Raw genomic sequence first — 85,698 nt, forward strand, 5'->3', positions numbered from 1 at the left:
GCCCAGCAGATTTCCACGGACATGTCCTTCCTGGAAATGCTGGATATCGTCAACGAAGACCTGACTCTTTCGGGCAAGGAGCCCATTGCATTCGATCACGACTGCCGGGAAGGCATCTGCGGCATGTGCGGCGCCATGGTCAACGGCCGCGCCCACGGCCCGGAAAAAGGCACCACCCTGTGCCAACTCCACATGCGCCACTTCAACGACGGCGACACCATTATGATCGAGCCCTGGCGCGCCATGGCTTTCAAGGTGGTCAAGGACCTGGTTGTGGACCGGAGCGCCTTTGACAAAATCATTGCTTCCGGCGGGTATGTGTCCGTTAACACCGGCGGCGCCCCCGACGCCAACAACATCCCCGTACCCGCAGATGACGCGGAACTGGCCATGGACGCAGCCCAATGCATCGGCTGCGGCGCCTGCGTGGCGTCCTGCCCCAATGCCTCTGCCATGCTGTTTACTTCCGCCAAAATCTCCCACCTGGCTTTGCTTCCCCAGGGCAAGGTGGAGGCGGATAAACGGGTGCTTGCCATGCTCAGATGCATGGACGAGCAAGGATTCGGCAATTGCTCCAATGAAAGGGAGTGCGAGGCTGAATGCCCCAAGGAAATCAACATCACCAACATCGCCCGCATGAACCGCGGCTTCTTAAAGGCCGCCCTGGGCTCCCGCTACAAATAGGATATACGAACCAGGGGGCTTCTAAAATGAAAGCCCCCTGGTTCGCCTTTCGGTTTTCAATGTAACCAGCCTTTTGACAGATCCGAGCCGGGTGGCCCAATTGTTGGGTGAACCTGCAGGCGCAATTGGGCCTTGGAAGCACGAGAACCCATTGCAATAATTTGAATTTCTTAAAATAGTTGCAGCAGAACCATCCAACAAATTGAAGCAATATGGCGGGGCTCAATAAAAATGGGGCTGCTGATAGCGGCCCCATTGTGGAAAATCGTTTTAATGCATCTTGCTCGAATGACCTGCGCGATGCGCCCTATCCCGTCACCCCCGGAGCTTTGCCGGCCACGGTGCGGGCGATGTCGAAATAAAACACCATGATCATCAAAAAGATCAAGGCGGCCAGGCCCACTTGCATGGCGAGCTCGCGCACGCGCAGGCTCAGGGGTTTGCGCATGATCCCTTCAATGGCGAAAAACAGGATGTGCCCGCCGTCCAGGATAGGCACGGGAAACAGGTTGATGATTCCCAGGTTGACGGACAAGAGCGCCATGATGAACAAAAAGGAAGTCAGCCCCGCTTCGGCGGCGACCCCGCTCACCTGGGTGATAAGGATGACCCCGCCCAGGTTGTCCAGGGGAATGCTTCTATCCACAAACTTGAACAAAGCCTGAAAAGTGAATTTAACGAAAAACCAGGTTTGCTCCACGGCATATACGGCGGAGTTGATGGGCTCGTACGGGACGAAGTCCACCCGGTTGGAGATGCCCACCTTGTAGGCCTTTACATCCTCTCCAAAGGCGTTTTTGCCTTCGGTTTCCTTTGGGATAACCGTAAACGACAATTCCTCGCCGTTCCTGCCCACCACAATATTCACAGGTTCTCCGGAGTTTTTGTTGATCTCGGCGGAAACCTGCCTGAAATTTTCTATGGCGATTCCATTGACTGACAGAACCTCGTCCCCTTCGAGCATCCCCGCTTGCGCCGCCGGAGAGTCTTCCACCACCCTGTCCAGAATGTTGGTGGTGTGGTCCACGCCGGAAAAGAATCCAATTGTGAAAAAAATCACAACCGCCAGAAGAAAGTTGAAAACCGGCCCCGCCGCGACAATGGTGATGCGTTTCCATACGGGCTTATGGGAAAAGGATATGGACGTGTCTTCGGGCTCTTCGTCGGAGTCAGGATCTTCGCCCACCATCTTGACGTAACCGCCCAGAGGGACGGCCGACACCCGATAATCGGTCATGCCGGATTTTTTCCCGAACAGCCTGGGGCCGAATCCCAGGGAAAAAGTTTCCACCCCTACTCCCAGGAGTCTTGCGGCCAGAAAATGGCCCAATTCATGAAAAAAGATCAAAGCCCCCAACAGGGGAATCACCGTCGCGTAATACCACATACTTTAAGACCTCGCAGCCTGCTTTATATAATCCCTGGCCCAGGCGTCGGCTTCCAGGATCTGCTCCAGATCGGGCCGGGCGCTCGGGGTGTGGACGTTCAGGCATTTTTCGATCAATTGCGGGATTTGGGGGAACCGGATTTGATGATCCAGAAAAGCCTGCACCGCAATTTCGTTGGCGGCGTTCAATACCGCCGGATAGGTTTGTTCGTCCCTGCACGCCTGCTGAGCCAGGGCCAGGCAGGGAAATTTTTCCAGGTCGGGCTCAAAAAACTCCAAAGAGCCTAATGCAAAGAAATCCGGGATGGGCTGCCCCAAGGGAAGCCGGTCCGGATAGGACATGGCGTAGGCTATGGCGCCGGCCATATCCGGTACGCCTAATTGGGCGATAACCGAGCCATCTTTGTAGGCCACCATGGAGTGGACAATGCTCTGGGGATGAACCACCACCTGGATGTCCTGTTGGCGCACGTCAAACAGCCATTTGGCCTCGATGACCTCCAGGCCTTTGTTCATGAGCGTGGACGAATCGATGGTGATTTTTGCGCCCATGTCCCAGGTTGGATGGGACAAGGCGTCTTCGGGCGTTAGGCTTTCGAATTTCTCCCGGGAAACCGTGCGAAAAGGGCCGCCGGAGGCCGTCAGCAAAATTTTATCCAGATCCTTACGATCGTTGCCTTGCAGGCACTGGAATATGGCGCTGTGCTCGGAGTCTATGGGCATGAGCTTGACGCCGTTTTCCCTGGCTTCCCGCATGACCAGGGCGCCGGCCATGACCAGGGTTTCCTTGTTGGCCAGGGCCACTTGCTTCCTGGCCCGGATGGCGGCCAACGTGGGCAAAAGCCCGGCTGCGCCCACCATGGAGGATACGACCATATCCACGGAATCCAGGGTTGCGGCCTTTTGATACCCTTCCTCCCCATACATAATGTAGGGATGCGGGGTTGAGGCGCCCTGCAAGGCGGTGTTCAGCTTGCCGGCCAGGTCCTTATCCCGGACCACAACCAACTCAGGCAGAAACTCCACAACCTGCTCGGCCAGGGCGTCTATGCTGGTATGGGCGGCCAGGGCGCGGATTTTAAATTGATCGGGAAACTTGCGAACCACGCCCAGGGTGCTTTTTCCGATGGAGCCGGTCGAGCCCAGGATGGTCAGGTTTTTTACGCGAATTTTATCTGATAAGGACAATGGGTTCCTCAAAAAGTAACCAGGAATAGGTAGACTACCGGTCCTGTAAACAAGAGGCCGTCGATCCGATCAAGCATCCCCCCATGTCCAGGAAATATAGTCCCGGAATCCTTTACGTCAAGGGAGCGTTTGAGCATGGACTCGAAAAGATCGCCTAATTGGGTGGCAATAGCGGCGGAAGCGGCCAGGACCGGAACCACGAGCCAGGGGATGGTTGGGAGCAGGGTCAGCTTGAAAACCGTCACCACGATGAGGTCTGCAAAAATACTGCCGATGGAGCCTTCCACGGTTTTGTTGGGGCTCAGGTTGGGGATGAGCTTGTGCTTTCCGAAGGTTTTGCCTGCGTAGTAGGCGCCGGTGTCTGATATGAAAGCAAGAAACAGGATGAAAAAGAGCCAGGTCACGCCGTTTTCGCTGCAACGGGCCAGGACCACGGAGGACAGCAGGCAGGGAATGTACAGGATGGAAAGGGCTTCCTTGGCAAGAAGGTCGTAGCCCGCCTTGCCCTGGTTGAATCGGATCATAGCCCGGCTGGCGTAGACGAAAAACATGAGCCACATGACCAGAAACAGGAGCTTAAAGGAGCCGATAGCCGCAGCCCAGAATATGAGGCTGGACCCGATGACGGCGAAACAATAGCCCAGGTCCATGGGCGCATTGGTTTTGCAGAAATTCTTGAAATACTCGTACAGGGCGAAGGCGCTGATAAAGCCGCCGAAAATGGCAAAGGCCCACGCAGGGGCCAGTAAGAAAAAAGCGACCAGGATCGGGACGATTACTGCAACCGTCATCCAACGTTTGGCGTGGGAAGAGTATGCCATGGTTAAAAATCCATTTCTTTTGATTCGCCGGGTTATTCCAGTTGGTCCCCGGTCTTGCCGAATCGCCTTTCCCTGTCTCCAAAATCCTTGAGAATCTGAATATAATCCTCTTTTGAAAAATCCGGCCACAGTTTGGGTGTGAAAGCCATTTCAGCGTAAGCAAGCTGCCATAATAGGAAATTGCTGATGCGCACTTCCCCCGAGGTGCGAATCATGAGGTCCGGGTCGGGCATGGTTGCGGTGTACAGGTGCTGGCTGATCACGGATTCGTCGATCAGTTCCGGGTCCAGGGTATGGTCCGCAACCCTTTTGGCCATTTTCCGGAAAGCCCGGACCAGTTCCTCTCGGCCGCCGTAGGACAGGGCCAGGGTCAGGGTCATTTTCCGGCCCTGGGCCGTAGCCTCCATGGTGTGGTTCATGGCGGCCTTGACGTCGTCGGGAAGCCGTTCGGTCTGGCCGATGACATTCAGGCGAATGCCGTTTTCCAGCATTTCCTTTTTTTCGTTGACCAGAAAGCGCTTCAGCAGGGTCATGAGGGCCATGACTTCGGCCTTGGGCCGCTGCCAGTTTTCCGTGGAAAACGCGTACAGGGTCAGGAAGGGGACGCCCAACTCGCGGGTGGTGCGCACCACCATGCGGACGGTTTCGGCCCCCTGCTCATGGCCTTTTACGCGATTCATCAGCTTTTTTTTGGCCCACCGTCCGTTGCCGTCCATGATAATGGCCACATGACGGGGAAGACGCTCAAAGTCGGGAAGCGCCGAATCCGAATTTTCCACTTTAGAACTCAAGGATTTCCTTTTCCTTTTGGGCGCAGATGTCGTCCACTTTTTTGACGAAGTCGTCGGTGATCTTCTGGACTTCGTCCTGGCCTTTAAAAGCCAGGTCTTCTGCAATGTCGCCGTCTTTTTTCATGGACTTGATGGTTTCGTTGGCATCCCTCCGGGCGTTGCGCACGGAAACCTTGCCTTCTTCCGCCATCTTGTTGACCAGCTTGACCATTTCCTTGCGCCTGTCTTCCGTCAAGGGCGGAATGGCGATGCGGATGATCTTGCCGTCGTTGGACGGATTGAGGCCCAGGTCGGATTTTAAAATGGCTTTTTCAATATCCTTGATGACGGAAGCGTCCCAGGGCTGGATGGTGATCAGCCTGCTTTCCGGGATAGCCACGGTAGCCGCCTGGTTGATGGGCGTAGGAGTCCCGTAATAGTCCAGTTTAACCCCGTCGAGCATTGACAGGGATGCCCGGCCTGTGCGCACGCGCAGCAACCCTTTTTCCAGAGCTGCAATGGCCTTATCCATTTTTTCACGAGCTTCTTCATAGACCAGTTCAAGCATTTGTCAGTCTCCTATGTATGTGCCGATGGTTTCGCCGCAAACCGCTTTGCAGATATTGCCAGGGGTCAGCATATTGATGATGCCGATGGGCAGTTTGTTGTCCATAGCCAGGGAGGTGGCGGTGGTGTCCATGGCCCGAAGCTCCCTTTCCAGAACCTGCTTGTGCGTGATGCTGGTAATGGGCTGGGCGTCGGAGTTGCACTCCGGATCCTTGTCAAAAAGGCAGTCCACCTTGGTGGCCTTGAACAGAATTTCCGCGTGAATTTCCTGGGCGCGCAAGACGGCGGCCGTATCGGTGGTAAAATAAGGATTGCCTGTGCCTGCGGCGAAAATGACGACCCGTTTCTTTTCCAGGTGCCGCAAGGCTCGGCGCAGGATATAGGGCTCTGCGATTTCGTGCATGGCGATGGCGCTTTGGACCCGCGTGGGCATGCCCTGCTTTTCCAAAGCGTCGCACAAGGCGATGCTGTTGATGACGGTGGCCAACATGCCCATATGGTCCGCGGAGGTGCGGTCCATGCCGTAACTGCTGCCCTTAATGCCCCGGAAGATATTTCCGCCTCCAATGACCAACGCCACCTCTACGTTCAGGTCAAAAATGGAGCGAATTTCCGAAGCTACGTAGCCGATTACTTCCGGGGAAATCCCAAATTCCTGATCCCCCATCAGGGCTTCGCCCGAGAGTTTGACCATAACCCTTTTGAATTTTGCAGTTGGCATATGATTTTCCGGGGTTTGTTTGTACGCCGTATTAGGCGCAGCGTGCGAATAAAGGCCTTCCCGCACAAAGTGCGGGAAGGCTATATGATCGAACAGGCCCGAACGGCTGACCGCCGAGCCCGGTCTTGACTCTCAGGCGCCGGTTTTATTCTTCGCCCAGCACAAAGCGGGAGAAGCGGCGGATGGAGATGTTTTCACCCGTCTTGCCGATGGTTTCGGTCAGGAGATCGCCCACGGTGATGTCGGGATTCTTCACGAAAGGCTGATTGACCAGGCAGTTGTCCTTGAGGAACTTGGCGATTTTGCCGTCCACGATCTTGCCTGCGATGTTTTCGGGCTTGCCCATTTCCAGAACCTGGCCCATATAGATTTCGCGCTCTTTTTCCACAACCGCGGCCGGAACGTCGTCTTCGGTCACAGCCAGGGGGTTGGTGGCGCAGATGTGCATGGCCACGTTCCTGGCGAATTCCACAAAGTCATCGTTCTTGGCCACAAAATCGGTCTCGCAGTTCACTTCCAGGAGTACGCCGATTTTGTCCATATGGATGTAGGACATAACCACGCCGTTCTTGGTCTCGCGGCCGGCGCGCTTCTGAGCGGTTGCAATGCCTTTTTTACGCAGATAGTCGAGGGCCTTGTCCATGTCGCCTTCCGACTCGGCCAGGGCCTTTTTGCAGTCCATCATGCCCGCTCCCGTAGCAGCGCGCAGGTTTTTTACCATTTCTGCTGTAATGGTTGCCATGATACTCTCCTCTATAAAACTCTATCTAGTTCGCGGCCTCGCCGTCTTCTTCGGAGCCGGATTTTTTGATGACTTCAATAATGGGGCCTTCTTCGGCCGGAGCTTCTTCCGCGGCTTCCGCTGCAGGAGCGGGGGCCGCGGGTTCAGGCTTGGCGGCTTCTGCGGCGGCCTGTTCCTGGGCCTTGTCGTCAGCAGCCTTATCTTGCTCCGCGGCGCGCCTTTCGGCGGCAATCTGCTTGCCCTGAACCACGGCTTCGGCGATCCGGGAGGTCAGCAGGCGAATGGCCCGAATAGCGTCGTCATTGCCGGGGATGACGTAATCGATGTCATCCGGGTCGCAGTTGGTGTCAACTACGGCTACGGTGGGGATGTTCAGCCTTTTGGCTTCCCGCACGGCGATAGCTTCGTTTTTCGGGTCGATGATGAAGATCACGCTAGGCAGCTTGGTCATGGTGCGAATGCCGCCCAAGTTGGCGTCCAGCTTCACGCGCTCTTTTTCCAGCTTCAAACGTTCCTTTTTGGGGAACAGGTTGATGGTCTCGTTGAGCTTGATTTCGTTCAGATAATTAAGCCTGTCGATCCCTTTTTTGATGGTCTGGAAGTTGGTGAGCATGCCGCCCAGCCAACGATTGTGAACGTAGTAAGCCTCGGCGCGGTTGGCCTCTTCGTAGACGGCTTCCCGGGCCTGCTTTTTGGTTCCCACGAACAGCACGGAGCCGCCGTTGGCCACAACGTCGCTCACGAATTCGCAAGCAGTGCGGAACATGCGGACGGTCTTCTGCAAATCCACAATGTAGATGCCGTTCCTGGCGCCGAAGATGTACGGTTTCATTTTGGGGTTCCAGCGTTTGGTCTGGTGACCAAAGTGGACTCCGGCTTCCAGGAGTTCCTTCATCGAAATCTTTACCATGGTTTTCTCCTTTTGGTTGTCTTTCCTTCGCCTTCATCGCCCCCGATTCCCACCGCGGCCCACCCGCAGCACCAAGAATCAAGTCCGAAGACGTGCGAAATAAAATGATAAAAAACGCACGAAAAAAATTTTCCGTGCTATTCCAGGCTATTAAAGCCAGACTTCCGACGCAGGGAATTTTGTGCAAGACGCTCCCCAACGCCAAAAGCGATATTGTTTAACACACCAGGTCTGGGCCTGCAAGGTTTTTTTCCCGTTTTTGGGAGGGCTTTGGTTGTGCCAAAAGACGCCTTTTCGCCCAACCGCAGGCCTTGCAGCCTCAAAAAATGGCGGACTCCTCGCCGGCGATCAAGCGTTTGATATTGGCCTCGTGCTTGAACCAGACCAGAATCGTGACGGCCAGGGCCGCTCCGGTGTAGGGCAGGGAATGGGTTTGCCAATAGACCAACGGCGCCAGGGAGGCGGCGGAAATCAGGGATCCCAGGGAAACGCGCCTGAAAATCCCCACAACCGCGGCGAAAACCACAAGTACGCAGGCCAAAGCGACGGGGGACAACACCAGCACGCAGCCTGCTGCAGTGGCCACGCCTTTACCGCCCTTTTTAAACAAGGAGTACAAGGGGAACAAGTGCCCCAGAAACGCAGCCAGGGCAACCAGGGCGACGGCTGTCTGATTTAAGAAGCCATCCGTCCCCAAAACCAAGGCCGCGCCCAGCACGGGCAAGGCGCCCTTGGCCATGTCGCAGGCCAGAGTGGCGACGCCCAAAGCCGGCCCCGCCTGCCTCAAGACGTTGGTGGCGCCGATGTTTCCGCTGCCCGCCTTGGTGATGTCCATGCCGGCGCGCCAGTGTGCGAGCACCGCCCCAAACGGGATGGAGCCCAGCGCATAAGCCAATGCCAGAAAAAAGGGAAAGTACATGGGGTTACCTTGTTATGGTTGAGGCGTGAAAAAACAGCCCGGATCGGGCGCACGGGTTTCTTTGTAAACCTGACCCCTAAAATCTAAGCGGCGGCGGGCTTTTGTCAAGGTTGGCGGACAAAGGGCTTTCAGGGACATCTTCAGGAATCAGAGAGTTAGTTTCGAAGAAGCGGACGTCCCCGAGAATGTGAGATTTCCAGCAATCCTGATTATATTATAGCATTGTTAGGTCTCTTCCCTTCGTTCTTTGAAAGATTTCCAGCCGTGGTCACTCAACATTGATAAATGAATATCCAAAGAGTTGCTTTCGTCTAAAACATCAGATGCCAATATAACAAAAATAAAATCCTCAGAAGGATTGTAAGTTATATGCAAAATCTCCTTAGGATAGTGCCAAGCCCCATCTTCAAAAACCATATCCTTGGTCGGTAATAATGAAACGTCAAATTCCTTTCGGACAATCTCCAAAGCGGTATTCCAACGCTCATCATGGAGTTCAATCGGGACGTCTACTATTAGCTTCATGAGATATCTCCAAATGACGGATCGTCCTTCGGGGGGACGTCCTTAAGCTTTTAAGTAACTCTCTGGGTTATTTTTATGGACATCCCCGGGCTTTGGTTGGGATTGTCGGGTCGCTGCGCACGAGCTTGCCACATTTCAAGTCCGGGTATGGTAAGGAGGCGCCTTTGGGCATCCAATTCAATGTCGCCGCTTCGCGTGACCCGACCTACATAACAATTTGAAATCATGAATATTAAAGGCAAATTCGTAGGTCGGGTCACGCGGAGCAGCCCTGGATACATTAAAAGTCCGTAGGCGCTTTCCCTGCCCGGATCGCTATGGATTCCTGAAATCTTATGCGAAGCGACCCGACATGGAAATTCCAAACCACGGAACGCTGCCTTGCCAACGTTCTATGTTATTCTCGCAACCTCTACGGCGCGGGGACCGCGCAACTACGCGAGGAAACCTTGCAACTACTACGGCGAGGAGACCTTGCAACTACCACGTCGTAGGAAACGCGCCCCTCCATCCTGTCCATCCTTCGGCAGGGGGATGCACCCGGAGGGACGCCCCCTACTCTTTTGAAAGTTGAGTCATTTTTCCTTCTTGAGATTCTTGAAGTCGGGTTTCCGCTTTTCGATGAACGCCATGATGGCTTCCACGTTTTCCGGGCTGCCCGCCTGCTTGGTCATGGCTTCGTGCTCCTGCGCCAGGGTGGCCGCAATGTGGGCCTGCCGCCAGACCATGAGGCATTTTTTGGTTTCCCGCAGCCCGTTCACCGGCCATTGGGCCATTTCAGCAGCTTTTTCCTGGGCTTTGACCAGCAATTCCTCATCGGAAAACTTAGCCCGGGCGATGCCGAATTCCAGGGCTTTGTCCGCATTGATCCATTCGGCGGTGAGCATGAGCTCAGCGGCCCGCTGGGCGCCAATATTCTGCTGCAGCAGAAAGCTGCTGGCGAATTCCGGGGCCATGCCCAGGCTGACAAAAGGCAGGCGCATACGCAGGCTTTCGCCCACGTACAGGACGTCGCTAAAAAACAAGGTGGTGGCGCCTCCGCCCACGGCGATGCCTTTGGCCGCGCCGATGAGGGGTTTGTCAAAGGCGGCCATGGAGCGTTCCAGAACCCGGTACGGAGACTCGCCCTCGGGCCGGCCGGCGGCCAGCTCCCCCAGGTCCTGGCCGGAGGAGAAATCGTTTCCCGCCCCGGTCATCACCACCACGCCCACGTCGTCGTTTTCCCGGGCCTGGTCGAATGCGTCGGCCAGGGCCAGCCATTGCTCGGTGTTGAAGGCGTTCTTTTTGGCGGGGCGGTTGAGGGTCAGGGTTAAAACTCCGTCATTGAATTCCTGGAGGACTGTGTCGCTCATGATCTAACTCCTTAAATTAAACAGCCCCTTGCAGAGAGCTGTTTTGAAAAAACCTGCTTTGCAATAAACAAAGCGCATTGAGGGTGAATGTCCGGTCAAGTTCACCGGCCATTATATACCCCCAACGCGCTTTTGCCAAACCGGACTATAATCCAAGGCTACTCCGTTTGAATGTCGTAACGCACGGTAAACCGGGCCAGGGCGTCGTTGACCGCCTTCCAGGCCTGATCCTCGGTCACTCCGGCCAGAGGTTTCACCTTGATGAGGGCCTTGGTTCCATGGACCTTGTCCTCACTCACGGTCACGTCCACGGATTCGAACATGTTTTCGATTTTTTGGACTTCATCCAAATAAGCCAGGCGAACGGCTTCGTGGCGCAGGCTGGGCTTGAAAATCTTGCCCACCGGGGTGAGAGGAATTTCCTCCAGAATATAGACTTCCTTGGGGATGGCGGCCCGCTCTCCGATTTCCTTTTGCAGGTGGGCCTCGATTTCCTCTTTGGTCAACTCGGAGCCCTGCTGCAACTGGACGAAAGCCACGGGCACCTCGCCGGCATGGGCGTCGGGCCTGCCCACGGCCGCAGCCACCTGGACGCCCATAAGGCGATACAGGGGCTCTTCGATGGCGGCCGGGTCGATGTTGTGCCCGCCGCGGATGATCAGGTCCTTTTGCCGGCCGGTGAGCCAAAAATAGCCTTCCTCGTCCTGGCGTCCCAGGTCGCCGGTGTTGAACCAGCCTTCCTTCATCCAGATGTCCGTGTTTTTGGTTTGGTCCAGGTATCCGGTGAACACGTTGGGGCCCTTGATGCACACGGCGCCGATTTCATTGGGCGCGGCTTCCTTGGCGCCGGAGGACGTGGGGATCATGATTTTCATTTCCTGGTAAGGCAGACGGATGCCGATGGAACCCACCCGCTGTTCCCCCTGAGGCGGGTTGACGCAGGAGGCGGTCGTGCCTTCAGTCAAACCGTATCCTTCCAGGACTTTCATCTTGGTATGGGCCTCAAAGCGCTGGATCAGCTCCACGGATAAAGGCGCCGCGCCGCACAGGGCGAATTGGAGGGACGATATATCCGCATCTCCGGTGGGGATGTCCAAAAGAACGGACAGGACCGTGGGCACGCAGGAGAAGAACGCGGCTTTGTAGAATTCCACGATCTTGAAAAAATTCATGAGCACGCCGGGATCCCGGTATCCCTGGGGGGACAGCAGAACCACGTGGGCGCCTATGGAAAAAGGAGCTCCGCCCGTGACCATGACGCCGTTCACATGGAACAAGGGCAGGCCGCACAGCAGGGTGTCGGAGCTTTTCATGATGCCGCTCATAGTCATCATGGTTGCCATGGCCGCTTCGTTGGCATGGGTGTGGGGCGCCAGCTTGGGCGTGCCCGTGGTGCCTCCGGTATGGAAGAGCGAGGCGATGTCCTGGGGCTGAATTTCCCGGCCCGAGTCCAGGGAGTCTCCGTTGTAGTTTTCGATCACTTCATCAAAGCCCACGATGTTGTTGGCTTCATCGCCGGCGCCGAACACCCGCACGATCTTTTGGATGCAGGGCACTTTCTCCCGGACCATTTCCGCCTTTTCCCAAATGTCCGAGCCGGGAACTTCGCCCAGGGCCACCAGGACCTTGGTTCCGGCGGCCTCGCAGATATCGGCTATGGTGTGAGCCTCCAGCATGGGATTGATGGGGTTGACCACGCCCGCGGCCTCGCCGCCCCATAGGATGTAATGGGTGTGGGGCAGGTTGGGCAGCAGGTAGGTAATGACGTCCGTAGGGCCAATGCCCAGGTCGTGGAACATGTTGGCCGTCTGGTTGATTTTGCGCCAGAACTCCGCGTAGTTCACGGTCATGGGGCTGTTGTACGTCTCGCCTGAAAGCATGAAGCTCATGGCCGGAGCGTTGGGATCGACCTCCGCTCCCTGCTTGAGCATTTCGTAGGTGTTTTTCGCCGTAAGCCTTTGTTCAAAAGGAACTTTTTCCAGTTCCTCAACGTCTGCAACCGAAGCAATCCTGATTTCCTGCATACTTCCCCCTGAATACGTCTGTAGGTTTTTGTCAGTGAACTTGGTCTAACGAGCTGTAATGACGAAAGGAAAACTTTCCCGCGTCCACGCCCTCGCGGGAAAACAATTGAAATGAAATGTTAAATTAAAACAAGAGATTGAATATTAACAGGATATAGTGTTTCCGGCAAGCAAAAATACGTTTCCATTCAAGAGGTAGAACATGGCGGGGATTAAGTAGGGGAGCATGATTCGGACGGGGCCGGGGCGCCTATCCCCCCGGAAAAAAGCCCGGGCCTTCCGTTCTCGAATCATGCCCCCTAACTGGTTATTTCCCTTCTTTTGCTTCTTCCTCCAACTTGGACTTCTGAATTTTTCCGGCGGGCGTCAATGGCAGCTCCGCCCTGAAAACGATCTCCCTGGGAACCTTGTAATCCGCCAGGTGCTCCTTACAGAAGGCCTTGATCTCCTCTTCCGTGGGATTGGCGTCCGGGTACGGTACAATGTAGTAGCGCCCCACCTCGCCCAGGTATTCGTCAGGCACGCCGATCCCGGCCACCATAGCCACTTTGGGATGGCGTGCAATGAGGTTTTCCACTTCCACAGGATAGACGTTGAAGCCGCCCTGGATGTACATTTCCTTTTTGCGGCCCCTCAGATAGATGAAGCCCTCTTCGTCCAGGTATCCCATGTCGCCGGTGTGCAGCCAGCCGTCCCTGAAGGTTTCGGCGGTTTTCTCCGGCATGTTGTAATAACCTTTGGTCACGGCGTCGCCTTTGAAGCACAGTTCGCCGGTTTCTCCCAGGGCGACTTCCTTTCCGGACTCGTCCACCACCTTGACTTCAAAATCCGCAATGGGCTTGCCGATGGATTTGAGGGTGGTTTCAAAGTCTCCGTCCCAGGGGCTTAAAACCACGGCGCCGGAGGTTTCGCTCAGGCCGTACAGGTTCATAACCCGTGCGTTGGGATAGGAGTCGTATATCTTTTTAAGGAGCGTGTCGTCGGCGTTGGAGCCGCCCACGATGGCCATGCGGCACTGAGAAAGATCCAGGGCCTGATAGGCTTCGTTCATCAACACCAGGGCGTGCATGGTCGGAACGCCGCTGGCGGTGGTGAATCCGTATTTTTTAATCTGGGCCGCAATGTGGTCCGGGCTGAACATGGGAATGAGTATGTACTTGCCCATGCCCAAGAGGCTGGTTAGCACGCCGCAGGTGACGCCCCCCACATGGTTGAAGGGCAGAGCCAGGGCCACGTTGTCGTCCGGGCAGGTGGAGGTGTGCACAGCCTGCCCCCTGGCCGAGGCCAACTGGCTTTTGTGGCTTAACACCGCGCCTTTGGGGACGCCCGTGGTGCCGGAGGTATAGATGATCATGATGGAGTCGTCCGGCTCCACGGCCGCTTTGGCCTGGTCCAGCCTGGTTTTGTCGATTTCGGTTTGCAGCATGTCTTCAAAGGAAAAGCTCCCTTTAAAGCCCGGCCCGCCCATGAATATGAACTCCTTGACGTTGGGAATGCGGGGCTTGAATCCTTCGAAAAAGCTGACGTAATTCATTTCGCCGAGGGAGGCGAGCGTAAGCACGGCCCGGGTTTCGCTCTGGTTCAGGATGTATTCCAGCTCCGTATCCCGATACCGCACGCTGAGCCCGGTGATTACCACGCCGATTTTCACCGCGCCGAAGTACATGTACAGCCACTCCGGCTGGTTAAGGCCTATGATGCCTATTTTGTCCCCGCGGACAAAACCCATGTTTAAGAGAGCCATGGCAACCCGATCCGCGGTCTCATTCACTGAGGCGAAGGAATACTCCTTGTCCTCGTAATAAAACATGGGGCTGCCGGGCCGTTTGGATGCGGCCGTTTCCAGGGCTTCGCCTACGGTGCTGGCTTGGATAATCTCGCTCATACTCCCTCCTTTTATCATGGTAACAATGATCGGGGGATGTCCGCGGTTTTCGCCCGCAGATACTCCCCGAGGGTTTTAGCTTGCGGATCCATTCGCAGGGACGCGGAAACGCCGTCCCCAAGCACGCCAATGATATAAAAATTGAGCGCCAACAGGTTTGGCAGCTCGTAACGTTCGATTTCATACCCGGCCATGTCGGTCAGGATTTCCTTCAGCTTGTCCACGGTGAGAAAATCCTGCAGGAAGGCATAGGCCTCGGGGGTTTTGCCCCACACGCCCAGGTTGGCGTTTCCGCCCTTGTCGCCGGACCGTGTGGCGAACACCCTGCCCAGAGGGGCCGCGACCTTCTCGTCCGAAGGAACGGGCGGGATGGAGACTTCCAGGCTTTTCACCGGAGGGAATTCCCGGCCCATGGGCGCGGGTTCGATCTCCATTTCCTTGCCGTCGAAAAAGAGCTTCTGGACCACCTTGTCCCTGGAGACCAGGGTGGGCCAATGCTGGATTACCGGGCGGCCCTTGGCCGGGGGCGCGGTTCCGGTGAATCCCGGAATATTGCACAAGGCCAGCTCCACCAGTTTGGCCGAAAACAAGGCCACTTTTTTCGGGTCCGGGTCCAGGACGGACAGACGCAGATAGGCGAAGGCCTCTTCGTTAGAGGCCGGGTTTTCCCGATCCGTACGGATAAGCTGGACCTCGGCCTTGCGGAACTGCTCCTTGCCGCCGATGCTGTTGAACAGGGCGTTTTCCAGGATTTTCGCCTTTTTCTCGATATCCAGGCCCGTCAACAACACGGTGAAGGAGTTGGTGTGGCCGTCCAGGTTGTTGATGCAGACCTTGGTGGTGTCCGGGGGCGGCTCGCCGCATACGCCGGAGACTTCCACCCGATCCTGGCCCTGCTGCTTGATCCGGATGGTGTCGAACCGGGCGCCCACGTCCGGGGTCAGGTATCTGGGCTCGCGGACTTCATAAAGAAGCTGGGCCGTGACTGTGCCCACGGACACCAGGCCGCCGGTGTTGGGATGTTTGGTGATGACGAAGGAGCCGTCCTCGTGCATTTCGGCGATGGGAAAGCCCACGTTGTCGTAGGAGGGGACTTCGTCGATAAAGGAGTAGTTGCCTCCGGTAGCCTGGCCGCTGCACTCAATGATGTGCCCAGCCACGGCGGCGCCGGCCAGTTTGTCCCAGTCGTCCCGCTTCCACCCGAATTTCCAGGCGGCGGGCCCCATGACCACGGCGGCGTCGGCCAGGCGGCCGCCCACCACGATGTCCGCGCCCTGGGTCAGGGCTTCCACCACTCCCCAGCCGCCGAAATAGGCGTTGGCGGTAATGGGCATGGCGCCGGCGTCTTTCAAATGGACGCCCTTGTCCAGGTGGGCGAAGTTTTCGCCCTGCTCCTGCAATTCGGCGATGCGGGGCAGGATGTTGTCCCCTTCAATATAGGCGATTTTGGGATGCAGCCCCAATTCGCCCGCCACCCTTTGCAGTTCGTCGGCCAGGCCTTTGGGGTTCAGGCCTCCGGCGTTGGAGACCACCCGGATATTTTTATCCAGGCATTGGCCCATGATCTGCTCCATTTGCTTCAGAAAGGTATGGGCGTAGCCTTTGGTGGGGTCTTTCATGGTCTGGCGCACCAGGATGGCCATGGTGAGCTCCGCCAGATAGTCGCCGCTCAGGATGTCAATGGGGCCCCCTTCCACCATTTCCCTGGCTGCGGAAAAACGGTCTCCGAAGAAGCCGCTGCAATTGGCGATGATGAGTTTATCGTCAAATAACGTCTTTGGCTCGGCCATAATGTGCACCTCAATAATCAGATTGTTTGAATTTATGGATAAGGCCTGACAGCGCCGGGTTTCACCGGCCCGGCGGTACTGCAATCGCCCGGGGGGACGATCCGGTGCTTTTTATGTGAGCAAGGAGCGTGCCAGGGGTTAATAATTTTTTAATAGCTTGATTTAATGGCCAATTTCAAAACTCCCTGTATTGGCATCGCCCCCGATATGCCGATATATCGGCGTAATTGTCGAAATATCGGCGAATTTCCTTGACCGAAACCCCCTTTCTTCGCCATAATCCCCCCAACCCTAACCTTGGAGAAGCCCCATGCCCCCCGCCCCGCCCCCGTTTCAGGAAAACCAATGGCAATTCCTCACCGCCCTGGAAGCATTGGGCGCCCCGGTCAGCCAGTCCGTGGCCCAGGCTCTGGCGCCCGTGGACTCCCGGTCCCTGGACCAACTTCTGGTCCATTGCCGGGAAAAAGGATGGATACAGGACGCCGGGGAAGGATTGCTGCGCTTGAGCTCCCGCCTGCCGGACAAGCTCCGGCTGGACCTGGAAGTGCGCAACACGGACAGGCTGAACGGATTGTTGGCGGATAAAATCGAAGACCTGGGCCTGACCGACTCCCTGGGGCCGGAAATCATGGCCCGGATCCAGGCCAGGGCGGGCAGGATGGACAAGGCCGGGGAGATCGAGGTGGAGCGGGCTCACCAATCCCTCGCCAGAAAAGATCACGACGAGGCGTACCGGCGATTGAGCCGGGGCGTGGCCATGCTCCACAGCCACATCACCATGGGGCGAATCGGCGTGGATCGGCTGTACACCGAATCCACCCTGGAACTGTCCAACCTTTCCTACGCTGTGGGCAGGGGCATGCGGGTGTTGTCCGCTTATCTGAAAACCGCCATAGGCGTGGCGAGAAATTCAGGCGACGACCGGTCCCACGCCCTGGCCTGCCTGCACATGGGGCGGCTCATGGCCTATTACGGCCGGCCGGGCGAAGCCATGGCTATGCTCATCCAGGGCAAGGAGGAGGTGGAGCGCCTGGGAGATTCGGACATCCACAAGGCCGCGGCCGAGTTTTTGGGGCTTTGCAGCATCCACCAGGGAAAATTTTTGGAGGCCGTCGGATACTTTCAGACGGCGGAGCAATCCTTCGCCCAAAACCAGGACCGGCTGCTTTTTTACCCCACCATCCTATGGAACCTGGGCATTACCCTGTTTTTCAACGGCCAGGTTCCCCGGGCCCTGGGCTTTTTCCACTCCTACTGGATTCTCGCCCGCGACATGGGGTGGTCCGCCGTGGCTTGCATCGCCCGGGCCTTGCTGGGCCTGGCCCTGGCTACGGCGCGAAAAAATCCCCAGGCCCTGCATCACTTGCAGGAGGCGCTTAAAGACGCAACCCAAGCCAACAACGAATACGCCCTGTTCATCGCCCGGGCCGGCATGGCGATCCATGCCTATTACGAGGACCGGAACCAGGAATCCTTCGCTATTTTGCATCAGGCCCTGGTGGAGGGCCGGCAGGCCGCCACCGCTCCCATGCTCTCCAGTTTGTTCATCGTGGACATGCTGCCCGAGTTCAACCGGCAGGAGCGGGACGCCTCGCTGGGCAAGTGGAATTATCAAAGACAAATGGAGCGGGCCATGAACCAGGAAGGGGTGCTTTCCAACGGCGTGGGCATGCGTCTGCGGGGAGAGCAGCGGCTGCGCAACGGGGAAAGCCCGCTATTGGCCATGGAGGATTTTGAATCCAGCATTCGCCAATTCCAAAAGGTAGGCGCAGTGTTCGCCCAGAACAAAACCTTCATCGCCGCAGCCATGCTGCACCTTGCGGAAGGAAACCAAGGGCAGGCTGCTGACGTGGCCTTCAAGGTCTGGCAGAGAATCCGGGGCATGGGCCTGGACAAAGACCTGCTGCCTGTGGAGTTGCAGCGGCTGCTGGACGAACAAGGGCGTTGGCAAGAGGCGGAAGACAGCCTGGAAAACTTTATCGCCAGATACATGAACGCCCTCAAAGTATTGGATCAAATCGAAGACGAGGAGGAGTTGCTGTACGAGGTCATCCGCAGGCAGTTGCTGCTTTTGATCGCCGAACGGGGCGTGCTGTTCGTCCCCGATCCCAACGACCAAGCCTCCCTGATTTTCCGCACGGGCTGCAACCTGTCCCGGCAGGAAACCGGATCTCCGTCCTTCCGCGCCAGCCTGGATCTGGTCGCCAGGGCGTTTCATGAGGACGCGGTGATCGTGGAAGGGCTTCCCCAGGACCCGGACGCCCCGGCCGAACTCGGGCGCCGGCGGGCCCTGGCCCTGCCCATCTTAGCCCCCGGACATCTGCGGGGAGTCATATACCTGGAAAGCATGTACGTGAACGACGCCTTTGACCTGGTTCCCCACTCCCTGCTCAAGCTGGGCGCGGAGCACCTGGCCCGGTACGTCCATAATCTGGTGGAATGCATCCGGCTGCGCCAGGAGGCCAGCCGCCTGGCCTCGTTCAAGGAAATCCGTTTCGGGCAGCGCAAGGACGATTCCATCATCACCCGGTCAAGAGCCATGTTTCAGATTTTGGAGCAGGCGGAAATGGCGGCCCGGTCAGAGGCCACTTTGCTGGTTACCGGCGAGACGGGCACAGGCAAGGAGCTGCTGGTCAAACGCATTCACCACTTCAGCAACCGGTCCAAAGGCCCCATGGTGACCGTGGACTCCACCACCATCCCGGAAAACCTGGTGGAAAGCGAGCTCTTCGGCCACGAAAAAGGCGCCTTCACCGGCGCGGACTCCCGCAAGCTGGGCTTGATCGAAATGGCCCACGAAGGCACCCTGTTTATCGACGAAATCGGCGAACTGCCCCCCCAGACCCAGGTGAAGCTGCTCCGCGCTTTGGAATCCCGGACCTTCCACCGGGTCGGGGGCGCCCAGGCCGTAAAATCCGACTTCCGGCTGGTGGCCGCCACAAACCGAAGCCTGGCAAAAGAGGTGGAGCAGGGCCGGTTCCGCCAGGATCTGTATTACCGGCTGAACGTCATCCATCTGGTTCTTCCTCCTTTACGGGAGCGGGGGGACGACGTGATTGTGCTGGCGCGCCATTTCCTGGACCATTACTGCTCCAAATACGGCTTCAAGCCCCTGAACTTCAACAGGCGCGACGAAGATATGCTGACCGGCTACTCGTGGCCGGGCAATGTGCGGGAGTTGAAAAACGTCATCGAACGGGCCGTGATTCTCTCGGGAGGGCGCAGGCCCGCCCTGGACATCCGGGGCGGAGTCCAGGCCGAAGGCCGGGATTTTTTCAGCGGAGCGCCCACCATGGAAGAGGTGCAACGCCGGTACATCACCAAGGTGCTGGAAAAAACCAAAGGCCGCATCGACGGCCCGGGCGGCGCCGCGGAAATACTCGGCATGAAGCGCTCCACCCTGTACTCCCGCATGTACAAGCTGGGTCTAAAAGACGTGGGGAAAAAAGAATAATCGGGAGCGCCTTCCTGGCCATTGTTTTCAACCGCAGAAGACACGGAAAGCACAGTCGGAAACATTTTGACGAATTTCGGGCGTTCCATGGTTTGAAACGAATTTTTGTCGGGTCGCTTCGCATGGGACTCCAGGAATTCATATCATTCCGGGCAGGTCAGGCGCCTTTGAATTTTAAATAAATGCACGGCGGCTCCGCGTGACCCGACCTACGCGACCCGACTGTAACATGCATGATTTCAAGGTATTATGTAGGTCGGATTACGCGAAGCTGCACAATGAAATTTGAGGCGTATAGACTCCGCCTTACCGCATCCGAACCCGAAGTATGGCAAGCTCGCGCGCAGCAACCCGACATTCAAAGTGTATAACCCTGGGTTAAAACAAGCTGCGGAACAGGCGTTAATCAAATGGATTGAAAAGTGTTTGGGAGGTTCATAATGGATACGAATCCGGGAGATCTGTTAATAAAGGAACTTTTGGAAGCCCCCTATAGGTTTGACGATGAAGGAAAGACTTATTCATTGTTGCAGGAATGTTTTCACGGGTATCCGTTAAACAAATTGAGCCCACTGCTTGCTTCCAGTAATATTGTTGTTCAACAAGCGGCCATTTGGGTTGCGTCTGAGTTAGGGAGGGACGCCGTTCCTCTTATGGATGACGTGATGCCCTTAGTGGATCATAAAGATCGCTACATAAAGTACCATGCATTGGAAGTTGTAATGATTTGTTCCTTTGGAGAGCATCTTAACAAGTTTCTGTCTATTGTATTTTCCTTGACAAGTGATGATGTTGTTATTCGGCGTCTTGCGATGAGGTTGCTCGCAAATGCCAATAAAGCCCAAATTATGAATGCAATAAATATGTTAGAAGGCAAAGATGCAGGTCAGCACTCACATCACTTAATGGGGTTGGATGCGCTCATAAACGCCATTTCTTATGATGAAATGCAAATCGTCTCCATGATGAATTCCGATGTTTCGTTAATAAGAAAGTATGGAGCATTAGTCGCTGAGGAAAATTGCAATAGGTTCCCTCATTTGATAAAAATGGCCGGCTCAAGCTCTGATTCGGACATTTCTGAGTTTGCCTATCACTTACATGGGGCAATCGGATTTCCAAGAATAAATGACGATGAATTTTTTGAGAATTCCTTAACCAAGTAAGCAACTCCATAGAAAGGCGTCGAGGGCGGCTGGCAAGCGGCAATTGGATAAAAAGGGAAGGAAGCTAAGGGGGGCTCCCAGTTCCCCAAGACAAAAAGCTTCTTGTCGGGTCGCTTCGCGGGGGATTTCAGGAATTCATATCATTCCGGGCAGGTCAGGCGCCTTTGAATTTTAAATAAATACATAACGGCTCCGCGTGACCCGACCTACGCGACCCAACTGTAACATGCATGATTTCAAGGTATTATGTAGGTCGGGTTACGCGAAGCTGCACAATGAAATTTGAGGCGTATAGACTCTGTTTTGCCGCGCCCGAACTCGAAATATGGCAAGCTCGTGCGCAGCAACCCGACATTCCCATTTTAAGGTAATCCCACGCTCTTGCCGGAAGTCGCCCCTACAACCTTTGAATCAAATACACGAACACCGGCAGGCGGCTGATGCTTTTCAGGTCAAAATAGCGATCCAGCAGTTGCTCGTCCTCCCCCCTGTTTTTCAAGGGGGAAAGATACACCGCCCCTTTGCCTCGTGAAGGCCCGGGAGCGTTTTTAAGCAAATCCTCCAGGGCCGGAAAATGGCCTTGGGGCAGCCTTTCGCCCATGAGAAAATTGCCCGTGACCTCAACATTTTCATACCGGGAATTTACGGCATGCATTTTTTCAAAGGCTTCCAGTACGTGTTCCCGGGTGATGGGCTTTTTGATGAACTTGAGGGTTTCCGGGTCCACGGATTCGAAGCCCAGGTTGATATAGACCCGAAAGCCGGACCGATTCAGGGCGTCCATGAGCGTGGGCTTTGATTTTAAAAAGGCCCCCACGCTTCCAAAGAAAAACAGCAAAGGCTGTTGCGCTCCGCTCCCTCCTATGTCCAGGATTTCCTTGGCTTCCTTGACGGCGAAGGTGATCGCTTCCTCGCCGGCGGCCAGGGCGTCATGATCGCCCAGAAACAACCCGCGGTAATTTTCCAGGTTGCGGCCGAAAAACTCCTTGAGGCTTTTGATTTGCTCCAGGATGTCCTGTTTTTCCCGCACCTGAAACTTGTTGGAAGACTTCACGCAGCAGAAGTCGCAATGGTACAGGCATCCCTGGGAAATGGAAAGGGGAACGACTTCGTAATCCACGTGCCGGGTGTCCGGGGGAAGCACGCTCACCCTGCCGCCGATAATCTCCTGGAGGCGCTTGGAGCGCTGATACAGAGTATTGTCGTCATGGGCCAGAATGCGCTCCACCAGATCCTTGTCTCCGGGCTGGAGCCCGTTGGCCTGGAGTTCGTAAAGGGTTCCGAACAGCATGGACCAGGCGCCCAGAGCCTTCATCACAACGGGATTGGAAAAATACTCGGCCCGGTCCAGGGAATTGTTGGGATAGGGCAGGCAGGGCAGGTAATACTCGCCCAGCCAGAATATGACGCCCCGCTCTCCGCCCTCTTTTCCGCATGAGTAGTACACCCAGTCGTTGCCGTCGGTCCGCTTCAACTGCTCGAAGGGATGGGGCCACTCCATGGTTCTGCCCTTGATGAATTTGATCTCGCCGTTCAGGTTGAATGCAAACTCATACTCCGGGGTGATGATCTCCGAATACTTCCCGTATCTAAGGTCAAACCCGGGCTTCCCTTTGGCCTGGAGGCCCTTTTTTTCTCCGTTGATGGTTATTTGGTGCTGCGGATATACTGCCATGGATTTATTCGCCTCTCGCCTGATCACATAAAGATTTCCGCTTTTGGGGAGCAACTCCTCCTTGTTTGCGACGCATCCCCCTGGAACCTTCATCTTCCCAAAAAATAAGGGGCTCGTCAAACAAGCCGGAATCAATGCAGGAAGCCATGCTTTTAAATTGTCATTTTCCGCCGGAGATCAGCTTTTGCACGTACTCCAGATTTTTTCGGGCCATGGCGTAGTTGGGGTCCAGGTCCAGGGCCTTGGAGAACTGCTCCATGGCTTCCTGCTTCCGGCCCATCATGAGCAGGACCGCACCCAGGCTGTTATGAGCCTTTGCCAGGCCGGGATCTTCGGCTATGGCCATGCGAAACTGAGAAGCGGCCTGGGGATAGTCCCGCATTTGCAGGTAGACGTCCCCCAAGGAGAAATGGGTTTCGGCCTTGTTAAAGCCCATGGCGAGATTATTTTCCAACAAGGGCGCGGCTTCCTCCGGACGTCCTGTGCGAACCAGCACCTCGGCCAATCCCTGGGCGGCCGCCCCGGAGTCCGGATGCAGATCCATAGCCGTCCTATAATATTTTTCCGCCTGATGGAGCATGTCCAGGGACGCCAGCGCTCCGGCCAGGGTGGTCAGCGGCTCTTCTCCCGCCGGGTCGGCGCGAAGCGCCTTCTCCAATAAGGGAACCGCCTCATCAGGCCTGCCCATACGGATCAGCAGAGCGCCCAGGCGGCTTAAAACGCGCACGGCGCCGGGCTTCAGGCGGAGGGCTTCCCGATAATGGGCCTCGGCTCCGGAATAGTCGCCCTGGGCGGCCAGGGCGTTGGCCAGATAATAATGGGCCGGCGCGTAGCCGGGATCAACCTCCACGGCCTTGTAAAATCGTGAAAAGGCAAGCTCTTCATATCCATTGGCTGTCAGCCAGTTCCCCAGGCCAACCAGAGAGGGCGGATAATCCAGATAAAAATGGAGATTCCGCATAAAGGCCTCCCTGTCGTTCTTCCAGGAGTTCAGGTAATCGCGGGCCGCCAGATAATTGGGGATCAGGGCGGCGATTAAAATCAAGGCGAGAACTTTGGTTCTAAAATGGGCCGTCTTTTCATAAGAGGGAAACAGCCAGACCACCGCCCAAATCAGCCCTATGGACGGCAGATAGACGTGCCAATCCGCAAAAATGAACTCGGCCGGGCCTTGCAGCCAGAAGGGCGTTCCAAACGGAACGAGCAGAAACCAAAGCCAGCCCGCCCAAAGGGCCGGGCGCTTTTCCGACGCCTTGTATATGAGCCAGGTCATCAGCAGGATCACGGATTGAAAAATCTTGAGGGCGTAAGGAATTGGCTCGACGAAGTAAGGGTAAAAAATCGTCAGCCCTTCCGGGGAGAAAATCGTTTTCAGGCAATAAGAAAGATGGCCGAGCTGACTGTAAAAAAGATCCGTTATACCGGCATTCCACTCAAAGGAGCGATAAGGGATTAAGGCCAAGGCCATGCCCATGGCGGAAGCAATCAGCAGGGGAGTTTTTTCCCGGAAAAGCCTTTTTAATCCGGCGTCATCATCCATCCGCCCCAAAGGCCAGTAATCCAGGATGACAAGCATGACCGGAAAGGCAATAGCCTCGGGGCCGCATAACAGGGCGCTGACATGGCACAACAACACGGCGGCCAGCCAACGCCGGCCGCCCTCCCCTTTTTTGAGGACGTAAAGAAAAACGCCGGCCAAGCAGAACATGGCGCAGAGCAAGGCCCGCAATTGGGCGATCCAGGCGGCCGCGCCTACGCTGACCGGCAGGATGGCGAAAAACAAGGCGGTCAGGATGCTTTTCTTTTTATCCCCGGTGGACAGGCTTAAAATAAGCAGCACAAGCCAGGAGTTGATCAAATGCACGCCCATATTGACCAGATGGTGGGCGGCTGCGGAGTCTTTGAAGATCCTGAACACGGCGGCGTGAGCGAATGCGGCCAGAGGCCCCCAGGGCTTGCCGCTTTCCAGGGCGAAAATTTGAGGCAAATCCTCCATGGAGAGGCCGGAGCGCACGATGGGGTTGCCGAAGATAACCTGGTAATCCCCCGCGGATATCAGGCTGAAGTCGAATGCGGGATAATAGACCATCAGGACGGCCAGGGCGACCAACCCCATGCCTATCCCCCACTCCCGGCTCAGCTTTTTTGCGCCCCCCTCCAGCATAGTCGCTCCAGCGCCTAATTCGGCGCTTCCCCGCTTCGCCCCATGTCTTCCAGGTTGTTTTTAGCGTCCTGAAAATTTGGGTTTATCTCCAAGGCCTTGTTAAAACACGCCTGCGCTTTATTTTCCAGCCCCCTGCCCCAATAAACAAGGCCCAGGTTATTGTACGCCTGAAAAAACCGGGGCGCCAGGGCGATGGCTGCCTTATATTCCCGCTCGGCCGAGGCGGCGTCCTTGTTTCCCAAGTGCGCGTTGCCCAGGCTGAAACGAAGGTACGCCGGGTAACCCGGCCCGTCTTCCGGGGAAATAAGAGCCAGGGCTTTTTCATATTGATCTACGGCCTCGGCGTATCTTCCGCTCCCCATAAGGGCCACCCCGTAATTATGCCGCAGCATCAGGCTGTTGGGGACGTTTCGGACGGCCCGGCTGAACAGGGCGACGTCATTGGCCCACGCGCCAGCCTGAGTCCAGGCTGAGAAGCCCAGCAGGCAAATCCACACCGCGGCCAGGGCGGAGGCCAATTTTTCCAACCCGAAGCCGGCTTTTTTAAAGGAGAACAGGGTCCAGGCCGCGGCTATGTATAATCCCCAATAGGGCAAATAGGCGTAGCGATCCGCCCAGGCGGGAAACACGCCCGCCTGAATCACCCCGATGACCGGGGTTAAAAAAATCAAGAACCAAAGCAGCCCCACAATCAACTGCGGGGCCTTTTTACAAAATCGCAGCGCCAGGGCTGCCACGGCGCACAATGTCGCAATGGCGAGGACCGGCTTCCAAAAAGGGAGGGCGTCGGGGAACGGCACGTACACCGTCGGGCCCATGGAGTAAAAAAACTTGCCCAGATACACGATCGTTGCCACGAACGCGTTTTCCAGCCTTAACATCACGGGAACGCCCTGGACCAGATTCAAGCCGCCGTAAGGCAGGCCGGTAATATAGGTCATGATCATGGTTCCCAGGCTCAGGCAAAGCAGAGGGATTTTTTCCAGGATCAGCCGCACTGGGCTGGATTGGGAAAAGCGCTGCAAAGGCCAATAATCGATCAAAAGCAAAGCGACGGGCAGGGGCGCGGCCGAAGGCTTGGACATCACGCAAAATCCGGTGAGCGCGAACACCCACAAATACCTTAAGAAGCCTGGCTTGCGGGCGTAATGGGCGTAGGATAAAAGCGCGGCCGCACAAAACAATCCGGTCAGGATGGTTTTGCGCTGCGTCAGCCAGCACACGGCCTCCACATTAATGGGATGCACAGCGAACAACAGAGCCGCCAAAAGGCTTGGCCAGAGCTGGCGGGTCATGGCGTGGAGGGCCAGAAAAAAAAGAGCGGCGGTCGCCGCATGAATGAGTGCGCTGGAAAAGTGGTGCCCCCCCGGGCGGGGGCCGAACAGGGAAAAGTCGGTCATGGCCGAAAGGGTCGCCATGGGATGCCAGTATGTGGCCTGCTCCGGGCCGAAGGCGTGCTTGACGGCCTGCCAGCTCAAGCCCTGATTGACCTGGGGGTTGGAGACCAGATACCAGGGATCGTCCAGGTTGACGGCGCCGAAATGCATCGTCTGCCAATACAACCCGAATGAAATCAGTCCAAGGCCAATAGCCCAAAGTATGAGGGCGCGACTGTTTTGCATAACGTGCTTATACTACAAGGGTAATGTTCCATCAAGAGATACCCGCGAAGAAGCCGCAGTCGGTAAAATCTTATGAATTTTGTGGACAGAATCCCTATCTCACTAAGAAGGATATCCCGTGATGTCCCGAATGCTTTTATAAATGGGGCCCAGCCTTTTGTACATTTTAAGGAAAACTTCCTTGTACAGGCGATTGTATAGCTGCCGGTTTTCCTCAATAGGAAGAAACTCGGCGCCGGGCCTTGTCATGGCGGAGACCGCCTGACTAAAATCCTTGTGCAAACCAAGCCCCACGGCGGCGATCATGGCCGCGCCAAGGCCTGAGGTTTCGTACAAATGGGGCCGCACCGCGGGCAGGCCGAACACGTCGGCCGTTATCTGCATGGCGCTGTCGCTCTGGGATCCTCCGCCCGAGACCGCCAGCCGGTTGATGGGCGTTCCGGTGCGTTTTTCCAAGCGCTCCTTGCCCTCCCGCAAGGCGTAGGCCAACCCTTCCAGGATGGACCGGTATACATGGGCTCTGGTATGCACGTCGCCGAATCCGATGATGGCGCCTTTGCCCTCCGGCCCCGGATGCTTGATGCCCGGAGTCCAATATGGCTGAAGCATCAACCCCATGGAACCGGGCGGAGCCTCCTCCACCAGCTTTTCAAAAAGGATTTCCGGCTCCGTGCCTTTTTCCATGGCTTCCATACGCTCTTCAAAGCCGAACTCCTTTTTGAACCAGCTTACCATCCAGTATCCGCGAAAAATTTCCACCTCAATATTGTAGGCGCCGGGAATGGCCGCTGGATACGGCGGCGCCAGCCAAAACGGCGAGACCGGCTTTTTGCTGGCCACGTTGATGGTGGCCGTCGTGCCGTAGCTGAGGCAGCCCAGGGAAGGCTCCAGTCCTCCTGAGCCGAGCACCTCGCACGCCTTGTCCGCAGCGCCCGCTATGAGCGGCAGCCCCTTTGGGATGCCCGTGGCCTCCGAGGCCTGGGAAGTAATTTCTCCCAAAACCTTGGCCGCTTCGATGAGTTCCGGCATTTGCCGGGGCTTCAAGCCCTGGGCTCTCCACCGGAAGTCCAGGGAATTGGCCCATTTGAGCTTGCGATAGTTGAAGGGAATGTACCCAACCTGGCTGGATGTGGAGTCCACGAATTTATCCAGCAGTTTGAAAGTCAGATAGCCTGACAAAAGCAAGTATTTGTGGGTGTTCTTCCAGATTTCCGGCTGCCGGGTCATGATCCAGGAGGATTGGGCTTCGGAGAGAAAATGATCCACCGTGGACTTGGCGCCGGCGACGGCGAACAAAGCGTTCCACAAAGGTCCGGCGCCCGGATGGTTTTCCGTCTTGCGCTGATCCAGCCACAGCATGGCGGGCCTGAGCGGATTTCCCTTGTCGTCCACGTTGATGACGCTGGACCGCTGGGTGGTGAGGGAAACTCCGGCGATGCGGGATTTGTCCACCCCTTCCCGCTTCCATAACCTCTGGCAGGCCGTGCATAGCGAGTCCCAGTAAACCAATGGGTCCTGCTCGGTCCAGCCCGGTTTTATGGAAAAGTACGGCTCAAAATGCACCTGCTCCTTGGCCAGGAGGTTTCCCTCCGGGTCGAAAAGCAGGGCTTTGATGCTCTGGGTTCCGTTATCTATGGCAAGCAGCAAATCCTTTGCGCTCACAATGCTCCCCCCTTTTTATGAGCGTTGCGGCTGTCAGGCCGGAATGGAATAGGCTTTTTTAACCAGTTCCAGGTAGGCTTCCCGCTCCTCTTCCCAGCGTTCATCGTCCCAATCCAGGTACGGCTTGCAATACTCGATGATGCGGTCCAGAAACTCCTCGCCGCCTTTGGGCGTCAACAGGCCCAGGCGGGTTCTCCTGAGCATGAGGTCCGAAAGGCGCCGGATGGTTTCATTTTTGGCGGCCCAGGGCAGTTCTGCATACAGGGTTTCGGTGTCGCCCACGGCTTCCAGGGCGCCTTCCGGGGCTTCCTCAACCAATTGAGGGGCCTTGACCCCGTACCTGCCGTACAACCTGCGCCACGCCTGGGCGGTGAGGCCTTTGTCGTCCGTCGGTTTTTGTGCGGGGACGGGCGCGAATATGGGTTCGCCCGGCTTGTGCTGGGGAATGCGCTCCATAAAGGGTTCGGAGGCTTCCAGGGCGTCCAGGGCCATGAGCCTGAACGTGGTGAGCTTGCCGCCGATAATGGTGACCAGCCCCTTGTCCACCCACACCACGTGCTCGCGGGATTCCTGGGACGGGTCCTTTTTGCCCCGGCTGAGCACCGGACGCACGCCTGCGAAGCTGGAAATAATGTCCGACTCGGCAATCTGCAAAGAAGGATACACCCCGTGGATGCCGTCCATGATGTAGTCCAGCTCGCGCCGGCTCATGGCGGGTTCGGCCCAGGGATCGTCCTTGTGGTCCAGGTCCGTGGTGCCCACCATGGTGGCGCCTTCCCAGGGCAGGACGAAAATCGGCCGCTTGTCCACGGGATGGGCGAAGGCCACTGCCTGGGCCGCAGGCAGCTTGTGGGCCGGAAACAGGATGTGGCTGCCGCGCAGGGGACGGATATGCAGTCCTTCCACCGGGGAGGGAAACAGATGCTCGGCCCACCAGCCGGTGGCGTTGATGACCGCCCGGGAGGCCGCAGTGAAGGTCTCCCCGGTTTCCACGTCTTGGATGGCGACGCCGACAGCGCAGTTTTCTTCGTCCCGCAGAATTTGCGTTGCGGCCGTATAGTTCAGGGCGGTCCCCCCCAGATCCCTGGATTCGTTGATGAGACGCATGACCAGCCGGGCGTCGTCCACCTGGGCGTCAAAAAACTTGAAGCCGCCGATGAGCTTATCCTGCCGCACATGGGGCGTAAGCAAAAGAAATTTGCCGGAGTGAAAATACTCGTGCTGCTTTTCCCGGGCCATGAAATCGTACAAGGTCAGGCCGATTTCCAGGGAATGCTTGCCCGGAGACTCGCCCTTGTAGATAGGCCATAAAAAGCCCATTTTCTCCACCAGGCCAGGGGCTTCGTTCAAAAGGCGGCAGCGCTCCTCCACCGCCGCTTTGGTGAGAAAAATCTTGCCTTCCTTCAAATATCTCAAGCCGCCGTGCACCATCTTGGAACTGCGGCTGGACGTTCCCTGGGCGAAATCCTGTTTTTCCACCAAAAGGGTGCGCAGGCCGCACCGGACGGCTTCCCGCAGGATGCCGGCGCCAGTGATTCCCCCGCCAATAACAATCAGGTCGAATTCCTTGGGCAAATCTTTGAAACTCATTGTCGTTGCTCCTTTTTCCATCAACAAGGCCAAAACTGTAATTAGTCTTTATTCATACCTTGTTCCAGGCCCTTAGTCCAGCAGCTTGCCCGTGTTCATCCTCTGGTCCGGGTCGCACAATTTGACGACGTCCTGCAGAATTTCCATGCCAAGGGGGCCTTTTTCCGCAGGCAGATAGGCCTTGTGGTCCGTTCCAACCCCGTGCTGATGGGTGATGGTTCCGCCGGCCTTGACGATCTCCTTGCTGGCCGCGCTCTTCAGGGCCAGAAAGCGTTCGTAGGTCTGGGACGGATTTTCCCCCAGCCGGAAAACATAGCTGGTGTAGATGCTGGACCCGATGGGATAGATATGGGACAGGTGGGTGAAGACATGAATCTTTTCGTCAAATCCGGCCATGGCGTCGGTGACGGCGCCGTCTATGGATTGCAGCAGATTGGTCACCTTGTCCCAGGTAACGGCGGTTTCCAGGGTGTCCACCACGTAGCCTTGCTCCCACAGGGTGTTCCGCAGGTACGGGATGAGAAAACGTTTTTTCTCCCAGGACTCGCCCATGGTCTTTCCTATGATCACGCCCCGATGCTTTTTCGCAATGCTCCAGGCCTTGGACTTGCCGGCCCGGGCGATCTTTTTGGCGCCGATGACGCCCACCAACGCCATACAGGCTCTTTCGGGATCAATCCCTCGCATGGAAAGATATTGGTTCAGCAGCTTGGTCTGGGTTTCGTGTCCGGACAAAGCCAGGTTGGTCTTGGTTTCTTTGGGATTGGAAAGGCGCATCATGGACAATGGCAGGCTGGCCGAAGCCAACTCGCGCACGGCGTCCACGCCGTGGTTCCAGGTAGGGAAGATCATGCCGTAAACCTGGTCCATCTCAGGCAAAGGCTGGACCTTGACCGAAGCGTTGGTGAGCACGCCCATGCGGCCTTCGGAGCCCAGGACCAACTGGCGCAGGTCAGGGCCCGCCGCGGAAGCGGGAAGCACCGGGAGTTTCATGGTCCCCCGGGGGGTAATCATCTCGCCGCCTAAAAACAACTGGTCGATCCGGCCGAAATGCATGGATTGCTGGCCGCTGGACCGGGTGACCACCCAGCCGCCCAGGGTGGAATATTCAAAGGATTGGGGATAGTGGCCCAGGGTGTAGCCCAAAGCCCGAAGCTGCGCCTCCAGGTCCACGCCTCTTACTCCGGCTTCAAAATTGGCCAGGCTGCTGTAGCGGTCCAGGTCGATCAGCCGGGTCATGCGCTCCAGGGAAAGGGACAAAACCGGCCGGTCCGACTTGGGTACGTTCAAATGCCCCACCACGCTGGTGCCTCCGCCGTAGGGAATGACAAGGCAGTCGTTTTCCTGGGCGTATTCCATGACGTCCTCCACTTCCTGGGAGGTGGTGGGATAAGCCACGGCGTCGGGAAAGTTTTCCAGCGTTCCCCCGCGCATGGCGATCCAATCCGGCAGACTCTGACCGTGGGCGTGGGTATAGCGGTCCATGGGCTCCCGGCTCAACAAGCTGTGCTCGGGAAGGCGCGAGGCGCCGACCTTGGCCAATATCTTCGCTAAAGGGCAATCTTCGCCCGGCTGGCCGGGGCCTACAGCATCCTTTAGCATTTCAAGGCCCTTTTTGGCCGTTTCCATGGTGACGGACTCGTCTCCCCATCCATTATACCTAATCATGTAATCCCCCTTCCTTCTGGTGCAAATCATTCCAGATTGCAATGCTGTCCTGCATGGCGGCTCGGGCCGCCTGTTTGACCGCCTCCGGCCCCAGTTCCAAGGCTCGAGCCAGGCTTGAGTAATATTTTTTTGAGGCCGCCCTGCCCTTTGCCAAAGAAAAATACGTGTGAGCGAGGCTTTTAAACAGGGGGCCGAAATCGTTCAAAATCATGGGAAAGGTAAAGTTCTTGGAGGCCTTGGCCATCAATTCCTGCAGGCTCCAATCATATTGGGCAAAAGCCTCGGGATCGTCATCCAAGATTTTGGCCAGGGCCAGATGCCTGGCTAAATCCTCGGGATTGCGTTCGCTGGCCATGGCCGCCACGCTGGGTATGAGCACCAAGCGCAGCTCCAGCAAATGCACAATAAAATTCTTGGGTAAAAACTGGCCGTACCTGGCCATGGTGGAAAGCAGGCCCAGCCCGCCCTTGGTCCAGTAATCGTTGACAATGGTGGGCTTGCCGTGGCGGATGGCGATCCACCCTTCCGCGGCCAGGCGATGCAGGGTTTCCCGAAGGGTGGGCCTTGTCACCCCCAACTCCTGGGCCAGGGCGCGTTCTCCGGGGAGGCACGCGCCGGGGGGGTATTTCCCTTCCAGGATGGCGGTGAGAATTTGATTTTCGGCGTATTGCGCCGGTTTGAGCAATTTAGCGTCTTCCATGGCGCCTCCTGGTAAGAGGTCATACCAGTTTGGCCGCCCATGTCAATACTTTTTTACCATGCGTTTGATTTTTTGCAAAAGGATCAGATGGTGGGCTCGGCCAAGGCCTCCAGAGCCTTGACGATCTTTCGATCGTGGGGAGCCTCGCTGGACAGAATTTCTCGCACCGAGTCCAGGACAAGCTGGAGTTCGCTCACTTTGGCGTCCAGTTCGCGAATGGTTTCCGCGGCGGAGGATTCGGTGACGTCCATGGCTTCCTGGAGTTCCTGGGTGTCTCTGACCAGCAGGCTCAGGTCGCGCACTCGTCCTATTTTAATGGCCAGTTCGTCCAGATGAATGGGTTTTTGCAGGTAGTCGTCCGCGCCTTTTTTCATGGCTTCCACGGCGGTTTCCACCGAGGCGTGGCCGGTGATGAGCACCACGGAGGTGCGGGGAGAACGCGCCTTGGCTGCTTCCAGGACTCCGACGCCGTCCACTTCGCCGGGCATCATGAGGTCCGTGACCACCAGGTCGTAGAGCTTTTTCCGAATCATGTTGGTTGCCTGGACTCCGTCCTCGGCGGATTCCACAGAGAAGCCGGCGTTGGCTACTCCGCGCTCCAAGAGCATACGGGCGCTGGTTTCGTCATCCACAACCAAGGCATGTAAGGCGCTCATCAGAATCTCCTTTGATAATAGGTGCAGCTGGAAAACATTTTAGGGATAAATCGGGAACACATGGCCGCCAGGGACTCGGAGGCGCCGGCCACCAGGAAGCCGTCGGGCTCCAGGGCGTTGGCCAACTGGTTAAACAGCCATTTGCGGTGATCCTGCCGAAAATAGATCGCCACATTGCGGCAGAGAATAAGGTCCCACTCTTTAAAACCGTTGATGGGCTCCAGCAGGTTCACCGATTTAAAATTCACCATCTCGCGAATTTCTCCGCGAATTCTATAGGCGTTTCCCTCCGGGATAAAGAACTTTCTTAAACGGGCTTCATCCAGCCCCCGTGCGATTTCGAATTTGGAGTATACGCCTTCCCTGGCCCGATCCAGAGCCCGCTGGGAAATATCCGACCCCAAAAGGGTGATTTTGTAATTCCTTAAATTCGGCAGGCTTTCCTTGAGGCACATAGCCAGGCTGTATACTTCCTGGCCGGTGGAGCAGGCTGCGCTCCATATGCGAATGGGAATCTTGCCTGTTGAGTCCGGGAGCCGATTGGCCGTCAGGTAAGGAATGATCTTATACTGAAACAGTTCAAACGGCCCCGCATCGCGAAAAAAGCGGGTTTCGTTGGTGGCCACTGCGTCGATAAGATCCTGAGCCATGGCTCCGGATGCGTCTGCCTTGGCCTCCGTAAGCAAGGACCAGTAATCGGGGGAACCATATTTTTCAAGTAAAGGGTTCAGCCGGGTTTCCAAAAACCGATTCTTACTAAAATTTATTGAAATTCCAGCTACTTGAAGTATAAACCGGCATATGCGCCGCGCTTCGTCAGGCGAAATCTCCCTTAATTGCAGCCTACTCGCCTTTTGTTCCTGTCCAAAATCCATAATACCATCCTAGAAAAATCGGTACTACAAAATACTCCCCGCCGCATGGGTTCCGCGGCGAGGCCGCAAAAGCGGCTCAAGCAATTTGTTGGCTGCAGGAAGGACTCAGCCAATGGAGAGACATGTGATAGTGCAGGCGTCGGGATTCCACAGCGTGGCGTATCCGCGCGTTAAAGCCCCGCATGTGACAACGCAGGGCAGGCGATCCTCCAGAGGGAGGGTTCTACCGGGCTCAAGGGACTGGGAGTGCACCCGGCCGTTTACCAGAAAGGCCGCGGCCGGGTCATGGCTATGCCCCCGAAAGAACAAGCCGTTTTTTTTCCGGGAAAAATACCGAAGGGTCTGGGCGTCGGTCATGGGGCCCACCATGGCCGAAAGTCCCATCTCCTTGGTGAACGGCAGGGAATGGGCGAAATCCGCCCCCCGCCATTCCAGGCTCTTGGGAAGATCCTTCAAGTACTGAAGGACGTCCTCCCTCACCAAGCCTGTGTTCATGCCCCACTGGTTTACAACCACGGCATGATCATTATTTCCTTTTACCACAAAAACATTGGCCTGGACCAGAAGATCCACGCATGCGTCCGCCGTCTGGGGAATCATGGAGTCGCAAACGTCCCCCAGGTGGTGCACTCTTTGGCATCCCAGGGATCGAAAGGCCTCCAAGGCCGCCCCGATGGATTCGGACCTGCCGTGGCTGTCCGCCATAATGCCGACCAATAAACTCCGGTCCTTCATCCGATCCTCCGGATAAAAGACCGGCCTTGGTTCGGCATAAAGCGGATTTTAGAGCAGAGAAGCAATCCTTGAGACGTGGCGGAGTGCATACGGCTTTATTGCTTTTTCACTGTCATGACCGGACAGGGGGCGTTCAAAATGACGAACTGGGCGTTGGAGCCGAACAGCAGTTTGCCGACCTTGGACTTGCTTTTCACGCCGATGATGATTTCATCCACTTCCTTTTCCTTGGCGAAACTCACCAGATCCTCGCCGGGCTCCAGGCCGCGGACCAGCACGTGAGTTTCGCACTCAATGCCTTCGGCGTCCAGGGTTTCCTTGGCTTCCTTGAGGATCTTTTCCGCCTTTTCCAACTCGTCCTTTTCCATTTCCACGCCCCCGAAAAGGGAGGTGGCCAGAAAAATTTTGCCATCCCACGCCTTGGCGTGCTTGATGGCGATGTCCATGACGTGTTTTCCTTCTTTGCTTCTCTCGTATCCGACCAAAATCTTCATTATGGGTCCTCCAAAAGGTGAAAGAGACATAACATCCAGGTTAATTAGCTGCGTCTGTATAACATGAAATCATCCACATTGGGATACCCAAAGTCAAGGAAGGTTTTCACAGATGTGCATTTTTTTTGAACGACGTGGAGAAAGCAGGGCGTTGCGGATGATAAAGGGGTTAGGATAGAAATTCGGTAAATTCACGGTAGACACATTTTGAATCGTCGCACCCACATTCATGCCTGTCCGGGCAATTATGTGGATATGCCTACAAATTCCAAAACCAATTCCCTTGCCCCAACCCTGTTGATGTGGCATGAATTGATGATGGGAGAAGCACACATATGAGATGTCCAAATGCGCCTAATACAAATAAAGCCGGAAAGCAACGCCCGGCAATTTGCTTACCGCTGCCGCCCTCATCTCGCAGGGCTAAAGCATTCACTTAACTTATTTTAAAGAATGGAATCAATTGAAGGAAGCGCCTGACACATTCAACCATGAAACAATGTATTCGATTACATCCACCTCGCCCACCTTTATCAAGGCCAGCGGTGGATTCGCCGGAAACTTTCGCATTAAACAGTTTATATTACTTATAAATTCTTCTTATCCAGCGCTTCATCCACGGGTCCGTTATATGGTCATAGATTTTTGTTTTTATATTAATATCGCTCTTAATATTTTTGGACCTCAAAATCGATTGCAATATCAAAAATTTTGCAATCGGATAGGTATTATGTTTGATAGTTGGAAATAGATAGGGTGTCAATTTTTTATCCAGTCTTTCTATCGACTCAAGTTTAAGAATGTTATGAGCTACTGAGGCTGCGTCCTCAGGACCGATAGAAATTTGTTCTTGCAGAATTGTTTCAACCACTTCAGGCTTGAAGGTCCTAACTCTAGGAAGAATCGCAATGACTTGTCTAGTTAAGAATGGCTCTTGCTCCCATAACGATTTTCTAGATTGCACAATGGAAAGAATCCGATTGGGTTTATCATATTTTGCAGCTATCCAAAGATAGCAATATAATTCAAATGTTTTTGATGGCTTAGAAAAACGTTTTAGCAAGTCTTCGACAAAATTTCCCCTAGTTTACTAGTTGGAATTCTCCAGTTTGTAACTAACCGACAAATATGAAAAAGGGTTACGTCATCATAAACATTGGCTTCATCTAATATCTTTAATATTACCTCACAGGTCCGTTTTCGATAGCCTACAGATTCAATATAATATGCAATATGACCGCGGATAGCTGGATTCCTTTTGAATAATCGCACTGCGTCGTCCAATAAAACAATAGTCTTCATTTTGGCCGCAGTCGTTAAAAAACGTTTTGTAACTTTAGGCCAGTTTTGGAGATCCTGATTCTTTAAATGCTTTTTGAATTCCCTTTTGAGTTCCCTCGAAGACTTTTTTAAAGTCAAAAAAGTGTCCAAATACTTGTTCTCATCGACCATGAAGTGGCGTTTTGCCTCTTCAACAGTATAATAAGTTGTTTTCCCTAAATTCAAAGCCAAGCCTCGGCTTTTTAGGACATCATTCATAGCCCCAAGGATTTCACAAGCACTATCAACAGAGTTTACACCAAAATTTATGTCATCCATCCATCTAACAAAACTTCCTTTTGTTTTAACATTTAATATCTCATCCAACTCAAAAAGTAGCGCGTGGGCTAAAAGCCTGGGTGCTTCTAAATTTATTGTAGGAAGTCCTTTTAACGACGTCGGCAGATAATCTGGATTCCAAGAAAGCTGTTCAATTAGATTGAAAAGAAAATCTAAAATAACTTCATGGGCTTGTATGCGTGATGATATGATGTGCCTCAACTCCCTTAAACCAATATTGTCAAAATAGTTGGTCAAATCAGTAACAACTAAATATTTGTAATTATTTGCAAAGCCAAGAATCTCTTTTTGAAATTTTTTCCACAATGAACGCCAATGCAGTGGGTAGTCCCCAGGTTCCCTAACTTGGTGTGGAAGTATAAGGTTATGCTTATCTCTTGAGTAGAATGCCTTTTCAGTAGGCGATGTTGAGCTAATTTCCTTTGATATACTTTCTACAACTGTTTGTAGAACTAAGGCATCAGATGGATTTGGAAGCATTAAATGGCGACATATTCCTAATCGTTTTTCGACTTTATATATCAGTGGTGGATGAGATTTATAACGTCCACTTAAAATACTTTTTACTATATTTTTTGCTCTTTCATCAATTCTATAATTAAAATCATAGTAGTCATGCAAATCCAAGATATCTAATGAACGCATCTGTTTCCTAACAATCTTCCTCCAGTTATTAATCAGTGCAGGCTCATTAAACACCAATTCTAATTGCTTTTTTCTTTGTACCGCAAATCGTTCTGTTGTTCTCATATATTTCCAGTATTTTATTGAAATTTAATAGTTTAAATGAAATGATAGTTAAAAATATTACATATAAGCGTTAAATTTTATAAGAAGTAACGATATCATCAGCTATGCCATATTACAATCAATAATTCTCGGGGCATCTCAAAAACTCAATAATTTTTTATTCACCCATATTACGGCAGGGCAAGCCCTGAAACTACGGATCAAATGGAGCCAATGCGATGGATTTGCAGGCCAGCCGCGGCATGCAATGCCGGGAGCCGTCAGGCCAATAAGCGCGTCAGTTGAACTTTGTCTAAGGCGGAAAAGGTCGGCGAAAGGGCGCCGCTCTTGAAACGAGGGTGGCCCAGGCAAGTTTTTTTGCCTGGGGCCGAAGGCCAAAAGGTGCGGCCGTTGCGGCGTCCGAATGTCCATTGTTTTAGGCGGAAGAAGGCCTTATTTGAAACCAACAAATAGTTTCAACCTGCGCCGTCCGCCGGGAGGGCGCCCGTGATTTTCATATTCGAATCAGATTTATAAAAAATGTCGCTGCGACCCCGGCAGGATACTGCTCTGCCGGGGCTACCCGTTTTGGGTAGGGCGCCGGCCATTCCAATATTACGGGAGTCTTGCTTCACCTTGCTCGAACCAGGTGCGCTCCGCGCCCTGGCGCGATACTACTTGTGCCAGGGCGCCCTCGTTGAGGACCGCGCAACGCGCGATCCAAGGCAGGCGCCGGAACCTGCCGCTACACATCAGGTGCGATTTTTTAAGGCGGCATGTGGGTAGGGCACGCCCTGAAGCTACAAAATGGAATGATCCCCTTTCGTTTATAAAATACGGCTGCAGCAAGTCATCACTGTTATGCATTGCCCACTCAACGCATGGGGATGAAAAAAAATTCAGCGGCGCCAAGGCATTTTTCTCTTGATCTGATCCCCTTGAGGCGCCATGGATAGCCACGCACGATTTGGACGATCGATGCCAAGTTGCAATTATTCAAATAATTTCAGCAAATATTTCCGGAGCATCCTCAAAAAAAACATGAGTAAACCCATCCTGTTATTCGATCTGGACGGCACCATAAGCGATCCTCTTGAAGGCATCGCCCGGTCTTTTAATTACGCGCTTTCTTCTTTAGGATACGCAGAAAAGCCCATCGCCGAATTTGCGCAATACATCGGCCCTCCGCTGGATGAGTCGTTCAAAATCGAAACCGGCATTGACGATGACGCCAAAATCAATGCGTTCATAACCAAATTCCGGGAGCGCTATATTGAGGCGGGCTTTTCCGAGAATGAGCTGTATCCCGGGATAAAAGAATCGCTGGTTGAGCTTTCCAGCCGGAACGTCTCCATGGCGATCTGCACGTCCAAAAGACAGGACATGGCGGAAAAAATATTGGATCTTTTCGAAATCCGGAGCCATTTTCAATTTGTGAGCGGCGGGGACGTGGGAATTCAAAAATGGCGCCAAATTGAGTCCCTGCTTGCAAAGGACGCCATAAACCCTAACGCCGTCATGATCGGCGACAGGGACATTGACCTGACGGCGGCCCATAAAAACGGCATCCGCTCCGCCGGGGTTCTTTGGGGGTACGGCTCCCGCGCTGAGCTGGAAGCCCAGGCTCCACTCCATTTATTCTCAAAGCCCTCGGATATTGTGAAAATTGCTGATAGATTGGAGCCCATTGTGTCGGAGTCATGACTATCCTCGGTTATCATGGAGGATTTTCAGACTCGCCGGCGATTTTATTTAGAAAAAACGCCTCAGACGTTTCGGCGTGCAAGTATTTATACGCCGGAAAAATTTTGAGCCACCCATTCATCCACTTTCATCCATTCACTAAAAAGCCATATCCTGCGCTCTTGCCGCCCGGAGGGGATCTCGCAGGCGGGGATCCGCCAGAAGGCGACCTTAACGGTTTTGCCTATGAGGGCGCCTTGCCAGAACTCGCTGAAATTGGCCGAGCCTTCAAACCCCGTGTGGACGCAGACGACGATGTCAGCGTCCGGCGCCGCCTCCGTAATGGCGGAAAAACCCCCAATACGGGGAGGGAGGACATGGGTGAACTTCGCCGCCATGCTCGAGATGACAGGTGTTTCTTGCTCTTTGAAGCGCTTTTGAATTTTTTCCAGCTTATGCTGTTGAAAGCGGGTGCCTTCGGGATAGATCAGGATGCCGTCCCGGGAGGACATATCCCTGGACAGGTCCTTGATCGCCGCTAATTCCCGGTCCGTGGTCTTGCCATCTCTTTGCACAAACACGTTTGGAATCCGGTTTCCAACCACGTCCAGGCAGGGATCCCAAAGCAACTCCTGCTTTAAAACAAACCGTAAACGCATCTTGAAACTTTTTGCCACCAGAACCGAAGCCAGCACGGTGTCGGCGGTGCTGGCATGGCGTATCATGAGGACCATGGGACCGGGAAAGGCGCACTCGGCGCCTTCGGTTTCCAGCTTGACGGAGAATATGAAAAAGGCGCCCTTAAGGAGCGCTGAAGCCCAGAGGGATTGGAGGGCGTAATTTGCCTTGACGAAAAACCTCCTGTTTCTTCCCAGCCAGACGCCGCTGAACAGCCAAATCAAAAAAGCAGCGGCCAAGCCCAATATCTCGCAATTCAAATACAGCACAAAAAAAAGAATGCAGCGGAACCTCGCCCCGAACTTTCTCAGCGGCCGGAGCCAATCCATGACGCCTACAATAATCAGGATGAGGGGCAGAGTCCCGGTCATTAAACCCCACAATAAAAAATAGAGCGTTATTGAAATGCACCTGCGTTTCCACTTAGCAAAAAAACGGTCTTTGGAAGGGTCGGTTATCATGATTTTTCCCCCTGTAACCAAATACTGAGATGATGCAGCAAGGACTTTAATCGGCAATAGCATAGGGAAATATGGCCGCAGCGATGCGTCCTTTGGTGCGACCGGCAAATCAAAAACAGAGAAGCGATATCATATTATGCCGGCAGGCTATCAGAAATTACCCCGGAGGGATAGAGTTAATGCATGAATCACGAATAATTATTAATACCATTTCGTCTTAAACTACAATGAAACAGCTTCTTGGAAAATATCGCAGGCGGATTTGGCGGAAATATTCCAAAGGATAAAACGGCCGGAGCGTTGAGGCTTGGAACCTTGACCCCAGCCGGGGGTCTTGGAGTGTGTCCGGCATGGCCTTGACAAGGGCTTCAATTAATATTTAACTAAATTAAACTCAAGTTATTATTCAAAATTTATGCTTGATTTCAATATTTTATCAATTTGCTATCTTATTATAGGATGTCCCCGAAAATCAATACACGTTTTTTAAGGCGTCTGATAGGTCAGACAGTTCTTGCTTTGTCCCAGTGATTGTAATGGTCTTGGTTCCTTTGGGCGTTTTTTGAGTAACCGACAAATTTCTCGACTGAAGCATCTGCTGTATTTCTTGATGCGAGATGTTAATTACATGGGGACCCTCACTTGTACTGTATTTGATTTCAATTTTCACTTTACACTCCTATAATCATGAACCCCATACACATCAAAATGAGTGTATTTTATATACAAAAGGGCTGAGGAATAATAAAAATACTACTTAAATTGTAGTATAAATAATTCTTATATGTCAATATTAATTAAATTTTTTGGGAATATTAAAGGATGCCGCTTCGCGGCTTGATTTGTTGGGTTTCACTGGGCTTTACCCAAGCTATAGTTTTGCCAAGGCAATGCTGGATTCCCAACAAGGACGCCCGGAAATGCAATGAGGGCGCAGCAAGCACCGCCCCTACAGCCGCCAGGCGCTTGAGAATGGCAAATACAAATTTTACTGCCTTTGCGCGCAGCGCCATTGAAACGTTTTGATCAAACTTTTTCAAAAGTTTGCCGCCGGAGGCAAATCCTTTTGCTTTTTGCAGTAAACGAAAACAGGGCCGTAACGCCTTATTGGCGTCCGGCCCTGTGATCCCGAAAATAGCTTTTATGCAATGTTTTAAAGCTGCTGCAGTCCCCCCCAGGACTTGACGGCTTCGGCGCCTATCATGGCGAACGCGGGAGGCCTCCGAAGCCCCATCATTTACAGCCCCATAAATCTTGCCGCCACTATCTTCATGACTTCGTTGGTTCCAGCAAAAATAGGCAGGATGCGGATATCCCGCATGGCCTGCGCCAGGCCGAGGCTTTCCGCCATGGCGGGTTCGCCCACGATGCTGATGGCCCTGTCAATGGTGCGTTTGGCCAGGTCCGTGGTCCAGTATTTGGCCATGGAGACTTCCACCACCACCTGCTCTCCGGCCACGTGCTCGGCGATGAGCTTATCCAGGAATGCCCGGCCGAGTTTGGCCTCGGTGGCCATTTCCACCAGTTCAAACTGGATGGCCTGGAACTTGCTCAAAGGCTTGCCGTTGCGGGTGGTTTCCTTGCAGTACTGGATCATTCTTTCGGTCATCTGCTCTGCGGCGACGACCGCGCCGATGGCGCAAATGAGCCTTTCCTGCTGCAGTTTCTGCATGAGGATGATGAACCCGCCGCCTTTTTGGCCCAAAAGGTTTTCCTTGGGAATGCGGCATTTGGAAAAAAAGAGCTCCGACGTATCCTGGCTGTTGAAGCCCATCTTGTCCAGATGGCGTCCGCGCTCGAATCCCGGGCGATCCCCTTCCACCAGATACAGGGAAATGGCTTCGTAGGGATTTTCCACGTTGGGGTCCCTGGCCGCCACCACGCACAGGTTGGTGTTGATGCCGTTGGAGATAAAGGTTTTGGTTCCGTCGATAATAATGTCGTCCCCGTCCTCGACCGCCGTGGTGGACATGGAGGAAAGGTCGGACCCTGTGCCCGGTTCGGTCATGGCGACGGAGGATATGATTTCTCCGCTCACGCAGCCGGGCAGGAATTTCTTTTTCTGCTCTTCGGTGCCGAAGGTTTCGATGTAGGGCACCACGATGTCGCTGTGCAGCCCCAGGGTCAGGCCGCAGAAGCCGGTTTTGCCGATTTCTTCGGTGATGATGACCGAGTACAGAAAATCCATGCCGTGGCCGCCGTATTCCTTGGGCGTGGCCGTGCACAGATAGCCGTTGCGCCCCAGATCCCGCCATACTTCGGGAGGCACGATGTGGTCCGCTTCCCATTGCGGGATGTGCGGAATCACATTCTCGGCCAAATAAGCCCGAAACTGCTCGCGAAACGCGTGATGCTCCGGGGTGTATTGCAAGATTTCCATATTATATTCTCCAGAAAAACTCCGGGCTGGGCATGCGTTGCGTCTATTGCCAAGGCGCTGTCATTTACGAGGCTCAAACGTCAAACGTAGATTTGACCCCATTTTAGAGAGCGGCGGAAAACGACCCTCCCTGATCGTCAAAGGCGGTGATGGAAGAATACAGCTTCCATTCCTCATCATCCATATTGCAGTAGAAGGCCGCCGCCTCTCCGGGCTGAATCACCTGGCCGCCGGGCGGATACACGGTGGTAAGCTCCACCTGTTTTTCGCCTGCATCCAGGACAAAGCGGCTGAGCGCTTTAACCGGTTTTTCGCCAGCATTTTTCACTTGGATTTCCAGGTTTTGGTCGGGCAGGTTGCAGCATTTGAACCCGATGACGTCCTCAACGCTGGAATTCATGATGGCCTTGACTTCGAGCATGCCCAATGCCTCTGGGTAAACGGCCCCGGGCCGCCAAGGCGGTCCGGGGCCGCGGATGGGTTATCCGTCGTATTTTCCGACTATGGAAATGGCGCAAACGTTCTGGAACGGGAAGCCGCCCAGGTTGTGCGTGAGGCCCAGCCTGGGATTTTCGATCTGGCGTTCCCCGGCCTTTCCATGGAGTTGCAGGTACATTTCGTACAGCATGCGAAGTCCGGAAGCGCCGATGGGGTGGCCGAAGCACTTGAGGCCGCCATCCACCTGGCAGGGGACTCCGCCGCCTTTGAGGTCATAGAAGCCGTCCATGATGTCCTTGACCGCCTGGCCCCTTTCGGAGATATGGAGGTCTTCCATGGTCACCAACTCGGTGATGGAGAAGCAGTCATGCACTTCCATCATGGAGATTTCCTCCCTGGGGTTGGTGATGCCGGCTTCTTCGTAAGCCTTGACGCTGGCGTGGCTGGTGGTCATGAAATGATCGCCGTCCCAGTCATTGTATCCCACTTCCTCGCCGGAGGACAAGGCAAGCTGCAGGGCCTTGACCGTGATGAAATCCTTTTTGCCCATCTTCTTGGCGATTTCAGGCGTGGTGACAATGGCGCACGCCGAACCGTCGGACACGCCGCAGCAGTCAAAGAGTCCCAAGGGAGAGGCGATGATGGGCGCCGCCATGATCTGGTCTTCGGTGACTTTCTTCTGCAGGTGAGCCTTGGGGTTCAAGACGCCGTTGTCGTGGCTTTTGGCGGAGACGTGCGCCATGGCCCGTTTGAGGTCTCCGTCGGGGATCTTGTACTTGGCGGCGTAAGCGCTGGCGAGCTGGGCAAAGGAGCCCGGGGCCGTCAGCATGGGCCACCACTGCCACATGAGGGAGCCGGCGTTGGAGCCGCCGCCCGGCAGTCCGCCGTAACCGGTGTCTTTCAGCTTTTCCACGCCCAGAGCCAGGCAGATGTCATAGGCCCCGGAGGCGACCGCGTACACGGCGCCGCGGAAGGCTTCCGTACCGGTGGCGCAGTAGTTTTCCACCCTGGTGCAGGGGATGAAAGGCAGGCGCAGGGTTGTGGACAGCGGCACTGCGGACTTGCCTACGTTGACTTCATCCAGGCACGTGCCGAACCATGCGGCCTGGATTTCCTTTTTCTCAATTCCAGCGTCTTGTATACATTCCTGAAAAGCTTCCACCATCAGTTCTTCGGCGCCCACGTCCCAGCGTTCGCCGAAACGGGTGCATCCCATGCCGATGATAGCGACTTTATCTTTAATTCCAGTAGCCATGATGCGTCCCTCCTGTTATTTGGCGGTGAACAGTTTGTCGATGAGCTGGGATTTCATGACGTCGCCTTCGATCTTGAGCTTGCCGGAGTTGAACGCCGTCATGGGGTTCAGGGTTCCGGAAATCATGCCTACAAAATCGGCGTCTTCCATGATAATCGTGCAGGTCGCCTTGCCGGCCTTGCCTTCAGCCACCGTGCAGGTCTTGTCCTTGACCGTCACGTTCCATTCTCCGCCATTGCCGCCGGAAATGTTGAACTGAAACACCACGTCCACGCCTTCGGCCTTATCGGCATTGAATGTGTCGGCCATACCGGCGAAGATGTCGGCGGGCTTGATTTCGCCGCCTGCAGCGGGAGCTGCGGCTTCGGCGGCCGGAGCCGGCGGGGAGAGCATATCAAACATGGCTGTATTGAGGTCGTTAAGCTCCTTGGCCCCTTCCATGCTGTTGATGGCTTCCCAGTTATCGGCAATGTCTTCCAGGGTCGGAGGCGTATCGCCTTCTCCGAGTTGTACGGAAGGACCGGTCATGACGGCGGCCCGGTTGAAGTATCCCATGCCTGCGTTGAAGATCTGGCCGGATTCCTTGCAGTCTTCGGAGGCAAGGTACAGCACCATGGGAGACACGAACTCAGGCTTCATCTTGGCGAAAATCTCGGGCGGCATGATGTCTTCGGTGAGACGGGAGGCCGCGAGAGGCGCCACGGTGTTGACCTTGATGTTGTATTTTGCGCCTTCCAGCTTGAGGGTGTTCATGAAGCCCACCAAGGCCATTTTGGCGGCCGAGTAGTTGGTCTGGCCGAAGTTGCCGTAAAGGCCTGCGGCGGAGGTGGTCATGATGATGCGGCCGAAACCCTGCTGCTTCATGATGGAGAAGGCGGGCTTGGTCACATTGTAGGCGCCGTGCAAATGCACTGCCATGACGGCGTTCCAGTTTTCGGGCTCCATCTTGAGGAAGGACTTGTCCCGGAGGATGCCCGCGTTGTTGATGACGATGTCAATCCGGCCGAATGCGTCGATGGCGCTTTGGATGATGGCTGCGCCGCCTTCGGGGGTGGCCACGTTGTCGTAGTTGGCGACTGCTTCGCCGCCCATTTCCTTGATTTCCTCGACCACGTTGTCCGCCGGGCTGGCGCTGCCGCCGCCGGAGCCGTCACGGGCGCCGCCCAGGTCGTTGACCACCACTTTGCAGCCCCGGGAGGCCAGTTCCAGGGCGTAGGTTCTGCCCAGGCCGCCGCCGGCGCCGGTGATAACGGCCACGCGATCGTTGAAATTGATTTTATCCATTTCCGCGGCTGCGCCCGGAACCGGGGTTGCCTTCCAGAAATAATTGCGGAAGCCGCGATCCTTATCCCAGCAGCGGAGGCGGAAGACCATCTTCATGGGCAGGCCCACGCGGATTTCCTCCTGATCGCAGTCGGTGAAGTCGGCCATCATGCGGCCGCCGCCCTCAAACTGGATGAGGCCGTATTTGTTGGGCGGCTCAAAGGACACGGACAGCATGTCGGCGGTAAAGGTTTTGACCTTGGCCGGAGTGTCGATGAATTCCTGCTCGTCCTGGCTATAGAAGGCGCCGCACTCGGGATTCACACAGATATCCTGTTTGGGGAACTGCTTGGTTCCGCATTCGCGGCACTTGCCGCCCACCAGGCCCAGGAGCATTTTGCGCTTCCGCCACAGGACGGTCATGGCGGTCTGGGTTTCCGCTTCCGCACGGATGCCCATTTCGTTTTCCAGGAGGCCGCGGAAGATCAAGTACTTGGCGTAATTGTCCACGATCTTTTTGTTGGCGATGGTTCCTGCAAATCCGTCGCGCTCCGCCAGGTCGGCGATTTTATCCGTGACCTTGAAGACCAGGGCGTCCACGCCGTGGCCGTAACCGGCCACCACGATGATGTCGCCGGCTTTGGCGCCGTCCAGGGCGGAGGCCAGCATCACAAAGGGATGGGCCACGCCGCACTCGCCGCATTCCTTATGCAGGTTGCCGATGACCTGTTCCGGGGTTGCGCCCAGTTTTTTGGCGATCTTTTTATGTTCTGCGCCGAAGAAGCAGGGATAGATCAGCTTGCTGACGTCGCCGATAGCCACGCCGGCTTTTTCCATGGCGCCGGTGATGGCCTTGGGGATGAAATTGCTGTAGCCCATGTCCCTGGCCCAGCGTTCTTCCCACACATAGTCAAAGCGGTTGGATGCGCCGCGATAGTGATCGTTGAAGTCGTGGGATTCGGAATAGGAGCCCAGGAATTCCGCGATTACGTCGTCGCCGTTGCCGACGGCCATGGAAGCCGCGCCATCGCCGAACCACATTTCGTAAAAATAGGCGCCCTTGGTCTCCCGCTTGTCGGAAGCGGTGACCAGGATGTTTTTCTTGTTACCGCCGGACACGGCGTCCAGGGCCGTAATCAGGGCGGAAGTGCCTGCTTTTTGGGAGCCCACAACGTCCGTGGCCAGAAGGCCGTCGGACAGATTCAGGGCTTCCTTGATAACGCCCGCGTTCTGCCTGTCGGAGAAAGGCAGGGTGGTGGAGGCCAGGTAAACGGCGTCCAGTTTCGATTTATCCATCCCCTTGAGGCAGTCCTGGGAAGCGGACACAGCCATGGTGAGGGCGTCTTCGTCCCAGTTGCACATGGACCTTTCGCCCTGGGCCACCACCATGATGGCCGGTGCGAACCAGCCCATGCTCTGGAAAATGGCCATACGGTCCAACCTCAAGCGAGGAATGTATGCTCCATATGAGGTGATGCCTATCATAGTTCCTCTCCTTATATCTTTGGTGTTTCGTAATCTTGGTTGTTCCGGCCCTTTATTTAAAAAGGAGCCTTGTTCGGGTTTGGGACTCTACGCCTTGAACAGCTTTTCAAGAAGCTGGGATTTCATGACGTCTCCCTCGATTTTCAGCTTACCGGAAGTATAAGCCTGCATGGGATTCAGGGTTCCGGCCGTCATGGCCATGAAGTCTTTGTCTTCCATGATGATGACGGTGGTGGGCTTGTCGTGTTTGCCCTCGGAGACCTTGCAGGTCTTGTCCTTGATCACGGCATTCCATTCCCCGCCGGTTGCGCCGGAAATGCTGTACTGGAATACAACGTCCACGCCGTCGGCTGCATCGGGCTGGAATGTGCTTTCCAGCATGGCGAATGCGTCGGCCGGAGTGGCCGGGCCCGCCGCTGCAGCTGCGCCGCCGGACGGAGGCGCCTGGAAGGCCATCATAACGTCGCCGACCTGGGCGTTGAGTTCAAAGTATTCCTTGCCGTCCTTGAGCGAGCCTATATTGGCCATGGAGGCTTTCACGTCGTCGCAGGTGGGGATGTCGTCGCCCTGTCCCAGAACGGCGCCCGGGCCGGTAACCACGGCGGCGCGGTTGAAGAAGCCCATGCCCACATTGTAGATGCGGCCGGTTACGTCGCATTCGTCGGTGCAGAGGTACAAGGTCATGGGAACCACGTATTCGGGTTTGGCCTTGTTGAAGATTTCCTCGGGCATGATGTCTTCGGTGAGACGGGAGGCGGCCAAGGGCGCCACGGTGTTCACCTTGATATCGTATTTATTGCCTTCGATTTTGAGGGTGTTCATGAAACCGACCAGAGCCATCTTGGCGGCCGAGTAGTTGGTCTGGCCGAAGTTGCCGTAAAGGCCGGCGGCCGAGGTGGTCATGACAATGCGGCCGAACCCGTTTTGCTTCATGATGGGGAAGGCGGCCTTGGTCACGTTGTAGGCGCCGTTCAGATGCACGTTGAGGACGGCGTTCCAGTTTTCAGGCTCCATTTTGACAAAGGACTTGTCCCGGAGGATGCCCGCGTTGTTGATGACGATGTCCACCTTGCCGAAGGCGTCCACAGCGGTCTTGATGACATTGGCGCCGCCTTCGGGCGTGGCCACGTTATCGTAGTTGGCGACCGCTTCGCCGCCGGCGGCCTTGATTTCATCCACCACGGCGTCGGCTGCGCTGGAGCTTGCGCCCGTGCCGTCGCGGGAGCCGCCCAGGTCGTTGATGACGACTTTGGCGCCGCGTTTGGCCAGTTCCAGGGCGTAAGCCTTGCCCAGGCCCGCGCCCGCGCCGGTGATGACCGCCACACGGCCGTCGTAGCGGATTTGCTCTTCCACCACGTCGCCGTATTCAAACACGCCCTGGTCGATGACCACGTCGCCGTTTTCCTGGTTGATGACGCGCCACACGGCCGTTCCTTCGCCGGTTTTCCAGATTTTAATGGCGATGGGAATTCCGGGGTACAGGGTCTTGGAGAAGCGGCACTTGAGCCTGCGGACCTTTTCGGGCTCGCCGGGGCACAAGGAGTTGATCAGTGCGCGGCATGCATAGCCGTGGGTGCACAGGCCGTGCATGATGGGCATTTCAAAGCCGGACATTTTGGCGAATTCCGGATCGATATGAAGCACGAACACGTCGCCGGACATCCGGTACAGTAAGGGAGCGTCCTTGGAGGGATGCTCTTCCACCACAAAGTCGGGGTCCCGGTCCGGGTACTCCACCACTTCCTTGGGAGGAGCTTCGCCGCCGAATCCGCCGTCCAGGCGGCCGAACAAGGTGGTCTTGGCCGTGAAGAGCTTTTTGCCCTTGGCGTCCCTGGACACGCTTTCGCCGACGATGATGGCGCCTTTTTTACCGGCTGCGGCCAGATCGTAATACTTGGTGACCGCCCCTTCGCTCACCAGCTTGCCCGAAGTCGGGATGGGCCTGTGAAAGATCAAATCCTGTTCGCCGTGAAGGAGACCCGCCAGATTCACGTTGGAATTCGCCCCAATGTGGCTTAAAAACTCAAAAACCGCCGCAATGGAGAAACTGGGGATGACCTTCAGGTCTTTCTCGTACACATAATCGAGTTCATCGAACCCGGCGCCAACGCCCAATGCGTAAAGGACCACATCCTTCCAGGTGTAATCCTTCTCTATCGGGCCGATTTTCTTGCCGATTGCATCCATGTTTAGAGCCATGTTACTACCTCCTTTACAGTGTAAGTCCGTCTAATGCTACACTTTTGATCGACTGCCGTAACTGCAAATTTGTGGAGGCGAACCTGGAACTATTCAGAGGGGTCCTGGGCCTTCGTTGCTTGCGTAAATGCAGGAACCAACACAAAACCCAAAGTATCTTTCACCACCCTCACATAGTCCTCGTGGTTCACATCCAACAGAACCTTGAAAAACCCTTCCCCCGATATGAAATTATGGATTGAGTTCATCATTGCCAACATCTTCATTTTCGCATCCACAGGCAAGGCCTTCTTGTCATTCACCAGCCCCATGGAATAAGCTATATTCCCCATGGTTTCAGGCACTTTTACTTCCAAGACCGATTCGTGCCGGGTTTTAGTGAAATAACGGTACAGCGTCAGGTTGGAAATTTCGGGATTTTCAAAAAGATAATCCGTCATGATGTCCAAGGCGATGGTCAACCTGTCCGCCAAAGGCTTGCCGTGAATGATGTGCTCGATTTCCACCAGTTTCGACCGCAGATCCTCAAAAATGTCCTGGACGACCGCTTCGTACAGGTCGCCTTTTTCCCCCCAGTGATAATACAGGGTGGAAATGTCGATCCCCACCTTTTGGGCGATCATGCGGGTTGTGGTGCCGTGGAAACCGTATTCTCCAAATATCTTGCGAGCGTCGCGCAGAATTCTCCCTTTCATGGAGTCCGGATCCTTGCGCGCTTTTTCCAGTGCTGTAAGCAGGGTTTCTGCTCCTTTATTGTAGTGAAGAGTAATTCAAGCCTTCCCTTTCCCGGGCGGGAATTGATGAGGGCAAGGCGCATTCAAAGGCTGTCATAAGCCTTTATTTCCAGGCGAAACGGAATAACAAAGCAGGTGATTCCAATAAAGCGTTTCCATCAAGCGCTGGAAACATTCATATGCAGGAAAACAGACCCGTGTGTCAAGCAAATAATTGCTTTCCATCCATGTGAAAAAAATAACTTTTGAACGGATGGTGAAATTCCAAGGAATTACGCAATCCTAAGAAAATCCGGCGACTAAGTGAATGCTTTCACAATCTCCCCTGACGCGCTTTTACAGGAGGCGGGCCGTCCGGATTCGGGGAGGGCCGCGGGAACAACAGGTGGATAACCAGGCTCTTCAGAAGGATTTTTCGACAGATGCAGCATTATATACGGGGGGGGCGGGATGGCTTGGAGTTGAGGGAAACGGGCTTTTTGACGGGGGGTTTTGGGTGGACCCAAGGCGCTTTGATTGTTCTCAACCTGTTTTCCGTAAGGGCGGAGGCGGAACTATACACTATAGATTATCTATATATTAACTTCTAACTATACATTGAAATCACTCTCTGGAAAAATGGAATAAATCCATATTTTAAAGGGATTAATCAAAATTTGTGACAAAGTATATTGACTTAACAGTCAAGGTTATGTTAGACGAATTAGTCAATAAGGGAGATCCGCGGCGCCCCGCCTTGATGCGCCGCTCGCCTCCCGGCCTTGCACACACAAACCTATGGAGGGGAAACGCATGACAAAGAGATCCGTATTTAAAGTCCTGAGTCTGGTTATTGCAACCCTGATCGCGGCCGCATCCGGGGCCTACGCCATGAGCCCCAAGCCCACCTGGCCGGAACAGCATACCATTGACTATAATCACGTCATGCGGGACGGCCTGGGCGGCTGGAACATCCTGCAGGATGATTATCGGGCCTTTAACGCCCTGGATGGCTTCTCCCTGGAATGGGACTATTATTCCTTTCACGACGACGACGGCAAGTTCACCGGCGTGGTCGGGATCGTAGTGGCGGATCCGGAAGGCAGGCTGGGCGGCAGCGAAACCTTTTCGGCCCTCAACCTCATGCCCTCGGGAGTGAACTTCGCCTTGTACGGCAAGTTCCCCGGCAAAGAGCCGATCGCCATTTACACGCCTCTCGGCCTGGGCCACGACGTGGGCGTGAACGAACGCTCCCTGTACGCCGAAGGCGAGGACGGGATTTTTATTGAAGAAATTCCGGTTCGGGGCGAGGACGGCGAGCCCGACGTCATGATCATTCGGGGAAACAACGGAGCCTACTCCTGGGATTTTTCCGTAAACCAGGGATTCACCGACTATGCGCCCTTAAAGCCCGAAACCTGGGTGGTGGGCAACGATACCGACGCCCTGCTGCCGGACGAACACTGGACCGTCAACATGCTGTGGCCCACCACGGAAGTCCGGGGAAGCATTACGGATCTTTCCACGGGCGAAACCACGGAAATCAACGGGCACGGATACCGGGAAAACTCCTTCGGCAGATGGGCCTTCGTCCTGGGCGGCTGGGACTTCGCCTTCATGTCCGATCCCGAAACCCATGTGCAGTGGGCCTTCCAGACCTATCATTTTAACACCACAAACCTGGACTACGTGGACGTGGACTTTCTGGATAACGGCAATCCGGTCGTTCAACGCTTTCACGCGGAGGACGGCGAGCTTGGCTGGGTGCACGGAGACTGGCAATGGGATGAAGAGGCCCGCCAGTACCTTCCCACGGATCTGACGGTCGTCGGCAAAAACGACCAGTACACCGTGGAAGCCTACGTGAACATCGGCGCCAATTACGCGCCCATGCTTTCGGATGTAACCTTTATTGTGGAGACATATTGCATCTTCGCCCAGATGCCCTGGATTACCGGCGTGATCAAAAGAACGGAGACCGGCGAGGTCGTGGCGACCTTTGAAGGCCAGGGCGGCGGAGAATTTTCGGTCATGCGGAGCTTTTGCGCCAACGAGCCCAGCCTGGACGTGAAGAAAAACATCTTCACCAGCACATTCTCCCATCCCATGCCCGAATAACCGATTTGCGGAAAGGGAAGCCAGGCCTTTTTCGCAAGGATAGGACCATGTTCTATCCCCCTCAAGGGGGCTCGCTGTCGGCGGCGGGCCCCCTTTCTTATTGGAGTTCGCCAGCCGCGGGGGCCTGTCACTGCGAGGGCGCGGCAAGCAGCGCCCCTGCTTATGGGTCTTTTTTAACTTTTGGGGACATCCTTAACTCTTTTGATACGTCTCCTCAAACATCCGGAGCAGTTCTTTTCGCCACGTACCGCTATTTTTGTATGATAATTGGGATGGGTGGAAATATTCAACGTCCATTGCCGCATTCAGCCTTTTGGTTTTTATGCTTCCTTTAAATGATTTGTTTTTCTTGTTCAAATTCAAGGCGATATGCCTCAGCGCCGCCGGATTCTCAGGGGCGTGCCCAGCCCTGATCCGGCTTTCATCCTCCCGGAATGCAATGTCAAGAACCCAATGCACTGAGTTTTCTATACCCCCAATGACTGCGTACGGCCTCCCCTTATGCAGCGTATTATGATGCCTGGGGTCGTTTACTGTCTCGAATAAGTATTTCATTATATTATACATATATCGCCAGATTCAGCGCCTTGGAGCCCGTTTTTTTTACATGCGTATGCCCTGCCCTCGGCCTCCTGGAGGAATCTAGGCCTTTATTCGGCTTTGGGGGTGTGATAACATACAGGTTTATGAAAAGATTGTTCAGAATACATGTAAACCTTTTGGTTTTGTTCATGATTCCGGGCCTGCTTATGGCTTCCCCCGGCAAGGACTGGACTGTCGCCAAGGTAAAAATTGAAGGCCTGGAAACCGTCTCCGTCAAAATGGCCAAGGCGGTGCTTTCCGTTCGCCCCGCCAACATCAGGCCTTGGGTGAAAGATCAGGTTTTTGCGCAGTCCCTGGTGGATGCGGACATCAAAAACCTGACCCAGCTTATGGAGCAGGAAGGGTATTTTGAATCCCAAATCGATTTCACCCTGAACGAAAATCCGGACCGGGAAAAAGTCTCGGTCATCTACAAAATAGTAGAAGGCCCTCCGATTCTGGTGGACTCCATGGATGTGGAGGGACTGGACGGCTTGTCCGAGAATCTAAGGAAGAAAATCATTGAATTCACTCCCTTGAAAAAAGGGGAGCGGCTGCGCACCGAGCCCTACGGCCAGGCCAAAGACAAGATCATCGACTTATTGAACACACACGGCTATCCCCACGCAGCGGTGACCGGGTCCATTATGGTCAACAAGCAGGAAAAGACCGCGGCCGTAACTCTTAAGGTGGACCCTAAGGGATATTATTTGTTCGGGCCGGCTTCCGTTGCAGGCCTGGAGAAAACCAATCCCAACGTTATTCTTTCCCGCGTGACTTTTGAAGAAGGAAAGATGTACACCCGCAAAGAGCTTGAAGAAACCCAGCGGGAAATATTTTCTTTGGGCTTTCTCTCCAAGGTCGGGGTGAAAACCTTGGAAACCAAAGAGCAGGTGGAAAGCGCAGCGCCGCCCACGCCGGAAAATCCTGGCAGCCTGCCTTTGGAAATAACCGGGGAGTACAAAAAGTTTAAAAGCGTACGGTTCGGCATCGGTTACGGCACCGAGGAAAAGCTGCGGCTTTCGGCCGGATGGCGGCACAGGCATTTCACCTCCCAGGCCACGCAGCTTGATTTATCCGTAAAAACTTCCGAAATCCTGCAAAGCGCCCAGGCCGAGTTGTGGCAGCCCTATTTTTTTTCCAAAAAGCAGGAGTTTAAAAACACGCTCGGCGCCAAGCGGGAGGACGAAATCAGCTACATCGACCTTTCGTTTTTCAACGAGGCCTCCGTCACCCGCAAGCTATCCAGGTATTGGAGCGGAACCATAGGGCATCAATTGGAGATGCACAGGCCCGAGGAATACTCCCTGGACCTTCAAGGAGATGAAACCGAGGCGGAAAACAATTACCTGGTTTCGTCCCTGGCTTTGGGTTTTGAAAGAGACTCGCGGCCAAAAGTGCTCATCCCCCGCTCCGGGACTTTTCTCTCCACCCGGTACTGGTACGGATCTTCCTCGTTGGGCTCTGAAATAGATTATTATAAGTTGTCCGTGGAAGGTTCCATCCTGATTCCCCTGGGCCAACGTTTTGTGCTGGCCTCCAGGGCCGGTTTCGCAGGAATCGAGACCTTGGAGGATACGGAAACCGTGCCCTTGTTCATGCGTTTGTTTTCCGGCGGCACCCACAGCGTTCGGGGCTACGAATACCAGCACCTGGGTCCTGTGAATGACGACGGGGAATACATGGGCGGCCAATCCCGGTGGGAGGGCTCCATAGAGCTGCGGTTCCCCATTTACAAAAAAATTACCGGAGTCGCCTTCACCGATTGCGGCTCGGTCCTGGAAGACCCGTTTTCCTTCGACGGCAGCTCGTTCCGCTACACGGCCGGTCCGGGCATCCGGTACGAGTCTCCGGTGGGCGCACTGAGCCTGGACGTGGGCTATCAGTTGAATCCCCAGGACGATTATGCAGACACATACCGCGTTCATTTCAGCGTGGGCCAGGCGTTTTAAATGAAACGAATTTTTAAAATATTATTGTGGGCGCTGCTCGTTTTTTTAATCTTCGGCTTTATTGTCGTCCCCCTGGCGTTGCGCACGGATTTCGTCCAGGAGCGGCTCACGCAATACGCGGAAAACGCGACCAAAGACCTGCCCGTCTCCATTTCGTTTTCGCGAATCATGCCGGACGTCCTATCCCGTGTTACCGTCGAGGGTCTGAAGATATCAGCCCAAAATGAGGTGATTTTTCGGGCGGAGAGCGTAACGGTAGGGCCTTTGCTGCCCGGGGTCCTGGGCGAGGAAATTACCCTCGGCCATGTAATCGTGGACAATCCCACGGCCAACCTGGTCAGAAACCCGGACGGATCCTGGAATGCGGCCTCCTGGTTTCCTCCTTCGGAGAACACGGAAGACGAAGAGCCCTTTAATCTGACTCAGTTTCCCGTCTCAATATCCCGGGCGGAAATCAAAAACGGCCGGATTCAGGTCAGAGTTCATGGGGAGGACGGCGCGGTTCTAATGGACAAGCCTTTTCAGTTGGACCTGAAAGGCCGCCTTAAGCCCTTTGCCGCCGTGGTGAACAACCTGACCCTGCGGGAAGCCGGCAAGGATAATGCGGATTTCCTGACCTGTAAAGGCGTGTACGACCTCAAAGACGACGCCGAGACCCAGGTGCAGATTAAAGGGGAATCGCCCTCTCTGGCGCAATGGCGGGCTTTGGCGCCCGGCCTGCCGGATTTGGAAAACCTGAAGATTTCCCTGACCGCTCATGGGCCGTTGGATAAGCCTGAATTCACCTATGCTTTGAAGTGCGATCCGGAGCAAACCGTGGAAGGGGCCGCCAGCCTGGATTTATCAGGCCCTGAATTTGCGATGAAAGCCAATGCCGCGGTCGGCGGCTTAATCCTGGATGATCTGGCGCCCGAGGTTCCTGGACAGGCCAGCGGAAAGATCAAGGCCTCCATGACCGGCATGTGGCCTGATTCGGACATTAAGGCGGAGGTCATTATCCAGCCTTCCCAGGTCCTTTCTTACGCCGTAAGCAAAGGCAGGATCAGCCTGGACTATAACCGGTCCGGCGACGCGGACCTTTCCCTGAGCTCCCAGGTCAACCTGGCGGAGCTCAAGCTGACGGCCAACGGAAACGCCAAAGGCCTGCTGGACCAGGACGCTCCGCTCTCTGTGCAATTCCATGCCGATGTGCTAAACGCCGACCCCAGGAAGCTGGCCATGGAAACCCAAGCGCCTTCCGGTGACTTGAATTTCACCCTGAACGGTCAGGCGGACAAGGCGGCGGGCCAGAGCCTCGGAGAAACGCTTCTTACCTTTAACGCCGGATTTTCCCCGTCCCGCCTGGAGAAATTGGAAATCAATTCAGCCTCCATCAACGGCGTGCTGGACAACCGGGGCGTGGAGGTTCGCTCGGCCAATGTGCAGGGCCACGGCATGGAGCTTAATCTATCGGGCAAGGTGGATTACGAGGCCCAGGGTCTTGCCAAAGCAAAGGCCAAAATATCTGATCTGGCCGGCCTGACCAGCCTGTTCCTAAAGCAGCCCATTCCGGGCGCAGCCAACCTAAGCCTGACGGCTAAAGGCGACCTGGCCGATCCTGACCTCCAGGGGGAAGTCACGGCCGAGCTACCCGATCTTGCTGGTGTATCTGAACAATTCCTTAAATCCGCCGTCAAAGGCTCGGCCAAAGTCAACCTAAAGGCCAAGGGCAAATGGAAAAATCCAACCATAGACGGCCGGGTGCAGCTTGCCTTGCCTGATTTGTCCGGGCTTGCCGCGCCGTATCTGGAGGACCCGCTTAAGGGCGCAGCCGATGTGGATTTGTTCGCCAAAGGCCCGGCCTTGAATCCGGCGCTAAGCGGCGAAATTTCCATGCGCGGAGTAAAGTATTTGGATTACGCGTTTGATCAGGGGAATTTTAAGGTCAAGGCCGCCATAGAACCCATGGCCGTTTCCGTCCAGGGCGGCGTTAAGGCCTTGAATCTGGCGGGGCAAACCCTCGACTCCCTGGCCCTGGACGTGGATCTGGAACAAAACGACCTGACCTTTACCTTAAATGGAAAGGGCGGCGCGGCGGACAGCATAAATGCCAAGGGCGTCCTTGCCGGCTACCGGCAGCTTAAAAAAAAGTTGACCTTATCCAGCCTGGAGTCGGTTTATCAAGGCAAGCGGGCCGCGCTTGTCAAACCCGCTGTTTTGGAAATTGCGCCGGATTCCGTAAAAACTTCCGGCTTGGAACTGGTCTGTGAGGAGCAAACTCTGTCGGTCCAGGGCGGTTATTGGTTCAACGGAAACCTGGATGCCTCCGTAAGTCTTCCGCAAGCGGATCTCTATCGGTTGTCTGAGATTTTGCAATTGTCCAGGCCTTTCAACGGGGCTGGTGACGCCTTCCTGGCCGCAAAAGGCTCCCTGGAAAAGCCGGAGGTCAGGTTTGAGGTCAACGCCCAAGAGGTCAGCATCGACAAGGATCTGCCCGGGCTGTCCCTCCGGGCGACGGGTGTTTATGAAAAAGGCCTTGCTTCCGTGAGTGCGGATTTGGTTCCGGAAACCGGCGGCAAGCTGGAATTTAATTCTACCTGCCCCATGGAGCTGGGGCTGCCTCTGAAAGACGACTTTTTGCCCCGCAGCGGATTGCAGGCCTCCATCAAAGGCCAGGGGCTGGACCTTGCCTTTCTCCCCCAATGGGTGGACGGCCTGGACGTCCTGGAAGGCGTCCTGAACCTGGAGGCCGCCGCTTCGGGAGACCCACGCTCTCCTATATTGCACGGTTCAGCCTCCATGGCCGCCGACAATATGGTTGTTGAAGAATGGCAAGATCCCATTACGGACTTGAAAGCCCAATTGGAATGGACTCCCCAGCTTGTCTCCATCAAGGATTTGTCCGCACGCACCCAGAAAGAAGGCGAGCTTCACGGCTCGGGAACCGTGGCTCTGGATAACTTCAAACCCACGGATTTCAACCTGGCCCTGCAAACCCGTAAATTTGATCTGTCCTACTGGGGCATGATAACGGCCAGGGCGGATTCGGACCTAAAGCTGGTGGGCATGTGGCCGGATATTGACCTGACCGGCCAGGTGAAGGTGGGCAAAGGGGAATTCCGGCTTGACCGCTTTATGGCGGAAATGCGCCGCAAGGTGGCCGTGGAAAAGGACGTGCGCATCGTGGGCGAAGAAGTGGAGGAAAAGGAATCCCCCATCAAGCCCATGGGCCTGAACCTGGATGTGAGCATAGAAGGCCCCATGTGGATACGGGGCGAGGGCGCCCAGATTCAGGCGGGGGGAGACCTGAACGTGACCAAAGAGCGTCAGTCCGACGCCATCCGCACCCGAGGATATCTGGAAACCAAACGGGGCGTGTACGAGTTCCGCGGCAAGAATTTCGACGTGGAAAAAGGCCGTGTGGATTTTGTGGGCCTTTATCCGCCCGACCCCATCCTGGAGATTGTGGCCGCTTACAAGGTGGCCGGCGTGACTATCTATTTGGAGATAGGCGGAACGCCTTCCTCCATGATCATCACCCTGTCCGCGGATCCGGAGCTGGATCAAACGGATATTGCGTCCCTGTTGATTTTCGGGAAAAGGGCCTCGGATTTGAGCAGCGGAGAATCCAAATCCCTGGAAGAGCAGGGCGCCGCCATGCTGGCGGCCAAGGCTTTGGATGAATTCAAGCAGATTGTCGGCGCGGACGTTCCCGTGGACATGCTGAGCGTGCGCAGCAACGGCGAAGGAAACGGCGGCCAGGATCTGGTGGTGGGCAAATATTTGTCGCCCAAGCTGTTTGTGACCTATCGCCGGGGGATTTCCTCGGAAAGCGCCAACGAAGTCCAGTTGCAATATCAACTCACGCCAAAAATCTCCGTGGAAAGCCAGATCAGCCAATCCGAGTCCGGCGTGGACCTGTTTTGGAATTACGACTATTAAAATGCGAATAATTTGACAGTTTTTCCGGACCTCTGGTAATCTGAAAATATTGGCGGTGGGGCGCTTTTGCGGCTATTGAAGGCTGCGGCAGGGAGATTAACCTGGTGATGAAATCTGCGCCAATATTGATTGTGGACGACGACCCGGGAGTCCGGCATTTGCTCAAAGAAGGGCTTTCGGCCTGGGATTATCAGGTCGTCGAAGCCCAGGACGGTTTGGAAGCCTGGGAGATCCTGAAAGAAACTCCCGTCACGCTGGTGATCTCGGACTGGATGATGCCCGGCATGGACGGTGTGGAGTTGTGCCGCCGGATTCGTTCGCATCCTTTTCCTTCCTATGTTTACGTTGTTCTTCTGACCGCAAAATCCCAAAAAGACGACCTGCTTCAGGGCATGGAGGCCGGCGCCGACGACTTCATGGGCAAGCCCTTTGCCATGGCCGAGCTTAAGGCCAAGCTGGCGGCGGCCAAACGCATCCTTAATCTGGAGCGCAGCCTGGAAGAGAAAAACGCCAAACTCCAGGACATGTATAAAAAGCTCAGCAAGACGCAAGACCTGCTGAACAAGGACATTGCCGCAGCGGCCTGGATCCAGCAAAGCCTGCTGCCCAATTCCGGCGCCGTTTACGGCTTTCGCTTTGACTCTTTGTTCATGCCCTGCAAGGTGATCGGCGGGGATATTTTCAACTATTTTCCGGTGGACCGCCACCATTTGGCCTTTTACTCCCTGGACGTTTCCGGCCACGGCATCCCTGCGGCCATGCTGTCCGTCACGGTCAACAAAACAATCACCAGCATGCCTTTTCACGAGGCCCGGTTTTTTTCAGGCTCGGACGGCGCCGAATACAGCCGCAGCATTTCGCCCCAATCCATGGCCAATGAGCTGAATCTGCTTTTTCAGCGCACCGAGACTGTGGAGCAGTATTTTACCATGGTCTACGGCATTGTGGATCGCAGGAACGGAAATATCATCCTTACCCAGGCGGGGCATCCCTATCCCATTTTGATCCCCGACCACGGGAAAGCCCGTTTGTTGGGGAGCGGCGGCCTGCCCGTGGGCCTTTTGCCGGACGCCGAGTTTACCGAGGACCTGTATAGAATCGAGCCCGGAGACAGGCTGTTTTTGTATTCAGATGGAATAACGGATTGCCTGGATCAGGAAGGAAATAGATTTTCCCAGGAAAGACTTGTAAACTTTTTATCTGAAAAACGCGACTTGACGTTAAAGGACCTGATGCGAAGAATGGGGGAGGAGCTTGTGCATTTCCGCGGAGACCCCAACTTTGAGGACGACGTCTCCCTCATGGCAATGGAGCGGTTTAAAGAGTAAAAGCTGATTTGCATTGATGGAAAGGAAAATCTCCATGAAAAAACTGTTTATAACGATTGGGATTATCGCCTGCTTTCTGACGGCAGGCTGCAATACTTATAGGGCCCAGCCCTTGTCTTTTAAAACCCCGACCAGCTATGAGAATTCCATGAACGTCGCCGGCGCGGACATAGCGGCCAAGGCCTATTTCGATCCCCAGGAAGCCAAGGAAACCTTTGGCTTTGATATTCGCGAATCCGGACTGATTCCCGTGCTGGTGGTTTTCGACAATCAGGGAGGCGTTCCCTTTTGGATTAACGGCGAGCAGACCTTCCTGGAGGACCAGGAAGGCAATATCTGGCCTGTACTGGCCGATAGAATCGCCTACGAGCGGGTGACCAAATACGCGAACACCAATGAAATTTTCAAGTCCGCCGGGAAAAACGCGCTGTTGGGAGCTGCCGCCGGGGTTATAATCGGGGCGGCCGTGGGCGTGGTCACAGGCGACTCGGTGGGCGAGAGCATCGGCAAGGGCGCGGCCATTGGCGGCGCCTCGGGCGCTGCTTTGGGCGGCGCTTCCAAGCTGGACAGCAACGAGGCCAGCAACCGGATTATAGACGATCTGGAATCCAAAACCCTGGAGAACAAGGCTATTCCGGGCCAGGGGCTGGCCTACGGCTACATCTTTTTTCCGGGAGAGGCCGAATCCATCAAGACCTTACGTTTGCAGATCAACGAATACGGGGACGAGGGGAAAAGCTATAATTTAAGGTTCGCCCTGCAATAAGGCGGGCCGACCCGGAAAAACGTTTGACGCCAAGTTGCTATCAGTCGAGTATTCGCACTAACCGTGGAGAAACAAGCAACCTCATAGATTGCTTTTGCCACATTTGTGCGTCATCCCCGCAAGGGCGATCCGCTTTTCGGGATCGTCCGCAAGCGGGGACCCAGCGTCATTTTTGACTCCCCTTGGAATCGAATTACTTGTGTGAAGCGATTTGGTATTATTCGTCGTCCGCGTCTTCAGGAGGGGCGCCTTCTTCCACGGCTTCCTTGACCGCCCTGTACACGTCTTTGAAAGTCTCCGGAAACGAAGCCGGGGAAACCCGTCCGACCTCGATGAACTTGACCACGATTTCTTTGCTGACGTTCAGAATTTTTTCTTCAATAGCCATGCTAATCGCCTTGTTTTTCAGGACCGTGTTGCGGCCCTTATATTTCCAGTTCCCAACCTTCCCTGGCAACATAGGTTTGGGGAAAATCAGCCCGGGCCTTTTTTTGCATTGCGTCCAGCATTTCGTCGGTATGGTTGGGATGGTGATGAAAAAGATGGAGGGATTTCACGTTGGCCGCTCTGGCCAGCTTGATGCCCTCTTCGTACGTGCTATGTCCGTATCCCTTGAAATTGGGGTATTCCTCGGGCGTGTATGTGCTGTCGTAAATCAGAATGTCCGCGTCCTTGCACAACGGGGTCAGCTTGTGGTCCACGGAGTCGTAATGCTCCGTATCCGTCGCGTAAACCACGGATTTTCCCTTCCACGTCACCCGATAGGCGAAAGATCCTCCGGGATGATTCATCTCGGCGGTTTCTATGTCCACCTCGCCGATTCTATGGCCCACCCCTTCCTCCAGGGCCTTGAATGTGATGCGGGAGGGCATTTGGCTGAGCAGGACGGGAAAATTTTGATATTGCTGCTGGTAATGCATGGCGGTTTCCAAACCCTTGTTGATCTGGTGCGCGCCCATGATGCGGATGACGTTGCCCTGGACGTATCCCGGAGAAAAAAACGGAAAGCCCTGGATGTGGTCCCAGTGGGTGTGGCTGATGAGCAGCGTGGCGCTTCCCTTGCCGTTGCCGAAACAGGAGTCCGCCAGTTCATCGCCCAGGACGCGCAGGCCTGTGCCGGCGTCCAGGATGACCAGTTCCTCGCCGCACCAGACGGCCACGCAGGGCGTGTTTCCCCCATAGCGGATGGTGCTTTGGCCGGGCGTGGGTACGGTTCCCCTTACTCCGTAGTATTTGATTTTCATGTGTTTTGCCCTCAGGGGTCTGTATCTACCAAAGGCCCGGAAGGCGTGTCAAGCAAACTGAAGGCCAAGGACGTAAAATATTGACGCATTTTCTCCCATCAGGTATAGACCCAATACCGTGCATGGACCGGGCCTTTAAAGCCGCGGCCTTGCAATTTCTCCGGGGGCGGCCCCGGAAAGAAAAAAAGGGGCGAGCAAAATGAGCGAAAAAGTCAAGCTCAGGGCGGACGGCCCGGAAACCGTAGACGCTTCCGTGCTGGAAACCATTGATTACCAATACCAAACATCCAGGGACATCGACATCCGGATCGATCAGCCGGAATTCACCTCCGTGTGTCCCATGACCGGGCTTCCCGATTTCGGGACCATCATTATCAACTATTGCCCGGATAAAAAAATTGTAGAGCTGAAGTCTCTCAAGTACTACTTTCTCCAATACCGCAATGTGGGAATTTTTTACGAGCATGTGGTAAACCGGATTCTCGAAGACCTGGTGAAAGCCCTGGAGCCTAAAAGGCTGGAAGTGGTGGGCGACTTCACCCCGCGCGGAGGCATCAGCACCCAGGTTAGCGCCAAGTACGTCAAATAATCCAACCAGGCGGAGTGTAATGACAAAATTTGTCCGTATCTCAACCGTTCTGACCATTTTTCTGGCCCTGGCCCTTTTGGGCTCCGGGTGCTCCACCGTCAACTTTTATACGTCTTCCCCCCAGGAATTGGCCCAGGAGCTTATGGGGCCTCCCGGGAAATTGAAAAAACAGGTCATTGTGGCCCAATTTTACAATCCATCCCAGGCCCAGGATCTGGATTTGACCGCACTGGTGGGCGATCCCTTGAAAGCCCGTTTACAGGCCAAGTGCAACCGGACCTTTGTCCAGGATTCGCCCAGAGTTGAGTACCTGGTTTCGGAGCATTTCGGCCCCATCACCGGCGTGAACAGAAACCTGGCCCTCATGGCCGAAGCCAGAGCCGTAGGCGCGGGCATTGTGGTCACCGGTTCTTTGTGGAAGGTCGCCCTGGAGGAGGAGAGAAAAGGCATTTATCCCTTTCGAGAGAATGTCAAGGTCATCAGAGTCAGTCTGGACCTGTGGATGTACGACTCCCTGACCGGCTCCAAGATCGAAGACGCCAGAATTTTTTCCAGTAAGCAGTTGAAGGACGGCGAAGACTTCGAGACCGTTGAGTGGAAACAGGAGATTTTTTCCGATATCGTCAAGCAAACCGAAGATAAAATTTGCGACGCTCTCTCCGATCTGCCCTGGACCGGTTTTGTGACCAGCGTGGACGGCAAGTCCGTGACCATCGCCTCGGGTGAGGAAGTGGGCCTGCGAAAAGGCATGCTGCTCTGGATTTGCGCCAACGGCGATATCGTGGACGGCGTAAAGGGCGAGCAATTCGTCGTGCCGGGCAAGCGTCTGGCCCGAGCCAAGGTTGTGGAAGTGCATGCAGGATCCTGCCGGGCCGAACTGACCGAAGACGCCGACGTCTCCAATGCCAGTTGGGTGTCCATCCGGAATCGGCGGGACAGCATCAATCCTTTGTAGATCAATCCGAAGCGGCGGGAGCTTCTTCCCGCCGCTTTTCAATGCTTCTGAAAAATTCTTCGATCAAATCCCTTGCCTGTTCCTTGGAGGCTATGCGGGTGATCTCCCCCCGGAACTTTGCGGCGTTTGGAAGGCCTTTCACAAACCAGGCAAGGCGGCTTCGCATCACCCGGCATCCGTGCTCTTCGCCCAGGTAATCCATGGTGTCGTCCAGGTAGTCGAACAGCGCCTTTTTCCTATCGTCCAGGTCGATCTCCTCCATGGGCCTGTTCTCCAAAAGGCATAGGGCCTGGCGAAAAATCCAGGGGGCGTAAAGCACGGCCCGGCCGATCATCACTCCGTCGCACCCCGTCTGCTCCATCATTTCCAGCACATGCTCCGGCTTGGTTACGTCCCCGTTGCCTATGACCGGAATGGTCAACTCCTGCTTAAGCCGTTTGATCTGAGACCAATCCGAATGCCCCGAAAACCCTTGTTTGGCCGTCCGCGGATGCAGGGCCACCGCATCCACGCCTGCGTCCTGGGCGATTCTGCCCAAGGCCATGGCCTCGTCGCCCGAGGCGTCCCAGCCCGAGCGCATTTTGATGGTAAAAGGCAGGGAAATGGCTTTTCGCACCTCTTTCAGGATTTTTTCCGCCCTGGGCAGGTCGGCCATGAGCGCGGAGCCTGCGCCGCCTTTCAGCACTTTTTTAACGGAACAGCCGAAATTGATGTCCACAATGTCCGCGCCATGTTCCGCAACGATTCTGGCCGAGTCCGCCAGCACGCCGGGATCGGAGCCGAATATCTGGATGGAAAGCGGCCGTTCCTCTTCCTTGCTCGCCATGAGCTCCATGGTCTTTTTTTGATACCTGATCAACCCATTGGAGCTGATCATTTCGGAACAGACAAGGGCGGCGCCATGCCGTTTGGCCATAAGCCGAAACGGCAGGTTGGTGACTCCGGCCAGGGGCGCGCATACCAGAGGATTATCCAGTTTTAAGGAAGCGATCTTTAACATGGAGGTTCATTTATTCCAGGGACGGAAAATATGCAAGAGGCGTTAATCGTTCAGGTAGCTCCTGGCCAGGACTTCCCGGGGCTTGACGCCGTCGGAGGGGCCTACGACGCCTTCCTTTTCCATCACTTCGATGATGCGGGCCGCCCGGTTGTATCCGATGCGCAAACGGCGCTGAATCATGGAAATGGACGCCTGGCCGGTTTCCGTGACAATGGCCACGGCTTCGTCGTACTTGACGTCGTAATCCTCTTCAGTCAGTTCACCGCCGGAGGAGGCCTCCGGAGCGTCGGTCACGGACGCGTCGTATTCCGGCTTTTGCTGGCTTCTCACGTGGGAGAGAATGCGCTCCAACTCGCCTTCCGAGACGAAAGCGCCGTGCATGCGTTGGATTTTAGCGGCGCCCGGAGGCAAATACAGCATGTCGCCCATGCCTAACAGGGTTTCGGCTCCGTTGGCGTCCAAAATGGTGCGGGAGTCGGTGCGGGAGGAGACCTGGAAAGACACCCTGGTGGGGAAGTTGGCCTTGATGGTTCCCGTCAAAACGTCCACGGACGGCCTTTGGGTGGCCAGAATCAGGTGAATGCCGGCGGCGCGGGCCATCTGGGCCAAACGCTGGAGGGCGGCTTCCACGTCCTTGGAGGCCACCATCATCAGGTCCGCCAGTTCATCGATGACCACCACCACGTAGGGCATGTATTCGGGGTCTTCCTTTTTTTCCTCGCCTTCCAGCAAAGGCGCTTTTTTGGATAAGGCGGTTTTGACTTTCTGGTTGTACCCGCCAATGTTCCGGGCCCCCATTTCGGCCATGGCCTGATACCGGCGCTCCATTTCGTTCACCGCCCAATACAAAGCGTTGGTGGCTTTTTTTACGTCCGTCACCACCGGGGTGATCAAATGGGGTATGCCGTCGAACATGGAAAGCTCAATGCGTTTGGGGTCGATCATGACCAGCTTCACCTCTTCGGGAGAGGCCTTGTATAAGAGGCTGGCGATCATGCAGTTCAGGGCCACGCTCTTGCCCGATCCCGTGGCGCCGGCAATGAGCAAATGCGGCATTTTAGCAAGGTCCGCCACGCAGGGATTGCCCTCGATATCCTTACCCAAACACAGAGTCAGGCGGGATTTGGACCTTTCAAATTCCTTGGAGCACGCCAATTCCTTAAAGTAGACATATTCGCGCTCCATATTGGGGATTTCAATGCCCACGGCGGCCTTGCCCGGGATGGGCGCCACAATGCGAACGCTCATGGCGCGGAGCGCCAGGGCCAGATCGTCCGAAAGATTGGCGATGCGGTTAATCTTCACCCCGGGGCCGGGCTCGTATTCAAAGGTGGTGATGACCGGGCCGGGACAGACTTCGCTCACCCTGCCTTGCACGCCGAAGTCCTCCAGCTTTTTTTCCAGCAGACGGGACTGCATTTCCAGGTTTTTCGCGTCCGCTCCCTTGGGACGGGGCGGCGGGTTGTCCAGCATGTCCACATCGGGCAGGGTATAGCTTCCGGGAATCATAAAGTTGAAAACCTGCTGCGTGGCCTTGCTCTTGGTGTTTGAAGGCGGCTGTGGCTGCTCAGGAGCCTGCTTGATGGCAGGAGGGGCCTGCTGCTTGGCTTTTTTCTTTTTAGGCCGGTTAGGCTTGGCCTTGACCACAACGGGCTTTTTGGCTTTGGCTTGGGCGCGGCGGTTTTTCAGGTAGGCGAAGCCCTTGCCCAAAAATTCGGCGGAGCTTTTCAACACCCTGGTTACGGATATGCCCGTAGCAAAAATCAGGGCGATGGTCCAGATGGCGGCCAGGGCGATGGCTGAACCGGTTATCCCCAAGGCTTTTACCAGGGCGTCTTCCGTTAACCCGCCCAGGATTCCGCCCGACTGCCAGTTTATGCCCGTCCATTCATCCAAACCGGCCAGGGCTTGCACCCCGCCCGTGGCGATAATCAGGCAGAAAGCGCCTCCGACGGTTGGCAGCCAGTGGGGAAGATCTTGTTTTTTTAATAGTTTAATCGAGGCTTGCAGAAGAAGTATGGGAATCCAGACGGACCCAAGGCCGAAAAGGCCTATGAGCACTCCGGCGAAATGCGCTCCGGCGGGGCCGAAAATATTGTTGATTTCCCCGTCTCCGCCTATGTTTAAAAACAGCGCCGGGTCCTCTGGGGTGTAAGTCGCCAGAGCGCCGAGAGTAAACACAATAACGAATAAGAAGAGTATACCGGATACTTCCTTGCGCATTGCTCCTCGTAATAAAACCGTCCAGTGTTAGGGCATCCGATTTCGCTTCAACGAGGGGGGATTTGCAGGATGGCGCCCCCCCTCATCCTCAAGTTCGGACAGTATCATCACGGAACGAGCAAAATCAAGTGTAAATATCCGTTTTTGATGGGCTATTACACTATATACGTGGCGCTGGCGTTATCCGACTCCCAGGCCGTCACCGAGTATACTCTGGCCTTGTCCGAGTTCACGGCCGCGCCCAGTTTGTCGGCGATAATGCGGGCGATATTTTCGGAAGACGGCGGGCATTCGGAAAACATTTCCAATTCATTCAGGAACTTATGGTCAAGCTCCTCCATAATGCCCCGCAGGCTTTTTTTGATGACGCCAAAGTCCATCAACACGCCGCCCTCGTCCAGGCCGTCGCCCTTGATGCAGACCTCCACCTTCCAGTTGTGTCCGTGAAGGTTTTCGCATTTATGCCCCACCAGGGTTAATCTGTGGGCGGCCGCAAAATCGGTTTTTACCTTTAATTCGTACATGGATCTGGTCCGTTCTTTTTGATGGGTGTTTTTCTATGCTTTGCCGCCCAACACTCTTTTTAGCTTGTTGGTGAGCTTTTTGTCTTCCTGTTTGGCGAATTCCTCCAACAGGGCTTCCTGCTTTTTGCTCAGGTTGGTGGGCGTCTTCACCATCAACTGGATGATCTGGTCGCCCCGGCCGTTGCCGCGCAACGACGGAATGCCCTGGTTGTGCAGGGTCACGATGTCGCCAGGCTGGGTTCCTTTTTTCACCTTCAGGTCGGCCTCGCCTTCCAGGGTGCGAACCTTGATGTCCGCGCCGAGAGCCGCCTGTACAAAGGAAATAGGCACCTGACAGACCACGTCCACGCCCTGGCGCTGGAAATACTCGTGGGGCTCGACATATAAAAAGACGTACAGGTCGCCGGGAGGTCCGCCCTGGGGGCCTGCCTCGCCCTCGCCGGAAAGGCGCAGCCTGGAGCCGTTGTCCACGCCGGCGGGAATGCGTACGGTCACTTTTTTCCTGGCTTGAACCACTCCCTGGCCGTGGCAGTTCTGGCAGGGGTTTTCAATAACGCGGCCCTGGCCCCGGCATTGGGCGCAGGTGGTGCGGACCGTAAAAAAACCCTGACGGGTGGTGGATTGTCCGGTTCCCTGGCATTGGGGGCAAACGGTGGGGCCGGAGCCCTCTTCGCAGCCGGATCCGCCGCACTCCTGACAGGTTTCGGGCTTCTGGATGTCGATTTCCTTTTCAGCGCCGAAAGCCGCTTCCATAAAATCCAGACGCATGTCATAGCGAAGATCGGAGCCGCGCATAACCCGGTTTCTTCCCCGGCGGCCGCCTCCAAACCCAAAAAACTCTTCGAATATGTCTCCAAAGCTGGAAAAAATATCGTCAAAGCCGCTGAACCCGCTAAAACCCTGGCCGGAAAGGCCTTCGTGGCCGTACTGATCGTAAATGCCGCGCTTTTTGGGGTCCGTCAGGACCTCGTACGCCTCGGCGGCCTCCTTGAACAGTTCCTCCGCTTCCTTGTCCCCGGGGTTGCGGTCCGGGTGGTATTTCATGGCTAACTTGCGGTAAGAAGCCTTAAGTTGCTGCGCCGAAGCGTCTCGCTCAACTCCCAATATTTCGTAATAACAACGTTTTTCGCTCATATTTGGTTTGCTGTCTGGTTTCTGAATGGATTAACTGAATTTTCGGACAATAGCCTCGAAAGGCTTTTATTAGCACCCAAAAACTTAACACATCAGGGGCTGTTGTCAACGCCTGACAACCCTTTGATTTTTCTTTGCCAAAAACTAAGCCGCGCGGGAATCTTTGCACCAGGGCTAAAAAGGTTGTAAAATAAAAAAATTCGCATTTCCTGTCACACATCCCCTTGTTTTGCACTCTACCCTTACAAGCCGCCCGGGCGAGCGAATTAAGGAAAGAACATCATGAACGAAAATTTGGAAAATCTGGCAATAAAGGCAAAACAAGGAGACAAGCACGCCCTGGAAAGCATTGTCAGGGCCATCCAGCACAGGATCTTCGGACTGGCCCTGAAAATGCTTTACCACCCCCAGGACGCCGAAGACGCCGTTCAGGAGATCCTGATCCGCATCATCACCAATCTGGGCAGCTTCGCCCATAAAAGCTCGTTGGATACATGGGCTTTGAAGGTGGCCTCCAATCATTTGATGGGAGTGCGGAAAAAACGGGCCGCGTACTGGTTTACCTTTGAAAGGTGCCATGCCGCCATCGTGCAGGATCCTCCGGACGCCCCCTCCCTGGATTACGACGAGGCGGAGCAGGAGTTGATCGTCAAAGAAATGCGTCTCGCCTGCATGCAGGGACTCCTGCAGTGCCTGGATTGGGAGCACCGTATCGTCTATATCCTGGGGGAAACCATGGACATTCCCGGCCCGGAAGGCGCCGCCATCCTGGACATCAAGCCTGCTGCTTTCCGGAAAAGGCTGTCCCGGGCCCGGGAGAAAATCCGGGAGTTTTTAAGCGTCAATTGCGATCTCTACGAGGAAGGCAATCCCTGCGACTGCCTCACCCAGGGAACGCTGGCCATGCAAAACGGCCTCATGGACCTGAAAGCGCTTTCCTTCGCCGGTCAGGGCCCGGGCCGCGCCGGCCAGGTCAGTCTGGAGGACAGCCTCAAAGCCCTGGAGCATCTAACCCGGGAGGCGGCCATCATGCGCTGCCAAGCGGACTACCAAGCCCCCCGGGATTTCGTCCAGGCCATTCGCCGAATGCTGGATTCCGAAAAATTTCAGGAACTCAAAACCCTTAACCAGGAGGATACGCCATGGAAGAAATGATAGCCTACTGCGGCCTGGATTGCACCCAATGTCCCTCGTACATCGCCACCCAGAAGGATGACGACGTCATTAGAGCGAAAGCGGCGGCCTTTTTAAACAAAACCTATGGATTCGATCTTACGCCCGAACAGGTCAGTTGCGACGGATGCCTGCTTAAGGAAGGCCGCAAGCTGGGGTATTGCGCCACTTGCGAAGTGCGGGCCTGCGGCGAGGAAAAAGGCTTGGAAAATTGCGCCCATTGTTCGGACGCGCCTTGCGACAAGCTGATCGCTTTTCATAATTTTTCCAAATTCGCCAAGGATAACTTCGACAGGGTCCTGCAAAAGCTGCAGTCGTGAGAGTGAAGGAGACCATAGGCTGCGGCGGCCTCTCTGTTTTGTTGGGTTGGGTAGAGTTTATGGAGTTCTTTCCACAGAGGCTGTTTTCTTTGCGTCGGGAGCAACACTCAAAGCCAAAAGCGTATGAACGAAACCCAACAAATAAACCTAAAAAAGCCCCGGCCGGTTGATCCGGCCGGGGCTTTTGCAATTTTTGGAGTAATTTTATTCGCAGGGGCTCTTGCTGGTGAAGGCGCCGGGTTTGGGCATGCCCAGGTCATTGGGCTTGACGGAACGGCTTCCGCCGCCCTCCAGGTCGCCGATGCTGCCTTCGTCCACGCCCTCGATGGCCCGCTGATCTTCAAATTCGTCCATGGCCGTCTGATACAAGGCGTCCCACTCCTCCACCAAGGCGCCCGCCTCAATGGCGGCTTTTTCCGCGACCTCCGCTGTCTTAAGCCTTTCCTCAGCCACACGAGCCGCCTCTCTGGAGTCCCCCAGAACCTGCTTATCAGGCGTCCAGTCCACCAGATACTTGGCGCTGTACAACGCTTCCTCGGCCGAGGCCTTGTTGGCGCGGATCCAGGCCAGCTTGCGAAGGCTTTCCGCCGCGGCCTTGTCCAGATCCTCTTTTTCGCTGGCCCGTTGAGCCACCAGGGCGGCTGTTTTGGCGGCCAGGGCCTTTTTAATAAATTCGTTCTCCTTGGCTGCCGCCGGAGGGACGTTTTCCGCAACGCCCATTTTCCAAGGCCCGATGGTGAAGCTCCTGTCCCCTTCGTCAAAGGACATGAACGCCTCCCCGTTTTTATCCAGGGAAATCAAAGCGGCGATGCGCGTGGTCCCGGCGTCCTCCCGCAGGCCCGAAACCATGGGCGGAACCGCAATTTCAGAACGCATCTGCCGGTAATCGGTTTCTATCCACATTTTTCCCGCATACAAGGTGAAACGCCGCCGCGTCTTGTCCGATTGAATCAACGGCAAGCCCTTGCGGGTCCATTGCTTGAACTCCACGGCCGAATAACGGCACAAGGTGACGTTGGTTCCGTCCTCAAAAACCAGTTCGGCGCTTCCGTCCAGGGTGACAATCTTGTCCCCGGAAAAAATGGGAAGCCCGACCACCACGTCGCCCCCCCACACATCCTGGCCCCGGAGTATGACTTCTCCTGAAAAAACAGCCACCTTGCCAATGGGCTCCTCCCCTGCCAAGCTGGGTCCGGCGCTCGTCAGCATGAGTGTTATGAAAATCAAAAAAATGGAAATTTTACCAAAAATAGTGGAGCTTTTGTTCATTTGGCGTCCTCTTTGCGGCTATTTGGAATCATGGGGATCGGCAAATCGAATATTCTAAGAGACTGGTAATAATGCTGAATACTATTGATGCATACCCGGGTCAAGCCCTTTTTCCACACTTGGCAAGTATTTGACAATGCCAGGAAAACCTGCTACAAAAATTTAGTTCCACGAGTGGTCAGTTATTTTCCCCATGCACAATCACGCTCCTTATTGCGCCAACACCGTATAGACGGTTGCGTCCAATGGGAGCGGGATTTATTTAACTTTGTTTATTCATTGGGAATGCACCTTAAAATAAACCAATAAAACGAAGGCCTGCGCCATGGAAGCAACGGCCGACGCCAGTCAAGGAGAAGCCTTGTCGCCGGACCAGGAATCCCTAGTTGAAAGGCTGGAGTCCTGCGAGACCCGCCTGCATATGGAAAGCATGCGCAGACAGGCCGTCCAGGAGGCCTGGGAGATCAGCGAAGCCCGCTATCAGTCCTTGATCGAGGGGATGGAGGATATCGTCTTCACTCTGGACTCACGGGGGGAGATTATCCAGGTTAATCCGGCGGTGAAAAGCGCCCTGGGCTATTCGCCGGACGAACTGATAGGGCGGCGTTTGCGCGAATTTATTCTGGAGCCGGACCAGGAGCGGGCGCTCAATCAGTTGAGCCGGGTGTTCGTCCATTCTCCCCAAACGGGCGAGTACAGGGTTCTGGACAAGAACGGTTCGCCCGTCTGGTTCCGGGTGACCGGATCGCCGGTCCATGTCATGACCGGCGCCGGCGGAGTCCGTTGCCTTGCTTCGGAGATCACCAGGGAAAGGATGCAGCAGCAGGAGTTGGTGTGGTCCCGTCAGATGGCGTCGGCCGGGCAGCAGGCCGTATTTTTGGCCCGGGAGTTTGCCCAGGCCTGGCGGGAAACCCAGGACCATATATCCTCGCTGGATAATATGGCCAAGGAAGAACCGGAGTTAGGGCCTTTTTGGGCCAAATTCACCGAGGCCGCCGCTCGCCTGAAAGACGCGGCGAAAATGATCGCCTCCCTGGACCCGGCCGTCAATGAAATGCTCAGGGCAGTCAACCTGAACCAGAGCATTGTCAACGTGTTCCGGCTTTTCAGATCCAGGTTCGAAAGGAAAGGCATCCGCACTGCGCTGAGCCTTTCCACCCAGATTCCGTTTACCATGGCATGGTCCAGAAGGATGGAGCACGCCCTGTTTATTTTGTTGAATCACGCCTGCGCCGCCGTGGAAATCAGAACGGGTTCTCCTGATGCGCCCGGAGAAATCAGTGTGACTTCCCGGAGAAAAAAGGATAGAATCATTATCGAGTTGTCCGACAACGGGCCTGGCCTGTCCAGGGAGGACTGCCAACGCATTTTTGATTTCAATTATTTACGCCCCGGGGGCGGGGCCGAAGACGTCGGCGGCCTTCACATGTCCTGGTCCATTATCGCGGACCATGGCGGCTCTTTAAAAGCCGGCGCCTCCCCCGAGGGCGGCGCCTTGTTCACCATAGAACTTCCGGTGAGGCGTCCCGGCGCCTGATTCCAATTATCCAATATTATTAGGATGAGTTATGCCTGATTATTCAATACTGCTGGTGGAGGATGATTATTATATCAGAAACGCCATCGCACGCGACTTGCAATCGAGAGGATACAGGGTCGCGGCGGCCTCCGGCGGGGAGGCGGCCCTGGAACTGTTGACCGTGCAATCCTTTGACCTGGTTCTGACTGACCTTGTCATGGAGCAGGTGGGCGGGTTGGAGGTGCTTAAGGCGGCCAAAAGCCGCCATCCCGATACTATGGTGATCATCCTCACCGGATATGGCAAGGTGTCCATCGCCATCGAGGCTTTAAGGCTGGGGGCGGACGATTTTCTCCTCAAGCCCGCCGAACCCGAAGAAATTCATTTTCGCGTGAAAAAATGCCTGCAAAAGAGGGAGTTCAGGCTAAGAATCCGGGCTTATGAGGAAATCCTGCCCGTCTGCTGTGAGTGTAAAAAAATCCGGGACGATCGGGGCAGAGAGCCAGGCGCCGGAGACTGGATGGATCTGGAGGATTACCTGGTGGAACGCGAAAAAATCAAAGTGAATGCAACCCTATGCCCCGACTGCGGAGGCTGAGGAAACGAACAGCGGCCCTACCCCTTTCTTAAGCCTGAACCGTCCTGACGCAGCCTGAAAGCGGGTCCTTTTTTTAAATACAATTTTACCAGACGAGGAGATTTACTATGAAAAAGGCCTTGATTCTCCTGGCGCTTCTGGCGGCCGCCTTTATAGCGGCCGCCCCTTTGTGCATGGCCGAAACCCAATACGGAGAATGGGAATTGGTCATGGATAAAAACGGCATCAAAGCCTATTCCCGCAAGGTGGAGGGGTCGGGAATCTTTGAATTCCGTGCGGTGGCGGTTGTCGACGCTCCCATCGAAGTGGTGGGCGAAACCCTGCGGGATGTTCCCGCCTGCGCCGATTGGCTTCCCTATTGCCAGGAAGCCCGCCTGCTGGAAATGACGGACCGGAACCACTTTTCCACATACAATATTTTTAATCTTCCCTGGCCCCTGAAAGACCGGGACCTGGCTTTGGGAACGGACACGGAATACGACTTGGTCCACGGCCGCGCCGTGTCGAATTTTCGCAACATCGTCACCCCCGCCTGCCCGGAAAGCGACGACTACATCCGCATGCCTTCCCTGAAAGGGCAATACGTCTTTGAATTCATCACCCGGGAGAGGACCGGCATTATCCAGACCTACCGGGCGGACCTGGCCGGCGCCATTCCGGACTGGATGGCCAACATCGCCACCAAGTACATGATGTACGACACTTACATGAATTTGAAGACATTGTTTAAAAAGGAAAAGTACATCGAGGCCGCCAAGCAGTCCCCGGATCGCGAAGTCTGCCTGAACATCCTGGAGAACAAAAAAAGGGTCAAGGAAATCCTGGTGGCCCGTCTCAGGGAATTCATCCAGGACCAGGACTTTATTGAAATGATCCTGGCCGACCGTGATATCGACGGGGTGCTGCTTTCGGACAACGGCAGGACCAGCGAAACCATACTATACGGCTGGGGCTCGGACGAAAGCAAAAAGACGGCGGTCCAGGGGATTTTGCGCGCCTATTTAACCGCCCAGGGCCAGTGCGAGGAAACCATCAAGGCCGCGGTCAAGGATGATCTGCTGGTGGAAACCATCCTTCACGGGCCTGAGCAGGCCGGCCAAACATCGCCCAAAATCATTGAGACCTACCTCAAGGGGAGCAGCGTCATAGCCAGCAATTAGCCCGATATGCGGGGGATACGCCCTTATCCAAGGGGGCGCTCCCCCGCTGTTCACTCGTTTTATTCCTTATACAAATCCTCTATCGCGTCATTGTACTTGTCAAAAACAGCCTTCCTTTTCAACTTCATGGTTTGGGTGAGCATGCCGTTGTCCAGGGTGAAGTCGTCGGCCAGAAAGATGAACTTTTTAGGAATTTCGTATCCGCCGTACTTGCCTTTTAAGAAAGCCGTAATTTCGGCCGCGATCATGTCCGTGACTTCCTTGTTTTCAACCAGGTCAAAGGGATCGGCGGACAAGCCTTTTTGCCGGGCGTAATCGCCCAGGACCTCAAAATCCGGGACCACCAGGCAGACGTTGTATTTTTTGCCTTCCCCGGAGAGCATGGCGTTGGCCACGTTGGGCAGCAGACGGATGTCCTCCTCAATGGCGCCGGGATAGACGTATTTTCCGTTTTGCAGCTTGTATTCTTCCTTGATCCGGCCGGTGATGAACAAGAATCCGTCCTCGTCGATCCTGCCCCGGTCTCCGGTGCGGAATCCACCGTGGGCGGTCATGGCCGCTGCGGTGGCTTCGGGCTTGTTGTGGTAGCCCTGCATGACGTTGGGGCCGTATACGATGATCTCGCCGTCGTCGCCGATGGCGTCCACGCCCGATTGATCAATGACCACCTTGACGTTCTCGATGGGCCTGCCCACGCTGCCCACTTTGTAGGCTGAAAAACAGTTCATGCTGACGGCCGGCGAGGTCTCGCTGAGTCCGTAGCAGTCGAATACGGGCACTCCAATGTCCGCAAAAAAGTGGGAGATTTCCGGATTCATCAAGGCGCTGCCCGTCAGGGCGCCCTGGAGGCGTCCGCCGAACTTGTCCCGGATTTTCTGAAAAACGATCTTGTCCGCCAGCTTGAATTTCAGGTTCACCAGAAAATTTGACTTGCCTTCGGCCGCAAGCTCCCGCTTTTCCTTGGCCGCTTTTACGCCCATGTCAAACAAGGCTTTGGGCAGGCCGCCGGTTTCCTTCATCTTGGCCTGCAAGCCGTCGTAAATCTTGTTAAACACTCTGGGTACGGCGATCATAAAGGTTGGACTGACGAGGGCCAGATCGTCAGCCAGCGTTTCCACGGATTCCATGAACCCGATGGATCCGCCGAACTGCATCCAGTTGTATAGCTCTGCAGTCTGGCCGTAGGAATGAGCCCATGGCAGAATGGACAGGCTGCGGGCTTCCTCATTCAATACCTCGGTGAAAAGGTGATACCCGCCCGCGGCGTTGGAGGAGAAGTTTTGGTGGCTCAGAAGCACGCCCTTGGGTTCGCCCGTGGTGCCCGAAGTATAAACCAGGGCGGCCACGTCGTATTTATCCGGCTTGACCGATTCCACGGGATTCTTGGCGCCCAATGCTTCCAACTCGTATAGGGAGCCTTCGCCCTGAGTTTCGATGATGAAGATCCTTTCCAAACCCGGCGTGCGGTCGGCGAAGGCGGAAACCTTGTCAAATATTGCGGGCTTGGACACGATCAAAACCTTCACGTCGCTGTCCCGTATGATGTATTCCCAGGTGCTTTCCAGTTCAGCCTCGTACATGGGAACGAACCGGGCGCCGGCGCCGTAGGTTGCAAACGCGCTGATAGCCCATTCCGGCCTGTTGTTGCCGATGAATCCCACCACGTCGTTTTTTCCGACGCCCATCTGCGCCAGACCGGCCCGCAAATTGTCCACACGGGCGCCCGCCTCGCCGTAGGTCATCCAGTCCAGCCCGGTTTTCTCCTTATTTTTAACTCCGAAAAGGGGGTTGTTTTTAAATCGCTTCACTGCATCTTCAAACAGATCCACCAAATTATTCGGGGTTTCATATCTCTCCATGCCTGCTCCTCCAAAACGTTTTGCCGGAACAACGCCATTAGTCCGGCGAATAGTAAATGACGAAATACAAACGTGCGGTTATGATGCCGAGCATCGGCATCTTCAATAAGCCGATTCATCCCCTGTTCAACATAATCGCGGTTCGATATTTCCTGCTCCTCCGGGGCCGAAACCAAGGGCGGCGTCCCCTCCTGCAAACCGACCGGGAGAAAAGGCGTTTGGAAGAGCTATGAACAGACGGACAGCCCCGGGAAAACCCGCCTTAAGAGCAAGATTCAGAGCCGAACGTCCACAGATTCCAAAGCACGAAATGGGCTGAACGTCAAGGAATCTGCAACGGAATCTGCAACGGGATTATACAGGATTGGAGGTTTTCTTTTTGCATTTAAACCCACGCCGAACGATTTAAAAAGAACCAAGCGTAGAAAATCGAATTTTGCCGTTATGCGATTCCCATGCGTGGCAAGTGCGCCGCTTGCCGCGCCAGAAATGGTGGGACGCTGCTTGCCGCGCACGGCTTGTTGTCGGCTGGCCCAGGCAAGGCGGTTTTTTGCCTGGGCGCGGAGCGCAAAAGGTGCGGCCTGGGTTGATTTTCGACATTGCCAAGGATGGGCGGACGAACAATTTTATTCAAATCCGTTGTCCGGTAGTTGCGGGGTTTCCCCGCCAGTAGTCGCGAGGTCCCCTCGCCCTGTAGTTACGCGGTTCCCGCGCGCAAAAGGGGCGTCCTCTCCGTCCGTCATTCCCGAGCGTCTTTGTCGGGAACCTAGCGTCTCATTTTTTTTCTTGTTCCCATGCTTCGCGTGGGAATGAATATTAAACTATCTGAAATTATAGCAAATAAAGGTATCTGTGACGCTTTTGAACGCCGTTGGCGGCAATAAAAACCAAAAAAAGCAGGGCAAGCCCTGAATCTACGCTGTTCCCACAAGCCATTGGGCCAATTGGGAAATGCAGCGGCAAATGTCGCCCACAGGGGGGCGCGCCTACATTACCTTTTATGCCGCTAAGGATTAATCGGATGTAGCGACAGGCCCCCGTGCCTGTCCGAACCGCGCTCTGCGCGGCTAATTGCCCTTCTCGGCCTGATTATTTTCCGCCAGCCTGTATTTTTCATACGCCGTCCCCATGTGGAATTCCACGGCGGTGTTTAAAAAGCGCCGCGTGTTGTCTTCATCAAATCCTTTTTGCGTCAAGGACCGGATAGTCACCCCGCCTTCCATGAATTCCAATTGCAGCGGGCCGCCCGAGCAATAATCCTCCGGGATGGCTTCCAGGTATTCGGGAATCAAATCATCGGCGTTTTGGGGATATGCGCCGCGCTCGATTCTATAGGCGAAAATAGCCAGGGCCGTTTTTTCTATGTTGTTGATGATCAGCATTTTATTCTGAACAATAGGGGAGCGGCCCACCACAGGATAATCTCCGCCAATTACTGAAAAGTCTCTCGGCCGGCTTGCTTCATAGGCCTCCAAGGCTTCCTCGATTTGGTGGCATGGGAGCCGGCCGATTCGTTTGTAATTGTTGTGCCGAGTTTCAAAAGCGTTGATTTGGAAATAGGCGTTCGTCACGCCAGCGAATTTTGTAAATACTTCCAACGGAAATTTCCAATAAAAAGCGTCGCCGTCGCAAGTCTGATCCCCGAATGTTTTAAATAGGTTGGCGTAATAGGCCAGTTCCATGTCCAGAACGGCGTCCAGGTCATGGGCGTTGATGGCAGTCTCCCAAGGAGGGATTTGAAGTGCGGCGTCCTCTCCTGAAGACAAGTCCGCCGCATAAAGGCAATTCTCCATGGCGTTTCTGCCTATGCTTCTCATCCCCAGCCCCACTATACAATAAGGATTAATCCCCGGGTGTTTGTACATTCTTTCAGACATGGTTTTGATATCCTGCAGGCACAACATGGACTCCTGAAAACGCCCGTTGCGGGCATGATTTTCAGCGGCTATGGCGCAAAGGTAAACCATGGACCGAAATTTAATAAATTTTGGAAAGATAAAATAGCTCTCTACATCAAAATGAGCGTCATATCCGGAAAGGGAAGAGGCCCTTCTAATCTCATTCAGCCAATGTTCTCGGCCGGATAAAACAGATTCCAATTCCTGGCTGTCCAGGTTTTCAATATCGCGGAAGGTTGAAGAAAACAGGCTTGTTTCATCTTCGCTCATGGCGTTGATTACGCCTTGATAAACAACATGTGCGTTTTCATGATCCGGAACCGGGTCGGGAAGATTGGCGTACGCCTGGGCGGTTAACTCGGCGGCTTTGATCTCATTACGAAATTCCAGTTCATTTCCAAGGAAGTAAGCCGTACCCCATAAGCCGCAGATTGTCAGAACCAATCCCAACGCTAAAAATTGGAGGGAGAATGGCCTCACCGTTTTCCGCAACAGAATAGCGCTAAGGATAAGGCATAGAAAGAAAGACAGCCAGTATGGAAACTCCCAGCTTGGCCGCAATCCCAAATGGGAGCCCATGGCAGCTATAGACAGGCCCGCAATCGCGCCGGCCAGGATCAGCAGCCCCAATACGATAGCGATCGTCCTTTTAAGCCAGAGCCTTTTTATATGGCCGATCCACCTGAACAAAAGTCCAAGGATCATCAGACATGAAGCCAGGCATTCCAGCCAAATCAGTGCATAGCCTGCTGTTATCATATCTCCTCATCTTCCTCCGGCGGGTTCAACCGGTATTTTTCGTACGCCGCGCCCATGTGGAATTCCATGGCCGTGCTTTTCAGATCAGGAACGCCCATTGAATGGATGCTGAGCCCTTCCGCCATGAACTCCAATTCCAAAGGCTCGTTTGTGAATGGGTCCAAGGGAATGGTTTCAATATATGCCGGAGTTAAATCCCCAACGCAGGTTGGAAATGTATGCTTGTCGACGCGATAATGATGCACCGCCCAGGCAGTCCGCTTGATATCGTGAATGGCCTGAAGCCGGCAGTTGGAATACATTAACAAGCTAAAATTTGAGTCAGAATCCTCCCTGAACATCCTGGGGGCGTCGGCGAGCATATCCTCCCAGCGATTAAACATCTGATCGCAAGGCGTCCGGAAGTTTTTTTGTAATTGATGGAGGTGGGTTATAGTGGCTTTCAGTTGATGGTTTGCAGTAAAGGTGTAAAAGATGAACCATACAGGATCGATTATCTCCAACCATTCCGGGTAATCCCAGTCAATATCCCAAAACAAAGCAGACAGCGAATGCTCGGATTCATCGTATTGGGCGAATTGGTTAACAACAAAAGCCAGTTCCATATCAAGGCTTCTGCTCAATACCTCGTTGGAAAGCATTAAGTCCGCCGGAAGCTCCTTGCCGCCGGGAAAGGCTTGCTCCCCTGCCAGAAAAAGGCAGCTTTCGGCGCCTGACCGTTCATGCTGTAAGTACGCAACGCCCATCAATGTTCCTATGAGCGTTCCTTCTTGCTCATAAACCCTTTCCCCAAACTGCTCCAGGGCTCTTAAATACAAAGAGGCTTGGTTAAAATCTCCTTGATAAGCAAAGTAAACCGCGGACATTTTGGAAAATTTCATGAGCATGAAAAAGTCGGACAAAAAATTATCGTCAAGAAAATCGTCCACATTAAAAGGATGATAGTATCCGGGCGTGGACGCCGCCTTTTGCATCTCGCCCAAAATCCATGAGCAGCCTTGAATAGCTTCTATAGCTTCGTCTTCAAAGTGACTCGGGTCTCCGTAATCGCTGGACAGCAGGTCCCGCCGGTGATTCTCGTTGAGATATTCCCCTGCATGCTGGTAAATCAAATAGGCATTGTCTTCCGGTTTGACCGGGTCTCCGTTATGCTCGTAGGCTTTCCGGACAAGGTCGTGGATCAACCTTTCATTTTCAGACGCTAAACATCCGTTTTGATAACCCCAGGTTAAAACGAAAGAACCCAATACAATCAAGAAAAACACGGCGATTTTTGTCTGCGAGGAAACAATCCGTTTTTGGGTCAGCAGAACATAAACCCAGCCGGAAAAGAGAGTCCCAAATACAGTGGAAGGAACGACCCACGTGGGCCATATGCCGCGATTACACAAGCAAAAGGAAGAGGCAATGGCGACTGCTGCAATAGTAAGACACACCATCGCGAGCAAAATCCTGGCTGTTTTGTATAATAGGCCGTTTCCGCAACGTTCAATCAAGGACCATGCAAAATGGAGCAGTATCCCGAAAATAAGAATCAGCTCTATCCAAATTAAAACATATCCAAATATCATGGCGGTTCAACTCTTTTTCCGCTTGTTAAGCCTGTACTTTTTATACGCCGTCCCCATGTGGAACTCCGCCGCCTCAAACAAGTCCGGTTCGGCCCCCACGCTTTTGATGGATACCCCGCCCTCCGGGAATTCCATGATCAACGGATTTCCGCTGAACGGGTCCGGGGGGATCTCCAATATATACGCAGGAACCAGGTCGTCGGTCCTTTCAGGATATTTCCCATGATCAGCCCGATACGACCACACGGCCAGGGCGGCGGATTCCATGTCGTCCGCCAAACAGGCCCGGTAGCCGGTGTAAAGCGTTTCCTTGCGATGGCCGCAATTTATCAGATCCAGAAAGCATTTGCGCCGTGTAGTATTGAACTTTCTAAATGCGGCGTCTATTTCCGGGCAGGGCAGCAATGCCATTGCATGCATTTGTGCGAACTGCTCCTGTAAAAGCATGCGTTGATGTTCTTTGAAAAGCAGCTCAAAAAGAACCCGGGGGAACCCCTCCCGCAAAAGGTCGTGTTGGCTGATAAGATAAACATCCTGCGCCATTTCAACAAAATAGGTGTTGGCGATTGTCTCATTGGTGTAAGGACGCATTGACCGGTAGTCCGCAGGGCTCCCTTTGGCGTCCATGGGGGAAAGATAAATGCAGGCTTCCAGCATTTTTACGGCTTCAAGCCGGCAGTCCAGTCCCGCCGCAGTCCAATACGGGCCGCCGGGAGAGCTTAAAACCCTGTCGGAAAACAGCTTGGCGTCCAGCAGTCTTTCCATGCATTCACGCATTTCGCCTTTGGCGGCGTGATGCATGGCGGCCATGCCGCACAGCCTGATTATGTTTTTGGGATGGGGCAGGATTTGCTTGTCAAGCAAGTCCTGGCAGGACTTGGGGAAACAATAGTCAGGCATTGCGCTGGCCTTGTGAACTTGGGATATGGCCGGTTGATTATAGGTCAAAAAATCTTTTGCCGCGTCGGAATCCGGGCTGCTTTTGACTATTTGCGCCGCCCAATACAAATCCTCCTCCTGACTCGCAAGGCGCTTTAAAACCTCATGATAAACAGGAAACGCATTCCTTGCCTCATCCAACGGGTCTTTATACAAACTGAAAGCGTCATTAATAATGACTACAGGCATCTTGTCATTATTGACAGCCAGCTTGACGTTTGTATATGTCGCGGCAGCCCATAAACTTATTCCCGCCGCCAAAAACAACGGTATAAAGATTTTTAGCCCAAGCCGTTTTCTGATGACGAGCAGGACCATACAAAGGCAGGGAAAGGCGATGGCCCAGGATAAAACCGCAGGAAAAAGCCAGGCAGGCCCCAGCCCGGATTTTAGCACTCCAATGGACATTAAAATTATGGACAGCATCCATAGGAAAACCGTCAGGATATAAACGCCCATGCCTAAAATTTGAACGATTTGTTTTTTGGGATAAAGCGCGGCCGCCCCGAAAACATGAAAGACAAGCCCGCAAAAAATGAGGCTTAGCAGCCAAATTGCAGCATAAAACATATCTGACCCTCCTATTCTTTACGTATATGATCTGAAAGAATACTGCAATAGAAGCTGTAAGATCTTTGAGGAAAAGAACGGAAAGGAATTCCAGGCTTAGCCGCGAAACAAAAAAGGGCCTCGCCCTAAAGCGAAGCCCTTTTTTTCTATATTGAAACCCCGGCGGCATGGCCGCCGAAGCAAAAAGGCGGTTAGCCCTTCATTTCTTCAGGCATTTTGGCTGTTTTATTCAACCGGAGTGAACACGACGGCTGTTCCATCCCCGTCATACACACTGGATGCGATGGCGTCCGCCAAGGCGTCCGTCGCCTCATAAAACCAAATTTGAACAGTAGCGCCGGAAACGCTCCAAGCCATTTTCCGGCATTTCCCAATTATCAAAAATCTACATGTGACCAAAAACGGCTTGCCAAGTTGCGGAAGGATAGGTATTTTCGAAAAATATAATCATATTTATGAGGGGGGGGGGGGGGTGAAGCAAGCTGCTACAGGGTCTGGTATTATGTCATCCGGATTCGATTAATGCTGCAACACCAATAATAATGAAAAATAAAACAGACATTGCCACTGGAGTACAGGTGGGAAAGGCTCGTCGTGTTTACGGCCTTTTTATCTTGTTTTCTCCCTTGTATGTACTTCCACTGCTGATCTTTCTCACCCCCATGTTATGGGAAGGGCTATATAGGGAATACACTGGAATACATTATAATGCCTATTTCACACAATCACTGATTGACGGCTCCCCCATATCATGGGATGTCGCCGCAATATGGCTTCGACGCTATATCTATCGCATTATGGTTGAAAGCGTGGTCCGTTATTGGAATTCGATAGGGCCTGGGCTTCTTATGGGAGGCGTGGTGGCTTTAGGAGCCCTATTTCTACATTGGACGACTAAACAAGGTTCGTTCTCCTTCAAGGTCAGATTGCTTTTTCAAGGAATCCTGTTATCCGCTTTTTCGCTTTTTCTGATTTTAAACTCCATTTCATTGCCAAGCGTATTCTGTTTCACCCTCTTAGTATATTTGGTTTTTGGGTTTAATTTTCTTTGGGTTGGACGCCGCGAACCTTATCGGCGACAGGGTTTCCTCCGGGGAATCAGGGGGGCTGCCATAATACTCTCGGGCGGCTTGGCGCATGTATTTGCAGCCGCTCAAGTAGCGGGACTTGCTGGCGGCAGCCTTTTCCCTGGAAATCATAAAGTTTTTAAAAAGGCTATCATATCCGGCCAATTGATAACATGCCTCATAACCTTCCCCCTGCTCGGCGTTTTGTTTTCATCCGCAATTCCTACGCCTGAATGGAGCCAGGCCGTACTCATTATGAAAGATCCTGAACTGTACGACATCCAAATTGATCGGACTTCAAAGCAACTGTTGGTCAGCCAAAAAGTGGCTTTGCACAAAAAGCCCTGTCTATCATTTAATCTATCAAATCCCATGCTGGAGCCGCGCCCTTTCGTGATCCCTTCCAACGAAGTTGAAGACTTTATTCTGGACGAATCTTCCCAAAAAATATTCCACATAGATAGGGGCGGCGAGGGATTACGCCCGGCGCGCCTCATAGTCTTGGACTCATCCAGCCTTGCGGTAATAAAGGAAATCCTTCTTCCTGTAAAAATCAAAGGCACGGCCAAGCTGGCTTACTCCAAAGAAAGCGAATGCCTGTTTGCGTCCTCGGAAGATGATGGTTGGATCTACGCTATTACGGCGTCTGACGGCGCGGTTGTTAACCGAAAAGATATGAAAGCCAATCCAATAATATGTCCGGATGATGCCAACAGAATGCTATATGTGAAACCTGGGTTTTCGTCTCGCATCATGGCCTTGGATATGTATTCACTCGCAACCAAACATGAAACAGCGGCTCCTGGATCCGATATCCGCATGCTTTTATATCCGAAGCATAAAAACCTGTATGTTCCTGACCTTGCGGGTTCAAGTATTTGGGTTTACTCAATCCCCGACTTGAAACTTTTGCGTAAAATTGACTCCCAGTTTGGCGTCCGCGCTCTTGCCATAGATGAACAGGCCGATCTGCTTTTTGCTCTTAGTTATATTACCGGATATTTGGAGATTATTGATATTGAATCGGGCGAGTTGCTTGAAAAGCATTATATTGGAAAATTTTGCCGGAAAATGGTTTGGGATGATATTAATCATCGGGGATACATCACCCTTTTCAAAAAGGGCTTGGTAACGTTCACCTATCAGCGCTCCCAGCCAGGCAATGCTAATAAATCATAGCTGTTAAGCAATATGCCGGCGGTCCAATATTGGCAATTAACAGGTATGTCCAACATTTCCTCTCAACTTTCATTTCATTTTTTTCAATATTATTAGTTGAACGCCCAGGATGGCCGACAAAACTCCCAGTTGCAGAATCTGTAGAATTAGCACTGCAAAATTCATATAGCGGGATGGATTTGAAGATGTCTTTTGAAAATCCTGAATTCCGCGCTCGGATTCAGGTACTCCGGACGTGGCAGAGCCGGTAGGATGTGCATTTTTGCCTGATAGTGTGACAGTAGGCGCCGGGACGGCGGCCTTTTTACCGCGTTTAGCTCCATCCAGAGAAGAGGAGCCTTGCACGGCTTGATTTTGGCCTGATTTAGCCTTCGCCTCCTGAGAGTCCAAAGACCGGGAAATTTTGGTGTAGTCGTCAATTCGTTCTTTTTCAGCTTCGATTTCTACTGCCCCCTCTGATTCAGGGGGGATTTTGTCCGTCCTACCGTTCAGTTCGGGCACCCTTGGATCCGTCTCAGCTTTTATGTTTGAGACTGAGGAACCGAATGCGGTGCCGCTTTCATCAATATTATCCACACTAATACTTTCTTCTGCATCCACCTGTGTTTGCTCAGAAAGCCCTTCTGTTTCTTCTTGGGAGGCTCCAGTATAAATAAAATGCCCTGAGCCTGCATTCCATGTGTTCAAATCGTCTTTTAGCCCGATAAAGCGAACTCTGCTGTCTTCTTCCCCTGTAACATCAAAAGTTAGAGTCAGAAAAATGCCGGAGTCCCCTTTCGAGATACCGCTTTCATAAGGGTCTACAGCCCCTATTCGCACAGTGCCCGGTTCGTACTCATTGACTAAAAACATGGGATATCCATTGGTCGCCAGGTCCCCCCGTTGGCAACTCACAAAGGATAAAGAAGAAGTATCGTAGCTGACATCCATAATGGCGGCGTTAACATCTGTTGGAGCATTTTGAACGGACATAGTGAAAACTACTTGATCCCCGTTAGCGCCGTGTACGGTATCAATAACAATGTCCGCACTGTACGCTGCCGCTATGAAGACAAAATAGCACCAGTATAGGTGTATAAGTAACTTTTTCATTTTCATCAGGCTTTATGGTGAGGAATTATGAGAATCGTTAAAGAAAACTTACAAAATCCTCTATATGCTGGCGTTTCAAGGTCGAGTTAATTGAATACAACAAAAATTGTAATTTGTCCAACTTATGACGAGAAATGTTTGGAAGGATAGCGCAATCCAAAATAAGTGGAAAAGAAGTCTTTTATTAGGTCAAGCAGGGTATTTAAAAAAGAAAGGGCTTTGCAGTCGCGCAAAGCCCTTTCTTAAGATATGGTCGGTAAGCAACCGGCTGCATTACAGCCGGTTGAATACCAGGTATCGCTTTTGGTAAAAGATTAGCCCTTCATTTCTTCGAGCTTTTCTTGCATTTCGGGCATGATTTCCAGGATGTCGCCCACGATGCCCACGTCCGCCACCTGGAAGATGGGGGCCTTGGGATTCTTGTTGACGGCTACGATGAAAGGATTGCCCTTCAATCCGCCCAAGTGCTGGAAAGCGCCGGAGATGCCCATGGCCATGTAAACCTTGGGCTTGACCGTCTGGCCGGAGGTGCCCACCTGACGGGCGTGCTCCAACCACTTGGAGTCCACGATGGGACGGGAGCAGGATACGTCCGCGCCCATGATCTTGGCCAGGTCGAACGCCGCTTCCAGGTTGTCCTCGCTCTCGATGCCGCGGCCGATGGACAAAAGCACTTCGCTCTTGGTGATGTCCACGTCGCCCACTTCGGCAGCCACGGTTTCCAGATACTTTCGGCCTA

Annotated in this window: 66 protein-coding genes and 1 pseudogene (1 of these 67 running past the window's edge); 17 read left to right on the top strand and 50 right to left on the bottom strand. The window is 54.4% G+C overall.

Annotated elements, in window-relative coordinates:
* Nucleotides 1–684, top strand: partial view of a succinate dehydrogenase/fumarate reductase iron-sulfur subunit gene (locus G491_RS0109490; RefSeq protein ID WP_028314426.1) — the 3' portion only. 81 nt of this gene lie to the left of the window's left edge; the window shows 684 of its 765 coding nt (coding positions 82–765); its start codon lies off the left edge, out of view; the stop codon is at nucleotides 682–684.
* Nucleotides 685–991: 307 nt separating this feature from the next.
* On the opposite strand, the gene rseP is transcribed toward G491_RS0109490, so the two are convergent.
* The 14 genes from rseP to G491_RS0109560 all read right to left on the bottom strand — a co-directional run bounded on the left by rseP (nucleotide 992) and on the right by G491_RS0109560 (nucleotide 16,285).
* Nucleotides 992–2,071 carry an RIP metalloprotease RseP gene (gene rseP, locus G491_RS0109495; RefSeq protein ID WP_028314427.1) on the bottom strand — a complete coding sequence of 360 codons (1,080 nt, stop codon included), beginning with the start codon at nucleotides 2,069–2,071 and terminating at the stop codon, nucleotides 992–994.
* A gap of 3 nt (nucleotides 2,072–2,074) precedes the next feature.
* Entirely contained in the window at nucleotides 2,075–3,259 is a 1,185-nt protein-coding gene (locus G491_RS0109500) for a 1-deoxy-D-xylulose-5-phosphate reductoisomerase (RefSeq protein ID WP_028314428.1), read from the bottom strand.
* Between the two features lie 8 nt (nucleotides 3,260–3,267).
* Entirely contained in the window at nucleotides 3,268–4,080 is an 813-nt protein-coding gene (locus G491_RS33655; protein ID WP_051327148.1) for a phosphatidate cytidylyltransferase, read from the bottom strand.
* A 32-nt stretch (nucleotides 4,081–4,112) separates the two neighbouring features.
* Entirely contained in the window at nucleotides 4,113–4,871 is a 759-nt protein-coding gene (uppS, locus tag G491_RS0109510; RefSeq protein ID WP_015947911.1) for an undecaprenyl pyrophosphate synthase, read from the bottom strand.
* Nucleotides 4,861–5,418: a ribosome recycling factor gene (gene frr, locus G491_RS0109515; RefSeq protein ID WP_028314429.1), complete on the bottom strand. Its 558-nt coding sequence runs from the start codon at nucleotides 5,416–5,418 to the stop codon at nucleotides 4,861–4,863. Before frr ends, uppS begins: the two co-directional genes overlap by 11 nt.
* 3 nt (nucleotides 5,419–5,421) lie before the next feature.
* On the bottom strand, nucleotides 5,422–6,138 hold the full coding sequence (gene pyrH / locus G491_RS0109520) for a UMP kinase (protein ID WP_015947913.1): 717 nt from the start codon (nucleotides 6,136–6,138) through the stop codon (nucleotides 5,422–5,424).
* 145 nt (nucleotides 6,139–6,283) lie between these two features.
* Nucleotides 6,284–6,880 (bottom strand): translation elongation factor Ts, encoded by a 597-nt coding sequence (tsf, locus tag G491_RS0109525; RefSeq protein WP_028314430.1) that lies wholly within the window; start codon nucleotides 6,878–6,880, stop codon nucleotides 6,284–6,286.
* A gap of 25 nt (nucleotides 6,881–6,905) precedes the next feature.
* Nucleotides 6,906–7,790 (bottom strand): 30S ribosomal protein S2, encoded by an 885-nt coding sequence (gene rpsB, locus G491_RS0109530; protein ID WP_015947915.1) that lies wholly within the window; start codon nucleotides 7,788–7,790, stop codon nucleotides 6,906–6,908.
* A gap of 319 nt (nucleotides 7,791–8,109) precedes the next feature.
* Nucleotides 8,110–8,709, bottom strand: a complete 600-nt coding sequence (gene plsY, locus G491_RS0109535; RefSeq protein WP_028314431.1) for a glycerol-3-phosphate 1-O-acyltransferase PlsY — start codon at nucleotides 8,707–8,709, stop codon at nucleotides 8,110–8,112.
* A gap of 225 nt (nucleotides 8,710–8,934) precedes the next feature.
* Entirely contained in the window at nucleotides 8,935–9,234 is a 300-nt protein-coding gene (locus G491_RS0109540) for a hypothetical protein (RefSeq protein ID WP_015947917.1), read from the bottom strand.
* Between the two features lie 575 nt (nucleotides 9,235–9,809).
* Entirely contained in the window at nucleotides 9,810–10,586 is a 777-nt protein-coding gene (locus G491_RS0109545) for an enoyl-CoA hydratase/isomerase family protein (RefSeq protein ID WP_028314432.1), read from the bottom strand.
* 158 nt (nucleotides 10,587–10,744) lie between these two features.
* Complete coding sequence (locus G491_RS0109550) at nucleotides 10,745–12,610, bottom strand: acyl-CoA synthetase (RefSeq protein WP_028314433.1); 1,866 nt, start codon at nucleotides 12,608–12,610, stop codon at nucleotides 10,745–10,747.
* A gap of 307 nt (nucleotides 12,611–12,917) precedes the next feature.
* On the bottom strand, nucleotides 12,918–14,495 hold the full coding sequence (locus G491_RS0109555) for a class I adenylate-forming enzyme family protein (protein ID WP_028314434.1): 1,578 nt from the start codon (nucleotides 14,493–14,495) through the stop codon (nucleotides 12,918–12,920).
* A gap of 14 nt (nucleotides 14,496–14,509) precedes the next feature.
* Nucleotides 14,510–16,285, bottom strand: coding sequence for an acyclic terpene utilization AtuA family protein (locus tag G491_RS0109560; RefSeq protein ID WP_028314435.1), 1,776 nt, complete (start codon nucleotides 16,283–16,285; stop codon nucleotides 14,510–14,512).
* Between the two features lie 310 nt (nucleotides 16,286–16,595).
* On the opposite strand from G491_RS0109560, the gene G491_RS33660 reads away from it, so the two are divergent.
* Together G491_RS33660 and G491_RS0109570 are read left to right on the top strand one after the other, a co-directional pair.
* Nucleotides 16,596–19,739: a sigma-54-dependent Fis family transcriptional regulator gene (locus G491_RS33660; RefSeq protein ID WP_051327149.1), complete on the top strand. Its 3,144-nt coding sequence runs from the start codon at nucleotides 16,596–16,598 to the stop codon at nucleotides 19,737–19,739.
* Nucleotides 19,740–20,179: 440 nt separating this feature from the next.
* A complete protein-coding gene (locus G491_RS0109570) occupies nucleotides 20,180–20,905 on the top strand; it encodes a hypothetical protein (RefSeq protein WP_028314436.1) in 726 nt (241 codons plus the stop codon).
* A gap of 397 nt (nucleotides 20,906–21,302) precedes the next feature.
* On the opposite strand, the gene G491_RS0109575 is transcribed toward G491_RS0109570, so the two are convergent.
* From G491_RS0109575 to G491_RS30155, 13 genes are all read right to left on the bottom strand, one after another.
* On the bottom strand, nucleotides 21,303–22,580 hold the full coding sequence (locus G491_RS0109575) for a radical SAM protein (RefSeq protein WP_028314437.1): 1,278 nt from the start codon (nucleotides 22,578–22,580) through the stop codon (nucleotides 21,303–21,305).
* Between the two features lie 160 nt (nucleotides 22,581–22,740).
* Complete coding sequence (locus G491_RS0109580) at nucleotides 22,741–24,744, bottom strand: tetratricopeptide repeat protein (protein WP_028314438.1); 2,004 nt, start codon at nucleotides 24,742–24,744, stop codon at nucleotides 22,741–22,743.
* A 14-nt stretch (nucleotides 24,745–24,758) separates the two neighbouring features.
* Nucleotides 24,759–26,366, bottom strand: a complete 1,608-nt coding sequence (locus G491_RS0109585; RefSeq protein ID WP_084511461.1) for a tetratricopeptide repeat protein — start codon at nucleotides 26,364–26,366, stop codon at nucleotides 24,759–24,761.
* A 102-nt stretch (nucleotides 26,367–26,468) separates the two neighbouring features.
* A complete protein-coding gene (locus tag G491_RS0109590) occupies nucleotides 26,469–28,028 on the bottom strand; it encodes an FGGY-family carbohydrate kinase (RefSeq protein ID WP_028314440.1) in 1,560 nt (519 codons plus the stop codon).
* 33 nt (nucleotides 28,029–28,061) lie between these two features.
* On the bottom strand, nucleotides 28,062–29,618 hold the full coding sequence (locus G491_RS0109595; RefSeq protein WP_169829413.1) for a glycerol-3-phosphate dehydrogenase/oxidase: 1,557 nt from the start codon (nucleotides 29,616–29,618) through the stop codon (nucleotides 28,062–28,064).
* 72 nt (nucleotides 29,619–29,690) lie between these two features.
* Nucleotides 29,691–31,286: an FAD-binding oxidoreductase gene (locus G491_RS0109600; RefSeq protein WP_028314442.1), complete on the bottom strand. Its 1,596-nt coding sequence runs from the start codon at nucleotides 31,284–31,286 to the stop codon at nucleotides 29,691–29,693.
* Complete coding sequence (locus G491_RS0109605) at nucleotides 31,279–31,986, bottom strand: GntR family transcriptional regulator (RefSeq protein WP_015947929.1); 708 nt, start codon at nucleotides 31,984–31,986, stop codon at nucleotides 31,279–31,281. Before G491_RS0109605 ends, G491_RS0109600 begins: the two co-directional genes overlap by 8 nt.
* Before the next feature lie 83 nt (nucleotides 31,987–32,069).
* The gene (locus tag G491_RS0109610; protein ID WP_015947930.1) at nucleotides 32,070–32,642 is read right to left on the bottom strand and encodes a response regulator; all 573 of its coding nucleotides are present in this window, start codon (nucleotides 32,640–32,642) and stop codon (nucleotides 32,070–32,072) included.
* Nucleotides 32,642–33,292 (bottom strand): CheR family methyltransferase, encoded by a 651-nt coding sequence (locus G491_RS0109615; protein ID WP_169829414.1) that lies wholly within the window; start codon nucleotides 33,290–33,292, stop codon nucleotides 32,642–32,644. The genes G491_RS0109610 and G491_RS0109615 overlap by 1 nt, the downstream gene beginning before the upstream one ends.
* 330 nt (nucleotides 33,293–33,622) lie before the next feature.
* The gene (locus tag G491_RS0109620) at nucleotides 33,623–34,252 is read right to left on the bottom strand and encodes a metallophosphoesterase family protein (RefSeq protein WP_015947932.1); all 630 of its coding nucleotides are present in this window, start codon (nucleotides 34,250–34,252) and stop codon (nucleotides 33,623–33,625) included.
* Between the two features lie 95 nt (nucleotides 34,253–34,347).
* Nucleotides 34,348–34,746, bottom strand: a complete 399-nt coding sequence (locus tag G491_RS0109625; protein WP_015947933.1) for a universal stress protein — start codon at nucleotides 34,744–34,746, stop codon at nucleotides 34,348–34,350.
* Between the two features lie 583 nt (nucleotides 34,747–35,329).
* A complete protein-coding gene (locus G491_RS0109630) occupies nucleotides 35,330–35,809 on the bottom strand; it encodes a hypothetical protein (RefSeq protein WP_028314444.1) in 480 nt (159 codons plus the stop codon).
* The gene (locus G491_RS30155) at nucleotides 35,803–37,116 is read right to left on the bottom strand and encodes an RNA-directed DNA polymerase (RefSeq protein WP_035218305.1); all 1,314 of its coding nucleotides are present in this window, start codon (nucleotides 37,114–37,116) and stop codon (nucleotides 35,803–35,805) included. The genes G491_RS0109630 and G491_RS30155 overlap by 7 nt, the downstream gene beginning before the upstream one ends.
* Nucleotides 37,117–38,136: 1,020 nt before the next feature.
* Between G491_RS30155 and G491_RS0109640 the strand changes: the two genes are divergently transcribed.
* Nucleotides 38,137–38,799: an HAD family hydrolase gene (locus tag G491_RS0109640; protein WP_035218390.1), complete on the top strand. Its 663-nt coding sequence runs from the start codon at nucleotides 38,137–38,139 to the stop codon at nucleotides 38,797–38,799.
* Between the two features lie 86 nt (nucleotides 38,800–38,885).
* Here G491_RS0109640 and G491_RS0109645 read toward each other — a convergent pair whose 3' ends face one another.
* The 8 genes from G491_RS0109645 to G491_RS0109690 form a co-directional block, all read right to left on the bottom strand.
* Nucleotides 38,886–39,827 carry a lysophospholipid acyltransferase family protein gene (locus G491_RS0109645; protein WP_169829415.1) on the bottom strand — a complete coding sequence of 314 codons (942 nt, stop codon included), beginning with the start codon at nucleotides 39,825–39,827 and terminating at the stop codon, nucleotides 38,886–38,888.
* A 905-nt stretch (nucleotides 39,828–40,732) separates the two neighbouring features.
* Complete coding sequence (locus G491_RS0109655; protein WP_028314449.1) at nucleotides 40,733–40,957, bottom strand: hypothetical protein; 225 nt, start codon at nucleotides 40,955–40,957, stop codon at nucleotides 40,733–40,735.
* Nucleotides 40,958–41,154: 197 nt separating this feature from the next.
* Complete coding sequence (locus G491_RS0109665; RefSeq protein ID WP_028314450.1) at nucleotides 41,155–42,297, bottom strand: acyl-CoA dehydrogenase family protein; 1,143 nt, start codon at nucleotides 42,295–42,297, stop codon at nucleotides 41,155–41,157.
* A gap of 103 nt (nucleotides 42,298–42,400) precedes the next feature.
* Nucleotides 42,401–42,718, bottom strand: a complete 318-nt coding sequence (locus G491_RS0109670) for a hypothetical protein (protein ID WP_015947939.1) — start codon at nucleotides 42,716–42,718, stop codon at nucleotides 42,401–42,403.
* Nucleotides 42,719–42,778: 60 nt separating this feature from the next.
* Nucleotides 42,779–43,990, bottom strand: coding sequence for an acetyl-CoA acetyltransferase (locus G491_RS0109675; RefSeq protein ID WP_028314451.1), 1,212 nt, complete (start codon nucleotides 43,988–43,990; stop codon nucleotides 42,779–42,781).
* Between the two features lie 15 nt (nucleotides 43,991–44,005).
* Nucleotides 44,006–46,738 (bottom strand): SDR family NAD(P)-dependent oxidoreductase, encoded by a 2,733-nt coding sequence (locus G491_RS0109680; RefSeq protein WP_028314452.1) that lies wholly within the window; start codon nucleotides 46,736–46,738, stop codon nucleotides 44,006–44,008.
* 87 nt (nucleotides 46,739–46,825) lie between these two features.
* Nucleotides 46,826–48,937, bottom strand: coding sequence for an SDR family oxidoreductase (locus G491_RS0109685; RefSeq protein WP_015947942.1), 2,112 nt, complete (start codon nucleotides 48,935–48,937; stop codon nucleotides 46,826–46,828).
* 89 nt (nucleotides 48,938–49,026) lie between these two features.
* On the bottom strand, nucleotides 49,027–49,632 hold the full coding sequence (locus G491_RS0109690) for a TetR/AcrR family transcriptional regulator (protein WP_015947943.1): 606 nt from the start codon (nucleotides 49,630–49,632) through the stop codon (nucleotides 49,027–49,029).
* Between the two features lie 831 nt (nucleotides 49,633–50,463).
* On the opposite strand from G491_RS0109690, the gene G491_RS0109700 reads away from it, so the two are divergent.
* On the top strand, nucleotides 50,464–51,768 hold the full coding sequence (locus tag G491_RS0109700) for a hypothetical protein (protein ID WP_028314453.1): 1,305 nt from the start codon (nucleotides 50,464–50,466) through the stop codon (nucleotides 51,766–51,768).
* 282 nt (nucleotides 51,769–52,050) lie between these two features.
* On the opposite strand, the pseudogene G491_RS36270 reads toward G491_RS0109700, so the two are convergent.
* Nucleotides 52,051–52,261, bottom strand: a pseudogene (locus G491_RS36270) (ISAs1 family transposase); the annotation flags it as partial.
* Nucleotides 52,262–52,454: 193 nt separating this feature from the next.
* Between G491_RS36270 and G491_RS0109710 the strand changes: the two are divergent.
* The 4 genes from G491_RS0109710 (at nucleotide 52,455) to G491_RS0109725 (ending at nucleotide 60,317) form a co-directional block, all read left to right on the top strand.
* Nucleotides 52,455–54,302 carry an autotransporter assembly complex protein TamA gene (locus tag G491_RS0109710; protein ID WP_028314454.1) on the top strand — a complete coding sequence of 616 codons (1,848 nt, stop codon included), beginning with the start codon at nucleotides 52,455–52,457 and terminating at the stop codon, nucleotides 54,300–54,302.
* Nucleotides 54,303–58,223 (top strand): translocation/assembly module TamB domain-containing protein, encoded by a 3,921-nt coding sequence (locus tag G491_RS0109715; RefSeq protein WP_028314455.1) that lies wholly within the window; start codon nucleotides 54,303–54,305, stop codon nucleotides 58,221–58,223.
* A 107-nt stretch (nucleotides 58,224–58,330) separates the two neighbouring features.
* Nucleotides 58,331–59,551, top strand: a complete 1,221-nt coding sequence (locus G491_RS0109720) for a PP2C family protein-serine/threonine phosphatase (protein WP_028314456.1) — start codon at nucleotides 58,331–58,333, stop codon at nucleotides 59,549–59,551.
* A 34-nt stretch (nucleotides 59,552–59,585) separates the two neighbouring features.
* Complete coding sequence (locus G491_RS0109725) at nucleotides 59,586–60,317, top strand: hypothetical protein (protein WP_028314457.1); 732 nt, start codon at nucleotides 59,586–59,588, stop codon at nucleotides 60,315–60,317.
* 217 nt (nucleotides 60,318–60,534) lie between these two features.
* Here the strand turns inward: G491_RS0109725 and G491_RS35850 are convergent, their stop codons facing one another.
* Together G491_RS35850 and G491_RS0109735 are read right to left on the bottom strand one after the other, a co-directional pair.
* Entirely contained in the window at nucleotides 60,535–60,705 is a 171-nt protein-coding gene (locus G491_RS35850; protein WP_169829416.1) for a hypothetical protein, read from the bottom strand.
* Between the two features lie 37 nt (nucleotides 60,706–60,742).
* Nucleotides 60,743–61,561 carry an MBL fold metallo-hydrolase gene (locus G491_RS0109735; RefSeq protein WP_015947950.1) on the bottom strand — a complete coding sequence of 273 codons (819 nt, stop codon included), beginning with the start codon at nucleotides 61,559–61,561 and terminating at the stop codon, nucleotides 60,743–60,745.
* A gap of 199 nt (nucleotides 61,562–61,760) precedes the next feature.
* Between G491_RS0109735 and queF the strand changes: the two genes are divergently transcribed.
* Together queF and G491_RS0109745 are read left to right on the top strand one after the other, a co-directional pair.
* A complete protein-coding gene (queF, locus tag G491_RS0109740) occupies nucleotides 61,761–62,150 on the top strand; it encodes a preQ(1) synthase (RefSeq protein ID WP_015947951.1) in 390 nt (129 codons plus the stop codon).
* Between the two features lie 19 nt (nucleotides 62,151–62,169).
* Complete coding sequence (locus G491_RS0109745) at nucleotides 62,170–63,105, top strand: hypothetical protein (protein ID WP_015947952.1); 936 nt, start codon at nucleotides 62,170–62,172, stop codon at nucleotides 63,103–63,105.
* Nucleotide 63,106: 1 nt separating this feature from the next.
* Here G491_RS0109745 and dusB read toward each other — a convergent pair whose 3' ends face one another.
* The 4 genes from dusB to dnaJ form a co-directional block, all read right to left on the bottom strand.
* Nucleotides 63,107–64,105, bottom strand: coding sequence for a tRNA dihydrouridine synthase DusB (dusB, locus tag G491_RS0109750; RefSeq protein WP_028314458.1), 999 nt, complete (start codon nucleotides 64,103–64,105; stop codon nucleotides 63,107–63,109).
* Between the two features lie 42 nt (nucleotides 64,106–64,147).
* Entirely contained in the window at nucleotides 64,148–66,328 is a 2,181-nt protein-coding gene (locus G491_RS0109755; RefSeq protein WP_028314459.1) for a DNA translocase FtsK, read from the bottom strand.
* Between the two features lie 155 nt (nucleotides 66,329–66,483).
* Nucleotides 66,484–66,852: a 6-carboxytetrahydropterin synthase QueD gene (gene queD, locus G491_RS0109760; protein ID WP_015947955.1), complete on the bottom strand. Its 369-nt coding sequence runs from the start codon at nucleotides 66,850–66,852 to the stop codon at nucleotides 66,484–66,486.
* Nucleotides 66,853–66,885: 33 nt separating this feature from the next.
* Nucleotides 66,886–67,986, bottom strand: coding sequence for a molecular chaperone DnaJ (gene dnaJ, locus G491_RS0109765; RefSeq protein WP_028314460.1), 1,101 nt, complete (start codon nucleotides 67,984–67,986; stop codon nucleotides 66,886–66,888).
* Nucleotides 67,987–68,268: 282 nt separating this feature from the next.
* Here dnaJ and G491_RS0109770 point away from each other — a divergent pair, with 282 nt between their 5' ends.
* Together G491_RS0109770 and G491_RS0109775 are read left to right on the top strand one after the other, a co-directional pair.
* On the top strand, nucleotides 68,269–69,141 hold the full coding sequence (locus tag G491_RS0109770; RefSeq protein ID WP_028314461.1) for an RNA polymerase sigma factor: 873 nt from the start codon (nucleotides 68,269–68,271) through the stop codon (nucleotides 69,139–69,141).
* On the top strand, nucleotides 69,129–69,479 hold the full coding sequence (locus G491_RS0109775; RefSeq protein WP_028314462.1) for a DUF3795 domain-containing protein: 351 nt from the start codon (nucleotides 69,129–69,131) through the stop codon (nucleotides 69,477–69,479). The genes G491_RS0109770 and G491_RS0109775 overlap by 13 nt, the downstream gene beginning before the upstream one ends.
* A gap of 204 nt (nucleotides 69,480–69,683) precedes the next feature.
* Here the strand turns inward: G491_RS0109775 and G491_RS0109780 are convergent, their stop codons facing one another.
* The gene (locus tag G491_RS0109780; RefSeq protein ID WP_028314463.1) at nucleotides 69,684–70,748 is read right to left on the bottom strand and encodes a FecR family protein; all 1,065 of its coding nucleotides are present in this window, start codon (nucleotides 70,746–70,748) and stop codon (nucleotides 69,684–69,686) included.
* Nucleotides 70,749–71,073: 325 nt separating this feature from the next.
* On the opposite strand from G491_RS0109780, the gene G491_RS0109785 reads away from it, so the two are divergent.
* The 3 genes from G491_RS0109785 (at nucleotide 71,074) to G491_RS0109795 (ending at nucleotide 74,025) form a co-directional block, all read left to right on the top strand.
* Complete coding sequence (locus tag G491_RS0109785; protein ID WP_028314464.1) at nucleotides 71,074–72,285, top strand: PAS domain S-box protein; 1,212 nt, start codon at nucleotides 71,074–71,076, stop codon at nucleotides 72,283–72,285.
* A gap of 31 nt (nucleotides 72,286–72,316) precedes the next feature.
* Nucleotides 72,317–72,865, top strand: coding sequence for a response regulator (locus tag G491_RS0109790; protein WP_028314465.1), 549 nt, complete (start codon nucleotides 72,317–72,319; stop codon nucleotides 72,863–72,865).
* 107 nt (nucleotides 72,866–72,972) lie between these two features.
* On the top strand, nucleotides 72,973–74,025 hold the full coding sequence (locus G491_RS0109795) for an START domain-containing protein (RefSeq protein ID WP_028314466.1): 1,053 nt from the start codon (nucleotides 72,973–72,975) through the stop codon (nucleotides 74,023–74,025).
* Nucleotides 74,026–74,084: 59 nt separating this feature from the next.
* Here G491_RS0109795 and G491_RS0109800 read toward each other — a convergent pair whose 3' ends face one another.
* From G491_RS0109800 to G491_RS36525, 5 genes are all read right to left on the bottom strand, one after another.
* Nucleotides 74,085–75,884: an AMP-dependent synthetase/ligase gene (locus G491_RS0109800; protein ID WP_028314467.1), complete on the bottom strand. Its 1,800-nt coding sequence runs from the start codon at nucleotides 75,882–75,884 to the stop codon at nucleotides 74,085–74,087.
* A gap of 1,067 nt (nucleotides 75,885–76,951) precedes the next feature.
* The gene (locus G491_RS0109810) at nucleotides 76,952–78,541 is read right to left on the bottom strand and encodes a hypothetical protein (RefSeq protein ID WP_028314468.1); all 1,590 of its coding nucleotides are present in this window, start codon (nucleotides 78,539–78,541) and stop codon (nucleotides 76,952–76,954) included.
* Complete coding sequence (locus G491_RS0109815) at nucleotides 78,538–79,725, bottom strand: hypothetical protein (RefSeq protein ID WP_157468148.1); 1,188 nt, start codon at nucleotides 79,723–79,725, stop codon at nucleotides 78,538–78,540. The genes G491_RS0109810 and G491_RS0109815 overlap by 4 nt, the downstream gene beginning before the upstream one ends.
* A 393-nt stretch (nucleotides 79,726–80,118) precedes the next feature.
* Nucleotides 80,119–81,621, bottom strand: coding sequence for a hypothetical protein (locus G491_RS0109820; protein ID WP_028314470.1), 1,503 nt, complete (start codon nucleotides 81,619–81,621; stop codon nucleotides 80,119–80,121).
* A gap of 225 nt (nucleotides 81,622–81,846) precedes the next feature.
* A complete protein-coding gene (locus G491_RS36525; protein WP_282705983.1) occupies nucleotides 81,847–81,978 on the bottom strand; it encodes a hypothetical protein in 132 nt (43 codons plus the stop codon).
* 185 nt (nucleotides 81,979–82,163) lie between these two features.
* On the opposite strand from G491_RS36525, the gene G491_RS35400 reads away from it, so the two are divergent.
* Entirely contained in the window at nucleotides 82,164–83,867 is a 1,704-nt protein-coding gene (locus G491_RS35400; protein WP_157468151.1) for a YncE family protein, read from the top strand.
* Between the two features lie 69 nt (nucleotides 83,868–83,936).
* On the opposite strand, the gene G491_RS0109840 is transcribed toward G491_RS35400, so the two are convergent.
* Both G491_RS0109840 and G491_RS0109845 read right to left on the bottom strand, forming a co-directional pair.
* The gene (locus G491_RS0109840) at nucleotides 83,937–84,965 is read right to left on the bottom strand and encodes a cohesin domain-containing protein (protein WP_084511469.1); all 1,029 of its coding nucleotides are present in this window, start codon (nucleotides 84,963–84,965) and stop codon (nucleotides 83,937–83,939) included.
* A 308-nt stretch (nucleotides 84,966–85,273) separates the two neighbouring features.
* Nucleotides 85,274–85,698, bottom strand: a 425-nt coding sequence (locus tag G491_RS0109845; protein ID WP_028314474.1) for an electron transfer flavoprotein subunit alpha/FixB family protein, incomplete at its 5' end; no start/stop codon positions are given.

It is taken from the genome of Desulfatibacillum aliphaticivorans DSM 15576, assembly GCF_000429905.1.
GTDB classification, from domain to species: Bacteria; Desulfobacterota; Desulfobacteria; order Desulfobacterales; family Desulfatibacillaceae; genus Desulfatibacillum; species Desulfatibacillum aliphaticivorans.

Coding starts and splice junctions, on each gene's coding strand:
- rseP (WP_028314427.1), bottom strand. CDS start 2,071: ATGTGGTATTACGCGACGGTGATTCCCCTGTTGGGGGCTTTGATCTTT.
- G491_RS33655 (WP_051327148.1), bottom strand. CDS start 4,080: ATGGCATACTCTTCCCACGCCAAACGTTGGATGACGGTTGCAGTAATC.
- frr (WP_028314429.1), bottom strand. CDS start 5,418: ATGCTTGAACTGGTCTATGAAGAAGCTCGTGAAAAAATGGATAAGGCC.
- pyrH (WP_015947913.1), bottom strand. CDS start 6,138: ATGCCAACTGCAAAATTCAAAAGGGTTATGGTCAAACTCTCGGGCGAA.
- tsf (WP_028314430.1), bottom strand. CDS start 6,880: ATGGCAACCATTACAGCAGAAATGGTAAAAAACCTGCGCGCTGCTACG.
- rpsB (WP_015947915.1), bottom strand. CDS start 7,790: ATGGTAAAGATTTCGATGAAGGAACTCCTGGAAGCCGGAGTCCACTTT.
- plsY (WP_028314431.1), bottom strand. CDS start 8,709: ATGTACTTTCCCTTTTTTCTGGCATTGGCTTATGCGCTGGGCTCCATC.
- G491_RS0109540 (WP_015947917.1), bottom strand. CDS start 9,234: ATGAAGCTAATAGTAGACGTCCCGATTGAACTCCATGATGAGCGTTGG.
- G491_RS0109545 (WP_028314432.1), bottom strand. CDS start 10,586: ATGAGCGACACAGTCCTCCAGGAATTCAATGACGGAGTTTTAACCCTG.
- G491_RS0109550 (WP_028314433.1), bottom strand. CDS start 12,610: ATGCAGGAAATCAGGATTGCTTCGGTTGCAGACGTTGAGGAACTGGAA.
- G491_RS0109555 (WP_028314434.1), bottom strand. CDS start 14,495: ATGAGCGAGATTATCCAAGCCAGCACCGTAGGCGAAGCCCTGGAAACG.
- G491_RS0109560 (WP_028314435.1), bottom strand. CDS start 16,285: ATGGCCGAGCCAAAGACGTTATTTGACGATAAACTCATCATCGCCAAT.
- G491_RS33660 (WP_051327149.1), top strand. CDS start 16,596: ATGCCCCCCGCCCCGCCCCCGTTTCAGGAAAACCAATGGCAATTCCTC.
- G491_RS0109570 (WP_028314436.1), top strand. CDS start 20,180: ATGGATACGAATCCGGGAGATCTGTTAATAAAGGAACTTTTGGAAGCC.
- G491_RS0109575 (WP_028314437.1), bottom strand. CDS start 22,580: ATGGCAGTATATCCGCAGCACCAAATAACCATCAACGGAGAAAAAAAG.
- G491_RS0109580 (WP_028314438.1), bottom strand. CDS start 24,744: ATGCTGGAGGGGGGCGCAAAAAAGCTGAGCCGGGAGTGGGGGATAGGC.
- G491_RS0109585 (WP_084511461.1), bottom strand. CDS start 26,366: ATGCAAAACAGTCGCGCCCTCATACTTTGGGCTATTGGCCTTGGACTG.
- G491_RS0109595 (WP_169829413.1), bottom strand. CDS start 29,618: ATGAGTTTCAAAGATTTGCCCAAGGAATTCGACCTGATTGTTATTGGC.
- G491_RS0109600 (WP_028314442.1), bottom strand. CDS start 31,286: ATGATTAGGTATAATGGATGGGGAGACGAGTCCGTCACCATGGAAACG.
- G491_RS0109605 (WP_015947929.1), bottom strand. CDS start 31,986: ATGGAAGACGCTAAATTGCTCAAACCGGCGCAATACGCCGAAAATCAA.
- G491_RS0109610 (WP_015947930.1), bottom strand. CDS start 32,642: ATGAGCGCCTTACATGCCTTGGTTGTGGATGACGAAACCAGCGCCCGT.
- G491_RS0109615 (WP_169829414.1), bottom strand. CDS start 33,292: ATGGCTCAGGATCTTATCGACGCAGTGGCCACCAACGAAACCCGCTTT.
- G491_RS0109620 (WP_015947932.1), bottom strand. CDS start 34,252: ATGAAGGACCGGAGTTTATTGGTCGGCATTATGGCGGACAGCCACGGC.
- G491_RS0109625 (WP_015947933.1), bottom strand. CDS start 34,746: ATGAAGATTTTGGTCGGATACGAGAGAAGCAAAGAAGGAAAACACGTC.
- G491_RS30155 (WP_035218305.1), bottom strand. CDS start 37,116: ATGAGAACAACAGAACGATTTGCGGTACAAAGAAAAAAGCAATTAGAA.
- G491_RS0109640 (WP_035218390.1), top strand. CDS start 38,137: ATGAGTAAACCCATCCTGTTATTCGATCTGGACGGCACCATAAGCGAT.
- G491_RS0109645 (WP_169829415.1), bottom strand. CDS start 39,827: ATGACCGGGACTCTGCCCCTCATCCTGATTATTGTAGGCGTCATGGAT.
- G491_RS0109665 (WP_028314450.1), bottom strand. CDS start 42,297: ATGGAAATCTTGCAATACACCCCGGAGCATCACGCGTTTCGCGAGCAG.
- G491_RS0109670 (WP_015947939.1), bottom strand. CDS start 42,718: ATGCTCGAAGTCAAGGCCATCATGAATTCCAGCGTTGAGGACGTCATC.
- G491_RS0109675 (WP_028314451.1), bottom strand. CDS start 43,990: ATGGCTACTGGAATTAAAGATAAAGTCGCTATCATCGGCATGGGATGC.
- G491_RS0109680 (WP_028314452.1), bottom strand. CDS start 46,738: ATGATAGGCATCACCTCATATGGAGCATACATTCCTCGCTTGAGGTTG.
- G491_RS0109685 (WP_015947942.1), bottom strand. CDS start 48,937: ATGGCTCTAAACATGGATGCAATCGGCAAGAAAATCGGCCCGATAGAG.
- G491_RS0109690 (WP_015947943.1), bottom strand. CDS start 49,632: ATGAAAGGGAGAATTCTGCGCGACGCTCGCAAGATATTTGGAGAATAC.
- G491_RS0109700 (WP_028314453.1), top strand. CDS start 50,464: ATGACAAAGAGATCCGTATTTAAAGTCCTGAGTCTGGTTATTGCAACC.
- G491_RS0109710 (WP_028314454.1), top strand. CDS start 52,455: ATGAAAAGATTGTTCAGAATACATGTAAACCTTTTGGTTTTGTTCATG.
- G491_RS0109715 (WP_028314455.1), top strand. CDS start 54,303: ATGAAACGAATTTTTAAAATATTATTGTGGGCGCTGCTCGTTTTTTTA.
- G491_RS0109720 (WP_028314456.1), top strand. CDS start 58,331: ATGAAATCTGCGCCAATATTGATTGTGGACGACGACCCGGGAGTCCGG.
- G491_RS0109725 (WP_028314457.1), top strand. CDS start 59,586: ATGAAAAAACTGTTTATAACGATTGGGATTATCGCCTGCTTTCTGACG.
- G491_RS35850 (WP_169829416.1), bottom strand. CDS start 60,705: ATGGCTATTGAAGAAAAAATTCTGAACGTCAGCAAAGAAATCGTGGTC.
- G491_RS0109735 (WP_015947950.1), bottom strand. CDS start 61,561: ATGAAAATCAAATACTACGGAGTAAGGGGAACCGTACCCACGCCCGGC.
- queF (WP_015947951.1), top strand. CDS start 61,761: ATGAGCGAAAAAGTCAAGCTCAGGGCGGACGGCCCGGAAACCGTAGAC.
- G491_RS0109745 (WP_015947952.1), top strand. CDS start 62,170: ATGACAAAATTTGTCCGTATCTCAACCGTTCTGACCATTTTTCTGGCC.
- dusB (WP_028314458.1), bottom strand. CDS start 64,105: ATGTTAAAGATCGCTTCCTTAAAACTGGATAATCCTCTGGTATGCGCG.
- G491_RS0109755 (WP_028314459.1), bottom strand. CDS start 66,328: ATGCGCAAGGAAGTATCCGGTATACTCTTCTTATTCGTTATTGTGTTT.
- queD (WP_015947955.1), bottom strand. CDS start 66,852: ATGTACGAATTAAAGGTAAAAACCGATTTTGCGGCCGCCCACAGATTA.
- dnaJ (WP_028314460.1), bottom strand. CDS start 67,986: ATGAGCGAAAAACGTTGTTATTACGAAATATTGGGAGTTGAGCGAGAC.
- G491_RS0109770 (WP_028314461.1), top strand. CDS start 68,269: ATGAACGAAAATTTGGAAAATCTGGCAATAAAGGCAAAACAAGGAGAC.
- G491_RS0109775 (WP_028314462.1), top strand. CDS start 69,129: ATGGAAGAAATGATAGCCTACTGCGGCCTGGATTGCACCCAATGTCCC.
- G491_RS0109780 (WP_028314463.1), bottom strand. CDS start 70,748: ATGAACAAAAGCTCCACTATTTTTGGTAAAATTTCCATTTTTTTGATT.
- G491_RS0109785 (WP_028314464.1), top strand. CDS start 71,074: ATGGAAGCAACGGCCGACGCCAGTCAAGGAGAAGCCTTGTCGCCGGAC.
- G491_RS0109790 (WP_028314465.1), top strand. CDS start 72,317: ATGCCTGATTATTCAATACTGCTGGTGGAGGATGATTATTATATCAGA.
- G491_RS0109795 (WP_028314466.1), top strand. CDS start 72,973: ATGAAAAAGGCCTTGATTCTCCTGGCGCTTCTGGCGGCCGCCTTTATA.
- G491_RS0109800 (WP_028314467.1), bottom strand. CDS start 75,884: ATGGAGAGATATGAAACCCCGAATAATTTGGTGGATCTGTTTGAAGAT.
- G491_RS0109810 (WP_028314468.1), bottom strand. CDS start 78,541: ATGATAACAGCAGGCTATGCACTGATTTGGCTGGAATGCCTGGCTTCA.
- G491_RS0109820 (WP_028314470.1), bottom strand. CDS start 81,621: ATGTTTTATGCTGCAATTTGGCTGCTAAGCCTCATTTTTTGCGGGCTT.
- G491_RS36525 (WP_282705983.1), bottom strand. CDS start 81,978: ATGGCTTGGAGCGTTTCCGGCGCTACTGTTCAAATTTGGTTTTATGAG.
- G491_RS35400 (WP_157468151.1), top strand. CDS start 82,164: ATGAAAAATAAAACAGACATTGCCACTGGAGTACAGGTGGGAAAGGCT.
- G491_RS0109840 (WP_084511469.1), bottom strand. CDS start 84,965: ATGAAAATGAAAAAGTTACTTATACACCTATACTGGTGCTATTTTGTC.